114 protein-coding genes, 2 tRNA genes and 1 other RNA gene (2 of these 117 cut by a window edge) are annotated in these 112,604 nt (G+C 69.3%); 61 read left to right on the top strand and 56 right to left on the bottom strand.

The features are described 5' to 3' along the window. From recF to dnaA, 4 genes are all read right to left on the bottom strand, one after another. Positions 1-25, bottom strand: partial view of a DNA replication/repair protein RecF gene (gene recF, locus IEY82_RS03440; RefSeq protein WP_189122418.1) — the 5' portion only. Its footprint begins 1,208 nt before the window's first position; 25 of the gene's 1,233 nt are visible here — the first part of the coding sequence; the start codon lies at positions 23-25; its stop codon lies beyond the left edge, outside the window. A 72-nt stretch (positions 26-97) separates the two neighbouring features. Next, positions 98-1,039: a phosphogluconate dehydrogenase (NAD(+)-dependent, decarboxylating) gene (gene gnd / locus IEY82_RS03435; protein ID WP_189122417.1), complete on the bottom strand. Its 942-nt coding sequence runs from the start codon at positions 1,037-1,039 to the stop codon at positions 98-100. A gap of 45 nt (positions 1,040-1,084) precedes the next feature. Further along, positions 1,085-2,224 (bottom strand): DNA polymerase III subunit beta, encoded by a 1,140-nt coding sequence (gene dnaN / locus IEY82_RS03430; protein WP_189122594.1) that lies wholly within the window; start codon positions 2,222-2,224, stop codon positions 1,085-1,087. A 523-nt stretch (positions 2,225-2,747) separates the two neighbouring features. Next, the gene (gene dnaA, locus IEY82_RS03425; protein ID WP_189122416.1) at positions 2,748-4,328 is read right to left on the bottom strand and encodes a chromosomal replication initiator protein DnaA; all 1,581 of its coding nucleotides are present in this window, start codon (positions 4,326-4,328) and stop codon (positions 2,748-2,750) included. Positions 4,329-4,789: 461 nt separating this feature from the next. Between dnaA and rpmH the strand changes: the two genes are divergently transcribed. The 10 genes from rpmH to IEY82_RS03375 all read left to right on the top strand — a co-directional run bounded on the left by rpmH (position 4,790) and on the right by IEY82_RS03375 (position 11,919). Continuing rightward, positions 4,790-4,927: a 50S ribosomal protein L34 gene (gene rpmH, locus IEY82_RS03420; protein WP_043614899.1), complete on the top strand. Its 138-nt coding sequence runs from the start codon at positions 4,790-4,792 to the stop codon at positions 4,925-4,927. A gap of 62 nt (positions 4,928-4,989) precedes the next feature. Then, positions 4,990-5,352 carry a ribonuclease P protein component gene (rnpA, locus tag IEY82_RS03415; RefSeq protein ID WP_189122415.1) on the top strand — a complete coding sequence of 121 codons (363 nt, stop codon included), beginning with the start codon at positions 4,990-4,992 and terminating at the stop codon, positions 5,350-5,352. Beyond that, complete coding sequence (yidD, locus tag IEY82_RS03410; RefSeq protein ID WP_189122414.1) at positions 5,349-5,630, top strand: membrane protein insertion efficiency factor YidD; 282 nt, start codon at positions 5,349-5,351, stop codon at positions 5,628-5,630. Before rnpA ends, yidD begins: the two co-directional genes overlap by 4 nt. A gap of 4 nt (positions 5,631-5,634) precedes the next feature. Beyond that, the gene (gene yidC, locus IEY82_RS03405; RefSeq protein WP_189122413.1) at positions 5,635-6,585 is read left to right on the top strand and encodes a membrane protein insertase YidC; all 951 of its coding nucleotides are present in this window, start codon (positions 5,635-5,637) and stop codon (positions 6,583-6,585) included. 20 nt (positions 6,586-6,605) lie between these two features. Then, complete coding sequence (locus IEY82_RS03400; RefSeq protein WP_189122593.1) at positions 6,606-7,094, top strand: Jag family protein; 489 nt, start codon at positions 6,606-6,608, stop codon at positions 7,092-7,094. Between the two features lie 224 nt (positions 7,095-7,318). Next, positions 7,319-7,990, top strand: coding sequence for a 16S rRNA (guanine(527)-N(7))-methyltransferase RsmG (gene rsmG / locus IEY82_RS03395; protein ID WP_189122412.1), 672 nt, complete (start codon positions 7,319-7,321; stop codon positions 7,988-7,990). A gap of 278 nt (positions 7,991-8,268) precedes the next feature. Beyond that, a complete protein-coding gene (locus tag IEY82_RS03390; RefSeq protein ID WP_189122411.1) occupies positions 8,269-9,060 on the top strand; it encodes a ParA family protein in 792 nt (263 codons plus the stop codon). A gap of 209 nt (positions 9,061-9,269) precedes the next feature. Further along, positions 9,270-9,800, top strand: coding sequence for a hypothetical protein (locus IEY82_RS03385; protein WP_189122410.1), 531 nt, complete (start codon positions 9,270-9,272; stop codon positions 9,798-9,800). Positions 9,801-10,083: 283 nt separating this feature from the next. Beyond that, positions 10,084-11,040, top strand: a complete 957-nt coding sequence (locus IEY82_RS03380; protein WP_189122409.1) for a ParB/RepB/Spo0J family partition protein — start codon at positions 10,084-10,086, stop codon at positions 11,038-11,040. Positions 11,041-11,424: 384 nt separating this feature from the next. Further along, complete coding sequence (locus IEY82_RS03375; protein WP_189122408.1) at positions 11,425-11,919, top strand: GNAT family N-acetyltransferase; 495 nt, start codon at positions 11,425-11,427, stop codon at positions 11,917-11,919. A gap of 482 nt (positions 11,920-12,401) precedes the next feature. Here IEY82_RS03375 and IEY82_RS03370 read toward each other — a convergent pair whose 3' ends face one another. The 3 genes from IEY82_RS03370 to IEY82_RS03360 all read right to left on the bottom strand — a co-directional run bounded on the left by IEY82_RS03370 (position 12,402) and on the right by IEY82_RS03360 (position 15,873). Next, positions 12,402-13,448: a threonine aldolase family protein gene (locus IEY82_RS03370; RefSeq protein WP_189122407.1), complete on the bottom strand. Its 1,047-nt coding sequence runs from the start codon at positions 13,446-13,448 to the stop codon at positions 12,402-12,404. A 90-nt stretch (positions 13,449-13,538) separates the two neighbouring features. Further along, entirely contained in the window at positions 13,539-14,495 is a 957-nt protein-coding gene (locus IEY82_RS03365; protein ID WP_189122406.1) for a D-alanine--D-alanine ligase family protein, read from the bottom strand. Between the two features lie 145 nt (positions 14,496-14,640). Continuing rightward, on the bottom strand, positions 14,641-15,873 hold the full coding sequence (locus IEY82_RS03360) for an aminotransferase-like domain-containing protein (protein WP_225262164.1): 1,233 nt from the start codon (positions 15,871-15,873) through the stop codon (positions 14,641-14,643). A gap of 268 nt (positions 15,874-16,141) precedes the next feature. Here IEY82_RS03360 and IEY82_RS03355 point away from each other — a divergent pair, with 268 nt between their 5' ends. Further along, on the top strand, positions 16,142-16,759 hold the full coding sequence (locus IEY82_RS03355; protein ID WP_189122404.1) for a GNAT family N-acetyltransferase: 618 nt from the start codon (positions 16,142-16,144) through the stop codon (positions 16,757-16,759). Between the two features lie 205 nt (positions 16,760-16,964). Here the strand turns inward: IEY82_RS03355 and trxA are convergent, their stop codons facing one another. The 8 genes from trxA to IEY82_RS03315 all read right to left on the bottom strand — a co-directional run bounded on the left by trxA (position 16,965) and on the right by IEY82_RS03315 (position 25,923). Then, positions 16,965-17,279, bottom strand: coding sequence for a thioredoxin (gene trxA / locus IEY82_RS03350; RefSeq protein WP_189122403.1), 315 nt, complete (start codon positions 17,277-17,279; stop codon positions 16,965-16,967). A 10-nt stretch (positions 17,280-17,289) separates the two neighbouring features. After that, positions 17,290-18,222: a thioredoxin-disulfide reductase gene (gene trxB / locus IEY82_RS03345; RefSeq protein ID WP_189122402.1), complete on the bottom strand. Its 933-nt coding sequence runs from the start codon at positions 18,220-18,222 to the stop codon at positions 17,290-17,292. A gap of 187 nt (positions 18,223-18,409) precedes the next feature. Further along, the gene (locus tag IEY82_RS03340; protein WP_189122401.1) at positions 18,410-19,291 is read right to left on the bottom strand and encodes an anti-sigma factor family protein; all 882 of its coding nucleotides are present in this window, start codon (positions 19,289-19,291) and stop codon (positions 18,410-18,412) included. After that, positions 19,281-19,916: an RNA polymerase sigma factor SigM gene (sigM, locus tag IEY82_RS03335; RefSeq protein ID WP_189122400.1), complete on the bottom strand. Its 636-nt coding sequence runs from the start codon at positions 19,914-19,916 to the stop codon at positions 19,281-19,283. Before sigM ends, IEY82_RS03340 begins: the two co-directional genes overlap by 11 nt. A gap of 15 nt (positions 19,917-19,931) precedes the next feature. Then, positions 19,932-21,443, bottom strand: coding sequence for a protein kinase family protein (locus IEY82_RS03330; protein ID WP_189122399.1), 1,512 nt, complete (start codon positions 21,441-21,443; stop codon positions 19,932-19,934). 165 nt (positions 21,444-21,608) lie between these two features. Further along, on the bottom strand, positions 21,609-23,222 hold the full coding sequence (murJ, locus tag IEY82_RS03325) for a murein biosynthesis integral membrane protein MurJ (protein WP_189122398.1): 1,614 nt from the start codon (positions 23,220-23,222) through the stop codon (positions 21,609-21,611). Beyond that, on the bottom strand, positions 23,219-25,354 hold the full coding sequence (locus tag IEY82_RS03320; RefSeq protein WP_189122397.1) for a DUF6049 family protein: 2,136 nt from the start codon (positions 25,352-25,354) through the stop codon (positions 23,219-23,221). Before IEY82_RS03320 ends, murJ begins: the two co-directional genes overlap by 4 nt. A 47-nt stretch (positions 25,355-25,401) precedes the next feature. After that, the gene (locus IEY82_RS03315; protein ID WP_189122396.1) at positions 25,402-25,923 is read right to left on the bottom strand and encodes an aminoacyl-tRNA deacylase; all 522 of its coding nucleotides are present in this window, start codon (positions 25,921-25,923) and stop codon (positions 25,402-25,404) included. A 145-nt stretch (positions 25,924-26,068) separates the two neighbouring features. Between IEY82_RS03315 and IEY82_RS03310 the strand changes: the two genes are divergently transcribed. Further along, positions 26,069-27,478, top strand: a complete 1,410-nt coding sequence (locus IEY82_RS03310; protein WP_225262161.1) for a CCA tRNA nucleotidyltransferase — start codon at positions 26,069-26,071, stop codon at positions 27,476-27,478. Positions 27,479-27,490: 12 nt separating this feature from the next. On the opposite strand, the gene IEY82_RS03305 is transcribed toward IEY82_RS03310, so the two are convergent. Beyond that, positions 27,491-28,777: an MFS transporter gene (locus IEY82_RS03305; protein ID WP_189122395.1), complete on the bottom strand. Its 1,287-nt coding sequence runs from the start codon at positions 28,775-28,777 to the stop codon at positions 27,491-27,493. A gap of 106 nt (positions 28,778-28,883) precedes the next feature. Between IEY82_RS03305 and idi the strand changes: the two genes are divergently transcribed. Further along, positions 28,884-29,483 (top strand): isopentenyl-diphosphate Delta-isomerase, encoded by a 600-nt coding sequence (gene idi / locus IEY82_RS03300; protein ID WP_189122394.1) that lies wholly within the window; start codon positions 28,884-28,886, stop codon positions 29,481-29,483. Positions 29,484-29,541: 58 nt separating this feature from the next. On the opposite strand, the gene IEY82_RS03295 is transcribed toward idi, so the two are convergent. Both IEY82_RS03295 and IEY82_RS03290 read right to left on the bottom strand, forming a co-directional pair. Next, positions 29,542-30,621, bottom strand: a complete 1,080-nt coding sequence (locus IEY82_RS03295; protein ID WP_189122393.1) for an inositol-3-phosphate synthase — start codon at positions 30,619-30,621, stop codon at positions 29,542-29,544. Positions 30,622-30,634: 13 nt separating this feature from the next. After that, positions 30,635-31,219, bottom strand: coding sequence for a PadR family transcriptional regulator (locus tag IEY82_RS03290; RefSeq protein ID WP_189122392.1), 585 nt, complete (start codon positions 31,217-31,219; stop codon positions 30,635-30,637). Positions 31,220-31,353: 134 nt separating this feature from the next. Here IEY82_RS03290 and IEY82_RS03285 point away from each other — a divergent pair, with 134 nt between their 5' ends. The 4 genes from IEY82_RS03285 (at position 31,354) to IEY82_RS03270 (ending at position 36,961) form a co-directional block, all read left to right on the top strand. After that, positions 31,354-31,740, top strand: coding sequence for a DUF5318 family protein (locus tag IEY82_RS03285; RefSeq protein WP_189122391.1), 387 nt, complete (start codon positions 31,354-31,356; stop codon positions 31,738-31,740). Between the two features lie 231 nt (positions 31,741-31,971). Continuing rightward, a complete protein-coding gene (locus IEY82_RS03280; protein WP_189122390.1) occupies positions 31,972-34,518 on the top strand; it encodes a transglycosylase domain-containing protein in 2,547 nt (848 codons plus the stop codon). Continuing rightward, positions 34,515-35,900, top strand: coding sequence for a glycosyltransferase family 87 protein (locus tag IEY82_RS03275; RefSeq protein WP_225262088.1), 1,386 nt, complete (start codon positions 34,515-34,517; stop codon positions 35,898-35,900). The genes IEY82_RS03280 and IEY82_RS03275 overlap by 4 nt, the downstream gene beginning before the upstream one ends. Then, on the top strand, positions 35,897-36,961 hold the full coding sequence (locus tag IEY82_RS03270; RefSeq protein WP_189122389.1) for a mannosyltransferase family protein: 1,065 nt from the start codon (positions 35,897-35,899) through the stop codon (positions 36,959-36,961). Before IEY82_RS03275 ends, IEY82_RS03270 begins: the two co-directional genes overlap by 4 nt. A 77-nt stretch (positions 36,962-37,038) precedes the next feature. Here IEY82_RS03270 and IEY82_RS03265 read toward each other — a convergent pair whose 3' ends face one another. Then, the gene (locus tag IEY82_RS03265) at positions 37,039-37,782 is read right to left on the bottom strand and encodes a deoxyribonuclease IV (RefSeq protein ID WP_189122388.1); all 744 of its coding nucleotides are present in this window, start codon (positions 37,780-37,782) and stop codon (positions 37,039-37,041) included. A gap of 120 nt (positions 37,783-37,902) precedes the next feature. On the opposite strand from IEY82_RS03265, the gene IEY82_RS03260 reads away from it, so the two are divergent. Continuing rightward, positions 37,903-38,049 (top strand): hypothetical protein, encoded by a 147-nt coding sequence (locus IEY82_RS03260; RefSeq protein ID WP_225262086.1) that lies wholly within the window; start codon positions 37,903-37,905, stop codon positions 38,047-38,049. Between the two features lie 83 nt (positions 38,050-38,132). On the opposite strand, the gene IEY82_RS03255 is transcribed toward IEY82_RS03260, so the two are convergent. Next, the gene (locus IEY82_RS03255) at positions 38,133-38,447 is read right to left on the bottom strand and encodes a hypothetical protein (protein ID WP_225262084.1); all 315 of its coding nucleotides are present in this window, start codon (positions 38,445-38,447) and stop codon (positions 38,133-38,135) included. A gap of 192 nt (positions 38,448-38,639) precedes the next feature. On the opposite strand from IEY82_RS03255, the gene rpsF reads away from it, so the two are divergent. The 7 genes from rpsF (at position 38,640) to IEY82_RS03220 (ending at position 43,050) form a co-directional block, all read left to right on the top strand. Continuing rightward, positions 38,640-38,930, top strand: coding sequence for a 30S ribosomal protein S6 (gene rpsF / locus IEY82_RS03250; RefSeq protein ID WP_189122386.1), 291 nt, complete (start codon positions 38,640-38,642; stop codon positions 38,928-38,930). A gap of 90 nt (positions 38,931-39,020) precedes the next feature. Then, positions 39,021-39,587, top strand: a complete 567-nt coding sequence (locus tag IEY82_RS03245; RefSeq protein ID WP_189122385.1) for a single-stranded DNA-binding protein — start codon at positions 39,021-39,023, stop codon at positions 39,585-39,587. Positions 39,588-39,649: 62 nt separating this feature from the next. Next, on the top strand, positions 39,650-39,886 hold the full coding sequence (rpsR, locus tag IEY82_RS03240) for a 30S ribosomal protein S18 (protein WP_020543048.1): 237 nt from the start codon (positions 39,650-39,652) through the stop codon (positions 39,884-39,886). Positions 39,887-39,900: 14 nt separating this feature from the next. After that, positions 39,901-40,347: a 50S ribosomal protein L9 gene (gene rplI, locus IEY82_RS03235; protein WP_189122384.1), complete on the top strand. Its 447-nt coding sequence runs from the start codon at positions 39,901-39,903 to the stop codon at positions 40,345-40,347. Positions 40,348-40,542: 195 nt separating this feature from the next. Continuing rightward, positions 40,543-41,433: an ABC transporter substrate-binding protein gene (locus IEY82_RS03230; RefSeq protein WP_189122383.1), complete on the top strand. Its 891-nt coding sequence runs from the start codon at positions 40,543-40,545 to the stop codon at positions 41,431-41,433. Between the two features lie 28 nt (positions 41,434-41,461). Next, entirely contained in the window at positions 41,462-42,310 is an 849-nt protein-coding gene (locus tag IEY82_RS03225; protein WP_189122382.1) for an amino acid ABC transporter permease, read from the top strand. Next, on the top strand, positions 42,307-43,050 hold the full coding sequence (locus IEY82_RS03220) for an amino acid ABC transporter ATP-binding protein (RefSeq protein WP_189122381.1): 744 nt from the start codon (positions 42,307-42,309) through the stop codon (positions 43,048-43,050). Before IEY82_RS03225 ends, IEY82_RS03220 begins: the two co-directional genes overlap by 4 nt. On the opposite strand, the gene IEY82_RS03215 is transcribed toward IEY82_RS03220, so the two are convergent. Together IEY82_RS03215 and IEY82_RS03210 are read right to left on the bottom strand one after the other, a co-directional pair. Then, positions 43,047-44,519 (bottom strand): APC family permease, encoded by a 1,473-nt coding sequence (locus tag IEY82_RS03215; RefSeq protein ID WP_189122380.1) that lies wholly within the window; start codon positions 44,517-44,519, stop codon positions 43,047-43,049. The two genes, IEY82_RS03220 and IEY82_RS03215, sit on opposite strands and share 4 nt — an antisense overlap. Positions 44,520-44,587: 68 nt before the next feature. Further along, positions 44,588-45,889 carry an MATE family efflux transporter gene (locus IEY82_RS03210; protein WP_189122379.1) on the bottom strand — a complete coding sequence of 434 codons (1,302 nt, stop codon included), beginning with the start codon at positions 45,887-45,889 and terminating at the stop codon, positions 44,588-44,590. A 281-nt stretch (positions 45,890-46,170) separates the two neighbouring features. Between IEY82_RS03210 and IEY82_RS03205 the strand changes: the two genes are divergently transcribed. Beyond that, complete coding sequence (locus IEY82_RS03205) at positions 46,171-50,055, top strand: replicative DNA helicase (RefSeq protein WP_189122378.1); 3,885 nt, start codon at positions 46,171-46,173, stop codon at positions 50,053-50,055. A gap of 172 nt (positions 50,056-50,227) precedes the next feature. Here the strand turns inward: IEY82_RS03205 and IEY82_RS40495 are convergent, their stop codons facing one another. Both IEY82_RS40495 and IEY82_RS03200 read right to left on the bottom strand, forming a co-directional pair. After that, positions 50,228-50,479 (bottom strand): zinc finger domain-containing protein, encoded by a 252-nt coding sequence (locus IEY82_RS40495; RefSeq protein WP_443686080.1) that lies wholly within the window; start codon positions 50,477-50,479, stop codon positions 50,228-50,230. Positions 50,480-50,798: 319 nt separating this feature from the next. Beyond that, a complete protein-coding gene (locus IEY82_RS03200; RefSeq protein ID WP_189122377.1) occupies positions 50,799-51,413 on the bottom strand; it encodes a TetR/AcrR family transcriptional regulator in 615 nt (204 codons plus the stop codon). A gap of 111 nt (positions 51,414-51,524) precedes the next feature. Between IEY82_RS03200 and IEY82_RS03195 the strand changes: the two genes are divergently transcribed. Both IEY82_RS03195 and erm read left to right on the top strand, forming a co-directional pair. After that, entirely contained in the window at positions 51,525-52,340 is an 816-nt protein-coding gene (locus tag IEY82_RS03195; protein WP_189122376.1) for an SDR family NAD(P)-dependent oxidoreductase, read from the top strand. 71 nt (positions 52,341-52,411) lie between these two features. Further along, positions 52,412-53,233, top strand: coding sequence for an ErmE/ErmH/ErmO/ErmR family 23S rRNA (adenine(2058)-N(6))-methyltransferase (erm, locus tag IEY82_RS03190; protein WP_225262081.1), 822 nt, complete (start codon positions 52,412-52,414; stop codon positions 53,231-53,233). A gap of 663 nt (positions 53,234-53,896) precedes the next feature. Here erm and bla read toward each other — a convergent pair. Both bla and IEY82_RS03180 read right to left on the bottom strand, forming a co-directional pair. Continuing rightward, positions 53,897-54,814 (bottom strand): class A beta-lactamase, encoded by a 918-nt coding sequence (gene bla, locus IEY82_RS03185; protein WP_225262080.1) that lies wholly within the window; start codon positions 54,812-54,814, stop codon positions 53,897-53,899. A 349-nt stretch (positions 54,815-55,163) separates the two neighbouring features. Beyond that, complete coding sequence (locus IEY82_RS03180) at positions 55,164-55,733, bottom strand: HAMP domain-containing protein (RefSeq protein WP_225262078.1); 570 nt, start codon at positions 55,731-55,733, stop codon at positions 55,164-55,166. A 42-nt stretch (positions 55,734-55,775) separates the two neighbouring features. On the opposite strand from IEY82_RS03180, the gene IEY82_RS03175 reads away from it, so the two are divergent. Together IEY82_RS03175 and IEY82_RS03170 are read left to right on the top strand one after the other, a co-directional pair. Beyond that, positions 55,776-56,024, top strand: a complete 249-nt coding sequence (locus IEY82_RS03175) for a hypothetical protein (protein ID WP_189122373.1) — start codon at positions 55,776-55,778, stop codon at positions 56,022-56,024. Positions 56,025-56,159: 135 nt separating this feature from the next. Beyond that, a complete protein-coding gene (locus tag IEY82_RS03170) occupies positions 56,160-56,606 on the top strand; it encodes a universal stress protein (protein WP_189122372.1) in 447 nt (148 codons plus the stop codon). Here the strand turns inward: IEY82_RS03170 and soxR are convergent. From soxR to IEY82_RS03155, 3 genes are read right to left on the bottom strand one after another with little or no spacing between them, the layout of a single operon-like run. After that, positions 56,603-57,085 (bottom strand): redox-sensitive transcriptional activator SoxR, encoded by a 483-nt coding sequence (gene soxR / locus IEY82_RS03165; protein WP_189122371.1) that lies wholly within the window; start codon positions 57,083-57,085, stop codon positions 56,603-56,605. The genes IEY82_RS03170 and soxR overlap by 4 nt on opposite strands. A 23-nt stretch (positions 57,086-57,108) precedes the next feature. Beyond that, on the bottom strand, positions 57,109-57,843 hold the full coding sequence (locus IEY82_RS03160; RefSeq protein WP_189122370.1) for an ABC transporter permease: 735 nt from the start codon (positions 57,841-57,843) through the stop codon (positions 57,109-57,111). Continuing rightward, positions 57,840-58,745: an ABC transporter ATP-binding protein gene (locus tag IEY82_RS03155; protein WP_189122369.1), complete on the bottom strand. Its 906-nt coding sequence runs from the start codon at positions 58,743-58,745 to the stop codon at positions 57,840-57,842. Before IEY82_RS03155 ends, IEY82_RS03160 begins: the two co-directional genes overlap by 4 nt. A gap of 109 nt (positions 58,746-58,854) precedes the next feature. Here IEY82_RS03155 and IEY82_RS03150 point away from each other — a divergent pair, with 109 nt between their 5' ends. The 3 genes from IEY82_RS03150 to dnaN (IEY82_RS03140) all read left to right on the top strand — a co-directional run bounded on the left by IEY82_RS03150 (position 58,855) and on the right by dnaN (IEY82_RS03140) (position 62,100). Continuing rightward, positions 58,855-60,288: a sensor histidine kinase gene (locus IEY82_RS03150; RefSeq protein WP_189122368.1), complete on the top strand. Its 1,434-nt coding sequence runs from the start codon at positions 58,855-58,857 to the stop codon at positions 60,286-60,288. Next, complete coding sequence (locus IEY82_RS03145) at positions 60,285-60,935, top strand: response regulator transcription factor (protein ID WP_225262077.1); 651 nt, start codon at positions 60,285-60,287, stop codon at positions 60,933-60,935. The genes IEY82_RS03150 and IEY82_RS03145 overlap by 4 nt, the downstream gene beginning before the upstream one ends. 64 nt (positions 60,936-60,999) lie before the next feature. After that, complete coding sequence (gene dnaN / locus IEY82_RS03140) at positions 61,000-62,100, top strand: DNA polymerase III subunit beta (RefSeq protein ID WP_189122366.1); 1,101 nt, start codon at positions 61,000-61,002, stop codon at positions 62,098-62,100. Here the strand turns inward: dnaN (IEY82_RS03140) and IEY82_RS03135 are convergent. The 7 genes from IEY82_RS03135 to upp form a co-directional block, all read right to left on the bottom strand. Continuing rightward, entirely contained in the window at positions 62,080-62,565 is a 486-nt protein-coding gene (locus tag IEY82_RS03135; protein WP_189122365.1) for a MarR family winged helix-turn-helix transcriptional regulator, read from the bottom strand. The genes dnaN (IEY82_RS03140) and IEY82_RS03135 overlap by 21 nt on opposite strands. Before the next feature lie 43 nt (positions 62,566-62,608). Further along, on the bottom strand, positions 62,609-63,280 hold the full coding sequence (locus IEY82_RS03130; RefSeq protein ID WP_189122364.1) for a FadR/GntR family transcriptional regulator: 672 nt from the start codon (positions 63,278-63,280) through the stop codon (positions 62,609-62,611). 112 nt (positions 63,281-63,392) lie between these two features. Continuing rightward, positions 63,393-64,736, bottom strand: coding sequence for a helix-turn-helix domain-containing protein (locus IEY82_RS03125; RefSeq protein WP_189122363.1), 1,344 nt, complete (start codon positions 64,734-64,736; stop codon positions 63,393-63,395). 96 nt (positions 64,737-64,832) lie between these two features. Then, positions 64,833-65,363, bottom strand: a complete 531-nt coding sequence (locus IEY82_RS03120; protein WP_189122362.1) for a PH domain-containing protein — start codon at positions 65,361-65,363, stop codon at positions 64,833-64,835. Next, positions 65,360-65,518 (bottom strand): hypothetical protein, encoded by a 159-nt coding sequence (locus IEY82_RS03115; protein ID WP_189122361.1) that lies wholly within the window; start codon positions 65,516-65,518, stop codon positions 65,360-65,362. The genes IEY82_RS03120 and IEY82_RS03115 overlap by 4 nt, the downstream gene beginning before the upstream one ends. Before the next feature lie 96 nt (positions 65,519-65,614). After that, a complete protein-coding gene (locus tag IEY82_RS03110; RefSeq protein ID WP_189122360.1) occupies positions 65,615-65,839 on the bottom strand; it encodes a hypothetical protein in 225 nt (74 codons plus the stop codon). Between the two features lie 140 nt (positions 65,840-65,979). Next, positions 65,980-66,618 carry a uracil phosphoribosyltransferase gene (upp, locus tag IEY82_RS03105; protein WP_189122359.1) on the bottom strand — a complete coding sequence of 213 codons (639 nt, stop codon included), beginning with the start codon at positions 66,616-66,618 and terminating at the stop codon, positions 65,980-65,982. Positions 66,619-66,760: 142 nt separating this feature from the next. On the opposite strand from upp, the gene IEY82_RS03100 reads away from it, so the two are divergent. The 4 genes from IEY82_RS03100 (at position 66,761) to IEY82_RS03085 (ending at position 68,317) form a co-directional block, all read left to right on the top strand. Continuing rightward, positions 66,761-67,270, top strand: a complete 510-nt coding sequence (locus IEY82_RS03100) for a tRNA adenosine deaminase-associated protein (protein ID WP_189122358.1) — start codon at positions 66,761-66,763, stop codon at positions 67,268-67,270. Positions 67,271-67,288: 18 nt separating this feature from the next. Then, complete coding sequence (locus tag IEY82_RS03095; protein WP_189122357.1) at positions 67,289-67,765, top strand: tRNA adenosine deaminase-associated protein; 477 nt, start codon at positions 67,289-67,291, stop codon at positions 67,763-67,765. 14 nt (positions 67,766-67,779) lie between these two features. Continuing rightward, positions 67,780-68,217 (top strand): nucleoside deaminase, encoded by a 438-nt coding sequence (locus IEY82_RS03090; RefSeq protein WP_189122589.1) that lies wholly within the window; start codon positions 67,780-67,782, stop codon positions 68,215-68,217. A gap of 10 nt (positions 68,218-68,227) precedes the next feature. Beyond that, positions 68,228-68,317 (top strand) — tRNA-Ser (locus IEY82_RS03085). A gap of 46 nt (positions 68,318-68,363) precedes the next feature. Here IEY82_RS03085 and IEY82_RS03080 read toward each other — a convergent pair. The 5 genes from IEY82_RS03080 to IEY82_RS03060 form a co-directional block, all read right to left on the bottom strand. Next, positions 68,364-68,660: a type II toxin-antitoxin system VapB family antitoxin gene (locus IEY82_RS03080; RefSeq protein WP_189122356.1), complete on the bottom strand. Its 297-nt coding sequence runs from the start codon at positions 68,658-68,660 to the stop codon at positions 68,364-68,366. 47 nt (positions 68,661-68,707) lie between these two features. Continuing rightward, on the bottom strand, positions 68,708-69,547 hold the full coding sequence (ypfJ, locus tag IEY82_RS03075; protein ID WP_189122355.1) for a KPN_02809 family neutral zinc metallopeptidase: 840 nt from the start codon (positions 69,545-69,547) through the stop codon (positions 68,708-68,710). A 249-nt stretch (positions 69,548-69,796) separates the two neighbouring features. Beyond that, positions 69,797-71,215: an Ig-like domain-containing protein gene (locus IEY82_RS03070; RefSeq protein ID WP_189122354.1), complete on the bottom strand. Its 1,419-nt coding sequence runs from the start codon at positions 71,213-71,215 to the stop codon at positions 69,797-69,799. Between the two features lie 229 nt (positions 71,216-71,444). After that, positions 71,445-72,107: a response regulator gene (locus IEY82_RS03065; RefSeq protein WP_189122353.1), complete on the bottom strand. Its 663-nt coding sequence runs from the start codon at positions 72,105-72,107 to the stop codon at positions 71,445-71,447. Then, positions 72,104-73,255: a sensor histidine kinase gene (locus tag IEY82_RS03060; RefSeq protein ID WP_225262075.1), complete on the bottom strand. Its 1,152-nt coding sequence runs from the start codon at positions 73,253-73,255 to the stop codon at positions 72,104-72,106. Before IEY82_RS03060 ends, IEY82_RS03065 begins: the two co-directional genes overlap by 4 nt. Positions 73,256-73,492: 237 nt before the next feature. On the opposite strand from IEY82_RS03060, the gene IEY82_RS03055 reads away from it, so the two are divergent. Then, positions 73,493-74,722 carry a serine hydrolase domain-containing protein gene (locus tag IEY82_RS03055; RefSeq protein WP_189122351.1) on the top strand — a complete coding sequence of 410 codons (1,230 nt, stop codon included), beginning with the start codon at positions 73,493-73,495 and terminating at the stop codon, positions 74,720-74,722. Between the two features lie 134 nt (positions 74,723-74,856). Here the strand turns inward: IEY82_RS03055 and IEY82_RS03050 are convergent. Next, positions 74,857-74,944 (bottom strand) — tRNA-Ser (locus IEY82_RS03050). An 82-nt stretch (positions 74,945-75,026) separates the two neighbouring features. Between IEY82_RS03050 and ffs the strand changes: the two genes are divergently transcribed. Both ffs and IEY82_RS03040 read left to right on the top strand, forming a co-directional pair. Continuing rightward, an RNA gene (gene ffs, locus IEY82_RS03045) (signal recognition particle sRNA small type) lies at positions 75,027-75,122 on the top strand. 32 nt (positions 75,123-75,154) lie between these two features. Then, entirely contained in the window at positions 75,155-77,593 is a 2,439-nt protein-coding gene (locus IEY82_RS03040; RefSeq protein WP_189122350.1) for a DNA polymerase III subunit gamma and tau, read from the top strand. 30 nt (positions 77,594-77,623) lie between these two features. Here IEY82_RS03040 and IEY82_RS03035 read toward each other — a convergent pair whose 3' ends face one another. Further along, entirely contained in the window at positions 77,624-79,051 is a 1,428-nt protein-coding gene (locus tag IEY82_RS03035; protein ID WP_189122349.1) for a helix-turn-helix domain-containing protein, read from the bottom strand. A 329-nt stretch (positions 79,052-79,380) separates the two neighbouring features. Here IEY82_RS03035 and IEY82_RS03030 point away from each other — a divergent pair, with 329 nt between their 5' ends. From IEY82_RS03030 to IEY82_RS03010, 5 genes are all read left to right on the top strand, one after another. Further along, on the top strand, positions 79,381-79,731 hold the full coding sequence (locus tag IEY82_RS03030; protein ID WP_189122348.1) for a YbaB/EbfC family nucleoid-associated protein: 351 nt from the start codon (positions 79,381-79,383) through the stop codon (positions 79,729-79,731). Between the two features lie 2 nt (positions 79,732-79,733). Next, entirely contained in the window at positions 79,734-80,333 is a 600-nt protein-coding gene (gene recR, locus IEY82_RS03025) for a recombination mediator RecR (protein WP_189122347.1), read from the top strand. Further along, positions 80,326-80,856: a DUF5063 domain-containing protein gene (locus tag IEY82_RS03020; protein ID WP_189122346.1), complete on the top strand. Its 531-nt coding sequence runs from the start codon at positions 80,326-80,328 to the stop codon at positions 80,854-80,856. The genes recR and IEY82_RS03020 overlap by 8 nt, the downstream gene beginning before the upstream one ends. Positions 80,857-80,940: 84 nt before the next feature. Beyond that, positions 80,941-82,215: an aspartate kinase gene (locus IEY82_RS03015; protein WP_189122345.1), complete on the top strand. Its 1,275-nt coding sequence runs from the start codon at positions 80,941-80,943 to the stop codon at positions 82,213-82,215. Next, a complete protein-coding gene (locus IEY82_RS03010; protein WP_189122344.1) occupies positions 82,212-83,270 on the top strand; it encodes an aspartate-semialdehyde dehydrogenase in 1,059 nt (352 codons plus the stop codon). The genes IEY82_RS03015 and IEY82_RS03010 overlap by 4 nt, the downstream gene beginning before the upstream one ends. 58 nt (positions 83,271-83,328) lie before the next feature. Here IEY82_RS03010 and IEY82_RS38855 read toward each other — a convergent pair whose 3' ends face one another. Continuing rightward, on the bottom strand, positions 83,329-84,096 hold the full coding sequence (locus tag IEY82_RS38855) for a hypothetical protein (RefSeq protein WP_225262073.1): 768 nt from the start codon (positions 84,094-84,096) through the stop codon (positions 83,329-83,331). Positions 84,097-84,269: 173 nt separating this feature from the next. On the opposite strand from IEY82_RS38855, the gene IEY82_RS03000 reads away from it, so the two are divergent. The 4 genes from IEY82_RS03000 (at position 84,270) to IEY82_RS02985 (ending at position 87,879) form a co-directional block, all read left to right on the top strand. Continuing rightward, complete coding sequence (locus IEY82_RS03000; protein WP_189122343.1) at positions 84,270-84,938, top strand: TetR/AcrR family transcriptional regulator; 669 nt, start codon at positions 84,270-84,272, stop codon at positions 84,936-84,938. Positions 84,939-85,019: 81 nt separating this feature from the next. Further along, entirely contained in the window at positions 85,020-85,979 is a 960-nt protein-coding gene (locus IEY82_RS02995) for an LLM class F420-dependent oxidoreductase (protein WP_189122342.1), read from the top strand. Between the two features lie 11 nt (positions 85,980-85,990). After that, positions 85,991-87,409 carry an amidase gene (locus IEY82_RS02990; RefSeq protein ID WP_189122341.1) on the top strand — a complete coding sequence of 473 codons (1,419 nt, stop codon included), beginning with the start codon at positions 85,991-85,993 and terminating at the stop codon, positions 87,407-87,409. A gap of 125 nt (positions 87,410-87,534) precedes the next feature. Next, complete coding sequence (locus IEY82_RS02985; protein WP_225262070.1) at positions 87,535-87,879, top strand: YkvA family protein; 345 nt, start codon at positions 87,535-87,537, stop codon at positions 87,877-87,879. Here IEY82_RS02985 and IEY82_RS02980 read toward each other — a convergent pair. From IEY82_RS02980 to IEY82_RS02970, 3 genes are all read right to left on the bottom strand, one after another. Then, positions 87,876-89,069, bottom strand: a complete 1,194-nt coding sequence (locus tag IEY82_RS02980) for an amidohydrolase family protein (RefSeq protein WP_189122340.1) — start codon at positions 89,067-89,069, stop codon at positions 87,876-87,878. The genes IEY82_RS02985 and IEY82_RS02980 overlap by 4 nt on opposite strands. A gap of 201 nt (positions 89,070-89,270) precedes the next feature. Then, positions 89,271-90,017: a tyrosine-protein phosphatase gene (locus IEY82_RS02975; protein WP_189122339.1), complete on the bottom strand. Its 747-nt coding sequence runs from the start codon at positions 90,015-90,017 to the stop codon at positions 89,271-89,273. A gap of 10 nt (positions 90,018-90,027) precedes the next feature. Continuing rightward, the gene (locus IEY82_RS02970) at positions 90,028-90,816 is read right to left on the bottom strand and encodes an SURF1 family cytochrome oxidase biogenesis protein (RefSeq protein ID WP_189122338.1); all 789 of its coding nucleotides are present in this window, start codon (positions 90,814-90,816) and stop codon (positions 90,028-90,030) included. 200 nt (positions 90,817-91,016) lie between these two features. On the opposite strand from IEY82_RS02970, the gene IEY82_RS02965 reads away from it, so the two are divergent. Then, positions 91,017-91,664 carry a VC0807 family protein gene (locus IEY82_RS02965; RefSeq protein ID WP_189122337.1) on the top strand — a complete coding sequence of 216 codons (648 nt, stop codon included), beginning with the start codon at positions 91,017-91,019 and terminating at the stop codon, positions 91,662-91,664. Here IEY82_RS02965 and IEY82_RS02960 read toward each other — a convergent pair. Next, the gene (locus tag IEY82_RS02960) at positions 91,638-92,105 is read right to left on the bottom strand and encodes a winged helix-turn-helix transcriptional regulator (protein ID WP_189122336.1); all 468 of its coding nucleotides are present in this window, start codon (positions 92,103-92,105) and stop codon (positions 91,638-91,640) included. The two genes, IEY82_RS02965 and IEY82_RS02960, sit on opposite strands and share 27 nt — an antisense overlap. A gap of 60 nt (positions 92,106-92,165) precedes the next feature. Here IEY82_RS02960 and IEY82_RS02955 point away from each other — a divergent pair, with 60 nt between their 5' ends. The 3 genes from IEY82_RS02955 to IEY82_RS02945 are packed head-to-tail and all read left to right on the top strand — an operon-like array spanning position 92,166 to position 94,283. Further along, positions 92,166-92,648 carry a GNAT family N-acetyltransferase gene (locus IEY82_RS02955; protein ID WP_189122335.1) on the top strand — a complete coding sequence of 161 codons (483 nt, stop codon included), beginning with the start codon at positions 92,166-92,168 and terminating at the stop codon, positions 92,646-92,648. Positions 92,649-92,674: 26 nt separating this feature from the next. Continuing rightward, on the top strand, positions 92,675-93,274 hold the full coding sequence (locus tag IEY82_RS02950; protein WP_189122334.1) for a TetR/AcrR family transcriptional regulator: 600 nt from the start codon (positions 92,675-92,677) through the stop codon (positions 93,272-93,274). 34 nt (positions 93,275-93,308) lie between these two features. Next, positions 93,309-94,283, top strand: a complete 975-nt coding sequence (locus IEY82_RS02945) for an NAD(P)-dependent oxidoreductase (RefSeq protein WP_189122333.1) — start codon at positions 93,309-93,311, stop codon at positions 94,281-94,283. Here the strand turns inward: IEY82_RS02945 and IEY82_RS02940 are convergent. Continuing rightward, positions 94,258-94,560: a hypothetical protein gene (locus IEY82_RS02940; protein ID WP_189122332.1), complete on the bottom strand. Its 303-nt coding sequence runs from the start codon at positions 94,558-94,560 to the stop codon at positions 94,258-94,260. The genes IEY82_RS02945 and IEY82_RS02940 overlap by 26 nt on opposite strands. Before the next feature lie 154 nt (positions 94,561-94,714). On the opposite strand from IEY82_RS02940, the gene IEY82_RS02935 reads away from it, so the two are divergent. Beyond that, complete coding sequence (locus tag IEY82_RS02935; RefSeq protein ID WP_189122331.1) at positions 94,715-96,112, top strand: DUF7059 domain-containing protein; 1,398 nt, start codon at positions 94,715-94,717, stop codon at positions 96,110-96,112. Between the two features lie 355 nt (positions 96,113-96,467). Here the strand turns inward: IEY82_RS02935 and IEY82_RS02930 are convergent, their stop codons facing one another. The 3 genes from IEY82_RS02930 to IEY82_RS02920 all read right to left on the bottom strand — a co-directional run bounded on the left by IEY82_RS02930 (position 96,468) and on the right by IEY82_RS02920 (position 102,004). Next, positions 96,468-99,431, bottom strand: a complete 2,964-nt coding sequence (locus tag IEY82_RS02930; RefSeq protein WP_189122330.1) for an AfsR/SARP family transcriptional regulator — start codon at positions 99,429-99,431, stop codon at positions 96,468-96,470. A 500-nt stretch (positions 99,432-99,931) separates the two neighbouring features. Continuing rightward, positions 99,932-100,576: a GNAT family N-acetyltransferase gene (locus IEY82_RS02925; protein WP_189122329.1), complete on the bottom strand. Its 645-nt coding sequence runs from the start codon at positions 100,574-100,576 to the stop codon at positions 99,932-99,934. A 141-nt stretch (positions 100,577-100,717) separates the two neighbouring features. Further along, positions 100,718-102,004: a pyridoxal phosphate-dependent aminotransferase gene (locus tag IEY82_RS02920; RefSeq protein WP_189122586.1), complete on the bottom strand. Its 1,287-nt coding sequence runs from the start codon at positions 102,002-102,004 to the stop codon at positions 100,718-100,720. A 79-nt stretch (positions 102,005-102,083) separates the two neighbouring features. Here IEY82_RS02920 and IEY82_RS02915 point away from each other — a divergent pair, with 79 nt between their 5' ends. From IEY82_RS02915 to IEY82_RS02905, 3 genes are all read left to right on the top strand, one after another. Next, positions 102,084-103,022, top strand: a complete 939-nt coding sequence (locus IEY82_RS02915) for a LysR family transcriptional regulator (RefSeq protein WP_189122328.1) — start codon at positions 102,084-102,086, stop codon at positions 103,020-103,022. Positions 103,023-103,094: 72 nt separating this feature from the next. Further along, the gene (gene rnhB / locus IEY82_RS02910; RefSeq protein WP_189122327.1) at positions 103,095-103,766 is read left to right on the top strand and encodes a ribonuclease HII; all 672 of its coding nucleotides are present in this window, start codon (positions 103,095-103,097) and stop codon (positions 103,764-103,766) included. A 3-nt stretch (positions 103,767-103,769) separates the two neighbouring features. After that, the gene (locus IEY82_RS02905; protein WP_189122326.1) at positions 103,770-104,762 is read left to right on the top strand and encodes an LLM class flavin-dependent oxidoreductase; all 993 of its coding nucleotides are present in this window, start codon (positions 103,770-103,772) and stop codon (positions 104,760-104,762) included. Between the two features lie 79 nt (positions 104,763-104,841). On the opposite strand, the gene IEY82_RS02900 is transcribed toward IEY82_RS02905, so the two are convergent. Further along, on the bottom strand, positions 104,842-105,228 hold the full coding sequence (locus IEY82_RS02900; protein ID WP_189122325.1) for an SCO5389 family protein: 387 nt from the start codon (positions 105,226-105,228) through the stop codon (positions 104,842-104,844). 86 nt (positions 105,229-105,314) lie between these two features. Beyond that, the gene (locus tag IEY82_RS02895; RefSeq protein ID WP_189122585.1) at positions 105,315-106,244 is read right to left on the bottom strand and encodes an ATP-binding protein; all 930 of its coding nucleotides are present in this window, start codon (positions 106,242-106,244) and stop codon (positions 105,315-105,317) included. A 67-nt stretch (positions 106,245-106,311) separates the two neighbouring features. Between IEY82_RS02895 and IEY82_RS02890 the strand changes: the two genes are divergently transcribed. After that, positions 106,312-106,791 (top strand): tetratricopeptide repeat protein, encoded by a 480-nt coding sequence (locus tag IEY82_RS02890; RefSeq protein ID WP_189122324.1) that lies wholly within the window; start codon positions 106,312-106,314, stop codon positions 106,789-106,791. A 6-nt stretch (positions 106,792-106,797) separates the two neighbouring features. On the opposite strand, the gene IEY82_RS02885 is transcribed toward IEY82_RS02890, so the two are convergent. Continuing rightward, a complete protein-coding gene (locus IEY82_RS02885) occupies positions 106,798-108,165 on the bottom strand; it encodes an LCP family glycopolymer transferase (protein WP_225262068.1) in 1,368 nt (455 codons plus the stop codon). A gap of 128 nt (positions 108,166-108,293) precedes the next feature. On the opposite strand from IEY82_RS02885, the gene IEY82_RS02880 reads away from it, so the two are divergent. From IEY82_RS02880 to IEY82_RS02870, 3 genes are all read left to right on the top strand, one after another. Next, positions 108,294-109,007: a class I SAM-dependent methyltransferase gene (locus tag IEY82_RS02880; RefSeq protein WP_225262066.1), complete on the top strand. Its 714-nt coding sequence runs from the start codon at positions 108,294-108,296 to the stop codon at positions 109,005-109,007. A 37-nt stretch (positions 109,008-109,044) separates the two neighbouring features. Continuing rightward, positions 109,045-110,478, top strand: coding sequence for an MFS transporter (locus IEY82_RS02875; RefSeq protein WP_189122323.1), 1,434 nt, complete (start codon positions 109,045-109,047; stop codon positions 110,476-110,478). A gap of 258 nt (positions 110,479-110,736) precedes the next feature. Continuing rightward, positions 110,737-111,993, top strand: a complete 1,257-nt coding sequence (locus tag IEY82_RS02870) for an ATP-binding protein (RefSeq protein ID WP_189122322.1) — start codon at positions 110,737-110,739, stop codon at positions 111,991-111,993. Between the two features lie 9 nt (positions 111,994-112,002). Here IEY82_RS02870 and IEY82_RS02865 read toward each other — a convergent pair whose 3' ends face one another. Then, positions 112,003-112,604, bottom strand: the 3' portion of a protein-coding gene (locus IEY82_RS02865; RefSeq protein ID WP_189122321.1) for a LysR family transcriptional regulator. 259 nt of this gene lie beyond the right edge of the window; 602 of the gene's 861 nt are visible here — the last part of the coding sequence; the start codon falls outside the window, past its right edge; its stop codon occupies positions 112,003-112,005.

Below are 112,604 nucleotides of genomic sequence, written 5' to 3'. Positions count from 1 at the left end.
TCAGCGAGAGGTGGGCGACATGCACCCCACGAAGGTTAGTGGGCCACGCAGGTCACCGGGGCCACCGGCTTGCCGCCTGTGGAAAACCGCTGTGGCGTCACGACGCCTCGCGCGGTGGCCGCACGTCGGCGCCCGGCGCGTCGGCGCCCTTGCCCAGAGAGCCCTCGGTGGCGGCGATCGGGTGCCCGCCGAACTGGTTGCGCAGCGCCGCCACCACCTTCATCGCGGGCGGGTCCTCCTGCCGCGAGGCGAACCTGGCGAAGAGCGCGGCGGTGATCACCGGCAGCGGCACGGCGTGATCCACGGCCGCCTGGACGGTCCACCGTCCCTCGCCGGAGTCTTCGGCGTAGCCGCGCAGCTCGTCGAGGTGCTCGTCGTCGTCGAGCGCCCGGACCAGCAGGTCGAGCAGCCAGGAGCGGATGACGGTGCCGGTGCGCCAGCTGCTGAAGGAGCCCTTGACGTCCTTGACGATGTCGGAGGCCTCAAGCAGCTCCCAGCCCTCGGCGAAGGCCTGCATCATGCCGTACTCGATGCCGTTGTGGACCATCTTGGCGAAGTGGCCGGCGCCCACGTCGCCCGCGTGCACGAACCCGTCCTCGCCCTCGGGCTTGAGAGTCTCGAAGATCGGCATCAACCGGTCGACGTCGGCCTTCTCGCCGCCGCACATGAGCGCGTAGCCGTTCTCCAGGCCCCAGACGCCGCCGCTGACGCCGCAGTCGACGAATCCGACGCCCTTGTCCGCCAGCTCGGCGGCGTGCTTCTGGTCGTCCACGTAGTGGGAGTTGCCGCCGTCGACGACCAGGTCGCCCGCGTCGAGCAGCCGGCCGAGCTCGTCGATCACCTGCTGGGTGGGTCGGCCCGCGGGGATCATGACCCAGACCGTGCGTGGCGCCTCAAGCCGCTCGACCAGCTCCTTCAGGCTGGCGACGTCGCTGACCTCGGTGTTGTGGTCGTAGCCGACCACGTCATGACCGCCGCGGCGCAACCGTTCGGCCATGTTGGCGCCCATTTTGCCAAGTCCGACCATGCCGATCTGCATGTGATCTACCCCCTAGTCAGACTTCCATCATCCCCGACGTCAGCCTCAGCCTGACAGGCGGATCGGCATGATCAGGTAACGGTAGTCGGGGGCGCCGTCGCCGTCCACAGGCTTGCCCCCGGTGAGGATGGCGGGCTTCGTGGACGTGGTCATCTGCAGGCGCGCGACATCGGAGTCGATCGCTCCCAGCCCTTCGAGCAGGAACTGGTGGTTGAAGGCGATGTTCATCTCCTCGCCCTCGTAGTCGACCGGCAGCACCTCGACGGCCTGCGCCTCGTCGCCGCTGCCCGCCTCGAGCACGACCTCCCCGCCCCTGAACGCGAGCCGTACGGGGGTGTTGCGCTCGGCGACCAGGGCGACGCGCTTGACCGCCTCGACGAACGGGCCTGTGGACAGGTCGGCGCGCGCGGAGAACTCCGTGGGCAGCAGTGAGCGGTACTTGGGGAACTCGGGGTCGAGCAGCCGCGTGGTCGTGCGCCGCCCGGCGCTGGAGAAGCCGATCATGCCCTCGCCGGTGCCGCCGGCGGAGCTGAGCGCGATCTCGACCTCGGCGCCGGTCGCGCCCAGGGCCTTGGCCGTGTCGGCGAGCGTCTTGCCCGGGATCATCGCGATCGCGGACAGGTCGGACTGGTCGGGCTGCCACTTCAGCTCGCGTACGGCCAGGCGGTAGCGGTCGGTCGCGGCGAGGGTCACGGTCTCGCCCTCGATCTCCATCCGCACCCCGGTGAGCATCGGCAGCGTGTCGTCACGACCGGCGGCGACCGCGACCTGACCGACGGCGGCGGCGAACACGTCACTGCCCACGCGGCCGGCGGCCGGCGGCATGGCCGGCAGCGTCGGGTAGTCCTCCACAGGCATGGTCAGCAGGGTGAACCGGGCGCTGCCACAGGTGACGACCGCCTTGGCGCCTTCGAGGACGAAGTCCACAGGCTGTGCGGGAAGGGCGCGGGTGATCTCGGCCAGCAGCTTGCCGGAGACGAGCACGACACCGGGCTCGCCGGTGTGGAGTTCGAGCGTGACCTCGGCCGAGACCTCGTAGTCGAACCCGGACAGCTTCAGCCGCTGCTCGTCGGTGACCTCCAGGCGCATGCCGGCGAGGACGGGCACGGACGGGCGGGCGGGGAGGCTGCGTGCCGTCCATGCCACCGCCTCAGCGAGGACGTCTCGCTCGATTCGGAACATCACGGTCATCAGCCTCCTGAGTTCGTCGTTGATTCAAAGTGTCGCCTCTCCCGCACCTGAGATCCGGGAGAACCCTTCTTTGGCTCTTGAGTTTCTTAGTAAGAGAGATGTGTGGTCTTCACAGTAGGGGCTGTGGATACCGTGGATAACTTGTGTTTCCGCTGGTCAGGGCCCCTGTTTTTGTCCACCGGAGGTGTGGGTGACGCCTGGGGGTAACTTTGCCGCCTGGGGATGACGCGTCGCTGTGCACAGGCTGTCCCCAGGTCTTGGGGTCTTCGTCCACTGGTTATCCACTGGGTTTCCACAGGTTATCCACCGGGTAAACGGCCTCTCCTGGGGCTCCAAAAAGACTATGCACAGGCTGTCCCCAGGTCATCCACCGGTTGTCCCCAAGTTCTCCTCAGGTTGTCCCCAGCTTTATCCCCAGGCCATCCGCGGGATTTTTCGGGCCAAGGTGGGGTGTTCTGCGGTCGGCTACGGACGTTTTCCCTGATCCACAGTGTTATCCACAGGCTGTGCATAAGAGTCAGGCTCCGCGCGACGTCTGTTTGATGCGCATTGTCAGCTCGTTGACCTGGTTGTACATCGACCGGCGCTCCGCGATGAGCGAGCGGATCTTGCGCTCGGCGTGCATCACGGTCGTGTGGTCACGGCCGCCGAACTGCTGGCCGATCTTCGGCAGCGACAGCTCGGTCAGCTCCCGCGCGAGGTACATCGCGATCTGCCGGGCGTTGACCAGCGCCCTGCTGCGCGAGCTGCCGCAGAGGTCGTCGATGCTGATGCCGAAGTATTCGGAGGTCTTGGCCATGATCGTGGCGATCGTGATCTCCTCGCCCGACTCCGAGGTGATCAGGTCCTTCAGCACCACCTCGGCCAGCTGGAGATCGACACCCTGCCGGTTGAGGCTGGCGAACGCGGTGACCCTGATCAGGGCGCCCTCAAGCTCGCGGATGTTGGTGGAGATGCGGCTGGCGATGTACTCGAGCACCTCGGGCGGCGCGGCCAGGCCCTCCTGTATGGCCTTCTTGCGGAGGATCGCGATGCGGGTCTCCAGCTCGGGCGGCTGGACGTCGGTGATCAGGCCCCACTCGAACCGGTTGCGCAGCCGGTCCTCCAGGGTGATCAGCTGCTTCGGGGCCCGGTCGCTGGAGATCACGATCTGCTTGTTGGCGTTGTGGAGCGTGTTGAAGGTGTGGAAGAACTCCTCCTGCGTCTGCTCCTTGCCCTCCAGGAACTGGATGTCGTCCACGAGCAGGATGTCGATCGCGCGGTAGCGCCCGCGGAACCCGTCGGCCTTGTGGTCGCGGATGCTGTTGATGAAGTCGTTGGTGAACTCCTCGGAGCTCACGTATCTCACTCGCGCGCCGTCGTACAGGCTCTGCGCGTAGTGGCCGATCGCGTGGAGCAGGTGCGTCTTGCCCAGACCCGAGTCGCCGTAGATGAACAGCGGGTTGTACGCCTTCGCGGGGGATTCGGCCACCGCGACAGCCGCCGCGTGCGCGAACCGGTTGCTGGCGCCGATGACGAATGTCTCGAAGGTGTACTTCTGATTGAGCCGTGCGGGTTCGCTGGGTTTGCTGCTCTTCGCCTCCCACCGGTTCGGCGCCGGCTCCGGCGCCTTCTCCACAGGCGGTGTGTACGACTGGGGCTGTTCAAAAGTGAACGTCGGCTGTGGATATTCGGTGGACGACTGCGGTGGCTCCGGCTGTGGAGAATAGAACTGCGGAGGCTCGGAAGCCTGGTAGTGCTGGGCCGATGGGGGCTGTGCAAAACGTGGCTGCGGCTCCGGGCTCTGTGGATAACTCTGACCCACAGCCTGTTGATGAAGGTCGGGCTGGGGCTGCTCGGGAGCCGTCGTGTCGATCATCACGGCCAGTCGCATGGCCCGGCCGAGCTCCTGGGACAGCGCGTGGGCCACGAGCGGGCGCAGCTTGCCCTCGATGAGGTCTTTCAGGAAGTCGTTGGGGACGCCCAGCACGATCGTGTCGTCGGCCAGGGCGATGGGACGGACCATGGAGAGCCAGGTGCGCTGCTGAACCGGGACGTTCTCGTTGAGGAAGTTGCCCAGGGCCCTCGCCCATACCGTGCCAAGGTCGACACCGTTCATGGTGCGGCTCCCCTCCTTCCTCTCGCGGCCCCCCGCGATCTGTTTATCCACAGCCGGCGGTCGCCACCCGACGATCGACCCCGCCCGTCCACAGCCTGGCGGCCAGGCTCTGTGCCCAGACTCTCCACAGGAGATCCACAGGCTTTCCACAGCCTCTAACAGGGCCCCAGGAGCGCCGACAGTATCTTTGTGCACAGCTGTGTTCAAGACGTTGTCCACAGCCTAGTGGCAGCCGGCCCCGCATACTGTGGACGCCACCGAGGCGGTGGAAAACCCGCATGTGGATTAGTGGATAACCGCGCGGCGCCACTCGCTGGTTTGACCTGGGACGCCTTTGACCCGTAACGTACGACGGTCGGCATGCTCACGCGACGGCTATTTCGCGTGCCCTCGCTATTCCTGGCAGGCCGGCCATGTGTGTTAAGCGCCCCTGGGCGCATCATCAAGCCTGGAGCCCACCCGTGAGCAAGCGTACTTTCCAGCCGAACAACCGTCGCCGCGCGAAGACCCACGGCTTCCGGCTGCGGATGCGCACCCGGGCCGGTCGCGCCATCCTGGCCGCTCGTCGCCGTAAGGGCCGCGAGAAGCTGTCGGCCTGATCGCCCTGCGCCCGCTAGGTCGCCCGCCGGTGAAGTCCGCCGGCGGGCATTAGGCGTATACGGTGCTACCCCGGCAAACCCGCATGCGGCGCGGGAAAGAGTTCGAAGCGGCGATCAAGCGCGGTAAACGCGCTGGTCGTCCCGCTGTGGTGATACACCTCACCGTTTCTGGGGATGAAACACCTCTAATCGGTTTCGTGGTCAGTCGCGCAGTCGGCGGCGCAGTGGTCCGCAACAAGGTCAAGCGTCGGCTTCGGCACCTGATGCGAGACCGCCTTGACCGGTTGCCACGAGGTAGCCTGCTTGTGGTACGCGCCAACCCACCGGCCGCGGCCGCGCGATACGAGCAACTTGCCGCCGAGCTCGATCTCGCGTTGGATCGTCTGCTCAGGCGGCGCGAGTCCTCGATGGATGGACAGAGATGACGGAGCAGCCGCAAGGGAGGCCGCCGAGCTTCGCCGCTCGGGCGCTGATCATCCCTATTCGGTTCTACCGGGCCTTCATCAGCCCGATGCTCGGTCCGCGCTGTCGTTTCTATCCGTCGTGCAGCGCCTACGGGCTCGAGGCGATCGCCGTACATGGAGCATTGCGCGGCACATGGCTGACTGTCCGGCGCATCGGGCGGTGCCACCCATTCCATCCCGGAGGTATAGACCCGGTGCCCCCACGCCCGGTTCGGTCTCACGAATTGCAAGGGAGATAGCTCGGTGGAGCTGTCCTGGCTGAGCTGGCTCTATGAAGCCGTAGCCCACGTCATCATCTGGATCCACACCGGATACAGCACATTCCTCAACCCGGACAGCGGGCTGACATGGGCGCTGACCATCATCACGCTGACCGTGATCATGCGGATCCTCATCTTCCCCCTGTTCCTCAAGCAGATGCGCTCGTCGCGGAAGATGCAGGAGCTCGCCCCCAAGGTCGCTGAGCTTCGCAAGCGTTACAAGAACGACAAGCAGCGCATGAACCAGGAGGTCATGGCGCTGTACCAGGGGGCGGGTGCCAACCCTCTCGGCGGCTGCCTGCCGATCCTGGCCCAGTTCCCGATCTTCATCTCGATGTTCACCGTGCTGCAGGCCATGGCCAACGGCCGCGCGGTCTACGGCATGAGCCAGGAACTCGTCGACAGCGCCCGGTCCGCGCACATCTTCGGCGCGCCTCTCCCGGCCAACTTCTTCATGTCGGCGAGCGAGATCGAGGGCTTCGACGCGACCGTCGTACAGACGAAGATCGTGCTGGCCATCTTCGTGGCGATCAGCTCGCTGACCACGTTCCTCACCGTCCGGCAGAGCGTCACGCGCTCGATGGCTCAGATGCCGGACAACCCCATGGCGCAGCAGCAGAAGATCCTGATGTACATCTCGCCGCTGTTCGCCTTCTTCAGCCTGAACTTCCCCCTCGGCCTGATCCTCTACTGGGTCACCACCAACGTCTGGACGCTGGCGCAGCAGCACTGGTTCTACACCCGCAACCCGATGCCCGAGTTCGACGCCAAGGGCAACGTGATCCCGGTGCAGCCCAAGCAGAGCATGCTGGCCAAGCTTCGCAAGACGCCCCCTGAGGAAGCAGCACCTCCCGCGCCGCCGGAGCCTAAGATCATTAGGCAGCAGCCCAGCCGCCAGTCCCGCAGCAAGCGCACCGGCAGCAAGAAGTCGTGAACACGAAGGAGAGGCCGGCGATGACCGAGGCCGAGCAGGAGAAGGCTCCTGATGTCAACGCGCTTGAGCAGGAGGGCGAGATCGCGGCCGACTACGTCGAGGGCCTTCTCGATATCGCCGACATCGACGGCGACATCGACATGGACGTCGAGGGCGACCGGGCGCTCGTCTCCGTCGTCGGCGTCCAGGGCAACGAGCTCGTCGGGCCGTCCGGCGAGGTTCTCGAGGCCCTGCAGGAGCTCACCCGGCTGGCCGTCCACCGGCAGACGGGGGAGCGGTCGCGGCTGATGCTCGACGTCGCCGGCTACCGCGAGCGGCGGCGCGCCGAGTTGACCAAGCTCGGCACCGAGGTCGCCAACCAGGTCCGGGAGAAGGACGAGCCCAAGTCGCTCCAGCCCATGACGCCGTTCGAGCGGAAGATCGTTCACGACGCCGTGGCGGCCGCCGGGCTCCGCAGCGAGTCCGAGGGGGAGGAGCCCCAGCGGTACGTGGTGGTTCTTCCCGCCTGACCCGTTCTGTGGATTTTGTGCGGCCGTCAGCCCCTGTGCGGGGACTGGCGGCCGTTCGTATGTCGCTTTCCTCCCGTACGGCTGCGCCCCGAGCGCGGAACGCCTGCCACGGCCCGCCATCGGGGCGGCCCGCTAGTCTTCCACCGTGATCCCCCCGCCTAGCCTTGAGCTCGGCACCGCCCGTGTCCGAGCCGTCGACCAGCCAATGAAAGGGCCACCAACCAGTGAGCGATGAGCTGCCTGCTCCGCCGGACATTGCCCGGGACGTCTTCACCGGCAACGCCTGGGAGCGGGCGAACTCCTTCGCCGAGCTCCTCGCCGGCCCCGGAGTCGTGCGTGGGCTGCTGGGGCCGCGGGAGGTGCAGCGGATCTGGGATCGCCACCTGCTCAACTGCGCGGTCGTCGCGGAGGCCGTACCCGAGGGAGTGCGGCTGGTGGACATCGGCTCGGGTGCCGGACTGCCAGGTCTGGTGCTGGCGATCGTACGGCCGGACATCACGGTCACGCTCCTTGAGCCGTTGCTTCGCCGTACCGTCTTCCTGGAGGAGTGCGTCGAGGCGCTCAAGCTGGGGAACGTCGAGGTGCTGCGCGGCCGGGCGGAGGAGCTGGCCGGCCGGCGTGAGTTCGACGTCGCCAGTGCCCGCGCCGTCGCCCCGCTTGATCGGCTGCTGAAGTGGGCCATGCCGCTCCTTCGCGAAGGCGGCGAGCTGATCGCGATGAAGGGGGAGCGTGCCGCCGAGGAGCTCGCCGAAGCGGGCCCCCAGTTGCGTGCCAGTGGAGTGAGGACGGCTGAGCTTGTGACCGTCGGGCGCGGTAAGGTCGAGCCGCCTGCAACATTGGTTCGGGTGGTAGCGGGTCGCGCGCCGGAGGTCGGTAGGCGGCGACGAAGGAGGTGACGGTCATGCCAGTCGCAGCATGCGGCCTGGGCTGGCCGGACAGTCCTCCGTCCGAGAGTCCCACAGGGGTTGGCTGGCCCGAAAAGGGCGTGTCGCGACAGCGAATTCCCGGCACCGGCATACCACTGGTTGAAAGGATGGCCATCGTGACCCAGACCCCACTGACCCCCGGCGATTCACCTTTGGTACGAGAGGCGCTCAGCTCTGTGGTTTCACGTGAAACATCCGCGACCCAGGCGGCGGCTCAGGCAGGGGAGGAGCCCGGTGGTCGTGACGGCATGTGGCCGCGGCCGGCCAAATGCCGGGTGATCGCCGTGGCGAACCAGAAGGGGGGAGTGGGCAAGACGACGACGTCCGTGAACATCGCCGCCGCGCTCTCCATGCACGGCCAACGCGTGCTCGTCGTCGACCTTGACCCTCAGGGCAACGCCTCGACGGCGCTGGCCACCGAGCATCGCGGTGACGTGCCGGATGTGTACCAAGTGCTCGTGGACGACCTGCCCATGGCGGACATCATCAAGCAGGTGCCCGACATGCCGGGCCTCTACTGCGCCCCCGCCACCATCGACCTCGCCGGTGCCGAGATCGAGCTCGTCTCGCTCGTGGCCCGCGAAGCCCGCCTCCGCCGAGCGCTCAGCGCCTACACCGGGCTTGAGTTCGACTACATCGTCATCGACTGCCCGCCGTCGCTCGGCCTGCTGACGGTCAACGCGCTGGTGGCCGCCGAAGAGGTCATGATCCCCATCCAGTGCGAGTACTACGCGCTGGAGGGCCTGGGCCAGCTGCTGCGCAACGTCGATCTGATCAAGGCCCACCTGAACCCCACGCTCAGCCTCTCCACGATCGTCCTCACGATGTACGACGGCCGCACCCGTCTGGCCTCACAGGTGGCCGACGAGGTTCGCGCCCACTTCGGTGAGACGGTCCTCAACACGGTGATCCCGCGCAGCGTCCGCCTCTCCGAGGCGCCCAGCTATGGCCAGTCGGTCATGACGTACGATCCGGGCTCCAGTGGGGCCATGGCGTACATGGACGCCGCCCGCGAGATCGCCCACCGCGCCGCCGTCTGACTCCTGCTCCGCATCCTCCACATGGCGGGTTTCTCTCACCTCAACCCTTTCGCCCAACTCGCACCGGCAAGTGCTCTTCGCGGGTTGTCCACTCGATGCCGGTCAGTGCGGTCGATGCGATTTCCGACTGCGTTCTGTGAGTCTGTGCGCTCCATGAAGTGCGTGCGGCGGTGCAGCTCTCACGGCGAAGGAAAGGTGCGCGTTTCGAGGTGCTCTGGCGTGACGCCATGACGGCTTCTCTCGATTTCATCGCCCATGAGTTCATCAACTTCCGCAACGGAAGTTACGCCTGGATCGATGTGAAGCGGTTTCAGCTCGCCCGCTGGTCCGGGGACGAGGTGGCGGCTCTGGATCTTCTGTTACGCCACGAGCGCTATCGAGGCGACTATGCGTCAGGCGATTCGGTCAGCATCGACAACCGGCGGCTTCACGGGCCGTTCCTGCTCTCTCGCATGACCGCGAGTTCGTTCGACCTTGTCGACGAGGCAGTCGCGGATCAGCTGATCCGGACTTGGGTCAAGGAGATCGGATTCCTCGATCCCGTACCTGAAGAGCTGGCTTCGTGCCTCGAAACGCACGTCTACGACTCCCTCCGTGGGGCGACGCATCGGTACAAGTTACGCGAGCTGGGGCGGGAGGCCATGCACGACTACGGGTGGGTGCTGTGGCACTTCTGGGAGTTGGTCCTCCTGGACCGGTCGGACGCGTCGCTCACGTTGGTCGTCGGGGCGGTGGATTAGGTGTCGTACGGGTCGTCGCTTGACGACCGCATGCTCCTACCCGGAGCCGAGGTCGGGCTGGATCATTCGCTGGTCGGCGTGGCCGGCGCACTGGCGGACGACGACGGTGGAAGTGTGGGTGGATAGGGGGCCGGAGGCGCAGTTGGGAGGCCGACGGGCGTGTATATGTGTTGATGGTGTAAATCCGGCGCAACCGCGTGTGGCGACGAGGCACCGTGTTGCGTTGACGACGGTAACCTCTCCTGGAGTGACCGGAATCAGCCGGGGTGGATGAGGAGACGTAGTGAGTCAGCAGCGGCGGGGATTGGGGAAGGGGCTCGGGGCGCTCATCCCGACCGGTCCCATTGTTGACGGCACCGGAACGGCGGTTGCCACCAACGGTGCGGGAGAGACCAACCCTCAGCCGATTGCCGGCGCGTACTTCAAGGAGCTATCCCTCAGCGCCATCGTGCCCAACCCGCGACAGCCCCGTGAGGTGTTCGACGAGGATCGCATCAAGGAGTTGGCGGCGTCCATCTCCGAGGTCGGTTTGCTCCAACCGATCGTCGTGCGGTCCGTCGGCGGTGGCCGCTATGAGCTCATCATGGGGGAGCGGCGCTGGCGCGCGTGCCAGCTCGCCGAGCTTGATCCCGTTCCGGCGATCGTCCGTAACACGATGGACAACGAGCTCCTCCGTGACGCCCTCATCGAGAACCTGCAGCGGGAGCAACTCAACGCCCTGGAAGAGGCCGCCGCCTACCAGCAACTGCTGGACGACTTCCAGGCCACCCACGACCAGCTCGCCCAGAAGGTCGGCCGCTCCCGCTCCCACATCACCAACACGCTGCGCCTGCTGAATCTCCCCCCGGAAGTCCAACTCCGCGTCGCCGCTGGCACCATCAGCGCCGGCCATGCCCGCGCACTCCTCGGCCTCGACAGCCAGGAGGAGCAGATCCAGCTCGCGAAGCGCATCGTTGCCGAGCTTCTGTCCGTCAGAGCGGTCGAAGAGATCGTCGCACTCGGGAGCTCAAAGGCGGCCCAGAACGCCCCCCGTGAGCGCAAGCCCAACAAGCCCGTCGCCCCTGGTCTGACCCACCTGGCGGATCGGCTCTCCGATCACTTCGAGACCAAGGTCAAGGTCGATCTGGGGCGTCGCAAGGGGCGCATCGTCGTGGAGTTCGCCACGATCGACGACCTTGAGCGCATCATCGGCACCATGGCCCCCGAGGCGGCGCGTGCCATGCGAGAGTCTGAGGGCTGACCTGTTTCACGTGAAACCGTGCCGTGTTTCACGTGAAACCGCCACGCTCACCCGTCGCCCTGGGGCGTCTCGTGTACAGGTGTCCGTCGCCGCACTTGGGCGATGCGCACCCGCACTACGTCATGCTCGTCCACCTGCCTCACGACCACACTCCGGTGAGCATGCGCGACGCGCCAGGACACGATCGCAACGCTGCCGGCCTTTTCTGTGACCGCCACTGAAAGCGCGGTCCTTCTCGGCGACCTGACCGTCTGCAGCCATCGCGTTGATCCAGAAAACCTATTGCCGGCCGGGCATTCGAGCTGCTGTCGTGGTTCCCGCACTCCTGGATCAACGAACGGAGCACATGTCTTGCTGACCGGCGATCTCGTACGACTGCGCCCCATGGAACCCTCTGACGCGGCGGCCCACCACCGCTGGAACCACGATCCCGACGTCATGCAGTGGTTCGCCCACAGCTATCCGGTCAGCCGGGAGCGGTTCGTCGACGAATACGCCGACCGCCCGAAGAACTCCTACGAACGCACCGTGCTCGGCATCGAAACTCTCGCCGACGACCGTCTGATCGGCCTGGTGGTCCTCAGCGGCGCAGAGCCGGAGACCGGCGGCGCCGAGCTCGACATCTACATCGGCGAGAAGGACTGCTGGGGCAACGGCTACGGCACCGAAGCCGTCCGCCTGATCTGCCGCTACGGCTTCGACGCGCTGCGCCTGCACCGCATCGAGTTGTGGGTTGCGGACGAGAACGCGGCAGCCATCCGCGTGTACCAGAAGGTCGGCTTCGTCGAAGAGGGCCGCGCCCGAGACACTCTCCGCAGAAACGGCCGATGGCATGACATGGTCCTCATGAGCCTGCTGGAGGGCGAGCTCAAGGACTGAGCGCGAGCGCTCCTAACACGCCCTGTCCCGCCCTGACGCGCCGCGCGTCGAGTGCCGTGCCGTGGGTCCGGCGGCCCCCGGACACCCGTGGCGCCGCGTCCCGTCCCGCCGCGCCGCGCCTCGTCCCGCCGTGCCGTGCCTTGGGCCAAGCGCCCGTCCGGTGCTGTGCTCGGTCGCGCGGCCACTGTCTCCTGGGAAAGCCTTGGAGCTCCGGTGTGCCGCTGGGTCTGGTGACCGCGGCGTACAGATGGGCCTTAGCTCGGGGTGTACGTGCCGTCTTGTGTGGTGGGCTGGCCAGTGAACACGCCTCAAGCAGGCGTAGGTCTTGCCCACTTGGTGCCTGCCGTACCGACATCGGGTGCCTACTGCGTCGTTCTGCCGTGATTGCGGTGCTGCTCTCAACGTCAACGTCGAGCCGAGTGGAGGGAGGCCGCAGGGAGTTCGGTGAATCGCGAGTGTTTCACGTGAAACCACGAGAGAGGTCAGGAGGAAAGTGCCTTGCGGATGTCGGTGAGGAAGTCGTCGATGTGCTCGGGCGTGGTGTCGAAGGCGGTCATCCAGCGCACAATGCCGGCGGCCTCGTCCCACTGGTGGAAGAGATAGCGCTCCTGAAGCGCGGCTGCCGCCTCTGCGGGAAGTGTGGCGAAGACGGCGTTGGACTGCACCGGGTAAGTGATGGTGACTCCTGGAACGCCGGTCAGGCCGGCCGCCAGCCGGTCGGCCATGTGATTGGCGTGACCAGCGTTGCGGCGCCAGAGGTCGTCGGTGAGGAGAGCCGAGAGCTGAGCCGAGATGAAGCGCATCTTCGAGGACAGCTGGAGGGATTGACGCCGCAGGAATGGCACGGCGTGGGTCAGCGAGCTGTCGAGCACCACCACTGCCTCGGCCGCCAGGGCGCCATTCTTGGTGCCACCGAAGCTGAAGACGTCGACCCCGACGTCGGTGGTGATCGTGCTCAGGTCACATGAGAGGTACGCGGCGGCGTTGGCCAGGCGGGCACCGTCCACGTGCAGGAGCAGGCCCGAGTTGTGGGCGGTCTCGGCCAGGGCGGCGATCTCGTCGGGGGAGTAGCAGGTGCCGAGTTCGGTGACCTGGGAGATGGAGACGACGCGCGGCTGGGACTCGTGGTGGCTGCCCAGAGCGCTCAGGCGGCCGGTGATGTCATGGGGCCGCAGCTTGCCGCCCTCCGTGGGAACGGTGACGAGCTTGACGCCGAGAAGGCGTTCGGTCGCGCCCGTCTCGTGCGTCGCAATGTGGGCGGTGTCGGCACAGATGATGGCGTCGTACCGGCCGAGCATGAGGGCCAGCCCGACCATATTGGCACCTGCGCCGTTGAGCACGGCGAAGCCCTCCGCGCCGGTGCCGAAGGTGTCCTTGATCTGGCGCTCGAAGACGGCGGTCCACGGGTCGTCTCCGTAGGCGGGGGCGTCGCCGTGGTTCGCCGCCGTCATGGCTTCGAGGACAGCAGGGTGTACGCCGGCGTGGTTGTCGCTGGCGAAGCTCTTCGGATATGTCGAATCGATCAGCACACCAAAAGGCTACTTACCCCGGAACAACCGGCGCGGTGCCCGGCCACCGAGCCACCGGGGGGTTGAACCGGCGGCAGCGGAGGCCAGAGGTCAGGTGCGGGTCCGCGCGGCGGCGTTGTGGAGGAGGATGCGGCACAGCCCACCGAGGTCCTGCCCGGCGGCCTCGGCCGCCATCGGGAGGAGGCTGGTCTCGGTCATGCCTGGGGCGACATTGACCTCAAGGAAGTGCGGCTGGCCCGAGGCGTCGACGATGAGGTCGGTGCGGGAGATGTCGCGCAGGCCGAGCGCCGTGTGCGCGGTGACCGCGGTCTGCGCGCAGGCGGCGGCCGCGTCGGGGGAGAGGCGGGCGGGGGCGAAGAACTCGGTGTGCCCGGCGGTGTAGCGGGCGGCGTAGTCGTAGACCCCCTCGTCGGGGACGATCTCGACGGCGGGCAGCGCGATCGGCCCGTTGCCGAGATCGACGACCGACACGGCCACCTCGACACCCACCACGTAGCGTTCGATCAACGCCGTGTCGCCGTAGGCGAAGCAGCCGACCATCGCGGCGGGCAGCTCCTCGGCGGTGCGCACGATGGAGGCGCCGAGCGCGGAGCCGCCCCGGGCGGGCTTGACGAACAGGGGCAGGCCGAGCTGTGCCACGATGCGCCCCAGGACCATGGTGGCGCCGAGGTCGTGGAACGTCTCCTTGGGCAGCGTGACCGACTCGGGGGTGACCAGGCCAACCGAGCGGACGACGGCCTTGGCGGTCGGCTTGTCGAACGCGACCCGGCAGGCGTCGGGGTCGGCGCCGACGTAGGGGACGTTGAGCAGCTCCAGCACGGAGCGGATCGCGCCGTCCTCACCCGCGCCGCCGTGCAGGGTGACGAAGACGGCGTCCGGCGGGTCGGCGAGGATGGACGGGACGAGCGACGCGTCGGTGTCGCGGGCCTCGACGTCGATGCCCGCCGCACGCAGCACCTCGCTCACCCGGCGACCGGAGCGCAGGGACACCTCACGCTCGTACGAGAGGCCTCCGGCCAGCACGAGCACGTGGCCCAGATCGCTCATTGCATCTCCTCCGCTGATGGAACGCTGTCCAACCGTACCGGCGTCGGGGACGGATGGGTGCACACCAGGCGCATTCCTCAGTGTCAGGCCGTCAAAATGTACGGCCGGCGCCCCCTGTGGGTGGACGCCGGCCGTACGGAAAAAGTCACGCCAGGTCGGGTCCGGGGGTGTCCACACCGGCATGGCCACGGGTGGATCCGGTGCCGAACGTGTCGCGCAGCTGGATCTCCTGCTCGATCACCCCGGCCAGCCGCCGCACCCCTTCGCGGATGCGTTCGGGCTCGGGGAAGCAGAAGGACAGCCGCATCTGCCGCGACCCACTGCCGTCGGAGAAGAACCCGGTGCCCGGGACGAACGCCACCCGCTCGGCCACCGCCCGCGGCAGGATCGCCTTGGAGTCGAGGCCTTCGGGCAGGGTCACCCAGACGAAGAACCCGCCGGCGGGGCGGGTCCAGGTGACCTCGGGCGGCATCAGCGCCTCAAGCGAGTCGAGCAGCGCGTCGCGCCGCTCGCGGTAGAGCTCCTTGAACGACTTGATCTGCTCCCGCCACGGCTGCGTGGTGAGGTACTGGCCGACGGCCAGCTGGGTGAACGACGAGTGCGACAGCACGGCCGACTCCATGGCCAGCACGAGCTTGTCGCGGATGGCGTGCGGCGCGAGTGCCCAGCCGACGCGGAACCCGGGGGCGAGCGTCTTGGAGAACGACCCCAGATAGACCACGCCGTCGGCGTTGTCGGCGCGCAGCGCGCGCATGGGCTCGCCGTCGAAGCCGAGCAGGCCGTACGGGTTGTCCTCGACGATCAGTACGCCGGCCCGCTGGCAGATGTCGAGCACCTGCTGGCGCCGGGCCGCGTTGAGCGTGACGCCTGCCGGGTTGTGGAAGGTCGGGATCGTGTAGAGGAACTTGATCGGCGCCCCGGCGGTCTCCAGGGCGTAGATGGTCTGCGCCAGCGATTCGGGCACGATGCCCTGATCGTCCATGGCGATATGCACCACTTTGGCCTGATAGGCGGCGAATGTGCCTAGGGCGCCCACGTACGAGGGCCCTTCGGCCAGTACGACGTCACCCGGGTCGATGAAGATCCGGGTGATCAGGTCGAGGGCCTGCTGTGAACCGACGGTGACGACGACGTCGTTCGCCCCGGCGTGGATCCCCTCCAGGCGCATGACCTCGCAGATCTGCTCGCGCAGGTGCGGATCGCCCTGGCCCGAGCCGTACTGCAGCGCGACCGGGCCGTGCCGGGTCACCAGATCGGAGACCAGCTCGCCGACCAGGTCGAGGGGGAGGGCCGTGACGTACGGCATGCCGCCGGCGAGCGAGACCACCTCGGGTCTGGACGCGACGGCGAAGAGAGCTCGGATCTCGGAGGCGACCATCCCGGTAGCTCGTGCGGCGTACCGATCGACGTAGGCATCGATCCGCGACCCTTGGGTCGCGGGCGTTTGACCGTGATCCTGCTCTTCTGTCACGGTCCACCTCCTGTCACAGGTAGAGCTGAGATACCAGATTACGCCAGTCCGACATGTCGCCCATGGAGGGGGCTGGAGCGCCGTGGTATCCGCTGGTGGCACCATCACTGGGCTACGATGCCAGCTGGAGACGTGGTTTTCGCGCGCTTTTCCGGGTCAACGATTGGGGCCGTAGTTGTCGCGTCGGCTGGTCAACATCACCCTGGACAATCTGGACGATCTGCCGCGCCGCTGCCGGCGGTGCGTCTTCTGGGAGCTCGACCCCGTCGGGGGCGAGCGTGCGGTCGAGTCAGGCGATCCGGGGCTGGAGAAAGAGGCGTGGATCTCCGGCACGCTGCTCGAATGGGGCAGCTGCGGGAAGGTCGTCTACGTCGACGGGGTGCCTGCCGGATTCGTCCTCTACAGCCCGCCTCTCTACACCCCGCGCTCCCTGGCCTTTCCCACCTCGCCGGTCAGCGCCGACGCGGTCCTGCTGATGACGGCGCACATCATCCCCGAGTTCTCCGGCGGCGGGCTGGGCCGGATGCTGATTCAGGGAGTGGCCAAAGACCTCACGCGGCGCGGGGTGAAGGCCATCGAGGCGTTCGGCGACCTCAAGTGGGAGGAGCCGAGCTGCGTCGTGCCTGCCGAATATCTGCTTTCGGTGGGGTTCAAAACGGTCCGGCCGCATTTGCGGTTCCCTCGGCTGCGGCTGGAGCTCAAGACCGCCGTCTCGTGGCGTGAGGACGTCGAGGTGGCCCTGGAGCGCCTTCTCGGGTCCATGAGCCCGGAACGCGCACTTCGCCCCGTCTGACGTCTCTCAAGGACGTCTCTCAAGGACGCCTCTCAAGGACGCCTCTCAAGGTAGGTCTCTCAAGGACATGTCCCAAGGGCGTACCCAACGGCGTACCTCAAAGGCGTGTTTCCCGGAGCGTCCTCCCGTACAGAATGCGAGCCCATGCGAAAGCCCCCTGCCTCCCGGCAGGGGGCTTTCGCGGTGAGTGCGGCGGAGCGGCGGCCTAGATGATGCCGTCGAGCTCCCTCAGCAGCATGGCCTTCGGCTTGGCGCCGATGATCTGCTTGACGACCTCTCCACCCTTGAAGACGTTCATCGTGGGGATCTGGAGCACACCGTAGTCACGCGGAACGTTGGGGTTCTCGTCGATGTTGAGCTTGACGATCTCCAACTTGTCGCCGTGCTCCTTGGCGATCTCCTCCAGGATGGGCGCCACCTGACGGCACGGGCCACACCATTCGGCCCAGAAGTCGACCAGAACGGGCTTGTCGCTCTTGAGGACCTCAGCCTCGAACGTGGCGTCGGTTACTGCCTTCACGGTGCGCTCCTTAACTCTCGTTGTTGGCCAGCCAGCGCTCGGAGTCGAGCGACGCCGCGCAGCCGGTGCCGGCCGCGGTGATGGCCTGGCGGTAGGTGTGGTCGACGACGTCACCCGCGGCGAACACGCCGTCGAGGTTGGTCGCGGTGCTCGGCGACGCCACCTTGATGTACCCCTCGTCGTCGAGATCGATCTGACCCTTGACGAGCTCGGTGCGGGGGTCGTGACCGATCGCCAGGAACAGCGCGTCGGTGGCCAGCTCGCACTCCTCGCCGGTCTTGACGTTGCGCAGCTTCACCGCCTCGACCCTGCTGTCGCCCAGGACGTCGACGACCTCGCTGTCCCAGACGAACCGGATCTTGTCGTTGGCGAACGCCCGCTCCTGCATGATCTTGCTGGCGCGCAGCTCGTCGCGACGGTGCACGACGGTGACCATGCGGCCGAACCGGGTGAGGAACGTGGCCTCCTCCATCGCCGTGTCGCCGCCGCCGACGACCACGATGTCCTTGTCGCGGAAGAAGAAGCCGTCACAGGTGGCACACCACGAGACGCCGCGGCCGGACAGCCGCTTCTCGTTCACCAGGCCGAGCTCCCGGTAGCCGGAGCCCATCGCCAGGATGACCGACTTGGCGTAGTAGGTGTCGGAGTAGGTCTTGACCACCTTGGGGGTGGCCTCGAGGTCGACCTCGACCACGTCGTCCGCGACCAGCTCGGCGCCGAACCGCTCGGCCTGCTTGCGCAGGTTGTCCATCAGGTCGGGGCCCATGATGCCGTCGGGGAAGCCGGGGAAGTTCTCCACGTCGGTGGTGTTCATCAGGGCGCCACCGGCGGTGACCGACCCCTCGAAGACCAGCGGCTTGAGCTCGGCGCGGGCCGAGTAGACCGCCGCGGTGTAGCCCGCAGGGCCCGACCCAATGATGATCACGTTACGAACGTCGCTCAACGCTCCCACGCCTTCCTCGTCTGTGGTTGCCAGTGGCGTCAACAGATCCTAGGCCGCCGTGATTCCCGTGCCTTCACCACCACGCCCCGACAACCGAACCACCACGCTCCGACAAACCGAAAGAGCCCGCCTAGGCGGGCTCTGACGTGAGATTTCGCTACCAGCGATTACCGGCGGTTGCCAGTGGTCACCAGCGGCCGAGCATCGGTTTGCGCAGGTTCTTGCAGTTGAACGGATCGACGATGTCGATGCGCAGCCTGCCGGACGCCTTGTCCTTCCAGGACGCGACGATGATGGCCTCCTGGCCGTTGTACTGGCCCTGGTCCACGGCGTACGTCGTGAGCTTGGAACGCGTGGCCACCTTGCTCACACATGTGTCGACCTTGTCGACGTCGGGAGAGCCGCCGTTGATGATCGGTGCCGGAGCCAGGAAGCCCTCAAGGGGCTGGCGCAGCTCCTGATCGCTGTAGTTGTGGCCGCTGTCGGTCAGCGCGTAGGCCCTGGCTCTCGCCTCTTCCCTGGTCGGCGACGGCGCGTCAGCCTCGAACACGAGGTCGGGGCCGCTGCCACCGGAGGCGAGCAGGCCGCTGGAGACCACCGCGGTGCCCACCACGGCCGCGGCCGCGGCAGCCGCCACCGCGGGCATCGCCCACCGGCGACGTCGTGCGGCGCGGCGACCGGCCGGGACGATCGTGCCGTCCTCGGCGACCACCCCCAGGCGAGCGGGCTCCGGCGCCTCGGCCGGCCGCTCCCATGGGGAGTCGCGCATGAGCTCGTCCCAGTCAGGTGTCTCCGCGAGCCCCACCCCACCCCGCCGCGCCCCGTAGGACTCGGCTTCGCGGAGCTCGGCGGCGAGCGCCTTGTCGATGCGTAGCGCGACACCCATCGGCATGGCCGGTGTGGGAGTCGCCGCGAGCACCTCGCGAACCGCTGCCAGGTCGGCCAGTAGCTCCCCACAGGGGTCGCATACCGCGAGATGCTCGCGGACCTGGCGGGCCGTGCCAGCGTCTAGGAGATCCTCGGCAAGCTCTGCCAGGACGTCCAGATCGTAGTGCGTATCACCCGTCACGAAGTTCTGCTCCCTTCGCGGATGAGACGCGACTGAGGTCTGATCGGTTCCGCAGATGCGAAAGAATTGGGGCAAGTTTCGCGCGCCCCCGCGCGCACCGGCTCTTCACCGTCCCGCTGGGCACGTCAAGCACCTGAGCTGCGTCTTCGACCGAATAGCCCATCATGTCGACCAGGACGAGCGCCGCTCGCTGGTCGGTGGGCAGCAGCTTCAGGGCGGCCGAAACCTCCATCGAGACCTCACGCTCGACGGTCTGGTCGGGCAGCGGGCTGTCGCGTTCGGCGGCCTCGATGAGCTCGTCGTCGGCCACGGGCCTGATGGACTTGCGGCGCATCCGGTCGAGACAGGCGTTGACGACGATGCGGTGCAGCCAGGTGGTGACCGCCGCCTCGCCGCGGAAGGTGCCGGCCTTGCGATAGGCGGACACGAACGCGTCCTGGACCGCGTCGGCAGCCTCGTCGGGGTCGCCGAGGGTGCGCAGGGCGACGGCCCACATGCGGTCGCGGTGCCTCTTGACGATCTCGCTGAAGGCGTGTGGATCCCCGTTGATGTGCGCGGTCAGCAGGTCGGCGTCGCTGACAGCCGGCCGATCCGCGGGAGAAGGTGTCTCGGGTGGGGAGTTCACAAGAGGGATTCCTGGTTATGCCGATCCGGGAGAGTGCACCACTACTTCATAGATGGTGCCATGAAACTTGCCCGCATCTGCCGGAAGACGCGTAAACCAGATCAAAACGTACTGGCCGGTTGCGGCTTGATCAGGAGTAAGAGTGATCTTGCCCGAGGCGTCCTTCGCCTTGGCCACGGTCTTGAGTGAGGAGAGCTCCGGCTTGCTGCCGACCTTCAGCTCCACGGTCGCGCCCGGCGCGTCGGCCAGCGTGGCCACCACGTCGCTGATCTGCATGGACTTGCCCATGTCGAGGAGCAGGCCCACGCCGTCCTTGAGATTGCCCAGCTCGGCGCTGTTGTAGTTGTCGGTCTTCCAGAACGTGCTGGGCTTGCCGTCGATCGTCAGGTGCGCCAGCTCCTGCTTCTCCTCGCGGTCGCCGAGCGGGTCGAAGCCGTTGGCCTCTTCGGCCTTGACGGCCTGCGGCTGGGTGGAGGGCTTGGTGCTCGGCGTGGTCGAGGGGTCGGCGGCCTCCGGCGTGCTCGGGCTGCCCAGGCTGCGGCCGATCGTCCAGGCCCCCACGCCGACCGCGGCGATGACCAGCAGCACCACGACGGTCATCAGCACCCGGTTGAGGACGCCGCCGTTTTGGGGCGCCATGTGGTGGTGCTGCATGGTCGGGCGCGGCGGCGCCGCGGGCCGTCGCTCGGTGTCGAGACCCTCGGAGGGGGACGCCGCCGGCACCGAGGGAGGGGTCTGGGGATAGGCGATGGGGATCGGCATCGGCCGGGCCACGCCGGCCAGCGCCTCGGCGACCTCGGCCGGGCTGGTCAGCGGGCTCTGCCCCCGGCGCGCCTCGGGCAGGCAGGCCCTGACCGTGACCGTCTCCAGGTAGCTGGGCACGCCGGCGGTGACCTGGCGGGGCGTGCAGAAGTGCCCGTCGTTCATGGGAGCGGCCGGCAGGCCGTGCTCCTCCTCGTCGCCGGGCCAGTGGCCGGTCAGCCCGGCGTAGAGCAACCGGCCCAGCCCCTCGGCGTCGTCGAGGGCGGGCTGGTCGGTGGTGAGCCCGGCCAGGGCCGCGTCGACCGCGACGCCCAGCACCTTGACGATGTTGCCGGTGGTCCACACCAGGTGGGCGGGGCGCAGGCACAGGTGGTAGAGGTTGGCCTCGTGGGCGTGGGCGAGCGCCTCGGCGGCCTCGGCGACCAGCCCGGCCGCCCGCTCGGGGTCGAGGGGACCGGCGGCGAGCAGGTCGGCCAGCGTGTCGCCGGTGACCCACTCACTGACCACGTAGGAGTAGTCGTCCTCCTGGGCCGCGTCGAAGACCTGGGTCAGACGCGGGTCGGTGAGCCGGCTGGCCGCCCGGGCGGCGGTCACCACCTCTTGGACGCGCGGAAACTCGGGCGCGAAGGTGTGCACGGCGACCGGGCGGGCGAGGATCTCGTCGATCGCCTTCCACAGCGTGGCACCATCGGATTCGCTGACCCGGTCCTCGAGCCGGAAGCGTTCGGCGAGACGGGTGCCGGGTTCGACGGCAGACGTGCTCACTGACTCACTCCGCTCGGCCGATCGGGTGTGCTAATGACTCGACGCGCCTGCGCGGAGGTGTCCCACGTAGGCATGCTATGCCGGGTGGATCCGCCCACGCGCCTCCTGCTTCCATTCGTGCGTGTCGGGCACCATGCTAGTGCCGCGTTGGTTCGGCCCGCGTTCCTAACGCCCTACCCTCCCGGCGACCATCCCAACGATCGAGTTGACCTCGGGAATGCGCGCCCGGTGGGCGACCGCGAGATACAACAGCATGCCCAGCCCACCGCCTACGGCCAAGATGATCAGAGAATTGAGGAAGTCGAGCCCTCCGAAGACCTGCTGAGCGGTCCACACCGCGGCCAGTGCCAGCACGGCGGAGGGCAGGGCCGCGAGATACATCCTGGTCAGCGCCATGCCGATCTCCCAGCCGCCCAGCCCCCGCACCCGCCGGGCGGCCAGCCACCAGGCCACCATCGCGCCGAGGGCGTAGGCGACGGCGTAGGCGAAGGCCAGCCCCATCACGGCGTAGCGGGCGGGCAGCAACTGGAAGAAGACCACCATGAGCACCGCGTTGACCGCGGTCGTGCCCGCGCCGACGAACACCGGCGTGCGGGTGTCGCCGAAGGCGTAGAAGACGCGCAGCAGCAACTGGAAGATCGCGAACGGCACCAGCGCCAGGCCGTACACCTGCAGCACGTTGCCGATGTATTTGGCCGCCTCGACCGAGGTGGCCCCATGGGCGTAGATCGGTACGGTGATCGCCGGGCCGAGCACCATCAGCAGCAGCGACACCGGCACCATCACCGAGCTGATCAGGCGGACACTCGACCCGAACTCTCCGCGTACGTCGTCCAGCCGCCCCTCGGTCACCCCCCGGCTCATCCGCGGCAGCATGGCGGTGATCACCGAGACGCCGATGACGCCGTAGGGCAGCTGGAAGAGCTGGAAGGCGAAGGTGTAGGGGGTGATGCCGTGGCCGGGGACCGCGTCGCCCGCCGCGCTGGACAGGTTGGTGGTCAGCATGAACCCGAGCTGGGTGATGATCACGTAGCCGATGGTCCAGATGCCCGCCCGGCCCATCTCGCCGAGCCGCGCGTTGCGCAGGTCGAAGCGGGGGACGAAGGCGAACCCGACCCGCTTGAGCGCGATGACCAGGACCAGCGCCTGCGCCACGATGCCGGCCGTGGTGCCGAGGCCGAGCAGGGCCAGCTGCCCGTTGGTGACCTTGGAGATGTCGCCGCCGGTCGTGCCGGCGATCACCGCGTAGGCCGCCAGCACGCCGATGACCACGAGGTTGTTGACCACGGGCGCCCACATCGGAGCCGCGAAGCGGTCCCGGGTGTTGAGGATGGCGCCCGCGACCGCTCCGATGCCGAAGAAGGCGAGCTGCGGCAGGATGAACCTGGCCAGCGCCACCGCCACCTCGAACTTACGGGTGCCGGGCTCCCAGTCGGTGGTGTAGAGGTCGATGAGCAGCGGCGCCGCCAGCACCGCCAGCGCCGCGACCAGGATCAGCGCGACCGTGGTGATCGTCATCAGCCGTTGCTCGTACGCCCGGCCGCCGTCGGGGTCGTGCTGCTGCGCTCGTACGATCATCGGCACCACGACGCTGCTCAGCACGCCGAGCAGCAGCAGGTCGAGGATGCTGTAGGGGATCGCGTACGCCGCGTTGTAGGCGTCGCCCATCGCCATGGTGCCGATCGCGTAGGCGAGCACCATGGTCCGGACGAAGCCGGTGACCCTGGACACCATCGTGCCCGCGGCCATGATGGCGCTGGCCCGCAGCAAGCGGCTCATACGGTCTCACTTTCCCGTGTCCTGGTGGCTCGCTGCAGCCGTCGCTGCGACCTGCGCCTCAGCACCCGGGTCACGACGGCGGCGAACATGACCGTCAGCGCCGCCCCGACGATCACCAGCGCGATCCCGGTGTAGCCGGTGGTGCGGATCGTCAGCTTCACCGGCTTGCCGTACGGCTGGCCGTCGGCGGTCTTGAGCTGGACGTTGACGGTGGCGTCACCGCTGCCGCCGCTCATGGTCGCCTTCATCGGGACCTGGAGGGTGCCGCTCTGCCCGTTGCCCCCGATCACCAGCCGTGTGGACGCGCGCTCGTCGATCTGCAGCCGCGCGGGGCTGTTGGAGGTGACCTCGATGTCGACCGTGACCTCGTCCGGCAGGGAGTTCTTGACGCTGATCGGCACCACGCCGTCGGCGCCGGCCAGGGTGCGTGGCCGGTCGGGGTCGGCGCCGGTGATCGAGATCTTGTTCATCCGGCTCTGCACCGCGCTGTCGACGATCTTGGTCATCGCGCGGCCGGCCCGTGACTGGTTGCGCCAGGCGGAGGAGGTCAGCCTGAGCACCGCCGCGTCGAAGTCGGACGGCGGCTTGCCGGTGATGATGCCGGAGGTGAGCTGTGCCCGGCCCGCGACCTCCTTGACCGGGTCGAGGTACTTGGCTCCGAGCTCTTCCTTGCGGTCCTGCTCGGTGTAGGTCAGGCCGGCCCGCGGCACCTGGGTCGTGGCCGGCTTGATCGAGCTGAGCGGGGTGAGCGTCAGCCACGGCAGCTTGCCGGCGGTCTTGAGCAGCGAGGAGACGAGCGTGGGGTTGGGGTCCCAGCGCCGCGACGGGGCCATGACCAGCGATCTGGCCTGCGTCTGGCCGGGCTCGGCGGAGATCATCGCCGTCTCGGCGACGAACCGCTGCCTGCTGAGCGCCACCGAGCCGGAGACGCTGGAGTCGGGCTCCAGCATGCGGCTCAGGCCCGCGTCGGCGATGAGCGCGGTGACGGGGCCCGCGACGCTGTCGAGCGTCGTCGCGGCGTCGGGCGTGTGGCTCACGGGCGGCAGGGGCGGCACGTTCGTCGAGTTGAGCAGGACCCTCGTCACGCGGGCGACGCCCGGCTTGCCCACGGAGAGCAGGTCGAGCGCGTCGGGGTCGATCAGGCCGGCGGCCGGCCAGGCGGTGCTCGTCTGCACGTCGGGCTTGAGCAGCTCGCGGGCCTTCTGGCCGCCCAACTCGATCGCCCGGCCCGTCTGGCTGTCGAACCCGCGGTGGGCGAGGGCGGCCACGTCGGGGTCGGCGTAGGGGGTGGCCACCACGGGGGAGTTGGCCAGGGCGGATCGCAGATCGGTGAGCCACTGGGTGGCGCCGCCGTCGGCGGGTTTCTTCTGGAGCCCGTCCTTGGTGCTGAGGGAGTAGGGCTTGGTCATCGCGTGCGCGTCGTCGAGGAGCGCGGGGTCGACGATCCAGGTGACGTTCTTGGACGCTGTCTTGGCGATGCGGGCCAGGTCGGCGAGCCGGCCCTTGCCGGTCAGGGCCGCGCTCAGCTTGTCGTCGGTGAAGGTGGCGTCGTCGGCGCGGTGCGGCTGGTCGATGATCGGCAGGACGACGGCGAGCCGGTTGCGCGGTGGCCTCTGCGGCGTCGGGGGCGCGTACGTGAGCAGCGTGCGTTGCACGCCGAGCGATCGCCAGCCCTGTTGCAGCACCTCGACGGCCACCGGGTAGACGCCGAACGAGCTGAGCTGCAACTGCGCCGGTGTGCGGGTGATCTCCCAGGTGGCCGACGCGCCGGCCTCCAGCGCGGGGAAGTCCATGCTCGACGAGGTGGAGACGTTGCCCGGGAGCGTCGGTGGGGTCTGGTCGGCCAGGTAGGAGTCGATGGCGGCCCGATCGGCCAGCCGCTGCCCCGAGTAGCGCAGCTGGACCCGCAGGCCGGGCATGGCGGCGCCGGTGTCGTTGCGGATCGTCCCGCTGATCTTGATCTCGTCGGCGGCGCCGGTGGTGAACTCGGGGGTGATGGACGTGACCGTCAGCTCGAGCCCCTGCCGGGCCGTCATCACCGTCGTCGCGGCAGCGGTGTCCGGCGTCGTCGCGACCAGGGGCGCGAGCAACGTGGTGGACAGGGCGGCGAGCACCGTGACCTTACGGATCACGCGTCCGCCTGGGCTGAAGTACGACGCACGCCCGCAATGGTACGGGTTCAGTGCCGCGACGCGACCGCCACACGTGATCCCCTGGGACGTGCGACTGCCAGGTCGACGCTCTTGCCGGACAGGAGAGTCAGCAGGTCAAGGGCACGCAGGGAGATGGCGGTGTGGCGTTCGCCGGTGGCGGTGAAGATCGGATCCTTGTCCGGCCGGAGACGTTCGTCGATCAGCACCGGCAGCTCGTCGGGCAGCAGCAACGGGCTGACGAGCCCGGCCGCGTAGTCGGTGGCGGAGTTGACCAGGAAGGCGGGCGCCGGCCGTACGTTGCGGGCGCCCAGCAGCCGGCCGAGCACTCCGGGCCGGGGCGGCGCGGCCACCGTGGAGACGACGGCGACGACCTCGTTTCGCACCCTGGTGGCGACCTCGAACACCGTGACGGCCACGCACCTTCCGGGTGGTGCGGAGATCATCTCAGGTAGCTCGTCCGCGTGAGTCATAGGACGCGGAAGGCGTACGATCTCATGATGGACCTGGTGTGCGAGGAGCCAGCGGTGGATCGCGAGGGCGTCCTTCATGAACACGCTCCTTCGTTCCTTGGCCCCCGACGGTCCTCTGACCGACGGTAACCCGGACCTGATGTGGCCCGGGGGATATGTTCCGGAATCGAAGGACCTACCCAGCTTGTCCGAGTCAAATCTGACCGAAATCCAGCAGCGGGCCATGAACGACCTGTTCCGCAAGATCGCCCCCGTCGCCGACGAGCTCGGCCGACTGTTCGCCGCGCACGGCCATGAGCTGGCCCTTGTCGGCGGCCCGGTGCGCGACATCCTGCTCGGCCGCGTCGGCAACGATCTCGACCTGACCACCGACGCCCGCCCCGAGCGGGTCCTTGAGCTGGTTAGGGACTGGGCCGATTCCGTCTGGACCATCGGCATCGACTTCGGCACGGTCGGCGTCCGCAAGGGCGGCTGGCTGATCGAGATCACCACCTACCGGAGCGAGTCGTACGACCCCAAGTCGCGCAAGCCCGAGGTGATGTACGGCGAGACGCTCGAAGCCGACCTGGAGCGGCGCGACTTCGCCGTCAACGCGATGGCCGTGCGGCTGCCCACGCACGAGTTCGTCGACCCCTACGGCGGGCTGACCGACCTGTCGGCGAAGCTGCTGCGCACCCCCGGCGCCCCCGAGCGGTCCTTCGAGGACGACCCGCTGCGCATGCTGCGCGCCGCGCGGTTCGCCTCACAGCTGGGCTTCGCCGTCGACGCCGCCACGGTCGAGGCGATGACGGCGATGGCCGAGCGCATCGAGATCGTCTCCGCCGAGCGGATCCGCGACGAGCTCGACAAGCTGGTCTGCGGCGGCAACCCCCGCGAGGGGCTGCGCCTGCTGGTGGAGACCGGGCTGGCCGCGCACGTCCTGCCCGAGCTGCCCAGGCTCCGCCTGGAGATCGACGAGCACCACCGCCACAAGGACGTCTACGAGCACACCCTGACCGTGCTCGACCAGGCCATCGCCCAGGAGGAGGACGGCAAGGCCGACCGGATCCTGCGCTGGGCCGCGCTCCTGCACGACATCGGCAAGCCCAAGACGCGGCGTCACGAGGCGGGCGGGCGGGTCTCCTTCCACCACCACGAGGTGGTGGGGGCGCAGCTGACCAAGAAGCGGATGACCGAGCTCAGGTTCCCCAAGGACGTCGTGGCCGACGTCTCGCGGCTGGTGGAGCTCCACCTGCGCTTCCACGGCTACGGCACGGGAGAGTGGACCGACAGCGCGGTGCGCCGCTACGTCCGCGACGCCGGCCACCTGCTCGACCGCCTGCACAAGCTGACCAGGGCCGACTGCACCACCCGCAACAAGCGCAAGGCCGCCACTCTGTCGCGCACCTACGACCAGCTGGAGGAGCGCATCGCCCGGCTGGCCGACGAGGAGGAGCTGGCCAAGATCCGACCGGAGCTCGACGGCAACGAGATCCAGCGCGTCCTCGGCGTCGGGCCGGGGCCGGTCGTCGGGCAGGCGTACAGGTTCCTGCTGGAGCTCCGCCTGGACAAAGGGGTCATCGGCACGGAGGCGGCCACCGAGGCGCTGCTGGAATGGGCCCGCGACAAGGGCCTCACGACCGGCCCGGCGTGAAGGGCCGGACGGTCAGCGTGACGCGGGCTCGGTGGCCGAGGTGACCATCCGGTAGACGGCGGCCGCCACCGGGTAGCCGATCGCGATGATCGCCACCGCCAGGTAGGACTTGCCGTTGGCCGGCAGGATCGCCGCCGAGAGCGCGGCGGCCAGCACGTACATGCCGTTGAAGAGCATGTCGTAGATGGAGAAGGCGCGCCCCAGGTAGGCGTCCTCGACGTCGCGCTGCACGGTGGTGTCGGCGCAGATCTTGACGCTCTGCCCGGCGATGCCCAGCACGAACCCGGCCGCCGGCAGCCCCCACATCTGGAACGGCATCACCAGCACCGCCGTGAGCACCCCGGCGGCGGTCAGCGCGATGGGCACCCACCGCTCGATGGTGAACCGCTCGGTCGCCCACGGTGTGATGAGCACCGCGAAGAAGTAGCCGACGCCGGAGGTGGCCACCACCAGGCTGATCCCGCGCAGCGCCGCGTCGGGGTCGCCGTCGGTGAAGTAGTAGCGGTAGAGGATGATGCCGAGCGCGGTCGCCATGCCGTAGAGGAACCGGTGCGCGGCCATCGCGCCCATCGTGGCGGCGGCGACGCGGTGGCGGCCCAGGTGGCGGACACCGTCGGTGAGACCGACCACCACGTTGCGCAACGCCTCGCGGGCCTGTGGCCGTTCGGGGTCGTAGGACGGGCCGAGCAGCGAGCGCTCCATCGTGCGGGCGATCAGCGCGCTGAGCCCGAAGACCACGCCCGAGGTGGTGAGCAGCAGAGCGGTGCCCGCGTTGCCACCGCCGAACACCTCGCGCAGCAGGAACCCCACCCCCGCGCCGACGAACGTCAGCACCGTGCCCGAGGTGGGCGTCACCGCGTTGGCCGCCATCAGCCGGTCTGGCGGCACCACGTGGGGCAGCGAGGCGCCCAGCGCGGCCAGGAAGAACCGGTTGACGGCGAGGACGCCCAGCGCGGCGACGTAGAACACCGGATCGGGCACACCGGACGCGACCAGCACGGCAGCGCCGACCAGCAGCACCCCGCGCACCAGCGGCGCGAGCACCAGGATCTGCCGTCGCGACCAGCGGTCGATGAAGACCCCGACGAACGGCCCGAGGATGCTGTACGGCAGCAGCAGCACGGCCAGCCCCGTCGCCACCTCCAGGGCGGTGGTCTGCTTCTCGGGGCTGAAGAAGGCGAACCCGGCGACGCCGAACTGGAAGATGCCGTCGGAGAACTGGGAGACCAGTCGGGTGCCGAACAGTCGCCGGAAGTCTCGGCCTCTCAGGACCACGCGTAGATCGGCGACAAAGGACACCCCGTCAGCCTAGCCCCGTGCCCGCGATAGGTGGCGCGTGAGAGGTTGGCGCCGCAGGTACGGGATCGGGTCCAGATCACGCTCATGATCACGTACGCTTCATAGCGTGACGACTGACGAACTCGTGGTGCTGGTCGACGGTCAGGGCCACGCGATCGGCACCGCCTCCAAGACCGCGGTGCACGGCGAGCGGACCCCGCTCCATCTCGCGTTCTCCAGCTATGTCTTCGACCACGACGGCCGGGTGCTGCTCACCAGGCGGGCGGCCCACAAGCTCACCTGGCCGGGCGTCTGGACCAACAGCTGCTGCGGCCATCCGCTGCCCGGCGAGAGCCTTGAGCACGCGGTCGGCCGCCGGCTCTCCTACGAGCTCGGCCTGACCGTCGAGCGGGTCGACCTGATGCTTCCCGGCTTCGCCTACCGCGCGGTCATGGGCAACGGCATCGTCGAGCACGAGCTGTGCCCGGTCTACCGGGTGACGGTCAGCACCCCGGCCACGCCCAACCCCGACGAGGTGGGCGAGATCCTCTGGATGCCCTGGGCCGAGTTCGTGGCGGGTGTCCGGAGCGACCTGCTCGCCATCTCGCCGTGGTGCAAGGAGCAGATCCCTTTGCTGGCCGACCTCGGCCCCGACCCCCTGCGCTGGCCAGGGGCCTCGGCCGACGACCTTCCTCCGGCAGCCCGCGCCGCCCGCGAGACCCCGTGACGCGTCCGGCGCCGCGGGAGGCGGCGCCGGGGGAGCGTGGAGACGGCGGAGCCGGCGGTCAGCGCTCGACCTCGCCGCGGATGAACTTCTCCACGTAGTCACGGGCCTCGTCGTCGGAGTGCTGCACCGGCGGAGACTTCATGAAGTAGGAGGAGGCGCTCAGGATCGGGCCGGCGATGCCCCGGTCGAGGGCGATCTTGGCGGCGCGGACCGCGTCGATGATGATGCCGGCCGAGTTGGGAGAGTCCCACACCTCGAGCTTGTACTCCAGGTTGAGCGGGGTGTCGCCGAACGAGCGGCCCTCCAGGCGGACGTAGGCCCACTTGCGGTCGTCGAGCCACGGCACGTGGTCGGACGGGCCGATGTGCACGTCGGCCTTGCCCATCTCGTGCGGGATCTGCGAGGTGACCGACTGCGTCTTGGAGATCTTCTTGGACTGGAGGCGCTTGCGCTCCAGCATGTTCATGAAGTCCATGTTGCCGCCGAAGTTGAGCTGGTAGGTGCGCAGCAGCTCCACCCCGCGGTCCTCGAACAACTTGGCCAGGACGCGGTGCGTGATGGTGGCGCCGACCTGCGACTTGATGTCGTCGCCGATGATCGGCACGCCGGCCTCGGTGAACTTCTCGGCCCACTCGGGGTCGGAGGCGATGAACACCGGCAGCGCGTTGACGAACGCCACCTTGGCGTCGAGGGCGCACTGGGCGTAGAAGCGGTCGGCCTCCTCGGACCCCACCGGCAGGTAGGAGACCAGGACGTCGACCCGGTTGTCGCGGAGCACCCGCACCACGTCGACGGGCGCCTCGTCGGACTCCTCGATGATCTCTGAGTAGTATTCGCCAAGCCCGTCGAAGGTGTGGCCCCGCTGGACGGTCACCCCCGTCGGGGGCACATCAGTGATCTTGATGGTGTTGTTCTCGCTGGCGACGATCGCCTCGGACAGGTCGCGGCCGACCTTCTTGGCGTCCACGTCGAAGGCGGCGACGAACTCGACGTCGCCCACATGGTAGTCACCGAACTTCACGTGCATCAGGCCCGGCACCCGGATGTCCGGGTCGGCGTCCTTGTAATAGTGAACGCCCTGGACCAGCGACGCCGCGCAGTTGCCGACACCGACAATGGCCACGCGAACCGAACCCATCGCACTCGCTCCCTTACTCATCAGTTGACGTGGTATCCCTCACGGGCTCTTGCGAGGCCCGTCTCTCTGTCGCGATCAGCTCGTTCAGCCAGCGCACCTCGCGCTCGACCGATTCGAGACCGTGACGCTGCAGCTCGAGCGTGTAGCTGTCGAGGCGCTCCCTCGTGCGGGCCAGGGCCGTGCGCACGCTGTCGAGTCGTTCCTCCAGCCGGCTGCGGCGGCCTTCGAGGATGCGCAGGCGCACCTCGGCCTCCGTGTGCCGGAAGAAGGCGAAGTGAACACCGAAGCTCTCGTCCTCCCAGGCGGAGGGCCCGGCCTGGGTGAGGAGATCCTGGAGGCGTTCCTTGCCTTCGGCGGTCAGTTTGTAGACGATCTTCGATCGCCCTCCCACGATGGCGGCGGGAGCCGGCTGATCTTCGGCGATGAGGCCCTGCTCCAGTAGCGATCGCAGACACGGGTACAGCGATCCGTAGGAGAAGGCGCGGAACATGCCCAGCAGCGCGTTGAGCCGTTTGCGCAGCTCGTAGCCGTGAAGAGAGGTCTCGTGGAGCGACCCGAGGACTGCCAACTCGAGCACTCTGCCCTGTCCGCCGGCCACGCTGATCCGCCCCCTCTCGCGTCGATGTATCGAGCCGATACATCCTGAGGATACGTCGGATCGCTATATGGCCGCAATCAACGACTTTGCCAAGTGGTTGGGATGAATTGGTAAAAAGCCGTAGTCTGGCGCTCATGTGGTCACAGCGAAGGGTGGTGGATTACGGCCTTGCGAAGAAGGCGGTGGTCCGCTCCGTGCGTGCCGGGCGCTCGTCGCCCGTGGACGTCTGTGACGCACAGCCCTACCTCCTCCGTACGGCGCGCCACTTAGGCGAACCGACCGAACGCCTCTGCCCGGTGTGCGAGAGGGAGAACGTCACCAACGTGACCTATGTCTATGGGGATTCCCTGGGACGACTTGCCGGTCAGGCAAAGGTCATGTCGGAGCTCGTGGAGATGGCCCATGATTACGACGAGTTCCGGGTGTACGTCGTCGAGGTCTGCCAAGGTTGTTCCTGGAACCACCTGACGGTCTCGTTCGTCCTCGGCAACGGGCCGCCGGACCTCGTCGGCAAGCCGTAGAAGACCGAGGGCGGCGAGGTGTCTCACGCCCATCCGCCGTGCTATCCGACGACGATGCGAGGACGTGTGAGTAACAGCATGAACGAGGGGACGGGCCGCCCGGGGAGGCGCCGTCGCTCCAATTCCTCCCGTTCCGTTCCCCAGGGGTCCACGCCGCAAACCGGCGACTCCGGCTGGGGCGCCGCCGAACCTCCACGCCGTCCGGAAGCCGCCTACGAGCAGACCGGCACGATGTCGGCGCAGCCGTACGAGCCGGGACCGCGTCCTGGGCCGCGCACGCCGGAGCCTTACCACCCGGGGCAGCAGCAGCCGGGCCCGCACCAGCCGGGCAGGCGCGAGCCGGCGCCCCAGCAGGCACCCCACCAATCGCCCCAGCATGCGCCCCGCGAGGTCGCCCCGCGCACCCCCGGCCCGCGCGGGCAGGCGTCGCGCGGAGAGACCGAGACGCGCAGCCGGGCCAACCAGGAGACCATGGTCAGCGACGGCCCGCGCCGAGCGCGAGGTCGCGGCGGTGGCGGGGGCGGCGGCCCCCAGGGGCCGGCCGGACCGGGTAAGCCCGAGGGAGACAAGCCCCGCTGGCGCAGGTTCATCCCCAACTGGAAGATCGTCATGGCCGGCTTCGCGGTGCTCGCCGCCGGCCTCTTCGGCATGATCGCCGTGGCCTACGCCAACATGCCGGTGCCCACGCAGGACCAGGTCCAGGAGGGCGTCGACGACCAGGGCAGCGTCATCTACGACGAGAACAAGAAGGTGCTGGCCCGGCTCGGCGTCAAGCGCATCCCGGTGACCTACGACCAGGTGCCGCGCGCGGTCCAGGACGCCGTCATCGCCGCCGAGAACAGCTCGTTCCGTGACGACTCCGGCATCTCGTTCTCCGGCATGATGCGCTCCCTCTGGAGCACGGCCTCCGGCCAGCAGGTGCAGGGCGCCTCGACCATCACCCAGCAGATGGCCCGCAACTACTACGACGGCCTCTCCCAGGAGCGGTCCGTGCAGCGCAAGCTCAAGGAGATCTTCGTCGCGGTCAAGCTGAACAAGCAGCTCAGCAAGGAGAAGATCCTCGAGCAGTACCTCAACACCATCTACTTCGGCCGGGGCGCCTACGGCATCGGCGCGGCGGCCGACGCCTTCTTCGGCAAGAAGGTCGAGAAGCTGACGCCCGAGCAGGGCGCCTACCTGGCCGGCCGCATCCAGAACCCCGACGCCTTCGACCGCGCCGAGCTGGCCGGCAAGATGGGCGACACCGAGTTCCGCTACAACTACGTGATCAAGCAGATGGCCCTGCTCGACCCCACCGCCTATGGCGCGCTGCCGGCCAAGTCGCCGAAGTCGCCCAAGCGGATCAAGTACAAGACGAAGGACTACTTCAAGGGCCTGGCCGGCTACGAGGTCGAGGCGGTGCTCAACGAGCTGAAGGCCCGCGGGATCAGCAGGGAGGACGTCGAGAAGGGTGGATACAAGATCTACTCGACGTTCAACAAGGAGCTCATGCAGGCCGCCAAGAACGCGGTGAACAAGCACACCGCGGGTCTGCCCGGCGAGATCAACGCGACGCTCGCGGCCGTCGACCCGACCAACGGCCGGGTCCGCGCCTTCTACGGCGGCGACGACTACGAGAAGGACCAGTGGAACGACGCCTTCCTCTCGCAGAAGCAGGCGGCCTCCGCGTTCAAGCCGTACGTGCTCGCCGCCTGGCTCGACGCCGGCTACAGCCTGAACAGCTATGTGCCGACCAAGGGCCCGGTCAAGCTGCCCGGCACCACCGACATCAACAACGACCACGCGATGAAGGCGTCGGCCGTCGACGTCGTCTCCGCCACGGCCCAGTCGGTCAACACCGCCTACGCGAAGATGGGGGAGAAGGTCGGGCTGGACAAGGTCATCGACATCGCCTCCAAGGCCGGGCTCAACGAGGGCCGGCTGAAGGACGCCGAGTCCCGTCACCACTACCTGATCACCATCGGCAGTAGCCAGGTGACGGCCGTCGAGCAGGCGGGCGGCTACTCGATCTTCGCCAACGGCGGCAAGCACTACCCCAGTCACGTCGTCATCCAGGTGCGCGACAAGAAGAACCAGGTCGTGTTCAACGAGAAGAAGACGCCGGTCAGGGTCATCTCGGAGGACGCCGCGGCCGACGCCGTCACCGCGCTGGAGGCCGTGGTCAAGCAGGGCACCGGCCGTAACGCCGCGCTGTACGACCGTCCGGTGGCCGGCAAGACCGGGACGAACAACGAGAACAAGGAAGCCTGGTTCGTCGGCTTCACCCCGCAGCTGTCGACCGCCGTCGGCATGTTCCGCCAGGAGTGCCGCACCAAGGCCGGCCGGGTCGTCCAGCCGGTTCACGACAACTGCCCGGTGACGAGGGGCAAGAGCAAGAAGTACAACGCCCAGAACCCGTACAGCAAGCCGTACGAGGTGCCGCTGGGCAGCGGTTTCCAGGGCGCCACCTACCCGGCGGCGATCTGGAAGTCCTTCATGACCGAGGCCATGAAGGGGCAGAAGGTCGAGCAGTTCCCGCCGCGGGCCGACACCGGCATCGCCGAGAACCTCGCGCCCAAGCCCGTCCCCACGCCCACGGCCACCAAGGACCCGTTCCCCGAGCAGGATTCCGACGAGGTCTGCGGCGAGATGGGCCTCTGCGACGATGACCAGATCGTCTCGATCGACCCCAACCAGAACGACGGCGTGCCGCAGGACGAGCCCACCGTGATCGGACAGGGGCAGGGCTCGATGCCCGCGCGGCCGGGACCGATGCCCGTCAGACGCGAGAACCAGTGAAGACGGAGGAGCGTCCGCCGCTGAGCGAGCGGCTCGCCTCGCGCCTGCCTCCAGGGCTGATCACCGCCCTGGAGCGGGCGCGCGTCTTCGTCACGCCGGCACTCCCGTACCTCCCCCTGGCGCTGTTCGGGATCCTGGGGGCGACGCTCGCCTACATCGTCCGGCTACCGTGCCGGACCGGCGGCTGGAACGACCAGGTCTCGACCTACACGAACTTCTGCTACACCGACATCTATCCGCTCTACTTCGACCGGCAGCTGGCGACGGAGAACCCCTACTTCGCCGACGTGCCGTTCGACAAGCACGTCGAGTATCCGGTGGTGCTCGGCGAGGTCATGCAGGCGTTCAGCTGGCTGGTACGCCGGCTGGAGCCCGACCATGTCGCCCAGGCGGTCCGGTTCTACGACATCACGGTCATCTTCCTGGGGATCTCCCTGGTGGCCGGCGTCGTGCTGATGGCCGTGGTGGCCGGACGCGCCCGGCGCTGGGACGCCCTCTGGTACGCGCTCGCGCCCTCGGTGATCCTGGCCGCGTACATCAACTGGGACCTGGTCGCGGGCGCGCTGTCGATGGGCATGCTGCTGGCCTGGGCGCGCAAGCGGCAGGTGCTGGCCGGCGTGCTGCTCGGCCTGGCGATCGCGACGAAGTTCTACCCGCTGATGTTCGTCGGTGCGCTCTTCCTGCTGACGCTGCGGACCGCGCGCTGGCGACCGTTCCTCGTCACGATGGCCGCGACCGTGGGCACCTGGCTCGTGGTCAACGTGCCGTTCATGGTGCTGGCCTGGGACGGCTGGCGCAGGTTCTACGTGTTCTCGCAGGAGCGCGGCGTCGACTGGGGCTCGCCCTGGCTGTACTTCCAGCACAAGGGCTGGCCCGTTCTCGGCGAGGCCGACGTCAGCGTGCTGGGCACGGTCTCGCTGGCCATCCTCTGCCTGGGCATCGCGATCCTCACGCTGGCCGCGCCGCGCAGGCCCCGGCTGGCGCAGATCTGCTTCCTGGCGCTGGCCGCGTTCATGATGACGAACAAGGTCTGGTCGCCGCAGTTCGTGCTCTGGCTGGTGCCGTTCGCGGTGCTCGCCCGGCCCAACTGGAAGCCGATCGCGCTCTGGCAGCTCGCCGAGGTGTGGTACTTCTTCGCGATCTGGCTCTACCTGCTCTCCCAGCCGCCGGTCAGCCGCGACGACCTGGGCATCGGCGACGACACCTACTTCACCGCCGTCTGGGGGCGCGTCATCACGATCGCGATCATGATGGCGTTCGTCGTGCGTGACATCCTCCGTCCGGACAGGGACGTGGTACGGCAGGCCGACGTGGACGACCAGGTGGGTGGCGTGTTCGACGATGCCCCCGACCGGTTCACGCTGGCCGCCTCGCCTCGATGATCACGCGTTCCGCCGATCGCGACGCGCTGCTGCTCTGGCTGAGCTCGCGGGCCGGGCTGCTCACGGCGACGCTGCTCGGCGTCACGTTCGCCGATTACCTGGGCAAGTGGCGGCAGTGGGACGCCGGGCTCTTCGTCACGATCGCCCAGCACGGCTACGACGGCGACCCCGACCAGCCGCCCGATCCGGGACTGCCCGCGTTCTTCCCCGGGTTACCCATGGTGCTGCGCCTGGTCCACCTCGTCGTGCCCGACTGGACGGCCGCCGGCATGATCGTCTCGCTGGTGGCCGGAGCGGTGGCCGTGATGGCGCTGGCCCGGCTGGCCGAGCACGAGGGCGCCTCGGGCTGGATCGCGGTGCTGGCGCTGCTGGTGTTCCCGACCGCGGTGTTCCTGGCCGTGGGCTACAGCGAGTCGCTGTTCCTGGCGTTCGCGATCCCCGCCTGGCTGGCCGCTCGCCAGGGCCGCTGGCCGCTCGCCGCCGCCCTCGCCGCGGGCGCCTCCTGTGTCCGCATCACCGGCCTGTTCCTGGCGGTCGCCCTGGTCGTGGAGTTCGTCACCGGCAAGGGCGCAGTGCGCCGGGCGCCCTGGCTGCTGGTGCCGTTCCTGCCGCTGGTAGCCTACTCCGCCTTCCACTACTCCCGTTCGGGAGACTGGCTGGCCTGGAAGCACGCCCAGGAGGACGGCTGGGGCCGACAGATGGTCTGGCCGTGGGAGTCGTGGACCACCACCTGGAACGCGGCCATGGGCACGGACGACTTCGCGGTGGCCTTCCGGATGGAGATCGCCGGGGCCGTGCTGTCCGTCGCGGTGCTCGTCTGGCTGGCGGTCGCGCGCCGGTGGAGCGAACTGGTCTACACCGGGCTCCAGGCGGGCGCGCTGATGACCTCGGCGTTCTACCTGTCGATCCCGCGCTCGCTGTTGCTGTGGTTTCCGCTCTGGCTGGCGATGGCGCGGCTGGCCGCCAGGAGGCCGTGGGTGATCGTGGTGTACGCCATGGTGTCGGGACCGCTCATGGTGCTGAACACGGTCCGGTTCATGACCGGCGCCTGGGCAGGGTGATCTTCGTACCCACTTTGTGGGCACGGTAATCCAGGGAAGTTATCCACAGGCTGTGTGTATTCCCTGGAGAATCTTTCCTAGAGGTTCTTCCGCAGGAAGGCGATGTCCCCGGCCTGGCCCTCGGCCGGCGTCTCGACGACGATCGGCGCCCCGGCCGCCCGGCACACCGCGAGGATCAGCTCCGGGTCGATGGAGCCGGCGCCCAGGTTGGCGTGGCGGTCGGCGCCCGAGTCGAAGGCGTCGCGAGAGTCGTTGCAGTGCACCAGATCGATCCGCCCGGTGATGGCCTTGACCCGGTCGACCAGGCCGACCAGCTCCTCGCCGCCCGCGTGGGCGTGGCAGGTGTCGAGGCAGAAGCCCACGTCGAACCCGTCGAGCGCGTCCCAGAGCCGGGCGATGCGCTCCAGCTTGCGGGCCATCGCGTTGCCGCCGCCCGCGGTGTTCTCGATCAGCACGGGGATCGGGCACTCCAGCCGCTCGAACACCTTGCGCCAGTTGTCGAAGCCGACCTGCGGGTCGTCGCTCTTGTTGACGTGGCCCCCGTGCACGATCAGGCCCTTGGCGCCGAGGCCGGCGGCCGCCTCCAGGTGCTGGGCGAGCAGCTTGCGGCTGGGGATGCGGATCCGGTTGTTGGTCGTGGCCACGTTGATCAGATAGGGGGCGTGGATGTAGACGTCGACGCCCTCCACCGGCTTGGCCGGGAGCACGGGCTTGTCGTAGCCCTGCGGGTCGCCGAGGAAGAACTGCACCACCTCCGCCCCCACTTCGGCGGCGTGGGCCGCGGGATCGTCCTGAGAGACGTGAGCTCCGATGCGCACCATGCCACCGAGCCTATCCGGAACGGCTCTCCCGTTTGATCGACCTGCGGCGGGGCAGTTGCGGTGCACCCCCTACGCGAGGAGAACGATATGGCCCGCTGGCGCTGGCGTTCGTTAATCATCTTGATCTGGGTCGTGATCGGCATCTACGTGGCCTGGGTGTACGACTACATCACGCCCGGCATCCTCAGGGACGTCGCGGAGGCTCTGCTGGCGATCTTCCTCTGGTTCCTGGTCCTGCTCGGCGTGGACCTGCACATCGGCGGATGACCTATATGTGCGGATGACCTATATATGGACAGTTCGTCATGGACGCCGTACGACGACGGCCCCGGAAAGCCGGGGCCGTCTCCTCATGGCAGATAACCGCCGCGGGCGATGCCGAGCGCGAGGCCGACGAACGACGCGACCAGGCCGATGATGTTGAGGGACCGCTGCGCCGTGGTCGCCGAGACGTACTGCGAGTAGAAGCCCGTCCCGAACCCGAACGTGCCGACCCACGAAGCGATCACGTGGCTGGACATGACCAGCGCCGCGACCAAGGCCACGACCCCGCACACGAGCGTGGTCACCGCGAGAGTGTTCTCGACCGGATGGGCCCGGCCGTCGCTGTTGAGTGTGAGCTTGAACCGGTCGCTCTCCGATGATGGTTGCAGGATGTGCGGCACGGCTATCACCCCCCATGGGTTTGCCCTATGCCTTCCCACCCAGCAGTGGCTGGTAACCTGGGCAGGCTGCGTTGTGATGGGTGACCCGTCACGGCCGGGCGTCGAAAGGGGCGCCCGGGTCAACACGTCAGCGTCCTCCTGTCACGGCAGAGTGTCGTGACCGCAAGAGTCCAGAGGAGGTTGGAGTCCCGCATGCGTCGTTACGAAGTAATGGTCATCCTGGACCCTTCGCTCGATGAGCGCACTGTCGCGCCGTCCCTCGACCAGTTCCTCACCGTGGTCCGCAACGACGGTGGCACTGTGGAGAAGGTCGACGTCTGGGGCCGTCGGCGTCTCGCCTACGACATCGACAAGAAGTCTGAGGGCATCTACGCCGTCATCGACATGTCCGCGGAGCCCGCGACGGTCAAGGAGCTCGACCGCCAGATGAACCTCAACGAGGGCATTCTGCGCACCAAGGTGCTCCGCCCCGACGTGCACTAAGCAGCTCGTTGCCCGGCTTTTTGTCGGGCGGCAGCCGTACTCTGAGCCGTAACCCGAAAGCGAAGGCGTGCAGGAAGGCGAGCGCTAGCCATGGCAGCAGGCGACACCGTAATCACTATCGTCGGCAACCTTGTCGACGACCCGGAGCTGCGCTTCACCCCGACGGGTCAAGCGGTGGCTCGATTCCGCATCGCGTCCACTCCGCGGTTCATGGATCGCCAGACCAACGAGTGGAAGGACGGCGAGAGCCTCTTCCTGACCTGCAACGTGTGGCGGCAGGCGGCCGAGAACGCCGCCGAGAGCCTCCAGCGTGGCATGAGGGTCATCGTGCAGGGGCGGCTCAAGCAGAGGTCTTACGAGACCAAGGAAGGCGAGAAGCGCACGGTCTACGAGGTCGAGGTCGACGAGGTCGGCCCGTCCCTGCGCAACGCGACCGCCAAGGTCAACCGCACCACCCGCCAGGGTGGCGGCGGTGGCGGCTTCGGCGGCGGCCCCGCCGACGACCCGTGGGCCTCCGCCAGTCCCGCTCCGCCGCAGGGTGGCGGCGGTTTCGGTGGCGGTGGCGGCGGCGGCTACCAGGGCGGTGGCCAGGGTGGCGGCCAGCAGTCGGGCGGCTTCGGCGGCGGCAACGACTTCAGCGACGAACCGCCTTTCTAGATCCATTCACCAGTCCGAGACCATTCCCGCCCTGACGGCGGGGCTCTGAAAGGAGCACCACGATGGCCAAGCCGGCACTGCGCAAGCCCAAGAAGAAGGTTTGCCTGTTCTGCCACGACAAGATCTCCTACGTCGACTACAAGGACACGGCGCTGCTGCGGAAGTTCATCTCCGACCGCGGCAAGATCCGTGCGCGCCGGGTGACGGGCAACTGCACCCAGCACCAGCGCGACGTGGCGACCGCGATCAAGAACGCCCGTGAGGTGGCTCTGCTGCCCTACACGAGCACCGCGCGCTAAGGAGGCCTGTCGATATGAAGCTCATCCTCACCAACGAGGTCTCCGGCCTCGGCACCCCTGGTGACGTCGTCGAGGTCAAGGACGGCTACGGCCGCAACTACCTCATCCCGCGGGGCTACGCCATGCGCTGGACCCGTGGCGCGGAGAAGCAGATCGAGTCCATCAAGAAGGCTCGTGACGCTCGCGAGATCCGTGACCTCGGCACCGCCAAGGAGGTCGCGGGCCAGCTCGGCGCCCTGCGCGTACGGCTGACGACCCGCGCGGGCGACTCCGGTCGCCTGTTCGGCTCGATCACCACGGGCGACATCGCCGACGCCGTCAAGGCCGCCGGTGGCCCGATCCTCGACCGCCGTCGCATCGAGATCGTCAACCCGATCAAGAGCGTCGGCTCCCACAAGGTCAGCGTCAAGCTGCACCCCGAGGTCTCGGCGTCCGTCGACGTCGAGGTCGTCGCCGGCTGACACTCCGGCGCCAGCCCGGTCCTCTCCCTCATCTCAGGGAGGGGGCCGTTGCTTTTGTGGGGGCTTGGGGTGACAGGGGGCTTGGGGTGACATGGGCGTGGTGTCCGGCATGACCGCAGGTGGGGCGGTATGTCGATATCGCCGCAGCGTACAATCATCCTCGTTCTCCCCGCGTTCTTCCCCTGGAGGCCAGCCATGGTCCGTCCCTCGATGCTGCTCGCGATCGGCGCGCTGGCGGCAGCGGTCGTCGCGTGCGCGCCCGCCGACGAGCCGGCGAGCACGGCGAGCACGGGGAGCACGGCCGCTCCGGCCGACTCCACCGGCGCCGCCACCGCCTGCACCAAGGACCAGCTCAAGCTCGTCAACGCGGGCAAGCTCACCATCGCCACCGACAAGCCCGCCTACGAGCCGTGGTTCAAGGACGACGACCCGAGCAACGGCCAGGGCTTCGAGAGCGCGGTGGCGTTCGCCTTGGCCGGAGAGCTCGGCTTCGACCGCGACGAGGTGCAGTGGAGCACGGTCAAGTTCGACTCGGCCTTCGCTCCGGGCGCCAAGCAGTTCGACTTCGACATCAACCAGGTCTCGATCACCCCTGACCGAGCCAAGGTGGTCGACTTCAGCAACGGCTACTACACGGTCAAGCAGGCGATCGTGGCGATCGACGGCAGCAGGTTCGCCGGCGCGAAGAGCCTGGCCGAGCTCAAGGACGCCAAGATCGGGGTCCAGGTCGGCACCACCTCGCTCGACGCCGTCCGCAACGTGATCAAGCCCGCTGACGACCCCAACGTCTACAACGATCAGATCGACGCCATCACCGCGCTGAAGAACGACCAGGTCGAGGCGCTGGTCGTCGACCTGCCGACCGCGTTCTACGTCACGGCAGCCCAGGTGGAGAAGTCCAAGATCGTGGGCCAGTTCAGCTCCACGGGCGACGCTCCCGAGGAGTTCGGCGTGGTCATGGAGAAGGGCAGCCCGCTCAAGTCCTGCGTGGACAAGGCGGTCGACGCCCTCAAGTCCAAGGGTGAGCTGGCCAAGATCGAGCAGGAGTGGCTCGGCTCGGCGGCGGGCGCGCCGGAGCTGACGTGACCCGTCCCTCCGCCGCCTGGTGAGTGACATGACCACCGACCCGGTCTGGGTCAAGAGCGAACGCCAGCGGGAGCGCGAGCGGGTCCGCAGGTCGCGGGCCCGCCGATCGGCGTCCATCGCCACGGCCTCCACGATCGTGTTCCTCGCGCTGGTCGTGTGGATCGTCACCAACTCACCCGGCTGGCCCCGCGTTCAGGCGTCGTTCTTCAGCGCCGACGCGTTCGTCGAGGCACTGCCCGACGTGGTCGACGGCTTCCTGCTGAACATCAAGATCTTCCTGATCGCCGAGCCGCTCATCCTCGTCGTCGGTCTGCTCGTGGCGCTGGCCAGAGGGATCACTACTCCGGCGTTCTTCCCGATCCGGGCACTGGCGACGCTCTACACCGACGTCTTCCGTGGGGTGCCGACGCTGCTGGTGATCTTTCTCGTCGGGTTCGGGCTGCCCGCCCTGAAGCTGCAGGGCATCCCGAACGACCTGGTCACGCTCGGCGTCATCGCGCTGACGCTCTCCTACGGCGCGTACGTGGCCGAGGTCCTCCGGGCGGGCATCGACTCCGTCCATCCCAGCCAGCTCGCGGCGGCCCGCTCCCTCGGGCTGAGCCACGGCAAGGCCATGCGGTTCGTGGTGCTGCCCCAGGCCGTCCGCCGGGTCGGGCCACCCCTGCTCAACGACTTCGTCTCGCTGCAGAAGGACACCGCGCTCGTCGCCACCCTCGGGCTGCCGGAGGCGCTGCGGCAGGCGCAGATCTACGCCTCCGGCAAGTTCAACTACACCTCCTACCTGGTGGCGGCGCTGCTGTTCGTGCTGCTGACGATCCCCATGGCCAGGTTCACCGACCACCTCGCCGAGCGCACCCGAAGGAGGCGCGGCGCATGAGCCTGCTGACCGTCGAGGGCGTGTGGAAGAGCTTCCACGGCCGCCCCGTGCTGCGCGGCGTCGACCTGGAGGTGAGTCCGCACGAGGTGGTCAGCCTGATCGGCTCCTCCGGCTCGGGCAAGTCCACGCTGCTGCGCTGTGTCAACCTGCTGGAGACCGTAGACGACGGCGCCATCCTGCTCGACGGCGACGAGATCACCGACCCACGGGCCGACGTCGACGACGTGCGCAAGCGGATCGGCATCGTGTTCCAGGCGTTCAACCTCTTCCCGCACATGACCGTGCTCGACAACGTCACGCTGGCCCCCCGACAGGTGCACCGGGTCGCCAGGGACCGGGCCGAGGAGGAGGCACATGACCTGCTGGCCAAGTTCGGGCTGGCCGAGAAGGCGCGCGCCTACCCCGACCAGCTCTCCGGCGGCCAGCAGCAGCGGGTGGCCATCATCCGGGCACTGGCCACCCGGCCCAGGTTGATGCTGCTCGACGAGGTCACCTCCGCGCTCGACCCCGAGCTCGTCGTCGAGGTGCTGGGCGTCATCAGGGAGCTCAAGCAGTCGGGCATGACGATGATCCTGACGACCCACGAGATGGGCCTGTGCCGCGACGTCTCCGACACCGTCTGCTTCCTCGACGGCGGCGTCCTGCTGGAGAAGGGCCCCCCGGAGAAGATCTTCGGCGATCCCGACCATGCCCGCACCAGGGAGTTCCTGCGCAGCGTGCTCGAAGCCGGCCGGCCCTAACGCCGGTGCCGGCCCCGCCCGGAGGCCACCGGCTCGCGCTGCGGTGCCAGCAGGCTGTGCGTACGCCCGTACACGAGGTAGGCGATCAGGCCGAAGGCCATCCACAGGCCGAACCACAGCCAGGTGAGCACCTCCAGGTTGACCATCAACCAGAGGGTCGCGAACAGCGACAGAGCGGGCAGCAGCGGTGACAGCGGCACCCGGAAGCCGCGCTCCAGGTGCGGCATCCGGCGCCGCATCACGATCACGCCCGCCGCCACGAACAGGAACGCGAACAGCGTCCCCATGACCACGAGCTGCTGCAGCGTGAACACGGGCACGAACTCTGCCAGCAGGATCGCCACCAGCCCGATCAGCAGGGTCACCCGCGAGGGCGTGTGGTACTTGCGGCTGATCGTGGCCAGCCCGCGCGGGATCAGGCCGTCGCGGGCCATCGAGAACAGCACCCGGGTCTGCCCCACGATCATGACCAGGATCACCGTGGTCAGGCCCAGCACCGCGCCGATGTCGATGATGTGCACCATCCAGTCGACCCCGGCCACCCGGAACGCCCCCGACAGCGGCGCGTCCAGCGAGATGCTCGTGTACGGCACCATGCCCACCATGACCACGGCCACGGCGATGTAGATGATCGTGGCGATGACCAGGCTGCGGATCATGCCCTTCGGCACCGCCTGCGGCGCGTTGACGGTTTCCTCGGCGGCGGTGGCGACGATGTCGAAGCCCACGTACGCGAACGCGATGGCGGGGGCGGCCGCGAAGATGCCGAACCAGCCGAACGCCTGGCCCTGGCCCACGAACAGGCTGAGCACGGTCGTGGACGGCGTCGTCAGCGGCTGGGGATCGACGTACAGGTCACCGAAGTTGGCCGCCTCGACGTGTAACGCGCCCACGACGATGACGGCGCCGATGGCGAGCAGCTTGGCCGTCACCATCACCCACAGCGCTCGCAGCCCGATCCGCGCGCTCAGCGCCACGACGGCGGTGAGCAGCCCCAGGATCAGCAGCACCAGCAGGCTGGCCACCAGGTCGTGCTGGGGCAGGCGGATGCCGAAGTTGGTGATGGCGCCGATCGCGAGCTCGGCCCAGGCTTTGGCCACCACGGCCGCGGCCAGCTGCAGCTCCAGGATCAGCGCGCAGCCGATGACCCACGCCCACACCTCGCCGAAGATGACGTAGGTGAACGTGTAGGCGCTGCCGGACGTCGGCATCGTGGACGACAGCTCGGCGTAGCACAGGCAGGCGAGCAGGCACGCGATGCCGGCGATCATGAAGGACAGGACCACTCCGGGGCCGGCGGTGGTCGCGGCCTGCCGGCCCGCGATGCTGAAGATGCCGGCGCCGATCATCACGCCGAGCCCGAGCACGACGAGGTCGGCCGGGCGGTAAAGTTCGGCCAGGCTGTGGCGGGCGCCGGTGCGCAGCCCGGTCGCCTCGCTGGGCGGAAGACGTCGGAAGATAGTGGACAAAAGCACACCCCGCTCGTGTAGCTCGCCCACAGTGCCTCACCCCATGTGCAACAGCAAGCACAGGACGGTTACGCCCCGGTTACCAGCCAGGCAGTGCCCGTGGCCCGGCGGCCCAGCGTGATCAGACGTGCGATCATCCACACCCCGAGCGCGCACCAAAGAGCAACGATGCCGAAATCCGCCGCGAAGAGGGCGGCCGGCAGGTACGCCGCCGTCGTCCACACGCCGGCCCACGCGAGGTAGCGCTGGTCTCCGGCGCCGATCAGCACCCCGTCGAGCACGAACACCACGCCGCAGATCGGCTGGAACAGCGCCACCGGCCAGAGGACGGCCAGCAGCTGCTCGGCGACCTGCGGGTCGGCGTCGAACAGGCCGGGCAGCACCGGCCTGGCCACCAGGACCAGCACGCCGAGCACCACTCCCGACCAGACGCCCCACCACACCATGCGCCGGGTCGCCTCCCGGGTCGCCGCCGGGTCGCCCGCTCCGAGCGTGCGGCCGGTGATGGCCTGGCCGGCGATGGCGATCGCGTCCAGTGCGAAGGCGAGCAGGGTCCACACCTGGGTGGCGATGGCGTACGCGGCCAGCTCGGCCTGGCCCATCCTGGTGGCCAGCACGGTCGCCACGACCAGCACCACGCGCAGGCACACGGTGCGGATGAGCAGGGCGAACCCGGCCGTGCCCGCCTGCGTGACGCCGATCAGGCTGGGCCGGAGCGAGGTGCCCAGCCTCCGGGCGCCCCTGACCACCACGACCAGGTAGACGGCCGCTCCCAGTGTCTGGGCGAGCACGGTCCCCCAGGCCGACCCGGCGATGCCCCAGTGCAGCCCGAGCACGAACCACGCGTTCAGCGCCGCGTTGAGCGCGAACGAGCCTCCCGCGACGGCCAGTGGCGTCACCGTGTCCTGCAGTCCGCGCAGCACGCCGGTGCCCGCCAGCACGACCAGCAGGGACGGCGCGCCGATCAGGCTGATGCGCAGGTACGTCACGGCCTGCTCGGCCTGTTCGGCGCCGGCCCCGAACAGGTCGACGATGGCCGGGGCGAGCGGCCAGCCGACGGCGACGAGCGCGACGCCGATGGCCAGCGCCAGCCAGATGCCGTCCAGGCCGCTGCGCATGGCCCGCTCGTGGTTGCCCGCCCCGGTCTGCCGCGCCACGGACGCCGTCGTACCGTAGGCGAGGAAGACGCAGAGGTTGACCATCGTCGCCAGGATCGTGCCGGCCACGCCCAGCGCCCCCACCGCCGAGGTGCCGAGGCCGTGACCCACGATGGCGTAGTCGGCGAGCAGGAACAACGGCTCGGCGACCAGCGCGCCGAAGGCGGGCACGGCCAGTCGCAGGATCTCCCGATCCCGGCGTGTAATGGGCATTTTGCTATTATGCCCATTACCGGACATGACGGGCCAACTTTCTTTCCTCCACAGCCGGTGGATAACGTTTCCGCAGGTCAGAGATGGTCTAGTGGATAAGCTTCAGAGTTATCCCCAGGTTCGTCCACAGTGCTTTCACAAGCTAGGCGCAGTAGTGCACAGCTTGACCACAGGGTTGTCCACAGGCTGCGTTGCCCTCGGCCCCCGAACCGGCGAAACTGTCACCCCGGTCGACTACAAGTGGGGGTGGTGCGACCGCCGCACGGTGTTGAGGGGGCGCGGTGAGCATTGACGAAGAGGTGGGCGCAGGCCCTGGTTTCGAGCGCACACCGCCCAGCAACATCGAGGCGGAGCAGTCGGTCCTCGGCGGCATGCTGCTGTCCAAGGACGCGATCGCCGACGTCGTCGAGATCGTGCGTGCCGACGACTTCTACCGCCCCGCCCATCAGATGGTCTACGACGTCATCACCGACCTCTACGGCCGGGGCGAGCCGGCCGACGCGGTCACCGTCTTCGACGAGCTGCAGAAACGCGGCGAGATGGCCAGGGTCGGCGGCGCCGCCTACCTCCACACCCTGACGGCCGTCGTCCCCACCGCCGCCAACGCCGGCTACTACGCCAAGATCGTCCGTGAGCAGGCCATCCTCCGCCGCCTCATCGAAGCCGGCACCCGCATCGTCTCCTTCGGCTACGGCGGCCAGAACGAAGAGGTCGACGACCTCGTCGACCGGGCCCAGGCCGAGATCTACAAGGTCACCGAGCGTCGCACCTCCGAGGACTACGCCCCGCTGGCCGACATCATGCCGGGCGCCCTCGACGAGCTCGAGGCCATCGGCAGCCGCGGCGGCCAGATGGTCGGCGTCCCCACCGGCTTCCAGGACCTCGACCAGCTCACCAACGGCCTCCACCCGGGCCAGATGATCGTCGTCGCCGCCCGCCCCGCCATCGGCAAGGCTCTCGCCCTCGACACCCCCCTGCCCACGCCGACGGGCTGGACCACCATGGGCGAGGTGCAGCCTGGCGACTACCTGATCGGCGCCGACGGCAAGCCCACCCGCGTCGTCGCGGCCACCGACGTCATGCACGACCGGCCCTGCTACGAGGTGGAGTTCAGCGACGGCACGGTGATCGTCGCCGATGCTCGGCATCAGTGGCTCACCGACACGCGCGCGTCCCGCGAGTCGGCTCAGTCGGCGGCGACCGGCTACAACCGGCACCAGCATCAGCGGACGTTCGCGCAGGTGCGCACGACGGAGGAGATCGCCGCCACGCTGCGGTGCGGCACCGCCGGAAAGCGGCTCAATCACACGGTCGTCAACGCCCGGCCGCTGCAACTACCCGACCAGGACCTGCTGATCCCGCCGTACGCGCTGGGCGTCTGGCTGGGTGACGGCAACTCCGCCAGTGCGCGGTTCACCACCGCAGATCCGGAGATCGCCGACCATGTGGCCGCCGAAGGGCTCCGGGTGGAGCACCGTGGCGGACTGCTGTACGCGATGCTGCTGCCCGAGCCCGAGCCCGAGCCCGAGCCCGAGCCCGAGCCGATCGCGGAGCGACAGTGCGTCGTGTGCGACAAGCCGTTCACGCCCCAGACCTCGCAGGTGCGCACCGGCGGCAGGGTGTGCGGCTGCGAGTCGAGAGGGTCCGTCCACGGGCCGTCTCAGCCGCCCCGGTGTCCTGACTGCGGCGGCCCGTCCAGCGGGACGCGTCTTTGCCAGGGCTGCCACAACGACCACGGCACCATGGGGGCGCGGCTCAGGAAGCTGGGCGTGCTGAACAACAAGCACATCCCGGGCGAGTACCTGCGCGCGTCCGAAGAACAGCGCAGGGCGCTCCTGGCCGGTCTCCTGGACACCGACGGCCACGTCAACACCTCCGGGACGGTGCAGTTCGCCGTCACCGACCGGCGCCTGGCAGAGGACGCCTGGGAGCTGATCCTGAGCCTCGGCTACGAAGCGAACCGCACGTCCAAGCGGGTGGCGGGGCGCAGCGAAACCAGCCATACGATCACGTTCACCCCGTCCGACAAGGTCTTCCGGCTGGCGCGGAAGAACGCCCGCGTCAAGACCAACGCCCACCCGAAGGCGACCTACCGGAACATCGTGGACGTCCGGCCGGCGCCTTCGGTGCCGGTGCGGTGCGTCGAGGTGGACAACGCCGATCACATGTACCTGGCGGGCCGGACGTGGATCCCCACCCACAACTCCACCCTCGGTCTGGACTTCGCCCGGTCCGCGGCGATCAAGCATGGGATGACCACCGTCATCTTCTCGCTGGAAATGTCGCGCAACGAGATCACCATGCGTCTGCTGTCGGCCGAGGCTCGGGTCGCGCTGCACGCCATGCGCTCCGGGATGATGGGCGACGACGACTGGACGAGGCTGGCGCGCCGGATGAGCGAGGTCGCCGAGGCGCCGCTGTTCATCGACGACTCGCCCAACATGTCGATGATGGAGATCCGGGCCAAGTGCCGGCGCCTCAAGCAGCGCAACGACCTGCGGTTCGTGATCATCGACTACCTCCAGCTGATGAGCTCGCCGAAGAAGACCGAGAGCCGCCAGAACGAAGTGTCCGAGATCTCCCGAGCCATCAAGCTGCTGGCCAAGGAGCTCGAGGTGCCGGTCATCGCGATCTCCCAGCTCAACCGAGGCCCCGAACAACGCACGGACAAACGCCCACAGGTGTCCGACCTGAGAGAGTCGGGCTGTTTGACCGCGGACACTCGGGTCCTTCGGGCCGACACCGGCGCGGAGGTGTCGCTGGGTGACCTGGTGGAATCCGGGGAGCGTGACATCCCGGTGTGGTCCCTTGATGAGAAGCTCCGGCTTGTCCCACGGACCATGACCCACGTGTTCTCCAGTGGTGCGAAAGAAGTTTTCCGGCTGCGGCTGAAGTCGGGCTTGGAGATCAAGGCGACGGCCAACCATCCCTTCATGACCTATGACGGATGGCGAGCCCTGGGAGAGCTCCGGCCTGGAGCGCGCCTTGCTGTTCCACGTCACGTCTCAGCCCCTCAAAAGCTTCAGGAGTGGCCGGAGGACGAGATTGTCCTGCTCGCACACATGATCGGCGACGGTTCGTTCGTCAAGCGGCAGCCGATCCGCTACGCGAGTCAGGACGAAGCGTGCTTGGCGACCGTGACAGAAGCCGTCAGGAGCTTCGGTGTCAGCGCCGTCCGGGACGACCATCCCGCCGCCCGGGTTACGACCTTGCGGCTCCCCGCCCCATACCGACTGACTCACGGCAAACGCAATCCCATCGCCGCCTGGCTGGACAGCATGGGGCTGTTCGGCCTTCGCGGCCACGAGAAATTCATCCCCGATGGTGTGTTCTCGCTGCCGAAGCGGCAGGTCGCGCTGTTCCTTCGGCACTTGTGGGCAACCGATGGCCGCATCTGGTGGGATGAGAAGGCCGGGCAGGCGAGGATCCACTATGCCTCGACAAGCCGACGACTGGTCGATGATGTCGCGCGGTTGCTTCTTCGATTCAACGTGACGACTCGGGTGGAAGAAGTGCGAAAGGGCGACTACCGGCCGGGCTATCAGTTGTTCGTCTACGGCGCGGAGAACCAACTCCGGTTTTTGACGGAAGTGGGAGCGCACGGCGAGCGGTCGAAGCAGGCCACTCGATGCATCGCCCTCCTCCAGGAGGTCAAGGGCAACACCGATCTCGATACGGTTCCGCGCGAAGTCTGGGACCGTGTTCGAGGCGTCCTGGCAGAACGAGGCATGAGTCATCGCCAGTTCGCCACTAAACTCGGCACCCAGTTTTGCGGTAGCACCCTGTGGAAGCATGCGCCGAGCCGGGGGCGGCTGGGCAGGGTGGCTGCGATTCTCGACGATTCCGACCTTGAGATGTGGGCGACGAACGATGTGTTCTGGGACGAGATCGCGTCGATCGAACGCCTGGGAGAGCAGCCGGTCTACGATGCCACGGTGCTGGGCACCCACAACTTCGTAGCGAATGGCATATCTGTCCACAACAGCATCGAGCAGGATGCCGACATGGTCATCCTGCTGCACCGCGAAGACGCCTACGAGCGCGAGTCGCCCAGGGCCGGTGAGGCCGACCTCATCGTGGCCAAGCACCGCAACGGCCCCACGGCGACCGTCACGGTGGCGTTCCAGGGCCACTACAGCCGCTTCGTGGACATGGCCCAGCACTGACGCCGTCCGTGTAGGATCCGCGATTCAATGCGCAGTGAATGCGCAGATCCGCATCTCGGTGCGCAACCGATCCGGAGCGTAACGACTCAGCGCTCCGGATTGGTGTTATGGCACTGTTTTCCTACGCCGACGTCCCGCCGATTCCCCTTTCGCGACCCAGCCCCGAGACGACTCACACAGCTCCTCCGGCCACGATGGCAGCTTCGTTGCCGGCTCGGCGTCGGCCGCGGCCGGGTGGGGCAGCTCGATCCAGGCCGCGCCCGGCTTGCGAAGGGCCGGGGTGGGGACGTTGAGCGCCTTGGCACGCGGGCACGAGCCGGAAGCGGGCGGTGTGGTACTGGACGGCCACCTTGCCCCGGCCGGTCCAGCAGGGCGAGCCGGCCGGGGCGGCGCAGGAGGTCATCGGGCAGTCGTGGGCCTCCACCGGAGGAAGTCATCGTCGGGCACCCCGGAAGTGTTTCAGACACCCACGCGTTCACACCGACACATGAAACAGCGTTTGCCCTGGACGTGTCCGGCCGCGAGCGCTGTTTCGCAGGTGGTCGCTCATGAAACAGCGGCGACGTATGCGGACTCGGGCCAGCGGGCTCGATCGAAGGAGGGGCGGGGGCGCGCCTGACCTTCTGTAATGTCGAAGGGCCCGGCGCGGACCTATGGGCATGGAACGTCCGGTCACCTCGGCGGCGTGGTCGCGCTGCCCTACGCGGTATGCAGCCCCCCATAAGCGCGAAGCCCCCCATTGATCAGTGGGCAGAACCGCCGATGTCCGGTCGCATGGCTTTGAGGAAGGCGTCGACGAGGGCGTCGGCGTACTGCGGGGTGAGCGGGCCTGAGCGGAGCAGCCAGCGCTGGTAGAAAGGGCCGTACAGCAGCTCCAGAGCCAGGTCGAGGTCGGCGTCGGGGGGGAGTTGGCCGGCTCGCTGGGCGCTGCGTAGCCGGGCCTTTTTGGCCTCGTCGACCGGCCCGGCCAGTTTCTCGCGGTATTGGGCGGCGAGCGCCGGATCATTGATGATCTCGGTGTTGAGCGCGCGGATCGGCCCCTCGAACGCCGGATCGGCGAACTCGGCCACCGTCGCCCGCATTACCACCCTGAGGTCGGCCTTCAGGTCGCCGGTGTCGGGCAGGGCCATGTCCTGGTCAGGCCCGCTCTCGCTGAGCGCCAGAAAGGCGTCCAGGACCACCGCGCCCTTGGAGGGCCACCAGCGGTAGATCGTTTGCTTGCCCACGCCGGCCCGGGTCGCGATGGCCTCGATGGTCAGCTTGGCGTATCCCACCTCGGAGACCAGCTCGCGGGCGGCGGTCAGGATGGCCTGCCGGGAGCGCTGGCTGCGGCGGGCGGGGTTGGGCTGCTTGGCCATGCCGGGATCGTACCACTGGTGAGACGAGACGATCCGTCTTGACAGTGATGCAAGGCGAGACGTACCGTCTTGTCTCGTTGTACTGAACCCGAGTAAGAGGAGGTGGAGCCCATGAGCCGCGTATGGTTCATCACGGGCGCGTCACGAGGACTGGGCCGGGCGTTCACGGAGGCGGCGCTGCAAGCGGGCGACCGGGTGGTCGGGGCCGCGCGCAACGTCGAGCCGCTCGCCGACCTGGTCCGGCGCTATCCCGGCGACCTGGTACCGGTGCCGCTCGACGTCACCGACCGCGCGGCCGTGTTCGCGGGTGTGGATCGGGCGGTAGCGGCCTTCGGCAAGCTCGACATCGTGGTCAACAACGCCGGCGTCATGCTCCTGGGCATGCTGGAGGAGGCGACGGAAGAGCAGATCAGATCCCACTTCGACGTCAACCTGTTCGGCGCGATCTGGGTCACCCAGGCCGTGCTCCCTCACCTGCGCTCCCAGGGCTCCGGCCGCATTCTGCAGGTCACCACGATGGGCACCGGCGGCGGCTTCCCCATGGTCGGCCTGTACGCGGCCGGCAAGTCGGCGCTCGACTCGGTCTCCGAGGCCGTGGCGGGAGAGGTCGAGCAGTTCGGCATCAAGCTGACCATCGTGCAGATGGGCGGCTACGACACTGGCCTGTTCACCACGGGCACCACGATGGCCGCATCCGCCCCGCACTATCAGGAGCTGCGCGACAAGCTGATCGAGATGTGGGGCGATGAAGCCGGTCCCGCCCCGGAGACCGCCGCTCCGGTGATCATGGAGCTGGTGGACCTGCCGGAGCCGCCGCGGCGTCTCATCGTCGGCGCCGCGTCCTACGACATGGTCCAGCAGGACCTCCAGGATCGGGTCGCGAAGTACCGCGCCTGGGAGCACCTCAGCCGCAGAGCGCCGGGATGACCCGCCCGCAGGACGAACAGAGCGCGCCTGCCGGGGCGCTCCCGACGGAACACCCCGGCAGGGCGGCACGGGTGACGCGCGATCACGCCTTCGGTGACCGGCCATCCTCCCGGACCACGAGCAGGGTCGGCGGCGCCCGCACCACCGCGGACCGGGCGCGGCGCACGCTCTCACAGAACTTCCTGGCCGACCGCCAGGCCATCGATCTCGTGATCAGGGCAGCAGACCCGGCAGGGCTGGTGCTGGAGCCGGGGGCGGGCGCTGGAGCGCTGACCCTGGCACTGGCCGGTGCGGGCGCGCAAGTGATCGGCTACGAGATCGATCCGCGCCTGGCCCGGCGGCTGGCCGCACGCACACGCGGTGATCCCCGCGTCGAGGTGGTGCACGGCGACTTCACCACCGCGCCGGTGCCGGGACGGCCGTTCGCGGTCGTGGGGAACATACCGTACTCGGCGACGTCGAAGATCGTGAACTGGTGCTTGGGGGCGCCGTCCCTGACCTCGGCCACGCTGCTCACCCAGCGCGAGTACGCCCGCAAACGCGCGGGCGGCTACGGCCGCTGGAGCCGCGTGACCGTGCAGTCGTGGCCATGGTTCCACTGGCGGCTTGGCCCCACGGTGAACCGGAGGTCCTTCCGGCCGGTACCGTCGGTCGACTCAGCGATCCTGCGGATCGAGCGTAGGCCCGAACCTTTGGTGCGCGGCCGCCGCACCTACCAGGAACTGGTCGAGTTGGGCTTCAGCGGGCTCGGCGGCTCGGTGCGCGCCTCGCTGAGGATGCGTCACCGAGGAGTGGACGCCGCTCTGGCGGCGGCCGGCGTGCCTCGTGACGCCGTCGTCGGATACGTTCACCCAGACCAGTGGATCACGCTGTGGCAGCGCCTGTACTGGTGACCCGCCCTGAATCCTCGGCGCGGTATTCGCCGCCGTCGGCGCGAAATACCGGATCAATGCATCTGCACTGAGCGGGCGGGCGTGTCCACCATGGCCGTCTACCAGGTGTTCGGCGACAAGGGTGGTCTCGTGCGCGAGATGTTCCTGGCCGGTTCGAGCGGCTTGCCACGGCCTTCGCCGCCGTCCCGCACACCAGCGATCCGATCGCCGACCTCCTGGTGCTCGGGCACGCCTGTCGGGCCCTGGCCAACCCGCACCTCTACGAGCTGATGTTCGGCCGTCCCATCCCCGAGTTCCAGCCTGACGCCGAAGCCGCCGCCGTCACTGGGACCGCGCCTTCGACACGATGGTGCGAGGGCTGCGCGCGGGGTGAGGGCAGAGCTCGCCGAGGTGTCACCGGCCGGCCCTGAGCGCAAGCGCGCCGCGATCGTCTCCTTCGCCAAGTAGGCCGTCCGGCATGAGTTGCTGCAGGCCAACCCGATGGACCGGATCGGCATCGCGAAGATGCCCAAGAGCCTGCCCTGCCCCGGCCGCGGCCGCCGACGTCGTCAAGGTGCCGGAGCGGGCATGCGTCTGTTCGTTTGCGTACAGCCCCTGCCGGCTTTCGGTGGCTGGAGAGCGCACGGGCTGGTTCGTGATCGCGGTTGCGAACGGACAGGCCCGTCAGAGCCGGCCGAGGGCCTTGGCCAGCGCGGTCGCGGCGGAGGCGATCACCTTGTCGTCATGCGCGGTGTTGTCGGTGTTACGGTTGGTGAACACCGAAAGGATCATCGGCGCGTTGGACCCGGGCGACCAGACGATCGCCAGGTCGTTGGCGGTGCCGTAGTTGCTCGCGCCGCCGGTGCCGGTCTTGTCGCCGACCGTCCAGTCCTTGGGGAGTCCGGCCCGGATGCGGTTGGCACCGGTGAGGCTGGCCTTCAGCCAGGCGACCAGCCGCGCCCGGTCGCCGATGTGGAGGGTCTTACCGGTGGTGAGCTTGGCGAAGGTCTGTGCGGCCGCGGCGGGGGTGCTGGTGTCGCGCTCTTCACCCGGCTGCCACTCGGTCAGGGTGGGCTCCGGTCGGTCCAGCCGACTTGTCCGATCGCCGGTGGCGCGGAAGAACCCGGTCAGCCCGCGCGGCCCGCCGATCTGCTTCAGCAGCGTGTTGCCTGCGAAGCCGTCGGATTTGGTGATCCCGGCGCGGCACAGCTGTGCAGGTGTCATGCCGGTGTCGGTGTATTCGGTGGTCTCTGGGGAGTTCGTGGTCAGTCCGGCCATCTCGGCAGGCTTCCAGCGAACCACCTTGTCCATCAGCCCGGGGTCGCTGGTGCGCGCTTTGTGCAGTACGGCCGCGCAGGCGAACACCTTGAACATGGAGTTGAAGGGAAAGCGCTCATCGGCTCGGTAGCCGACCGTTTTACCGGTTCCCAGGTCGATGCCCACTACGCCGATACGCCCCTGGTAGGACTTCTCAAGTTCCTGCAGCGTCTTGTCCAGCTCGGAGTCGGACGGGGCGGTGGTCCCCGTCCGGGAGTCGACGCCGGAGGTGCCCTTCTCGCCGGTGGCGGCATGCGCCGCACTGGCGGGGCCGCTCAGCAGCATAGAAGTGGTCAATGTCGCGATCCCAAGACGCATAAGTGGTTGTGTCATGGCGGAGAGCAGATCAGAAACCGGCTAGGGGTGTCCAATATTGATATTGATCATTCAGTCATATCGATATGGATATCGGCAGGCGACTCAGGGGCAGATGGCGCCGGTGAGTGTGCGGAGTGGCCTCGGCATCGCCCGCTCCACCTTGTATCGAGCGCTGGAGTACGACTCCCCCGCTCGCTGCGGCGACCGTCCCGGTCGAGGCGAGCGTCGACCGGGCCACGCACCCCTCTCTCCCGCCCCGGTGGCGGCCGCCGATCTCCGTACGGCGGGGGTGGCGGTTCTCGTGCCGCGCCTCCAGTCAGATCTGGTTCTGGTGAGGGGGCCGGCGGAGGGCGTTGTCGACCAGGTTGCCGATCATCCGTTCCAGCAGGACCGGTTCGCCGCTGACCGGTGCCGACCGGAGCTCGGTTCGCACGGCGATGTCGGCGGTCGCCGCCCGTGCTTCGGCCGCGTCGAGGGCGGCGGCCACGATGGCGGCCAGGTCGGGGTTCCCGCGCGCCGAGCCCGGCCTGGCTGCGCGCCAACAGCAGCAGCCCATCCAGGACGCGCTGCAGGTGCTCGACGGCGCCGCGACGCCGCGCTGGACGCGGTCCAGCATCCCGTTGATCGTGCCCGCCAAGGCGGACAGCTCGTTGGCGGGGGTGGTGACCGGGACCCGGTCGGTGAGGTTCTCGGCCGACAGCCGCCGGGCGGTGGTGGAGGTCGCGCGGATCGGCCGCAGCACCCGACCTGCCACCAGCCAGCTCAGTACGGCGGCCAGCCCGGTCACCACGATGAGCGCCAGACCGGCCTGGGGCAGCAGCGCGGACAGGGTGTCGGCCTCCACCTGTTCGGCGAGAGCGCGTAGTTCCTCGGTCCGCGGTGGCATCGGCTGGGGCGCGCCCGGTGGGTGGGAGCCGATCGAGTCCAGGTGGGTGAAGAGCGCGGGGCAGCGCCGCGTCAGTGCGGCGGAACGGTCGCGCCGGTCGCCGGCAATGCCCCCGGCTTTTTGGCCGTGACCTTCACCTCCGCCGACGGCCGCCGTCAGTTCGCCGTGTCCACCACCTTGAAAATCAAGAACGAGCAGGCCATGGCCGTCGGTGAGGTCATCAACAAGGCCGCCGAAGCCGTGCTCTGCCCCGGCCCGGTGACCGGAGCCATCCGCGACCGCGGCTGCTGATGGCTCGGCACCAGCAAGCTGGGAGACGTCCAGCAGGCCGTGGCCGGGATGTGACCCACGAGACACCCCGGGAAGGGAATCACGGATGATCAATCTAACGCTCTAGAGAGGAGAAGACCGAAGGGAAACGACCTCATGACCATCCTCATCGCCTACGACGGCTCGGCGAACTCACGCACCGCGATCGAGGTCGCGGCCAAGCACCTGACGCCCCAGCCGGTGGTCGTCCTGACCGTGTGGGAGCCGCTTCTGGTGCAGCTCAGGAAATATCCGATCGGAGCGCCGGCATTGGTGGCCGATGACTCGGGCGAATGGGGTGCGCTGGCCGAGCAGCAGGCCAAGGAGGGGGCCGAACTGGCCGTCGCGGCCGGGTTCACCGAGGTCTCACACCGGGCCGTGGCCGACGACGAGTCGATCTGGAAGACGATCGTGGAGGTCGCCGACGAGCTCGACGCCTCGATGATCGTCTTTGGTTCCCGTGGTCTTTCGACGGTCCGCTCCGTCCTGCTGGGCAGCGTCTCCAACCACGTGCTGCACCACACGCGCCGCCCGACGCTCGTGGTGCCGCCCCCCGCGTCCTAGCCGCAGCAGGCGTTGGCGGGGGTGAGCCGGGTGTCGATGCGCCGGGCACCCGGCCCCTCCTCGCCGAGCCGGTCGTGCGGGTTGGCCAGCGCGCACCGGTCGAGTGACAGGCAGCCGCAGCCGATGCAGTCGGTCAGGTCGTCGCGGAGCCGTTGGAGCTGCTCGATGCGGTCGTCGAGGTCGGAGCGCCAGGCGGCCGACAGCTGCGCCCAGTCGTCGCGCGTGGGGGTGCGGTTCTCGGGCAGCGTGGCCAGCGCCTCTTTGATCGTCTTCAGGGGGATGCCGAGGCGCTGGGCGAGCCGTACGAACGCGACTCTGCGAAGGGTGTCACGGGTGTAGCGGCGCTGGTTGCCCGCGGTGCGGCGGCTGCTGATGAGGCCCTTGGCCTCGTAGAAGTGCAGTGCCGACACGGCCACGCCGCTGCGCTCGGCGAGCTGCCCGACCGTGAGCTCACGGGTGTTCCACACGACCTTGGTCATGACCTTAAGCTTACTTGAGGAAGCTACTCCCACTTGAACAGCCGTACGGCCAGGCCGCCGAACAGCGCCAGCCCGACGAGCATCACGGCCAGGTGCGGAAGCTGCGGCCAGTCGCCCGCCCAGGTGTCGCGCATGGCGTTGATGAACGGCCCCACCACCGAGTAGTCGCTGACCATGCGCAGCGCGTCCGGCATGATCTCGCGCGGGATCCACATGCCGGCGACGAACATCAGCGGGAACATCACGACCGACCCGATGCCGGGCGCGGACTTGGCGTTGGGCGCGACCGAGGCGATCACCAGCCCGATGGCCAGCATCGCGGCGGTGCCGAGCAGGCACACCAGAGCGAACCCGAAGATCTGCTCGGGCGGCGTCGAGCCGTGCACCAGCCATCCCGCCAGGATCACGAGCACGACGGCCACCACCGCGACGCCGAGATTGATCAGCAGGTGCGCGCCCAGCAGCCGGGAGGGGTGCACGGGCGTCGTGGACATCCTTCTGAGCACGCCCTGCTCCCGGTAGGCGGCCAGCACGCCGGGGAGCACGGTGAAGGAGGTCGTGAGCAACGCCAGCAGGATCATCTGGGCCGGAAGCTGGCTGTCCACGAACCGCTGCCCGCCGAACTCGGGATCAGGCTTCGACAGATCGGGGATCTGCCCCAGGACCACCAGCAGGCCGACGGGCAGGGCGAGGCTGAACACGATGGCGGGCCAGTCGCGCAGGAGCAACTTGGTCTCGACGGCCAGGATCTTCTTCATGCGAGCTTCCTTCCGGTGAGCGCGAGGAACGCGTCGTCCAGCGTGGCCTGCTCGATGCGCAGGTCGCCGGGGATGATCTGCTGCTGGGCCAGGGCCAGCGTGACGGCGGGGGCCAGGTTTCCGGTGCCGGTCACCACGACCTGCTCGCCGCTGCGGCTGACGCTCGTCACCTCGGGCAACGCCGTCAGGAGGGAGTCCTCGACGGGGGCGGAGGGCCGGAACCGTACCCGCTGCTCGTCGCCCACCCGGGCGATCAGCCCGGCCGGCGAGTCGGTGGCGACGACCCGGCCGGAGTCGATGAGCGCGATGCGGTCGCAGAGCCGGTCGGCCTCCTCCATGAAGTGGGTGACGAGCACGATCGTCACGCCGGAGTCGCGCACCTGCTCGACCAGTTCCCAGGTGTCCCTGCGGGCCTGCGGGTCGAGCCCGGTGGTGAGCTCGTCGAGCACGGCGACGCGCGGCTTGCCGACGAGGGCGAGCGCGACCGACAGCCGCTGGCGCTGGCCGCCGGAGAGCTTGCCGAACTGGGCGTCCCGCTTGTCGGCCAGCCCGACCTGCTCCAGCAGTGCCCGCCAGTCGGCGGGGTCGGGGTAGAAGGAGGCGTACAGGTCCAGCGCCTCCCACACCTTGATCTTCTCGGGCAGCGCGGAGCTCTGCAGTTGGACGCCCAGCACCCGGCGCAGCGCGTCGCGCTCCGCGACCGGGTCGATGCCGGCGACCCGGACGGTGCCACCGTCGGGGGTGCGCAGGCCGGAGACGCACTCCACGGTGGTGGTCTTGCCGGCGCCGTTCGGACCGAGGATGCCGAAGATCTCACCTTCGGCCACCTCGAACGACACGTCGTGCACCGCCACGTGGTTGGGGTAGCGCTTGTGGAGGTTTCTGACCTCGATGACCTTCATGGTGACGACGGTAGGGAGCGCGGTAAGCGCGGGGAATCGGGCTGGATGCCAGGTAAGGGTGTACCTAGGTGCATCGACGGCGCCTGTCCGGTTCGAGCACACTAGAGGCATGCTCAGAAGGTTCGGTCAGGCGACGGCGCTGCTCGCGTTGACCTTCGTGCAACTGCTGGTGATCGTTTTCTCCTTCCTCGCTCTCTTCGGCACGTTCGCGCTCGGCATGGTCTTTCTCTATCCGCCGCACGTCCGGCTGGTGCGTCGGCTGGCGGAGGACACCCGGCGCCGGGTCCGCGCGTGGACGGACATCGAGATCGCCTCGCCGTACCTGCCCAAGCCACCGCCCCCGCAGCCCCAGGCCGACGGGATGTACCGCCACGACCGGACGCTCTACAAGACGCCACGGATACCCGCCTGGAGCGACCGGTGGAAATGGATGCTGTCCGATCCGGCGACCTGGCGCGACGGGCTCTGGCTGCTGCTCGACCCCCTGATCAAGGTGCTGTTGCTGCCGGTGTTCATCACGATGCCGGAGCGCGGTCTGCGGTTTTACGGGCTCTGGTGCGAGTTACTGCTGTCCGCGACCCGCGCCAGCAGGCTGGCCGGGCAGGTCTCCCACCTCAACCGGGTACGCAACCTGGCCGCCGACTCCCAGGCGGCCGAGATGCGCAGGATCGAGCGTGACCTGCACGACGGCACGCAGGCCAGGCTCGTCGCCATCGGCATGACGCTCGGCGCCGTCGAGGAGCTCGTCGAGAAGGATCCCGTGGCGGCCAGAGCACTGCTGACCAAGGCCAGGGAGGCGTCCGCCGACACCCTGACGGAGCTGCGCAGGGTCATCCGGGGCATCCACCCTCCGGTGCTGGCCGAGCGCGGGCTCGCCGACGCCGTGCGAGCCCTCGCGCTGGACAGCGCGTTGCGGGTGACCGTGGAGGTCGACCTGCCGCACCGGCCGGAGGCGCCGGTGGAGGCGGCGATCTACTTCGCGGTCAGCGAGCTGCTCTCCAACGCCGCCAGGCACGGCGACGCCCGCTCGGCCACGGTCGACATCAGGGGTGACGGGCCGTACCTGCGGGTCACCGTGACCGACGACGGCATGGGCGGCGCCGAGCCCGGCAAGGGCAGCGGCCTGCTCGGCATCGAGCGGCGGCTGGCCGCCTTCGACGGCGTGCTCGCCATCAACAGCCCGCCGGGCGGTCCGACGACCGTGCACATGGAGTTGCCCCACGCGCTGCCCGAGCACTGGGCGGGCAGCCTGCCCAAGATGCCGCGCTGGAAGGCCGTCACGGTGGCGGTGTGCTGGGGCCTGGCCTGGTGTCCGTTGTTCCCGCAGGGCCTCGTGGCCGGCGTCTTCAAAATCGTCGGAGCCGACGAGAAGAGCTGGTTTCTGGCGCTTTACCTACCCGGCCCCTGGCAGTGGCCCTTCATCGTGGGCATGATCACGCTCGGTATCGCCATGTATGTGCTGGCCACCCTCATCCCCGGCCAGTACGCCCGGCAGAACCGGCCGGCCTGGGCCACCCCGCTGTCCACGGGATGCGACCGGTGAAGCGCGTACTCATCGCCGAAGATCTCTACCTGCTCAGAGACGGCCTGGTCCACCTCCTGCAGGCCCATGGCTTCACCGTCGTGGCCGCCGTGGAGAGCGGGCCCGAGCTGCTCAAGGGTCTGATCGAGCTCCGCCCCGACGTCTCGATCGTGGACGTACGCCTGCCGCCCACGTTCACCGACGAGGGCCTGCAGGCAGCGCTGGCGGCCCGCGCGCAGCTGCCGGGGTTGCCGATCCTGGTGCTGTCCCAGCACGTCGAGCAGCTCTACGCCCGCGAGTTGCTGGCCGACGGCTCGGGCGCGATCGGCTACCTGCTGAAGGACAGGGTGTTCAACGCGGAGCAGTTCATCGACGCCGTCCACCGGGTGGCCGAGGGCGGGACCGCGATGGACCCCGAGGTCATCGCCAAGCTGCTGGCCAGCAACGCCCGGCACGAGCCCCTGGCTGCGCTCACCCCACGCGAGCGGGAGGTGCTGGAGGCGATGGCCGAGGGGCGTTCCAACGCGGCGATCTCCCAGCGGCTCTATCTCAGCGAGAGCGCGGTGGCCAAGCACACCGCCGGGATCTTCGCCAAGCTCGGTCTCGCGCCCTCCGACGACGACAACCGGCGTGTGCTGGCCGTCCTCGCCTATCTGAACAGCCGTTAGGGCGGCTTTGTCGGTCGGACCCGCTACCTTCGTAGGAGTCAGGCGCGACGAAAGGGGCGATCAGGTGAAGATCCGGGTTAACCGTGATGTCCTGGCGGATGCGGTGGCGTGGGCCGCCAGGGTTCTGCCCAGCCGCCCTGTGATGCCGGTGCTGTCCGGGCTGCTGTTGGAGGCCGGCGAGGAGCTGAGCCTGTCCGCGTTCGACTACGACGTCTCGGCACAGGCCCGGATCGAGGCCGAGGTGTCCGAGCCCGGCGGCGTGCTGATCCCCGGCCGGCTGCTGGCCGAGATCAGCCGCAGCCTTCCCGGCGACGATGTCGAGATCTTCACCGAAGGCGCCGAGGCGGTGCTGACCTGCGGAAGTGCCGAGTTCGGGCTGGTGACGATGCCGGTCGAGGACTTCCCGACCATGCCCACGATGCCGCCGAGCATCGGGGCCATCGGCGGCGGGGTGTTCGCCTCGGCTGTGGGCCAGGTCGCGCCCGCGTCCAGCCGCGACGACACGCTGCCCATGCTCACCGGCATCAGGGTCGACATCGACGGCGAGACGGTGACGATGGCCGCCACCGACCGCTACCGCATCGCGGCCCGCGAGTTCGCCTGGCGCCCGGCCAGGCCCGACCTCGCCATCTCCGCCATGGTGCCCGCCCGCGTGCTGGTCGAGGTGGCCAAGTCACTGCGCGGTGGCGAGGTGGAGATCGCGATGGGCGACGGGGTGGCCGGGTTCGAGAGCGTCGGGCGCAGCACCACCGTCCGCCTGCTCGACGAGCAGTTCATCGACTACCGCACCCGGCTGACCTCCGACTGGTCGATCAGGGCCGACGTGCGGGTGGGGCCGTTCGTCGAGGCCATCAAGCGGGTCGCGCTGGTGGCCGAGCGCAACACCGCGATCCGGCTCTCGTTCACCCAGGGGCAGGTGACGATCCAGGCCGGTGGCGGCGACATCGGCCGCGGCACCGAGGTGCTCGACTGCGAGCTGCGCGGCGACGACATCCAGATCGCCTTCCAGTCGCAGTTCCTGATCGACGGCCTCACCGGCATCGAGAGTGAGCTGGCCCGCATCAACATGGAGTCGCCGTCCAGGCCCGCCCTCATCCAGGACGTGCCGGGCGACGGCGAGCCCGCCTTCCGCTATCTCGTGATGTCACTGCGGCTCGGTGGCTGACCCGCGCCGGGCGACCAGCGTGGCTGACTGGCGTTCGGCGACCAGCCGGAAGACCCGCTTGAACTCCGCGTAGGCCCTCGCGCCCACGGCCTCGGCGTGCCGGGCCTCGATGGCGGCCATGGCGGCGTCCGACACGGCCATCTCGTCCAGCCCCTTCGCGGTGGGCACGATCAGCTTGGCCCGCCGGTCGGCGGGGTCGGGCCGGCGCTCCACGTATCCCAGCTCGACCAGCTCGTCGACGAGGGTGCCGATGACCTGCTTGTGCTGCCCTGACCGCGCGGCCAGGTCGGTGGCCCGGCTGCCCTCCTCGTCGAGGTAGGCCAGCACCGCGCCGTGACGCGGTCTGAGCTCCGGATGGCCCTGCTCGGCGATGGCGGCGAAGAGCTCGCGCTGCAGGCTGAACAGCGTACGGCTGGTCAGGACGCCCAGATCGGGATCGTCCTGTTGCTGCCGGCTCCTGCGCACCGTCGCCCCCGATCAGTCACTGGAACGTACGTCAGCGTCGCGGTCACTCGGTGAGGGCGATGAGAATGTGCTCCATGCAGGCGTGACCGGCGCGTTCGGCGGCACTGGCGTCACCCGCCGCGATGGCACGGGCGATGGCGTCGTGCGGGATGTAGGTCTTGTTCAGCGACGTGCCCGCGGCCGTGATGCTGGCCCGCAGCGCGGCCGAGAAGTCCTCGTAGAGGTCGATGAGCACCAGGTTGTGCGTGGCGTGCGCGACGGACATGTGGAAGGCCAGGTCGGCCTCCACGAAGTAGTCGGCGTCGTCGAGCTCCCAGGCCCGGTCGCGCTCGGCCAGGGCCGCCTCGATGCGCAGGATGTCCTCGTCGGTGCGCCGGGTGGCGGCGAGCCGCGCCGACTCGATCTCGAGCGCGCGTCGCACCTCCAAAATCTCCAACTGCTCGGCCTGCCGCAGCCGCCGGAGCATGGCGCCGGAAAGCTCGCTGGTCGCACGGACGTAGGTGCCGTCGCCTTGGCGGCACTCGAGCAGCCCGGCATGGGTGAGCGCGCGCACGGCCTCGCGAACGGTGTTGCGTCCCACTCCTAGCTGCTCGGCGAGCACGGTCTCGGTTGGGATCTTGCCGTTCATCTGCCATGACCCTGAGACGATCTGCTCCTTGAGCTGATCGATCACCTGGTCGACGAGCGAAGCCCGCTGCGCCGTACGCAGACTCACAGTCCGCCTCCTCCGGGGGAAAACCAATCATCCGATGAGTCAATGACTGGTAAGCCCCAGTGTATTCCAGACTGGGGCACCACAAATCTGGAGCCCCCGGAGGACTGCGCGGTCAGCGAGATACAGAGGCGTCGACCGTAAGGCCTGCCAGTGCGGAACGCACTCCGGCGGCTTCGAGGGCTTTACGATACGCGCCGGTCTGCTGTGCCGGGTCACCGACCCTGCCGTACAGGTCGCCCAGCTCGCGCCAGCAGCGAGCGACCTGCCGGTCGGAGCCGAACACCGGCCGGTTGAGCCCGTCGAGCAGCACGCGAGCGCTGCTCAGGTGCTTGGTGGCCTCACTGTCGAGATCGAGGGCGACGGTGGCGAGCACCAGGTGCGCCTCGGCCGGAGCGGTCCCGCGAGCGTCACCGAGCAGATCGAGCGCCGCCGTCGCGACCTCGCCGGCCCGACCGGCGTCACCGGCCCGCAACCTGACCCTCGCGTGCGCGATGAGGGTCTCACCGTGCTCGTGCGCGGTGGCCGGGGTGGACGCGAAGGCACGGGCCGCCGCGCCAACCAGGCGCTCGGCCTCCTCGACGGGCGTCGTGGCCAGCCTGGCCCAGTGCATGGCGATCCTGGCCAGCTGGAGCGCCAGCCGGTCCTGGCGGCCTGCGGTGATGGCGTCGTCGGCCAGGCGTACGGCCAGCGCGGAGTCGTCACCGGCGGCCGCGGCGGCACTCGCCTGCCACAGTGCCTGGATCTCTCCGGAACGGTCCACAACGTCAGGCACGCCGGCGATGTCGAGCACGCGCTTGACGAAGGTGAGCTCGGGGGAGGCGGTGTCGAGCTCGCCTCGCGCCTCGACGATCGTGGCGGCCAGGTCGACGGCGATCTCGCCCTGTGCGATCTCAAGGCGCATGGCCTGCTCAAGGGCGTGGGCCGCGAGGTCTCGGGCGCGTAGCCGGTCGCCGGCCCGCTGGTAGCAGCGGCTCAGCGCGACGGCGAGTGGCAGGTCGGCGAGTCGCTCGGGGTGGGCCGCCGCCTCTCGGCGCAGTCGCTCGAAGGCCTCCACCGCCTGGCCGAGCCGGCCCTGTGCCTCCAGCGCCCGCGCCCTGCCGAAGCGGGCGTGCGCGGTCAGCATCGCGTTTTCCTCGTCGGCGACCTTCACGATCTCGGTGAAGCGTTCGGCGGCCACGGCCGGATCGCCATGCTGGAGCTCCAGCTCGGCGTGGCGAAGACCGAGCTCGGTGTCGATGCGCTGCCGAGGCTCGATCCCGTGCAGGAGGAACTCGGTGGTGCACCCCAGGCGCTCGGCCAGGAGTCGGGCTACAACCGGAGTCGGAGTGCGCTTACCCGACTCGATGAGCGAGACATAACTGTCAGACAGGTCGGGTCCGGCCAGCTGGGCTTGGGACATCCGCCTGTTCAGCCGCAGTCCGCGGACGCGGTCACCGATGGTTCCCTGACTCGGCATCTCATCTCTCAAGGCGGGGAAGGGTCAACACTCCGCAATGATTGCATGAAGTAGCCGAATCGGGTATCCCCAGGTGAAGAATTCCCCAGCTAAGGGTTAATCGTCACCACTGTCCTTGCTGGGGAAGAGCATCTGACAGACCTCAAGGTAAAGCGTCTCAGGATACGGGATGTACTCGACGTTGGACAGGGCCTGATCCTGACCGGCGGATTCGAGGATGAACTCGCCGTAGCCGAGCATGCGCCCCATCAAGGAGCGCTTGAAGCTCATGTCGGTGACCTTCTGCAGGGGCATCATCGCGACCTTGCGCGTGATCAGGCCCGTGGTCAGGAGCATGCGCTTGGAGGTCACTACGAAGTAGTCGACCGACCACTCCGCGACCTTCCACACGAAGCGGATCAGCAGGAGCAGCCAGAGCCACCAGACGACGACGAGGGCCGTGCCGCCCCCCGAGTCGCCGAAGACCTTGCTGAGGAGGCCGGCGATGATCAGGCCGCCGAAGACCTCGGCGACCGGACGGAGTAGCACGGCCGGGTGGCGCCGCACCATGATGACCTGTTGTTCGTCGGGGAGTAGGTAGCGGTTGACCGATGACGGGGCGGAGTCCCCGTGGGTCACAAGTCTCATGCGAGATTGTTCACAAATTGGGCCAGCGAGTCGGCCGCGTTGACCACGGTGTCGAACGCCCCCCGGACCGCGTCAGCGGCGTCGTTGGGGCGTGCGAAGAGGTAGTACGCCAGAAACCCGACACCACCGTATGTCAGGACCTTTTTGACCTGCACTGTCGCCTCCGTACCACTTACCCACTACACCCGCTCTATACATTACCCACCGAGGTGCCGGGGTAAAGGTAACTTTGCGGGTTAGTTGTGATCTTGCTAGCCGCGCTCGCTAGCGACGAGCGCGAGGACATGAAGGTGCTTGCGCGCGATCCGCTCGACCAGGCTGGGATGGGCATAGCCCGTCACTTCCAGCGCGCCGTAGTGCGCCGCCTCGACGCAACGCGTTACGGTGGTCGCGGAGTGGACGCCGGCGAACTCACCACGAAGAGCCGTCTCGACGTCCGTATACGGTGTCGGGTCCGGATGGGTGTGATCGCTCACGACGACACCCTCGCAACCGGAAAATCACTCATTGCGCCCCCTCGCGCCCCGTGCGGAAGCTGCCTTCCTGGCTCTTCGTACCCCCGCAACAGCATTATGTAACGAAGCGACCACTGCGCGTGACCAAAGGGAGTGCTTTCTCAGACGACCCCGTAGAGCCGGTCGCCGGCGTCGCCGAGGCCCGGCACGATGTAGCCGCTGTCGTTCAGCTGATCGTCGACCGCCGCGGTGACCAGGCGGATCGGCCGTCCGGAGTTGGCGAAGACCTTGTCCATGTAGGCGAGCCCCTCAGGGGCGGCGAGCAGGCAGATGGCGGTGACGTCGACGGCGCCCCGGTCGAAGAGGAACTGCACGGCCGCCGCCAGGGTGCCGCCCGTGGCCAGCATCGGGTCGAGCACGTAGCACTGCCGCCCCGACAGGTCGTCGGGCAGCCGGGTCGCGTACGTCTCGGCCAGCAGCGTCTCCTCGTCGCGGATCATGCCGAGGAAGCCCACCTCCGCGGTGGGCAGCAGCCGGGTCATGCCGTCGAGCATGCCGAGCCCGGCGCGCAGGATGGGCACCACCAGGGGGTACGGCTTGGCCATCCGCACACCGTGAGCGGGGGCGACCGGCGTCTGGACCGTGACATCCGCCACCCGGACATCACGGGTGGCTTCGTACGCCAGCAGCGTCACCAGCTCGTCGGCGAGCCGGCGGAACGTCGGCGAGTCGGTGCGGACATCACGCAGCGTGGTGAGCTTGTGGGCCACGAGCGGATGGTCGACGACGAGGGTTTCCATATCGGGCAACGCTATCTTGTGTGGAACGAACCGGCACGTCGCGTCTTCGGATTTGATCACAATTTGGTCGGAGAGGCACACGGCGGCTGTTCGGGTCTGGAACGATTGGAGGCCGTAGAGGCCACGTCGGGTGGGGTGGACGATGACAGAAGAAGATGCGCTCGACTTCGCCATCGTGGTCTATCGCGAAGACGAGCGCTGGGAAGCCGAGCTGCTGCCCATCGCGCTCACGTCCGACCTCAGAGGGCTGATCAAGGCCCTGCGCCAGCAGCCGAGTGAGAGTGGCACGATTGGCCTGGTCGCGGTGGGGGATGAGTTCTTCGTGGCGCTGCGTGTTCTGCCGGATCGCGTCGATGTCTTCCTGTCGGACATCTCCGCGTCCTGGGACTATCCGCTGGCCGAACAGGTCCTCGAATACCTCGACATCCCCATCCCGGACGAGGACGAGCTCGACGAGATCCTGCAGGACGAGGAGACGGCTCTGCCCGCGGGCGACCTGTCCATCTTCGCCGACCTCGGGCTCGACGAGATGGAGCTGGGCATCCTGTCCGGCGACATCGACCTGCTCCCCGAGGACATGTTGTCCAGCATCGCCGCACGGCTCGGCTTCTCCGAGCCTTTCGAACGTGCGATCGAATCGGTCTTCGGCTGACCCTCTGGAGCTAGGACAATGGCGGCGAACACCTTCTCTGCGGCTTTCGTCAGGACCTCGGACGGCTGGAGCGGCGCCGAGATCGACCTGAGCGAGTCCGAGATCGTCGACGACTTCGGCGACGCCGTGACCGAGGCGCTGGGCCTGGCCGGTGACGAGCTGGCGCTGCTCTGCGTCGAGGTCGAGGACGAGTGGTTCGCCATCGTCCGCTACCTCGGTGAGGAGGAGCCGCGGGTGTTCCTCTCCGACGTGCACGCGATCCAGCCCGAGAGCCTGGGCGAGCTGTTCGCCGAGTTCGCCGGCGTCGTGCCCGACAAGGAGGGCAACGGGCTCGGCGTACGACCGGCGGGCGACTTCGAGCTGCTCAGCGACCTCGGCGTGAGCTCCGAGGAGCTGCTGGAGCTGAGCATGGAGGAAGGCGTGCTCCCGGCCGACATCCTCTCGGTGATCGCCGAGCGGCTGTCGTTCGCCGACGAGCTCGACCGGCTGCGGTGACCCACGCCGAGGCGATGCGCCTGGCCCTGGCCGAGGCCGTCGCCGCCGGCGCCCGTGGCGAGGTGCCCGTCGGGGCCGTGGTGCTCGGGCCGCTCGGCGAGGTGCTGGCGGCCGCGGGCAACGACCGCGAGTCCGCTGCCGATCCCACCGCGCACGCCGAGATGCTCGCGCTCAGGCAGGCCGCCCGGCTGCGCGGGCAGTGGCGCCTCGACGGCTGCACGCTCGTGGTGACGCTGGAGCCCTGCACGATGTGCGCCGGCGCCGCCGTACTGGCCAGGGTCGATCGGATCGTCTACGGAGCGATCGACGAGAAGGGCGGCGCCGTGGGCTCGCTCTGGGACGTCGTCCGCGACCGCCGGCTCAACCATCGGCCCGAGGTCGTGATGGGCGTTCTGGGCGAGGAGTGCTCCGCAGTGCTTAAGGAGTTCTTCGGCACTCGGCGGATCCGGTAAGCTCGTCGGCGGTGGTGTCGCCTAGTGGCCGAGGGCGCACGCCTCGAAAGCGTGTGATGGGGCAACTCATCCGTGGGTTCAAATCCCACCACCACCGCCACCGAAAAGGAGCCGCGCTCGCGGCTCCTTTTCTCGTTCGGCGGCTGCTAGGCGGGCAGCTCCAGCACCCTGGCGTGCAGGATCGATCGTTGGTGCAGAGCGGCCCGCAGTGCCCGGTGCAGACCGTCCTCGAGATAGAGCTCGCCCCGCCACTGCACCACGTGCGGGAAGAGATCGCCGTAGAACGTGGAGTCGGCGGCGAGCAGCGAGTGCAGGTCCAGCATCGCCTTCGTGGTGATCAGGGAGTCGAGCCGGACCTGCCGCGGTGGTATCTGAGCCCACTCGCGGTGGGTCAGACCATGTTCGGGATAAGGGCGTCCGTCGCCGACCAGCTTGAAGATCACCCATTGATTTTAGGAGAGTTTCCACATCCGCGTGTTGCTCTGTGCCGTCATCGCAGGTCAGCGGTGCCGCAACGGGCTGGCTGGCCCGTCTTGTAGCCCTGCTGGAACGCCTTCACGCGCTGTTCCGAAGAGCCGTGGGTGAACGAGTCGGGATCGACCCGGCCCTGGGTCCGCTCCTGGATGCGGTCGTCGCCGACCGCCGCCGCCGCGTCCAGCGCCTCCGCGATCTCCGCCCCGGTGAACGGCTTGTCGTAGAAGCCCGTGTCGATGGCCTTGTTCGCCCACACGCCCGCGTAACAGTCGGCCTGCAGCTCCGTGGCCACCGAGCCGCCGCCTTCGAGCGCGCCGAGCAGGTTCTGGACGTGATGGCCGTACTCGTGCGCGATCACGTACGCCTGCGCGAACGGGCCGCCCTTGGCGCCGAAGCGGCTCTGGAGATCGTCGAAGAAGCTCAGGTCGAGGTAGACGCGCTGGTCACCGGGGCAGTAGAACGGCCCGACCGAGGAGTCGGCCGCGCCGCAGGCGGTGCGCACCCCGCCGGAATACAGGATCGTCTTGGCCGCGCGATAGCCGGAGACCTCGGTCTTCCAGTAGTCCTGGATGCTGTTGACCACGCCCACGACCCGGCACTTCTCCGACTGGTCGGCGTCCTTGCCCGTCTTGCACTCCTGGGAGAGGTTGGAGGAGGGCTGCTGCTGCGCCGGTTGGCCTTCGCCGCCACCGCCGAGGCTGTTGATGACGAACACCGCGACCATCACGATCAGGGTGAGGACGCCACCGCCGCCGACCACCATCCCGCCCGGGAAGCCGCCCCCACCACCACCCCCGCGTCCACCGACGTCCTCCACCTGTGAGGAGTCGAGGTTGACGTCGTCTCTGAAGTCCATGACCAACGTCCCTTCTCGGGTCTGCCCGGGGGGACAGCTTCCCGAAAGGGACCCATAGATTCCAGCCCCTGTTCCAGATCATTCACCACGTGTCAGTTGATGTGGCGAAATGATGGAAAGTCTGATCGGCATCGCACCGGAACGGCGAGAAGGGGCGCACCGGCCGGTGCGCCCCTTCCTGGCAGAGCTCCTGAAGGCTCGCCCCCTATCCGCCTTCCAGCCGCGAGGGCGTTGGGGGCTGCGCGGGTGTCATCCCGTGCTGGTGGTGTCCGGGCAGGGGGGTGTGCTGAACGTCACGCCGTCCAGGAAGTTGCCGGCCGTCGGGCTGCCGCCCGCGGCCGACACCGATTCGAAGGCGAATCGGGTGGTGGTCTGTCCCGGAGGCACGACGTACACGCCGGTGTAGTAGCCCCAGGCGGTGTTGTCGTCGGAGAGGTCCGGCGAGGACGCCCCGGTGGGGACCTGCGCCACGGTCGAGCCCGGCGCCCCGATGAGCACCCGCATCACGTCGGCGCCCAGGCGGCCCCGGTGATACAGCGACCAGGTCATCGGGGTTCCGGGAACGGTGGGCACGTCCTGGTAGAGCGTGGAGACCTCGTTGGCGTTGAGCTCGGCGTACTGCTGGCCGTCGGCCGCCGGTGCCCCGCTGCGCCAGATCTCCAGCTTGTTGTCGGTGGCGGTGGTGTGCCAGCCGACGCTCGGGTCGGTGGAGGCGTCGGGGATGTTCCAGTCGACCGTGGCCACGGGCGGCGTCTCGAAGCTGCCGTTGATCAGGTTGACCGGTTTCCAGGGGCAGATGACGGTGACGGTGACCGTGGCGGTGCTGGTGCCGCAGGCGGTGGTGATCGTGTAGGCGAAGGTGTCGGTGCCGGCGAAGCCCGGAGCGGGCGTGTAGGTCACGTTGCCGCCGGAGAGCGTCGCGGTGCCGTTGCCGGGCGTCGTTACGTTGCTGATCGCCGGCGAGCTCGCGGTGTCGTTGCCCAGGACGGGCACGTTGACGGCCGCGCCCATGGGAGTGGTGGCGGTGTCGGCGATGGCGACGGTGGGCGAGATGGACTGTCCGTTGACGATCTGGATCGGCGGGGCGGGTGTGTTGTTGCCGAGCTGGCCGGGCGCCGCGATGACGCTGCTGATCCCGGTCGGCCGGATGGTCATGCCGTTGCCGATGGTGCCCTGCCTGACCCGGAAGGTGATGACCTTGGGAGACGGGTCGGTCTTGGTGCCCGACGAGGTGATCGACAGGGTGTTGCCGCTGATGGCTCCGGTCCCCGACTCGCTGATGACAGTGGCGTTGGCCAGCAGAGACGACAGATCCCACGTGGTGGTGTAGCGGCTGACCAGCAACGGCCACTGGGTCGTGCGGTGCGTCAGGGTGAGGGTGAAGACGGTGCCAGGTGCGATCTGTCCGCCCCACAGGGAGGGGGAGGTGTCGACCGAGACCGACCCGCTGCCCAGCCGTGCGCCGATGACGTTCTTCCAGTAGTAGCTGACCGGGTAGGTCGCCTGCCCATGCCGGACACAGGGCGTGGCGGCGGCTCGCGCGACGGCCCGCCGCGCGCTGTCGTGCGCACCGCCTTCGGCGGCGGCCGCCGGCGTCCCGGGCACGGCCAGCAGCGTCAACAGCGCACCGGCCAGGGCGGTGAGCGCGGATCGGGATCGTTGTGACATCAACACTGAACTCCCACTGTCCTGAGGGATGTCGTCGTAGATCGACTTCACGACGGACGTTACTCTACGTAGTCGTTCAAGTGCGTTCAGGCGTGTACGCGATCTCCGTGTCGTGGCGCGGAGTGGGTGCATGGGGCTGCGGAACCCTCGGCCTGAGGCGACCGGATTCCAGCAGGCCCGGCACCTCTGTCCAACTGGTGCTGGACGTGCACGCGGTCCGCCCGCGCCTCTACTCGCCTGGGACGATCACACCGGTCTCGTACGCGGTGATCACCGCCTGGACCCGGTCGCGCAGCCCCAGCTTGCTCAGCACGTTGCTGACGTGCGTCTTCACCGTGTGCTCGCTGACGACCATGGCCTGCGCGATCTCCGCGTTGGACAGGCCGCGCGCGATCATCCGCAGCGTCTCCTGCTCGCGCGTGGTGAGCACCCTCAGCCGTTCCAACGGCGGTGCCGCGGAACGGGGTGGCGCCCCGGAGGTGAACTTGGCGATCAGTTTCGTGGTCACCGCGGGCGCGAGCAGGGACTGGCCGGCCGCGACCACTCGTACGGCGTGGACGAGGTCGTCGCGGCGGACGTCCTTGAGCAGGAACCCGCTCGCGCCCGCGCGCAGCGCGTCGTAGACGTAGTCGTCCAGGTTGAACGTAGTCAGCACGAGAACACGGCAGTCGCTGTTCGCGCACACGATGCGGGCCGCCTCGATGCCGTCCATGACCGGCATGCGAATGTCGAGCAGGAGCAGGTCGGGACGGTGCTCTCGGACGGCCTCGACCGCTTCGAGACCGTTGCCCGCCTCGGCGACCACCTCGATGTCCGGCTGGGCATCGAGGATCATGCCGAACCCGGCGCGTACCAGTTCCTGGTCGTCGGCCACCACCACCCGCACGGTCATAGCGGCAGCCGTACCGACACGATGAACCCTGGACTGTCAGGCCGCAGTCCGGCGGTGGCCTCGCCGCCGCAGGCGGCGGCCCGTTCGCGGATACTGATCAGACCGTTCCCGCCCGAGGGCAGTGAACGGGCACCGCCCGTGCCGTTGTCGGTGATGTCGATCATCAGGTTGTCGTCCTCCCAGGTGAGCCGGATGTCGGCGTGGTCCGCGCCGGAATGCTTGACGATGTTGGTGAGTGCCTCCTGTGTGATCCGGTAGGCGGCCACCGCGCTGTCGGGTGTGAGCGGGCGCGGTTCACCCGATTCGACGTAGGCCACGTCGAGGCCCGTGCCGCCCACCTGACTGGCCAGCACGGGCAGGTCGGCGAGCGTGGGCTGGGGCGCGCGCAGCGCCTCGTCCTCCTTCAGCACCCCGAGCATGCGCCGCAACTGCACCATGGCGTCGCGCCCCGTGGCGGCGATCGTGTCGAACGTGGCCTCGGCCCGCGCCGGGTCGCTGCTCACCACCACGGGTCCGGCCTCTGCCTGCACCACCATCAGGCTGACCGAGTGGGCCAGGATGTCGTGCATGTCGCGGGCAATCCTGGCCCGCTCGCGCTCGGCCGCTCGCTCGGCTTCCAACTGACGCTCCTTCTCAAGTCTCGCGGCCCGTTCCTCAAGGGTGGCCGCGTGGGCGCGGGCGGTGGCCGCGGCCCTGCCGATCGCGTACGCCGCGACGATCTGCACCATTCCGCGCAACGCGGTATCCCACGACCCGACCGTCAGTACACTGCAGAGGCAGGTCAGCGGGAGCACGGCGATCCTGGGCACGGGAGGGGAGTAGGCGGCCACCGTGTAGAAGGCGACGAGCATCCCGTACCAGATGGGCTGGGACGCGACGTTGCCTGCGAGGTCGTAGAGCAGGCTCACGCCCACGCTGAGCGCCAGCACGGTAAGCGGCGCCCGGCGCCGCCATGCCAGGGGGACAGAGGCGCCGATCGCGACCGCGTACCCCCACCAGTCCCACGGTTGTCCGGTGTAGCTCCTCGACGAGATCAGTGGCCACAGCTGGAACAGCGTGATCAGCCCGGCCAGTACCGCGTCCACCCGCATGTGGGGAAGTGCCTGGAGCCTGCGGCGAGCGACGTCAACGAGGGTCAGATCGGACACAGTGCGCCATTGTTCCTCAGACATGGACAAGCGTGTGATAAGCGGCGACGAAGGCGAAGCGATGCATGGGGGGAATCCTGCGGCCGGTGGGGAGGGCAGGCATCGCCGGTACGGGTGATATTTCCGCTCCCTCACAGGAGGGAGCGGAAATGGGAAGCACCGGCGATCCGCGCCGGCACCGGTGATCGACAGGATGGTCACATCGCTACGGCAACCCCTCCCACCTGGAGACATCCGATGAAGTTGACAGCCGCCTGCCTCGCCCTGGCCACCCTTCTCGTGGCGACGCCCGCCCAGGCGGTCACGCCCGCCCAGGCCCTCACGCCGAGCGCCTGCCCGCCCTCGGCCGCCGTCCAGTCCGATTCGGACGCGCCCATCCCGCCCGTCAACGCCGCCGCGCTGCGGCAGTCCATCGCGGGCCTGCCCGCGGCCGACGCCACCGCCGCGATCGTCCGGGTGGGCGGCACCAAGGGCTCGTGGCGGGGCGTGACCGGCGTGGCCGATCTCACCACCCGGCGCGAGGCGTCGGAGCACGCACGCTTCCGGGCGGGCAGCGTGACCAAGATGTTCACCACCGCGGTCGTCCTGCAGCTCGTCGCCGACGGCGACGTCTCACTCGACGGTACGGTCCAGCACTACCTGCCCGGCCTGCTGCCCGACTCCTACCCCGAAGTCCGCGTCGGCCAGTTGCTCAACCACACCAGCGGGCTGCCGTCGCCCGACCTGCCGGACTCGTTCGAGTGGGCCTACCGGACCCGGTTCAAGACGTGGACGCCGCAGGAGTACGTCGCGCTGGCCGTGCGGAACCCGATCGAGTTCACGCCCGGCACCAGGCAGCACTACCTCAACATCAACACGTTCGTGGCCGGCCTGCTGATCGAGAAGGTCACGGGCCGCTCCTACAAGCATGAGGTCACCACCAGGATCCTGCGCCCGGTCGGCATGCGGGACAGCTACCTGCCTGGCACCTCGCCGCGCATCCGCGGCCCGCACCACAAGGGCTACCAGTCCGTGCCCGCGGGCTTTACGGACGCCATCGCCTACAGTGCGGGGCACGTGGTCGACATGACCAAGAGCAGCGTCACCTCGACCTGGGCCTCGGGCGACCTCATCTCCACCGCTGCGGACCTGGAGAAGTTCGTCAAGGCACTGTTCTCGGGTAAGGTCGTGCCGCCCGCGCAGCTGGAGCCGATGTTCACGGTGCCAGACGTGACGATGTACGACGACTGCGGCAACCAGCCGGCCGTCTACACCTCGGGCATGTCAAAAGTGGTGCTTCCGGGTGGGATCGTCGCCTATGGCAAGACCGGCGCGCGCTACGGGTACGCCGCCGGCGTCGGTGCGACCCGCGACCTGAGCCGGACCCTGGTCTACTCGGTTAACTCCACCGACGCCAAGGCCTCCGGCCAGAACGAGCGAACCCTGGGCATCGCGCTGGCCGCCTACGCGGGTCGAGCCCACGGATGAGCCCCGCTGGTGGGCCCTTGAATGCACCGCCGGCCCCGACGCCCTGGTTCGTCGGCCCTTTGCGTGAAGCGCTCTGAACTGAGACCTACACGCCAGAAGGGGTGTGCCGCTGAATCGGCACACCCCTTCTGAACTGGCGGAGGATAGGAGATTTGAACTCCTGAAGGGTTGCCCCTTACACGCTTTCCAAGCGTGCGCCCTCGGCCACTAGGCGAATCCTCCGTCGCCGAGTTTACCGGACTCCTCAGGTTGTGGTGACCACGATTCACTGGAGCGAGCACTGCGACATCCCGCTAGACTGTCCACGGACCCCTCGCGCGGCGTCATCCTGTGAACCTCCCCAGGGCCGGAAGGCAGCAAGGATAAGCGGGCTCTGGCGGGTGTGCGAGGGGTTCTCTTCGTTAGAAGCCCCCTCGCAGGCGGGATGGTCGCATGAGTCTTGCGCTTTACCGCAAGTACCGACCCGGGACGTTCGCCGAGGTCAAGGGTCAGGAGCACGTCACAGATCCGCTGCGGCAGGCATTGCGGACCGGCCGGGTCAACCACGCCTACCTGTTCAGCGGCCCGCGCGGCTGCGGCAAGACGTCCAGCGCCCGCATCCTGGCTCGCTCGCTCAACTGCGAGAAGGGCCCCACTCCCGACCCCTGCGGCGCCTGTGAGTCGTGCGTCGCGCTAGCCCCCACGGGGCCCGGCCACCTCGACGTCATCGAGATCGACGCGGCCTCCCACGGTGGTGTCGACGACGCGCGTGACCTGCGCGAGCGGGCCTTCTTCGCGCCCGTCTCCGCGCGCTACAAGATCTACATCATCGACGAGGCGCACATGGTGACCCGAGAGGGTTTCAACGCGCTGCTCAAGCTCGTCGAGGAGCCTCCGCCCCACCTGAAGTTCATCTTCGCGACGACCGAGCCCGAAAAGGTCATCGGCACCATCAAGTCGCGCACCCACCACTACCCGTTCCGGCTGATGCCGCCCGCGACGCTCCGGGCGCTGCTGGAGGAGATCCTCTCCTCCGAGAGCGTCCCCTACGAGCCCACGGCCCTGCCTCTGGTCGTCCGCGCGGGCGCCGGGTCCGCGCGTGACTCGCTGTCCATCCTCGACCAGTTGCTCGCAGGGGCCGACGACGCCGGCATCACCTACGCCAAGGCCGTCTCGCTGCTCGGCTACACCGACGGCGACCTGCTCGACGAGGTCGTCGACGCGTTCGCCGCGCATGACGGCGCGCGGGTCTTCCACACCGTCAACCGGGTGATCGAGGGGGGCCACGATCCCCGCCGGTTCGCCTCCGACCTGCTCGAACGGTTCCGCGACCTGGTCATCCTGGCCAACGTCCCCGAGGCGGCCTCCAGCGGGCTGCTCGACCGGCCCGCCGACGAGCTGGAGCGTCTCGTGGCGCAGGCCGCCTCGATGGGGCCGGCCGAGCTGACCCGGGCCGCCGAGATCTTCAACACGGGTCTCACGGAGATGCGTGGCGCCACCTCGCCCCGGCTGCTGCTTGAGCTCATGTGCGCGCGCGTCCTGCTTCCGGCCGCCGCGCAGGGCGAGGCGGCGCTGCTCGCCCGGCTCGAACGTCTCGAACGCGGCGGCGCCGTCGCCGCCATGGCCGCCCGCACCGGCCCCGCCACGGCCGTCGTCTCCCAGCCGGGAGTCGCCGGCGCCCAGATGGCCGAGCTCCGGCAGGCGGCCGCCACAGCCGGGTCGGTGGTGCCGGGCGGGCCCGGCAAAGGCCCCGCGGCCGCTTCCGCGAGTGGTCACGCGGGGAGCGGCCAGGCCGCGGGTGGTCAGGAGGTCGGCGGCCAGCCGGGTGACGTCTCGGTCGATCAGGCCCGCGACGCCGCGGGCGGCGCGCCGACTTCGCCGGGTGATCAGGCCGCCGACGACGGCTGGCCGGAGCCGGCTCGTCCGGGAGCCGGGGCCGGCGCCGCGAACACCTCGGGATCCGCTACGGGGCCCGTCACACAGGCGGGCGGCCCCAGGCCGGCTGAGGCTGCGGCGCCCGCCGCCACGCAGAGCGGCACCGGAGCCGGGGCGCTCCAGCAGCAGTGGCCGGCGGTGCTGGCCGCGCTCAAGCAGCGCAGCATCGTGGTCTGGGCCAACGTGAGCACCAACGCCCAGGTGGTCGGCGTCGAGGGCAACCTGGTCACGCTCGGTTTCTCCCAGGTCGGCGCGATGAAGAACTTCACCGGTGGCGGCAAGGACGCGGTGGTGGCCGCCGCGCTCGGCGACGTGCTGGGCGGCACCTGGCGGGTCGAGGCGGTCGTGGGCGGCTCGCCCGCGCCTCAGGCCAACCGAGGGCCGCAGTCGGGCCCGCCCTCCGGCCCGACACGTCAGCAGGCCGCGCCGCAGCCGCAGACGCACACTCCTCCGGCCGCGCAACACCAGTCCGGTGCCCGTACGAGCTCGCATGGGTCGTCATCCGGGCAGTCCGGCGCCCAGGAGGCGAGCCAGCCGCCTGGCCCGGCCGGGCACGCCGCGCCGGCAGGCGGCGGACCGGCGGCCGGCACGGCCGTCATCTCCGCGTCCCCGGGTCGGCAGACGACGGACGAGTCCTGGCCGGACGCCCCGGACGAGCCCGGGCCCGGCTCGCCGCCCGGGCCCGACCCCACGCACGCGAGCGTGGTCGCGACCGGTGCGGGCCTGGCCGCGGCCAGGTCGGCGGCCAAGGCAGCCGCTCAGGCGGGGCCCCGCGCCCCTCGGCAGACGGGCACGACGGCGTGGCCGGACGCCATCCCCAACCGCGTCAAGGGGCCCGAGTCGGACGACGTCGACCCGCTCAACGACGCCGACGCCGACGTGGACGAGCTCTCGGGCATGGCGCTCCTGCAACGCGAGCTGGGCGCCCAGCTGATCGGCGAAATCGACCACACCTGACCGGTAAGGCGCCCCTGTGCGCGTGCCGGGTCAGTCGGCGGTGAGGCGGGCGTGGGCGGCGGCGGCGCGGTGGTCGGTGGAGGGTAAGGAGTCGGCGAGGCGTTCGAGGATCTCGATGTCCTCGCGCCCGTGGGCCGTCTGGGCGTAGGCCCACAGGTCGCCCGGCGAGCCGCTGAGCAGCAGGCGGCTGCGCACCTGTACTTCGAGCTCGTCGCGTTCGCGGCGGATCTCGGGCGACTCCGAGCGGGGCAGCAGGGGGCCGGTGTAGGTGCGGGCCAGCGCGGTCGGGGCGTCGGCCGCGAGGAGCTGCCTGACCTGCAGGAAGTCGGCCTCGACCGGCGACGTGAGCTGGTAGGGCTTGGCGGTGACGCGGCCACCCAACTGGCCGCGGAGCCGGTGGATCTCGGCCCTGATGGTGACCGGGTTGCCCTCGTCGCCGTACAGGTGGAAGGAGAGCTGCTCGGCGGTGAGGCCGCAGGGGTGGAGAGCCAGGAGGGCGAGGATCTCGGCGTGCCGGAGGGAGAGCGGCAGGCGGCGCTCGCCGATGGCGGCGGTGGGCTGGCCGTCGCCGAGGAAGCTCAGGGTGAGCGTGGGGGCGGCCGGCGGCGCGCCCTGGACGAGGTAGCCGTCGGCGAACGGCTCCAGCGTGGCCACGCGGCCGTCACGGAGCAGGAGGCGCTCGCCGGAGGCGGGGAGCTGGACGCGTTCGCCGAGGACGCCGGTCGGGTCGCCGGCGATGACGCGGCCGGTGGCCGACAGCAGGATGCCGGGACGCCCGCGCAGGGCGTCGAAGCGGTGGCGCAGGCGGGCGTCGCGTTCGTGCATGCGCAGGGCGAGCTGGGACTCGGCGAGCTTGGCCGCGGCGCCGACCAGGGCCACGGTGGCGGGGTGCAGGCTGGGCGCGGTGCCGCTCACGTCGACGCAGCCGAGCAGCGCGCCCGTGTCAGGGTCGACGATCGGGGCGGCGCCGCACGACCAGACGTGCAGTATGCGCAGGAGGTGTTCCTCGGAGTAGACGTGCACCGACCGGCGGGTGGCCAGGGCGGTGCCGATGCCGTTGGTGCCCATGCGGCCCTCGGCCCACTGGTGGCCGTCGGCCAGCCCCACCCGGTCGGCGAGGCGCATGACGTCGCGGTCGCCGTCGCGCCACAGGACCCGGCCCTCGCTGTCGGTGACCACCACGACGTGCTCGGACGCCTCGGCCGTGACGGTGAGCGTCTGGGCGAGCAGCGGGAGCAGGGGACGCAGTGGGTGGGCGGCGCGTACGTCGGCGAGGTCGGCGGAGTCGTAGACGAGGGGAGCCGGGCCGCCGTCGGGGTCGATCCCCGCGTCGATGGAGCGCCGCCAGGACGCGCTGATCAACTGGCGGAGGCCGGCCGGTGGGAGCCTGCCCGACACCGCCCTTTCGTACGCATGGCGCAGGCGGTCGGAATACGCGTCGAGATCGGCGTAACTCATCGGCCACTCCAAGTAGTCAACCCCCCGCATGGCGAGCATCGACGCTGGAGGTGTGTCGGCGCAACCGTTTCGAGGGATCGCGAAGGGTGATCAGGTCATCGCAACGTGTGTGCAACGTCACGGTGGCTAAGGTCTTCGCTCAAGCGTCGGCATGAGCGCGGCCGCTCCGGTCGGCGTGATGGCCGGGTCCTGGACACTGGAGGGGGGCCGGGACCCGGCCGAACAATGATCAGAGGTCGAAACACCTGCATGCCGCCAGTACATGACGACGCCCAAACACCGTAGGCTCGTGACAGTCAAGAACGCGGAGCCACGAGGAGCGCACGACGGTGAACCCAGGGGATGTCAACCTGCAGCAGCTGCTGGAGCAGGCCCAGCTCATGCAGCAGCAGCTTGTGAGCGCCCAGCAGGAGCTCAACGACGCGCAGATCGAGGGCTCGGCCGGCGGCGGCCTGGTCACGGCCGTCGTCAACGGTTCGGGCGAGCTGCTCGAGCTCAAGATCGACCCGAGTGTGGTCGACGCCGCCGACCCGCAGGACACGGCCGACACGATCGCCGACCTGGTGATCGCGGCCGTGCGCGACGCGGTGCGCGCGGCGGCCGATCTGCAGCAGGAGAAGCTCGGTCCGCTGGCCCAAGGGCTGGGCGGCGGCGGTCTCGGTCAGTTGCCAGGGTTCTAGGCATGTACGAGGGCGTCGTCCAGAACCTGATCGACGAGCTGGGGCTGCTACCCGGCGTCGGTCCCAAAAGCGCGCAGCGGATCGCGTTCCATCTGCTGGCGGCCGATCCGGTCGACGTCAAGCGGCTGGCGCACGCTCTGCTGGAGGTCAAGGAGAAGGTCCGGTTCTGCCGGGTGTGCGGCAACGTGGCCTCCGAGGAGGAGTGCCGCATCTGCCGAGATCAGCGCCGCGACACGCATGTGATCTGCGTGGTGGAGGAGCCGAAGGACGTCGTCGCGATCGAGAAGACGCGCGAGTTCCGCGGCACCTACCACGTGCTCGGCGGCGCGATCAGCCCCATCGACGGCATCGGGCCCGACGACCTGCGCGTCCGTGAGCTCATGACGCGGCTGGCCGACGGCCGCATCACCGAGCTCATCCTCGCCACCGATCCCAATCTGGAGGGCGAGGCGACGGCGACCTACCTTGCCCGTCTGGTCAAGCCGATGGGTGTGAAAGTGACACGACTGGCCAGCGGTCTGCCTGTGGGCGGTGACCTCGAGTACGCCGACGAGGTGACCTTGGGCCGCGCGTTCGAAGGACGGAGGCTGCTGGATGTCTGACCAGTGGAGTGCGCTCGCCGAAGAGATCGCCGGGCACGCGCAGAATTACGTGGACGGCCTGACCAGGGTCGCCGGCGGTGAGGGCGGCGACGCCATCTGGTCGTTGCTGCTGGTCGAAGTGGCTCAGGTGAGCCTCGCGGGCGCCAAGCTCGGCGCCAACGAGGACGTCATCCTCTCCGGCAACTACGAGCCGCCGCTGAGCGAGGACCCTGACATCGACGGCGTCCGCACGGCGCTGGCCGAGCTGCTGGAGGCGGTCGACGACTACGCCGAGGTGTTCGACCCGTACAAGGACACGGGCGTCACCCCCTACCGGCTGTCCGATGACCTGACCGCGGTCGCGGCCGACCTCATCCACGGGCTGCGCCACTACCAGGCCGGCCGGCCGCACGAGGCGCTGTGGTGGTGGCAATACTCCTACTTCAACACCTGGGGCAACCACGCGGGCGCGGCCATGCGCGCGCTGCAGGCTCTCGCCGCGCACTCGCGCCTCGACGTGGCGGAGGAGACCACCTCGGTTTGATCATCCACATAGTGATATAGCCCAGCGGCGCCATGAAACGCCCCCGGTAGACTGGCACCTCACAGTCCTAACCGGGAGACTCTCGTGGCGCTCGTTGTGCAAAAGTACGGTGGTTCGTCCGTCGCCGACGCGTCCTGCATCAAACGGGTCGCGCAGCGGATCGTCGCGACGAAAAAAGCCGGCAACGATGTCACGGTGATCGTGTCGGCCATGGGCGACACCACCGACGAGCTGCTCGACCTGGCCGAGCAGGTGTCGCCGCTGCCTCCGGGCCGCGAGCTCGACATGTTGCTCACCTCCGGCGAGCGGATCTCGATGGCCCTGCTGGCCATGGCGATCGCCAACCTGGGCTACGAGGCGCGGTCGTTCACCGGCTCGCAGGCCGGCGTGATCACCAATTCCACACACGGCAAGGCGCGCATCATCGACGTGACGCCGAGCCGCATCCGTGAGGCGCTCGACCGTGGTCACATCGCGATCGTGGCCGGGTTCCAGGGCGTCTCGCAGGACACCAAGGACATAACGACGCTCGGCCGGGGCGGCTCCGACACCACGGCGGTGGCGTTGGCGGCGGCCCTCGACGCCGACGTCTGCGAGATCTACACCGACGTCGACGGCATCTTCACCGCGGATCCCCGCATCGTGCCCACAGCCCGCAAGATCCCCAAGGTCTCCTACGACGAGATGATGGAGATGGCGGCCTGCGGGGCGAAGATCCTGCACCTGCGCTGCGTCGAGTACGCTCGCCGGTTCGCCCTGCCGATCCACGTACGCAGCTCGTTCAGCACCAGGGAAGGCACGTGGGTCGTCTCCGACCCTTACACCGAAGGAACCGAGATGGAGCAGCCGATCATCTCCGGCGTCGCGCACGACCGGAGCGAGGCCAAGATCACCGTGGTCGGGGTCCCCGACAAGGTCGGAGAGGCTGCCGCGATCTTCAAAACCCTGGCCGGCGCCGAGATCAACATCGACATGATCGTGCAGAACGTCTCGGCCGCGGCGACGGGCCGCACCGACATCTCGTTCACGCTGCCCACGGCCGACAGTTCGACCGCGCTGACGGCGCTGAAGCGGATGCAGGGCGAGATCGCGTTCGAGTCGCTGCTCTTCGACGACCAGATCGGCAAGGTGTCGCTGATCGGCGCGGGCATGCGCTCGCACCCGGGCGTCACGGCGACGTTCTTCGCGGCCCTGGCCGACGCCGGGGTCAACATCGAGATGATCTCCACCTCGGAGATCCGCATCTCGGTGATCGTCGATCAGGACGACGTCGACGTGGCCGTGGCGGCCGCCCACCGAGCGTTCGAGCTCGACGCAGACCAGGTCGAAGCAGTGGTGTATGGAGGCAGTGGACGATGAGCAGGCCCAATCTCGCCCTGATCGGGGCCACCGGTGCCGTGGGCACCGTCATGCGCGACCTGGTGTCCACCCGTGACGACATCTGGGGAGAGGTCCGTCTCGTCGCCTCGGCGCGTTCCGCGGGCAAGGTGCTGCGGGTGCGCGGTGAGGACGTCGTCGTCCAGGCGCTCACGCCCGAGGTCTTCGACGGCATCGACATCGCCATCTTCGACGTGCCCGAGGAGGTGTCGGCCGTGTGGGTGCCGATCGCGGCCGAGCGCGGCGCCATCGCGATCGACAAGTCCGGCACGTTCCGTATGGAGCCTGACGTGCCGCTGGTGGTGCCCGAGGTCAACCCGCTCGACGCGCGTGACCGGCCGCGCAACATCATCTCCACGCCCAACTGCACGACGCTGTCGATGATGGCGGCCATGGGGGCGCTGCACGCCGAGTACGTGCTCAAGGAGCTCGTCGTCGCCTCCTACCAGGCGGTGTCGGGCGCCGGTGTGGCGGGTTCGGCCAGACTCTACGACGAGGTCGAGGCGCTGGCCGGTGATCGGGCGATCGGTCAGACGGCCGGTGACGTGCGCAAGGCGCTGGCCAACAGGCTGCCCGAGGAGTCGCCGTTCCCCGCGCCCATCGCGTTCAACGTGGTGCCGTGGGCGGGCTCCTACAAGGACGGCGGCTGGGCGTCGGAGGAGCTGAAGCTCCGCAACGAGTCGCGCAAGATCCTCGGCATCCCCGACCTCAAGGTCTCCGCGACCTGCGTCCGGGTGCCGGTGATCACCACGCACTCGCTGGCCGTGCACGCCCGGTTCGAGCGTGAGATCACGGTCGCCGACGCGCACCGGATCCTGGAGGCGGCGCCGACCGTGGTGCTCATGGACGACCCGGCCAACGGTGTCTGGCCGACGCCGATCGACGTGGTGGGCACCGACCCGACCTATGTGGGCCGGATCCGGCAGGCGGTCGACTTCCCCAACACGCTCGACCTGTTCGTGTGCGGTGACAACCTCCGCAAGGGGGCCGCGCTCAACGCGGCGGAGATCGCCGAGCTGGTCGCCGGCGAGCTGTAGGGACACTTTTCGCGCGACGGCGCCGTGCCCGGTCATCGGGCACGGCGCCGTCACGCTCTCACCGGAACATGATGTCCCAGTGGTCCGCCTCGTTGGCGAAGATCGTGCCCGAGGCGGAGCGGTACAGAGCCGACCCGTCGCCGCGGTGACCCACCCTCTGGTGGGTGCCGCTGATGTGACGGTTGATGCAGGCGTTCTTTGAGATGTCCAGCTTGTAGCCCTGGCCGTGGCTGTAGCGGCCGGGCGCGTGGCCGACCTCGGTGCCGCCGGTGACCATGATGGGGCAGCCGCTCTCGCGCTTGAGCTGGATGACCCGGGCGATCGTGTTCGTACGGACGGAGTCCAGGGAGGTGCACGTGCGCACCTGCCGGTTGGTGCAGCGGCCCGTCGACTGGTAGCGCAACCCGGCGTTCTTCAGGTAGTCCGCGGCGAGGCTGTGCGAGAGGTGCGTCATCGCGTGCCGGGGCCTCGCGCGGCTCAGGTTCAGCTTCGGCAGTCCTTTCTGGTCGCCGTCGGTCATGGACCGCAGCGTGGCCAGGCCGATCTTCTCGCTCGCCTCGCCGAGCACGCCGGCCGTCTCGCCGGTCTCACCGGGCACGATCTCCCCGGACTGGCCGGACAGACCGGCCAGCATGACGGTCTGGCCGGAGGTCGGCGCGTACCAGCGGGCGACCTCGATCGGTCCCTCCAGCCGGTACGTCCGAGTGATGATCGATGGCGCTTGCCGCGGCTCCCCGTCTGGAGGCCTGGGGGCGGCGGAGGCTGCTGAGGCCAGCGCGATTATGGAGATCTCAATGCCGAGGAGTACGCCTACCAGGAGGCGCACACTTCCACGTATCCACATGTCGATGCCTTTTCGCGGAAATAGCCCTTCCGCCTGAAACATCAATCCCATGCTTCACACCAGCTGACCCCTGTCGCACACGGATCTTTGCCGTGTGTCGGCGATCACCGTGCGGCTCCATGACCTAACTGGCATCACGCCGTAAAGTGACGGACGTGTCCGAAGCCCGAAGCAGAGGAGCGGAGAGCACCCGAGAGGTCATCGTCGAGACGGCCTTGCGACTGTTCCGGGAGCGCGGCTTCGACGCCACGACGATGCGTGCGATCGCGGCCGAGGCCGGTGTGTCCGTGGGTAACGCCTACTACTACTTCGAGAGCAAGGAGGCGTTGATCCAGGCGTACTACGACCGGGCCCAGGCCGAGCACGAGGCGGCCTGCCGTGAGCTGCTCGCCACGACGCCGTCCTTCGCGGCCAGGCTGAGCGGCGTGCTGCGCGAGTGGGTGCGCGTGTCCGAGCCCTACCACGAGTTCGCGGTCAAGTTCTTCAAGCACGCGGCCGAGCCCACCAACCCGCTGAGCCCGTTCAGTGCCCAGTCGTCGCCGGCGCGCGAGGCGTCGATCGCCATCTACCGGCAGGTCGTCGAGGGCTCACGCGACTCCATGAACACCGAGCTGCGCGAGGAACTGCCCGAGCTGCTCTGGCTGCTCTCGATGGGCATGGTGCTGTTCTGGGTGCACGACACCTCGCCCGGCTGCGAGCGCACCCATCGGCTGATCGACGCCACGGTGCCGCTCGTGGACCGGCTCGTCGGCCTCTCGCACCTGCCGGGTCTGCGGGGGATCACGAAGGACTTCATCGCGGTGGTGCACGAGCTGCGCGCCTAACCTGACCGGATCTTCGCCGGCGGAGACGACATACCATCCGGTTGGTATGGTCGCGGTACTGTCGCTTGGCTGGAGGTCTCGATGACACAGAACTGGGGCATGACGATCCCCTTCTTCGACCGTTCGCTGGCGAACTCACGGGAGCTGATCGCGGAGCTGCCCGCGCTCGGCTACACCGACGCCTGGTCGGCCGAGGTCAACGGGGTCGACGGCTTCGTGCCGCTGGCCATGGCCGCCGAGTGGGCCCAGGGGATCAGGCTGGGCAGCGCGATCGTCCCCGTCTCCACCCGCGGGCCCGGCCTGCTGGCCATGTCCGCCGCCACACTCGCCGACCTGGCCCCCGGACGCTTCGTGCTGGGCATCGGCTCGTCCTCTCCCGCGATCGTCGAGCGCTGGAACGCCGGCACCTTCGCCAAGCCCTACGCCCGCACCCGCGACACCCTGCGCTTCCTCAGGAAGGCGCTGGCCGGCGAGAAGGTGTCGGAGGCGTACGAGATGTTCGAGATCAAGGGTTTCAAGCTGGAGCGGGCGCCGAAGGTGGCGCCCAAGATCGTGCTGGCCGCGCTCCGGCCGCGCATGCTGCGCCTGGCCGCCGAGGAGGCCGACGGCGCGATCACCAACTGGCTCTCGCCCCAGGACGTGCGCCAGGTGCGGGCCGAGATCGGGCCGGACACCGAGCTGATCGCCCGGCTGTTCGTGTGCGTCAGCGAGGACACCGCCAAGGTACGCGAACAGGCCCGCTGGATGCTCGCCAGCTACCTCACCGTGCCCGTCTACGCGGCCTTCCACGACTGGCTGGGCAGGGGCGAGGTGCTGCGGCCGATGCACGAGGCCTGGGCGGCGGGCGATCGCCAGGCCGCGCTGCGGGCCATCCCCGACGAGGTGGTCGACGCGCTGGTGGTGCACGGCGACGCCGCGACGTGCCGGGCCCGGATCCAGGAGTACGTGGACAACGGCCTCGACACCCCCGTCCTCGCCCCCATCCCCGGCGGCGAGGTCTCCATCACCCAGGCCGTACGCGACCTGGCCCCCAAGGCCTGAACGGAGGACACGTGGACGACGTGCTGAGGCTGGACGCGATCGGACAGGCGCGGGCCGTCCGCGACGGCCAGGTGTCGCCCCGGGAGCTGGTCGAGGCGGCGATCGCCAGGATCGAGGCCCGCGACGGCGAGCTCAACGCCGTCGTCCACCCACGGTTCGAGCGGGCGCTGGCCGAGGTCGACGGCCTCCCCGCCGACGCGCCGTTCCGCGGGGTGCCGATCCTGCTCAAGGATCTCGGCTGGGCGCAGGCCGGGGAGCCGTACAGCGCGGGCTCGCGGGTGCTCGACGGCGTCCCGGTCGAGGCGGACGGCCACGGCACGGTCAGGCTGCGGGCCGCCGGGTTCGTGGTGCTGGGCCGTACGAACACGCCCGAGTTCGGCAGCACGATCACCACCGAGCCGGTCGCCTTCGGGCCCACGCGCAATCCGTACGATCCCGCGTATTCAGCGGGCGGGTCGAGCGGTGGGTCGGCGGCGGCGGTCGCGGCCGGGATGACGGCGATCGCCACGGCCAGCGACGGCGGCGGCTCGATCCGCATCCCCGCCTCGCTCTGCGGCCTGGTGGGGCTCAAACCCACCCGTGGCCGCGTCAGCTTCGGCCCGCTGGGCGGAGAGGGGTGGAGCGGCTTCTCCTGCCCGGGGTTCGTGACCAGGACCGTCCGCGACACGGCGGCGGCGCTCGACCTGGTCTCCGGCTACGTGAACGGCGACCCGTACGACGCCCCTCGGCTGCCGGGGCCGCTCGCCGAGGAGGTCGGCGCGGACCTGGGACGGCTGCGCGTCGGGTTCGTGAGCAGCCACCCGAGGGGCGACGTGCCGGACGTGCCCGAGGTCACCGAGGCGGTCACCCGTGCCGCCGGGCTGCTGGAGACGCTGGGCCACGACGTGTCGCCCGGCTGTCCCGAGGCGCTCGGCGAGGCCGACTTCCCCCGTCACTTCGGCGCGATCGTGGCGAACAACCTGGCGGCGGAGATGGCGAACATCGGCGTCCGGCGCGGCAGGCCCGTACGGATGGAGGAGCTGGAGCCGCGCAACGCCGCGATGGTCGGCGCGGCGGGCAACCACAGCGCGGCCGAACACATCCTGGCCACACAGTGGATCGACGGGTTCCGCAGGCGGATGGCGGCGTGGTGGGATTCGGGCTACGACCTGTTGCTGGCGCCGTCGCTGGGCGTGGCGCCGTTCGAGCTCGGCTGGATCCCGCCCGACGACCTGAGCGTCGCCCTGGGCCGCACCGCGCACGCCGTGGGCTACACCTCGCCGATCAACGCGACCGGCCAGCCGTCGATCTCGCTGCCGCTGCACGGCACCCGGGCGGGGCTGCCGGTGGGCGTCCAACTGGTGGCGGCGGCGGGCAGGGAGGACCTGCTGGTGCGCGTGGCGGCGCAGATCGAGCAGGCCGCGCCGTTCACCCACGGCGCTCTGCGCTGAGCTGGGAACCGGCGCGGGGCGGGGCCTCGCGCCAGGAAGCGGCGTGCGACCCTCGCCGCTGACCGCGGGAACCATGCGGACCTCGCGACGCGTTATGTCGTGAGAAGTCAGGGTAGGGAGGCGTCATGATGGCGAAGGCGGCACGGGCGGCGGCGGCTTGGCGGGCCTACCGAGACGTGACCAAGCCGGGCACACCGGGCCTGATGGCCCGGGTGCGGGCGATCCCCCGGATGGTCGGCGCGGTGATGCGCGGGAAGTACACCGGGCTGGGCAAGAGCAAACTGGCCCTGATGGGCCTCGGCGTGGTCTACATCCTCTCGCCGATCGACGTCATCCCCGACTTCCTGGTGCTGGTCGGGGTCGCTGACGACTTCGGGGTCTTCCTCTGGCTCTTCGGCTCGCTGCTCGGTGAGAGCGGTCGCTACATCGACCACGAGCGCGACGTCATCCAGGGCAGGATCGAAGACTAGATCTCCTCCATCCGCAGCCAGGCGCGCGACGGCAGCGGGTGGCCGAACAGGCGCGCCGCGTTGCCGTAGGCGACCCTGGCGACGTCGGCGGGCGGCAGGGCGCCGAGGTTGTGGGTCACCGCGTGCTGCGTGTCGGGCCAGGTGGAGTCGGAGTGCGGATAGCCGCTCTCCTGCAGCACGTGGTCGAGCCCGACCGCCAGCCGCACCCCGGACAGGGCGTGGTCGTCGAGAGTGCCGAAGTAGAAGTTGCGGCGCAGCACCTCGCTGGGCTTGAGCCCGCCGTCCCACGTCACCTCGCCCACGGGATGGTCGAGCGCGTAGTCGGCCCGCTCGGCCAGCATCGGCAGCCACGCCACGCCGCCCTCGACGATGAGGATGCGCAGCGCCGGGAAGCGCAGCGGCAGCCCTGACCAGAGCCAGTCGGCGCAGGCGAACATGGCGGCGGTCGGCATCAGCGTGGTGATCGCCTCGATGGGCGTGTCGGGGGAGGGCACCGGCGACCAGCTCGACTCGCCGGTGTGCAGGGCCACCACCGTGCCCGTCTCCTCGCAGGCGGCGAAGAACGGGTCCCAGTGGCCGCTGTGGATCGACGGCAGCCGCAGCCGGGTCGGGAACTCGGGGAACACCACGGCCTTGAACCCGCGGGCCGCGTTGGCGCGGATCTCCTTGGCGGCGAGGTCGGGGTCGGGCAGCCAGGGCAGCTGCAGGCCGATGACGCGCTCGGGATAGGTGCCGGCCCAGACGTCGATGTGCCAGTCGTTCCACGCCTTGACCAGGGCCAGGCCCAGCTCCTGGTCACGGGTGCGGGCGAACGGCATGCCGGCCTGACCGGCCAGCATGCCCGGGAAGCAGAGCGCGGCCCAGATGCCCGCGAGGTCCATGTCGGCGATGCGCGCCTCGATGTCGTGGCAACCGGGGCGCATGCTGTCGAAGCGGACCGGGTCGAGGGTCCACTGCTCGCGCGGCAGACCGGCGCCCACGTCGAGACCGGCGCACGGATAGGTGGCGCCTCCGTATCGCCAGACCTGGTGACCGGCCTCCGTCTCCACGACCTTGGGCGCGACATCGGCGTATTTCTCCGCGAGCCGGCCCTCGAAGAGGTCAGGGGGCTCGATCAGGTGATCGTCGGCGGAGATGATCACGTAGTCGCGCCGCCTCGGATCCGGATCGGGGAGCAGCGGCGTAGTCACGCAGGTAACCGTACGACGGCGGGATAACGTCGAACAAGCTGCGACGTCTCCGTTGGGTCTCCCTGGTCGCGCGGAGCCCGGAATCGCCTGGAGGGGGATGGTAGGCGACCCCGGGCCCGAGGGGTCCGCCTTGCGAGGATGCTGCTCATGCGAACCCGTCCGCCCCCTACCCCACGAAGTTCTGGTCAGTCGATGTGCTGGTCAGTCGGTGTGCTGATCGGTCGGCGCGAGGAGATGGTCCCGCAGCGCCTCGACGGTCCTGGAGTCGATCCGGAGCACGTCGGCGCAGTAGTCGTCGACCGAGCCGTGACGGTCGGCGAGGTCGGCGAGGAAGAACCGCATGGCCTCGGCCGGAGCCACGCCGAACCCCGGCCACCTGGCGGCGGTCGGATGGCGTTTCTGCCAGCTGATGATGAACCGCTCGGTCGCCAGGCCGGTCAGCGCGTAGTCGGCGACGATGTCCTCCTCCGCCACGCCCACCAGGGTCAGGACCAGCGCCGTGAGCAGGCCGGTGCGGTCCTTGCCGGCGGCGCAGTGGATCACGACCGGCGCGCTGTCGGCCCGGGCGATCGTCTCGATGGCCTCGCGCAGGTTGTCGACGCCGTCCTCGGTCACCTCGAGATAGCGGTCGGCGAGGTATCTGCCCACGCCCAGGGTGTCGTTGTAGGCGGTGACGTCCCAGCGGCGCCCTTCGATGGGCAGGTTGAGGTAGTCGAGCTCGTCGGTCTCGGGGACCCGGCCGGAGTTGGCCACCTCCTCCGGATGCCGCAGGTCGATGACGGTCCGCACGCTCAGCGCCCGGAACGTCTCGATGTCGGCCCCGGTCAGCCAGCCGAGGGAGTCGGCCCGGTAGAGCCGTTTCCATCGGACGGCTCGCCCATCTTTAGCGGCGTATCCGCCCACGTCACGAAAGTTGTAGATGTTGAGGAACTCAATGTGACGAAGCACCCTTCGTACTTTAACCGGTGGGCGCGGTCTCCTCCGCGGCCACATCCCCGGCCGCCGCGGCCCTCCTGTCGGCCGCCTCGCGCCGGATGAGCAGCAGCCACCCGCCGATGGCCACCCCGATGAACAGCCACCACTGCACGCCGTAGGCCAGGTTGAGGCCGCCGCCGGAGCCCACGTCGGGCGCGGGGACCGGCGCGGGCGCCGGGTCGGTCTCCGGTCGCTGCCCGGTCAGCTCCACGTAGCCGTCGAGCAGCCGGTAGGGCAACCTCTGGCCGATGGCGTCGCTGTTGATGAGCAGCACCTGGCCGGCGGGCAGGCCGGGCCGGTCGCGCAGGCCGCTCGACTCCTCGGTCTCGCTCAGGCGTAGCCGTCCGGTGATATTTACCTGACCGGTCGGTGGCGGCGGCACCTCCGGGGGCGTGTCGGCGGTCGCCCCGGCCTTCACCCAGCCGCGGTTGACGAGCACGGCCCGCCCGTCGGCGAGGGTCAGCGGGGTGAGCACGAAGTATCCCGGCCGGCCCTCCTGTGGCCTCCGTCGCACCAGCAGCCCGTGGGCGGGGTCGTAGGCGCCCGTGGCCGTCACGGTCCGGTAGCGGTCGTCCTGGTCGATCTCCTGCCCTGCCAGGCTCTCCACGGGCACCGCGGGGGCGGCCAGGTTGGCGGTGACCCGGTCGGAGTTGGCCGAGCGTTCCTCGAACCGCCCGAACTGCCATTGCCCCAGGAAGACGAAGGCAGGGATCACCAGCAGCACGACGACGTGCAGGGCGATCCAGCGAGGTGTGAGGAGGAACCGGTACACCCTTCAAGGGTAGGCACCGGCACCCGTGCTCTCCCACACGCCTCCGCTCCTCCCGGTGCCATCCCGATCGTTATCCGGTCGAAATGGTTACCGGACCATGGTTCATCGCGTACGGTCGGAATTCGTCCCGTACGACCCCCGCGCAGGGCCTCATCCGGGATTTCCCCGCCACCCCCCGCGAGAGGCCCTCGAAGACCCTCATGACCATGCTCGCCGCGCCCGCCGCCGGGCCCGTGTTCGCGCTGCCCAAGCTTCCGTCGCTGCTCCGGCACGCCGTGCCGAGGATCGTCGAGGGCATGATCCTGCCCGTCGCCGTCTTCTACGCCGGCCTGGTCGTCGCCGGTGTCGCAGGGGGTGTGGTGACGGCGGTGGCCTGGGTGTACGGGGGAGTGGCGTACCGGCTGGTCAGGGGCCGGGTGGTGCCGGGGTCGGTGCTGCTGGCCGCGGGCATGGTCAGCGTGCGGGCGGTGCTGGCGCTGCTGTCGGGCAGCGCGGTGCTGTTCTTCCTGCAGCCGACGCTGGGCGTCTTCTGCGCCGGCGCGGCGTTCCTGGCGACGGCGAGGGTACGCAGGCCGCTGGTGCGGCGGGTGGCGGAGGATCTGGTGCCGCTCCCCGCCCATGTCCTGGAAAGTCCGTTGATGCAGCGGTTCTTCGCCCGGCAGTCCTTCGTCTGGGGATGCGCCCAGCTCGGCAACGCCCTCCTGAGCCTCTGGCTGCTGCTCAGCCAGCCCATCCAGACCTACCTCGTCGTACGCACCTCCGCGGTGGCCGTGCTGCTGACCGCGGCCGCGCTGCTGACGCTGGCCGACTTCCGGCGCTGCCTACGCGCTCTTGAGCTCGGCGCCTGAGCCCGGCAACGGCGTCACCTCGTGCGGCCCGGCCACCTCGTGACCGTCGGCGCACCGGAAGTGCTGCTCGATCGCGGCCCCGCAGTCGCGGTGGGTCAGGAGCACGGGCGGCCCCTGCTGGCCGGAGAGGTACTTGTCGCCCCAGTGCATCAGTGAGACCAGCAGTGGATAGAGGTCGCGGCCCTTCTCGGTCAGGCGGTACTCGTCGCGCTGGCGCTGACCGGGCTCGCGGTAGGGGACCTTGCGCAGCAGCCCCTCGTCGACCAGGCGCGCCAGCCGGGCGCTGAGCACCTGCCGCGGCGCGCCGGTGCTGGCCTGCATGTCGGCGAACCGGCGTACGCCGCTGAACGCCTCACGCAGCACCAGGAACGTCCATTTCTCCCCGACGATGTCCAGAGTTCGCTCGATCGAGCAGTTGTCCACCCGGAAAGACACGTTCATGCTCTCTATCATACCTGAGTTCATTTGACAGACTCAGGGGTCAGGAGGAAGGCTGGGTTCGTGATTAGAACTCAGATCCGACCGGCCCGGACCGACGACGAGGACCGGATCAGGCGCTTCCTGGCCGGGCTGTCCCTGAACACGCAGACCCTGCGCTTCTTCACCGGAGTCACCAGCCCGGCCGCCAGCCTGGTGCGCGCCCTCCTCGCCGTGGACGAGCGCCGCGACGTCCTGGTCGCCACGCACGAGAGCGAGATCATCGGCCATGCCATGAGCTACCAGGGAGGTTCGGCCGACGTGGAGATCGCGGTCGTGGTGACCGACCAGTGGCAGGGTGTCGGGCTGGGGCCGCGGTTGATCGACCTGCTGCTGTTACGGGCCGCCGTGCGAGGCGCCACCACCGTCGGCATGGACGTGCTCGGCGAGAACAGGCGGGTGCTCAGGATGATCCGCCGCCAGTGGCCGGACGCCACGATGAAGGTCGTTTCCGGTTCGGTCGAGGTGACCGCTATGATCCAACGGCCTGGAGTATTTGCGGAATAAGGTTCTGGTGCCTCACCATTGACCTCGTGAAGAGTGTCAAGAACGGACGCGACGGGCGTACCCGCATCATTGAGGGCGCGCTCCGCCGATTCAGCCAGGACGGGGTGTCGGCCACCACGCTGGCCAGCCTTCGCGAGGAGAGCGGCGTCAGCGTCGGCAGCTTCTACCACCACTTCGCGAGCAAAGAACACGTCTTCGGCGTGCTCTACACCGAGATCCTCAACGCCTACCAGGCCGCCTTCCTCGCCGAGCTGGTCCAGCACGAGAGCGCGCGCGACGGCATCGAGGCGGTCGTCGCCTTCCACATGCGGTGGGCACGCGAGCATCCCGAGCGGGCCAGGCTGCTGATCAGCGAACGTCCGCCGCGCAAGAACGAGCCCGGGGGCGCCGAGGTGGCCGAGGGCCGCCGCGCGTTCTTCCGCCACGTGTCCGACTGGTGGATGCCGCGGATGAAGGCGGGCCTGCTCCGGCCCGTGCAGCCCACGATGTGCTACGTCCTGTGGCTCGGCCCCGCCCAGGAGATGTGCCGGCTCTGGTTCGCCGGGGCCTACACCCCCACCGACGAGGAGATCAAGGGGCTGGGAGAGGCGGCATGGCAGAGCCTCCGCCAGCGCGGGGAGCAATGATCCCGCCACACTCTGTGGTGTTATCGTCGCGGATGTGAAACGACCTCGGGCGCTGGTGCTGCCCGCTCTGCCGGAAAGTGCCCTCGCCCGCCTGGGCGAGGTCGCCGACCTTGCCGAGGTTCCAGCACGACCGAGCCTCGGCTTCACCGACGAGCAACTCGCCGACCTGGTCATCGCGACCGGCGCGACCGTGATCATCACCGACGGCGACGAGGTGCGCACCTCGGTGCTCTCACTACCGCTCGACGTGGTGGCCACCATCGGCGGGCCGGCCGGCGTCGATCTGGCGCTCGCCACCGAACACGGGGTGACCGTCCTGTCGGCCACCGACCGCGACTCCGAGGCGGTCGCCGAGCTGACGGTCGCGCTCATGTTCGCGGTCGTCCGCAACATCGTCACAGCCGACCGGGAGGTACGCCGGGGCCGCGTCTACCGCGGGCGGGTGCCACCGGCGCAGCGGCATCGCGGCCGGCGGCTCAGCGGCAGGACGTTCGGCGTCGTGGGCCTCGGCCGGGTCGGCAGGGCCATGCGGTGGCGCTGCGAGGGTCTCGGCATGCGGGTCATCGCCTGCGACCCCTACGTCGCGGAGGCCACCCACACCCTGCCCGCCCTGCTGGCCGAGGCCGACGTCGTCTCGCTGCACGTGCCGATGACCAGCGAGACCAGGGGCTTCTTCGGCGGCGTCGAGTTCGCCGCGATGCGGCCCGGCGCCATCTACCTCAACACCTCGCGCGGCGGGCTGCACGACCTGACCGCGCTGGTCGAGGCGCTGCGCTGGGGACAACTGGGCGGAGCCGGGCTCGACCACTTCGAGGGCGAGTGGCTCGACCCCACGCATCCGCTCACCCGGCTGTCCAACGTCGTGCTCACCCCCCGCCTCGGAGAGGCGACCGGGGAGAGTCAGGAGGAGCGGGCGGAGGCGATCGTGGAGGACATCGCGCGGCTGCTGCGCGGCGAGCGGCCCGCGTACGCCTGCGGCCCGGTCACACGCATTGCCGGATCCGCGTAGGCACCCGCCAGCGGCCCGCGTCGAGCGAGATGTCGAGCCGCAGGTCACCCCGCTTCCGGCTGAGCCCCGGCACGCGCAGCCTGACATACACGGCGAACCGCCCGCGGTAGGGATAGCCGAAGCCGAGCTCGCCGGGCAGCACGCGGAGGTCGTCACGGTTGCCGCAGCGGGGGCAGGTCCACGACACCAGGTCCAGGCCGCGGTTGTAGTCGGAACAGGCGCGGAAATACTCGTCCGGCACGAATCGGGACTCGCAGGCCAGGCACGGGATGAGCATGGGTTCCGCTCCTCTTGCGAACGGGGGTGGGCTTCCCTAGAGATATCGCGCCCCGCTTGTCCGGCGCTTGCAGAACACTTGGGTATTTCGGTAACAGTATGAACACTGTAAGTATTGGATCAAGTGTGGCGCTCTGCGGTGAAAGGATGGACCCGTGGAACGACTGCGCGACCACCTACTGGAGACCGGCTACACGATCGACGGCGTCCGCGACCGGCTGGGCCGGATGGCGGCCTCCGCCCTGGCCCGCGAGGAGCTCGTCCCGGCCCTGCGCGCCACGGCCGACGGCGATCCGCTGGCCACGATGATCCGGCTCTGGTGGCTCGGCGTTCCCGTTCCCGCCCGGCACCTGCCGCCGGCGGTGCTGGAGTCGGGCCTGGTCGTCGGCGAGGGTGAACGGGTCAGGGCCGAGGTGCACCTGCAGCCCTGGGAGACGGGTGGCTACCTGGTCTCCGACCGCAAGGTGCGGCCCGGTGACCCGGCCCTGCGCGCCGACCATGTCGTGGGCGCGGGCGGCGCCTCGGCCAACCTGGCCCAGCTGGTCAGCCGCCGGCCGGTCGGCCGGGCGCTCGACCTCGGCACCGGCTGCGGCGTGCAGGTGCTCGGCCTGGCGGGGCGGGCGGGCGAGATCGTGGCCACTGACGTCAATCCCCGGGCCGTTGAGCTGGCCCGGCTGAGCTGGGCCCTGTCCGGCGTCTCGGGCGTCGACGCGCGGGTGGGGTCGATGTTCGATCCGGTCGAGGACGAGCTGTTCGACCTGGTCGTCTCCAACCCTCCGTTCGTCGTCTCCCCCGGCGGGGAGCTGACCTATCGCGAAACCGGCCGCGAGGGCGACGCCTTCTGCCGCGATCTCGTACGATGGACGCCCCGCCACCTCAACCCCGGCGGTCAGGCCCACTTCCTGGCCAACTGGCTGCACGTCGAGGCCGAGGACTGGCGCGAGCGCGTCGGCGGCTGGCTGTCCGACACCGGCTGTGACGCCTGGGTGGTGCAGCGCGACGTGCAGGACCCGGCCGAATACGTCGAGCTGTGGCTCCGAGACGCCGCCGAGCAGGGCACCCCCGGCTACATCGAGCACTACGACCGCTGGCTGTCGTGGTTCGAGGAGCGCAAGGTCGAGGGCGTCGGCTTCGGCTGGATCACGCTGCGCAACTCCGGCACGCTCGATCCGGTGGTCCGCGTCGAGCAGCTCACCCACCAGGTCACCCTCCCGGTGGGCGACTACGTCGACGACGTGCTCGACGCCATCGCGTCCGCGCACCGCGCCACGGACCTGCCGTCCGCGTTGCTGCGCACGGCAGACGGGCTGCTCGACGAGCGGATCGGCCTGCCGGGCGCCGAGGACCCGATGCGGATCGTGCTACGCCAGACCACGGGCCTGCGCCGGATGAGGGAGGTCGGCACGGTGGAGGCCGCGCTGGCCGGCGTGTGCGACGGCGAGCTGGCGCTGGGCCCGCTGCTCAACGTGATAGCCGAGCTGGTCGGAAACGGCGAGATGCCGCACGCCGACGCCATCCGTCCGCTGATCGCCGAGGGCTACTTCCTGCTCTGACGCGCCGTGACGCGCCGTTCCGCTTCCTGATGCGCCCTGATGCGCCCTGATGCGCTCTGACACGCGCGGCAATCGGCTGTTGATCGGACGTTGACCCGCCAGGGAGATGCTCTGACCACGACACGGACCCGGGGGGTTCGAGGTCCGTGTCTGGTCCGGTCGGCCGTCTCTTGTGAGGCGGCTAGCCGGCACGCGGAGCATCCGGACAACCGGGCCCCCTAGCGACGCGTGCCGGTCAGGACGGCCGGCCGGGCCGAACATCCTCGGGAACCACCGGTCACGGGGGCTTCGTGACTTCCAAAGGACAGCCTTGATCAACCATGTGTGGATGACACGTCTGGACGACGAGCTGTACTCAGGACTCGACGACCTGAGCGCCGTCGAGGAGGACCTTGAGGTCCCCGGCCTCGGGGGCGCCGAGCCTGGTGAAGATCTTGAAGGCCTGCCGTAGACAGTCGGTGCTCCGCCCGGTGTCGCCGAGCCCCTTGAGCGCCTCGCCCAGCACCGTCAGCGAGAGCGCCTCGCCGTACGGATGACCGATCTCCCGGGACACGACCAACGCCTCCTCGGCGTGCCGTACGGCGTCGGTGTGGCGCTCGGCGGCGATGAACGTCTCCGCGAGGCGCGAACAGACCCGTTGCTCCCACACCCGCTGCTTGCTGGCCCGGAAGAAGGCCAGGCACTCGGCGTGGTGGTGGACCGCCTCGGTGAGGCGGCCGACCCGCGACAGCACGATGCCGAGGTGATAGCGGGCACGGGCGGTGCCGGCTCCGCTGCCGATCTCGGTGAAGATGGCCAGCCCCTTCTCGGCGGCGGCGATCGCGTCCTCGGACCGCCCCAGGCCGAGGTGGTCGCGGGCGGAGTAGCTGAGCACGAGGGCCTCCCCGGCGGGCACGCCGTTCGCCCGGTAGAACCCCGTGGCCGACTCGAACCACGACAACGCCTCGGTGTGCCGGCGCTGCCGGCCGACGACGACGGCCAGCGCGTTCATCACCTCGCCGGTGACGACCTTCTCCTCGCGGGCCACCGACAGCTCGTGCACGATCCTGAACTGCGCCTCGGCCTCGGCCAGCCGGTTGCCCGCGAACAGCACCCTGCCGAGGACGTAGCGGGCGCGCAGCTCGCTGCCCTGGTCGTCGATGCGCTGCGCGGAGGCCAGCACGGCGCGGGTGCCGTGGCCGAACTCACGGGTGTGCGTGCCCGCCTCCAGCAGCGGCTCCATCGCCACCAGCAGGTCGCCGGCGGGCAACAACTGCTCGGACGTACGGGATGAGCCGGCGGCCTGGTTGATCGCGGCGAACAGCGAATCGCCCTCGGCGATCAGCCACGCGACGGCTTCCTGGACCGTGCCGAACTCACGCCCGCTGCCGACCACCACCAGATTGTCGGCGATCATGCTTCCCTCGTACGCCAGCCGGTGCGCCGACTGGGCCGAGGCCAGGTAGAAGCCGAGCAACCGGCGCAGCGCCATCGTCCGGGCCTGCGGCCGCTCGGTCTTGTCCAGAATCCGCCGGGCGAACAGCCTGATCAGGTCGTGGAAGCGGTAGCGACCCGGCGCGGGCGCCTCCAGCAGGCTGGCGTCGACCAGCGACTCCAGCAGGTCCTCGGTCTCCAGCGGGGTCATCGACAGCACCGCCGCCGCCGCGCCCAGCGAGATGTCGGGCCCGCTGGGCAGCGACAGCAGCCGGAACGCGCGGGCCTGGGCGGCTTCGAGCTGGCCGTAGCCGAGGGCGAAGGTGGCCTCGACGGCCAGATTGCCCACCCGCAGCTCGTCGAGGCGGCGCTGCTCGTCGGTCAGCCTGGACACCAGGGAGGCGACCGTCCACGAGGGCCGCGCGGCCAGCCTGGCCGCCACGATCCGTACGGCCAGCGGCAGGAACCCGCAGGCGGCCACCACGTCCATGGCCGCGCCGTGCTCGGCCGCCACCCGCTCGGGCCCGGCCACCGCGGCGAACAGCGACAGCGCCTCGTCCGGCTCCATCACGTCGAGGTCGATCAGCCGCGCCGACGGCAGGTCGGCCAGCTTGACCCGGCTGGTGACGATCGCCGCGCAGCCGGGCGAGCCGGGCAGCAGCGGGCTTACCTGCTCGGCGTCGCGGGCGTTGTCGAGCAGCACGAGGATGCGCCGGTCGGCCAGGATCGACCGGTACAGCGCCGACCGCTCGGCCGGCCTCTCGGGGATGACGTCGGCGGGGATGCCGAGGGCGCGCAGGAACGCCCCCAGGGCCGACTCGGGCGCGGTGGCCTCGCCGGTGTTGCCGCGCAGGTCGACGTAGAGCTGGCCATCGGGGAACAGGTCAGCGGTGGCGTGGGCCACGTGCACGGCCAGCGTGGTCTTGCCCACGCCGCCTATGCCGCAGATCGCGGCCACCGGCACGCCCTCGCTGGACGCCTGCGCCGACAGCAGCGTGCGCAGCCGCCCGACGATCTCCCTGCGCCCGGTGAAGTCGTTCACGGCGGCGGGGAGCTGCGCCGGCCTGGGCAGCTCCGGCGCCGGCTCCTCCTCTTCGGGCTGCTCGTGGTGCTCGGCCAGGGCCAAGGTCGGGTCGGCGGCCAGGATGCGGTGGTGGAGCTGGGTCAGCTCGGTGCCGGGCTCGATGCCCAGCTCGTCGATCAGCGCCACGCGCGTCTCGGTGAAGACGTTGAGCGCGTCGCCCTGCCGGCCGCACCGGTAGTAGGCGAGCATGAGCTGGGCGCGCAGCCGTTCGCGCAAGGGGTGCTCGGCGGTCAGCGCGATCAGCTCCGACACGACCGACGCGTGATCGCCCAGCTCCAGGTCGACGTCCATGAGCGTCTCGATCACGTTGATCCGGCGCTCGGCCAGCCGGTCGCGCTGGTGCTCGGCGTAGGGGCCGACGGCCCCGGCCAGCGGCTCGCCCTCGAACAGGCTGACCGCGGCGCGCAGCGCCCTGGCGGCGTCGGTGAGCCGGCCGGACTTGCGGGACGCCTCGGCCTCGGCGACACGGCGTTCGAAGCGGGTCAGGTCGAGCGACCCGTCGGGCAGCCGCAGCGCGTAGCCCCGGCCGACGGAGGTCAGCAGCTCGGGCCGGGAGCGGGCGGGGCGGTCGGGTTCGAGCACGGTGCGCAGCCTGGAGACGTAGGTGCGGAGCGCGCCCAGGGCCCTCGGCGGGGCCTCCTCGCCCCAGACGGCGTCGATCATCTCCGAGGGGGTGACCGCGCGGCCCTCGCGCATCAGCAGCATGCCGAGAATGGAACGCTGCAACGGGGTGCCCAGGTCGAGCTCCTGGTCATCACGCCACGCGCGCACAGGACCGAGCACGGCGAAGCGCAGTCCGCCTTCGATGTCCTGACCAGCCATGCCGTACTCCAAGGCAATGGAACGATTTGTTACCAAAGCATAGATCCATCCTCACGGAACAGACAGGCACCGCGTAGGTGATCGGGCCGCTGCAGACCGGAGGACTTCTCGCGAACCCTACGCCCGTCGCACGCACTCCCACGCGCGACGACTGCCTGTCCCTAGACGTGTGCGCGCTCCTCAACCCCGAGGACCATCTCAGTGAGGGCACCTCCGGCGTGGTGCGGCTGAACGAGCCCTGACCCGCCGATCCGGGCGTTTATCTGCCGTTGATTGTCTGTTGACCGTTCGGTCGCAAGCTGGGGTCAACAAAAGGCATGGCCCCAGGACACGGGGGCGGTCATGCCCCTCTCATATCGGGCCCGGAAGAGCAGGCCCCGCCCTGGGTATGCGGGCGGGGCCTTCGGTGGACGTTTTTTCCTATGCGGCCCGGTTCCTAAGCGGCCCGGTTCCTAAGCGGCCCGGTTCCTAAGCGGCCCGGTTCCTACGCGGCCCGGTTCCTACGCGGCCGGGACCAGGCCGAGCCGGAGTGACAGCCGTTCTCGGACCGTGGGCCATTCGGAGTGAAGAATCGAGTAGTACGCCGTATCTCGGACCGTGTCGTCGGCGCCCCGGCTATCCGCTCGTCGCACCCCGTCGAAGTGTGCGCCGAGGGCGTCGATGGCGGCCCGGGATCGGCTGTTGCGGACGTCAGCCTTCAGGGTGATGCGGTGGACGTTCCACGTCTCGAAGGCGTGCGAGAGCAGCAGGAACTTGCTCTCCCGGTTGACACCCGTGCCCTGGGCGGACGCGCCCAGCCAGGTGTAACCGATGTCGGCCACGGACGGGACCTCGCCCACCGCGCCCCGCGTACCAGGAGGCCAGGGCAGGGGACCCTGCCAGTACTCCAGGTGCATGAGACGGGTGGCACCGACCACGCGGTCGGTGTTCAGCCACCGGATGGCGAAGGGCATCGTGCGGCCCTCCGCCTGCTCAGCCAGGGCGGCCTCCACGTAGGAGACCATCTCGTCCCGGCCATCCGGGACCCGAGTGAAGGCATACGCGGAGCGGTCTTCACTCGCCGCGGCGACGAGCTCGTCGACCGCCGCGTGGCTGAGAGGTTCCAGGCGCACGAGGCGCCCGGACAAGGTGACAAGAGCGGGCATGAGCACATGATGAGGGCTGCTCGGGCATGGTGTGACCAGGCGCCGCCGGGCAACTTTCGCGTCGTCCGGAGAGGTGGGTGTTCGCCCAGGTCAGGCTCATGATTTCGAGGTCCGGGAGCGGCCCGCCGGGAAAGATTTCGGCTAGCCGTGACACGCGGTCGGCACGAGCGCCGGACGCCGTTCACGGGGGGCTGTGCGGCGGACCGCGGACAGCCCTTTCAGACCGGTCGAAAGGTGGTCGAGACTGGCCGCGATCCACGGCAACCGGAGCGGGTCGGGGCTGTGCAGGGCGGCCAGGCGCTGGGCCGTCGTCTCGCCGTAGAGGAGGCTGACCGCGACCCGCACCCGCGCGGCGGCCGGGTCGTCGCCGAACGCCTGCCCGGGCAGCACGCCGATGCCGTGCTCGTCGAGCAGTGTCCGGGCGACGTCGGCCGAGCCGCCCAGGCGCAGGTGGCCCAGGTCGGGGTAGAGGTAGAAGCCGCCCTGCGGAGCCGGTGCCGAGGCGCCGATCTCGGCGAACCTCTCGTGCACCGCCCGCGCCACCGCGCCGTGCAGTCGGCGGCTCTGCGCGATGCGGCCGAGCAGCTCGGGCGGGTCGGTGAAGGCGTAGGTGGCGGCCTCCTGCACCGGAGCGGCCGGGGCCGACCAGATCTCGCTGGCGACCGCGAGCAGGCTCCTGCGCAGCTCGTACGCGCCGTCGGGCAGCCGGGCCACCCCGATGCGCCAGCCGCCCAGGGCCAGGCTCTTGCTCAGGCCGGTGGTGATGACCGTGCGCTCGGGCGCCAGCTCGGCCGGCGAGGCGTAGGGCAGGTCGGGGTCGTGCAGCAGGTCGCGGTAGATCTCGTCCGAGATGATGATCAGGTCGAGCTCGCGGGCGACCCGCACCAGGCGGCCGACGGTCTCGGGGGTCGCGAGCCGTCCGGTCGGGTTGTCGGGCAGCGTCACGAGCAGCGAGCTGACGGTCCGGCCCTGGGCCCGCGCGTGGAGCACCGACGAGGTCACCAGGTCGGGGTCGGGCACGCCGCCCTCACCCGCGGGCGCGGGGACCAGGATCGGGTGGGCGCCGATGAGGTCGGCCTGCGCGGCGTAGCTGACCCAGCTGGGCATCGGCAGCACGATGTCGCCGCCGATCGCCAGGAGCAGACCGTACAGGAGGGACTTGCTGCCGGGCCCGCAGACCACGAGCTCGGGGTCGGTGGGCAGCCCTCGGCGGGTCCAGTAGCCCGCGGCCGCGGAGCGGAGGTCGGTGGCGCCCGCGACGGGGCCGTAGCCGTTGCGGCCGGAGGCGGCGACCAGCCTTTCGCGCAGCGCCGGGTGGACGGGAAGTCCTGCCTCACCGAAGGCCAGATGCAGGACCTGCTCCCCGGCGCGCCGGCGTCGGTCGATCTCCTCGTTCGCCGCCAGCGTGGCGGACAGCGTCACCGTCATGTTTGTCACGTTCCCAGGGTGGTTTGATGAAGGCATCAGCACAAGCGACCCTTGTTGTGGGTAGGCATAAGGAAGTCCGATGCTCGAATTGCGACGGTTGGCGTTGATCTGCGAGTTCGCACGTCGCGGCAGCATCGCCGCCACGGCCGAGTCGCTCGGCTACAGCCCCTCCGCCGTGTCCCAGCAACTCGTGGCCCTCGAACGCGAGACCGGCACCGCGCTCATCGACCGGACCGCGCGCAGCGCCGAGCTCACCGACGCGGGCCGCCGCCTCGTGGTGCACGCCGAGCGCATCCTGTCCATGGTCGAGGAGGCCGAGTCGGACCTCTCGGCGCACGCGGGCACCCCCAGCGGCCGGGTGGTGCTGACCGCCTTCGCCACGGCCGCCGTCGCCTTCGCGCCCGCGCTCGCCCGCTCACTGCGCCGCCACACCCAGCTGACGTTGCGGATGCGCCAGAGCAGGTCCGGGCGCGGATTGCGCGAGGTGCAGTCGGGCGAGGTCGACATCGCGCTCGTGGACGACTGGTACGGCCGGGCCGGCCGCGGCAACGAGAGCGTGCGGGTGTTCCCGTTGCTGCGCGACCCGCTCGTGCTGGTGGTGCCGCGCAAGCACCGGCTGGCCGACCCCGAGGTGCCGCTCGACCTGCGGGAGCTGCGCGACGAGCCGTGGATGGCCACGCCCGACGGAGAGCCGTCCCGGCTGGCGGTCGACCGGCTGTTCGTGGACGTGGGCGGCACCAAGCCGACGCCCTGGGAGTTCGAGGGCCTGGGCACGATCCTGTCGCTGGTGGCCAAGGGCATCGGCATCGCCGCCGTGCCCGCGCTGGCGCTCGGGGCCGGGGTGCGCGGCCTGGCCGTGCGGCAGTTCCCGGGCGACCCGGTGGGCCGCGAGGTGCACGCCGTCGCCCGCGCCTCCAGCGTGCACCGCCCCTCGGTGTCGGTGACCCTGCGGGCCATCCACGTGGCCGCCCGCCTCATCGCCGCCGATCTGGATCCGGTACGTCTCGCGGAGCGTTGACGCACAAGGGTCCGCTTCACCCTCAGGCTGAAGCCCGGAGCACTGCGGACGAATCCGGTAGCGTCTGCGGCTATGGCGCCGTCCTACGACATCGAGCACCTCCTGCTGTCCCGGTCCAGTGCCCGTCTGGTGGCGGGCGTCGACGAGGTGGGCCGCGGCGCCTGGGCGGGCCCGGTGACGGTCTGCGCGGTCGTCACCGACCTGTCGCCCCCGCCGGCCGGCCTGACCGACTCCAAGCAGTTGACGGCAGCCCGCCGCGAGACGCTCGCCGTCGAGATCGAGGCGTGGGCCGCCGGCATCGGCTACGGCGAGTCCACGCACGCGGAGATCGACGCGCTGGGCATGACCGCGGCCCTGCGCCGGGCCGCCCGCCGGGCGCTCGACGCGCTGCCCGTCCGGCCCGGCGCAGTGATCCTCGACGGTGGCCACGACTACATCGGCGCGCCCTGGCCGGTCCGCCTGGAGGTCAGGGGAGACGCCGCGAGCATCTCGGTGGCGGCCGCGTCGGTGCTGGCCAAGGTGCGCCGCGACGCCTACATGGCGACGATCGGCTGCCCCGACTACGGCTTCGCGGACAACGCCGGCTACCCGTCGCCGGCGCACCAGGAGGCGCTGGCCCGGCTCGGGCCCACCGAGCACCACCGGATGTCCTGGTCCTACCTCGACGACCTGCCGCGCTGGCGGCATCTCAAGCGCCACCGCGATCCGGCGGTGAGCGAGGGCCAGGTCAGCCTGTTCGGCTGAGTCATGCGCATCGGGATCTTCCTCGTCGTGGCGCAGTTTCCCGGGCAGCGGCCCGAGCGGGTGCTGGCCGACGCCGTCGAGCTCGTCGTGGCGGCCGAGGAGGCCGGGTTCCACGACGCGTGGATCGCCGAGCACCACTTCATGAGCTACGGCGTCTGCCCGTCGGCGACCACGCTGGCCGCCGTGGCGATCGGCCGGACGACGCGCATCGGCCTGGGCACGGCGGTGAGCGTGCTGTCCACGCGGCACCCGGTGGCGCTGGCCGAGGAGGCGGCCATGCTGCGCCACCTGTCGGGCGGCAGGTTCGCGCTGGGCGTGGGCAGGGGCGGGCCGTGGGTGGACCTGGAGGTGTTCGGCACCGGTCTGGAGCGGTTCGAGCGGGGTTTCGGGGAGTCGCTGGACGTGCTGGTGCGGGCCCTGGCGGGGGACCGGGTGTCGGCGGACGGGGAGTTCTTCCGGTTCCGCGAGGTGCCGATGGTGCCCTCGGCCCGGATGCGGCCGGTCGTGGCGTGCACGTCGGCGTCGACCCTGGAGTTGGCCGCCGACCGCGGACTGCCGATGCTGCTGGGTATGCACATCGATGACCAGGAGAAGGCCGCCGCCGTGGCCGCGTACGAGGCCCGCCGGGGAGAGCGCGAGACCGGGCACGTGGCGGCGGTGGTCGGGCACGTGGCCGACTCCACCCGGGAGGCCGTGCGGGAGCTGAAGGAGGCGATGCCGCGCTGGCTGGAGCCCGGACTGGCGGGTTACGTGACGGTGGACGGCCGGGCCAGGGCACCCCGCGATGTCGGTGAATATGTGGACTTCCTGACCCGGGTCCATCCGGTCGGGTCGGCGGATCGGTGCGTGCGGACGATCCTGCGCACCGCCGAGGCGACCGGGATCGAACACCTCGTCCTCATGGTCGAAGGGCTCGGCGACCACCGGCGCACCCTGGCGAACATCCGCCGGCTGGGCGCCGAGGTGCTGCCCGAGGTGCTGCGCGAACGGCGGTGAACCGGGCAGGACCGGGCTCGCCATCCGCACCACCGATCAGCGGTGCGGGTGCTGAACCGGGTCCCGCCCGCACCCCTGGTCAGCAGTCGACCAGCTCCGGCTTCTGGTTGAGGATCTGGGCCCTCGGGGTGACGAACTCGCGCAGGGCCTTGGTCGCCGCCGGGTCGAAGACCGCGACCCGATGGCAGTTCTGGAAGGCCAGCCGTACCCCGAAGTGGTTTTCCAGGGCGCCGCGCATCGCGTCACTGGCCAGGCAGCGCAGGAGCTGGCCGCGAGCCTCCTCCGACGGTGGCGGGACGTGGTTGTCGGCGAACTCGGCGCCGGACTGATCGCGTTGCTGGACCAGCTCGCTGATCACCGACCACGCGTAGGGCAGGGAGTCGCGGACGCAGGCGACGAACGCCGCGTCGTCGATCTCACCGGCTCTCGCCTGGTCGAGCAGATCGTTCGGAACGGTCAGCGACATGCTGTCTCCTCTCAAAAGGGGATCAACCTGACGCTATGTGGGGTCGGCGTAACGCTCCAGATGGCCGGAGGGGGACAGTCGTGTGGTCAGGGGCCGTAGACGAACTCGGAGTCGATCTGGTCGGCGAGGTCGAACCCGGCCCTGGCGTTGGCCCACGCGCGGGCGTTGCGCAGGTGGAACTCCTCGGTCTGGTGGCCGAACCTGAGCCAGTCCTTCTCCTGGGCGTCCACCTGCTTGAGCAGCATGGCCAGCGCGTCGGTGTTGGCGGGCTCCAGGTCGTCGAGCGCGAACGGCCGGCCCTGCTCCATGGCCCGCACCCCGGCGGAGTGCTCCATCCAGGTCAGCAGGTCGTCGCCCACCTGGGAGCGCAGGAACTCGACGTCGGACGGGCCGTGCACCTTGTTGCCGACCACCGCGAGCCGCACCTCGAAGTCGGCGGCGTAGTCGTGATACTGCCGGTAGACGCTCACTCCCTGCCGGGTGGGCTCGGCGACCAGGAAGGTCAGGTCGAAGCGGGTGAACAGGCCGGAGGCGAAGGAGTCGGCCCCCGCGGTCATGTCGACCACGACGTACTCGCCGGGGCCGTCGACGAGATGGTTGAGCAGCAACTCCACCGCGCCCACCTTGGAGTGGTAGCAGGCCACCCCCAGGTCCTCCTCGGCGAACGGGCCGGTGGCCATGAGCCGGGCGCCCTCGGGCGTGGTGACCGCGAACTCGCCGCCCGCCAGGTCGTCGAAGGAGAGCAGCCGCGAGCCGCGGCCGGGCGGGGTGGTCTTGACCATGGCGTCAGCCGACGGGATGCGTGGGTTGTCGCCGCGCAGGTGGTCCTTGATCTCGGTCAGGTGCGCGCCCAGCGGCTCGGGCGGCGGGTCGACGCCGAGCACCAGGGCGAGATGCTGGTTGATGTCGGCGTCGATGGCGACCACCGGCGCGCCCTGGCTCGTCACGTATCTGGTGAACAGCGCCGACATCGTGGTCTTGCCGCTGCCGCCCTTGCCGACGAACGCCACCCTCACGTCCACGCTCCATGATTATGAAAACGGTTGTCATTCTGTCGGTGGCCCATCATGCCACACTGGCCACATGGCGGACGGAGAATTGGCGCAGGCCGTACGACTGCGCGAGGAGGGCGACCACGAGGCGGCCCGCGAGCTGCTGCTGGAGCTGTCCCGGCGGCGTCCGGACGACCCCGAGGTGGCCTACCAGACGGCGTGGGTGCACGACGCGCTCGGTCTGGAGGCCGAGGCCGTGCCGTTCTACCAGCGCGCCCTGGCCGGAGAGGGGCTGGCCGCCGAACACCGGCTCGGCGCCTTCACCGGGTTCGGCAGCACGCTGCGGGTGCTCGGGCGCTATGGCGAGGCGCTGGAGGTCTTCGACCGGGGCCTGGCGGAGTTTCCGGACGACCCGGCGCTGCGGGTGTTCCGCGCCATGGCCCTCTACAACTCGGGCCAGGCCCGCGAGGCTGTCGGCACGCTGCTCAAGCTGCTGGCCGGCACCGAGCAGGTCGGCGGCTACCGGCGGGCCGTCGAATACTACGCCGACCACCTGGACGAGACGGTCTGAGCGGCCTCAGGCGCAGGTCGCGTCGAGGGCGATGGGGGAGGAGGGGCCCCTGTTCTGGCGGGTCTGCGCGCCCGGCTGGTGGCCGGCCCGCCTGGCGAGCGCCTCGGTGACCGTGTTCCTGATCAGGCGCCAGTCGGGGTCGGCCGTGCTGATCAGCGGCGGCACGAAGCTCACGCTCCTGATCCGCGTGTCCTTCACCTCGGCCGCCAGCTCGATCAGCGGCGGCAGCAGGGCCTGCGGAAGGTCGGTGGCGATGGCCCGCTTGGTGGCCGAGGCCAACTCCTCGAAGCTGTTGAGCACGGTGATCGGGTCGGCCTGCTTGGCCACGGCGTTGAGCAGGCACTTCTGCCGCCCCATGCGCACGTAGTCGTCACTGTCGGTGCGCGAACGGCCGTACCAGAGCGCCTCCTCGCCGGACAGCCTGCGGGTGCCGGCGGCCAGCAGTCCCTCGCGGTACTTGCCGTACACGATGGGCTCCTTGATGGTGACCTTGACGCCGCCCATCGCGTCGATGATCTCCGCGAAGCCGTGCATGTCGACCATCGCGTAGTAGTCCACCGGGATGCCGAGGATGTCGCTGATCGTGCGCTTGAGAAGGTTCGGGCCGCGATGCCCCTTCCGTACGCCCGGCACCATCTCCGGGTGGTCCTCGGCGTACTGGAAGACCTCGTTGAGCAGGCCGGGCGTGTTGGGGCCCTCGCCGGTGAAACCGTAGGGGAAGCGGTGCCTGGCGGGGCCCTCCGGCATCCGCACCTCCTCCAGGTTGCGCGGCAGGCCGAACAGGGTGGTGGCGCCGGTCGCGGTGTCCACGCTCGCCACGGTCATGCTGTCCGTACGGACTCCGGGCCGGTTCGGGGCGGCGTCGGCGCCGATGAGCAGGAAGTTGATCCGCTGGGCGCCGTTCCACGGGTCCTGCGCCAGGATCGGGGAGGCGCTGTTGCCCGCGAACAGGGTGGTGACCACCTCGCGCGACAGGTAGGCGAGCCGGGCGGCGTAGGCGGCCGGCGCCAGGATGAGCGCGCAGAGGGCGCCGGCCACCACCGTGCTCAGCACGCGGCCCACGGTGTCACCGCGCGGAGGGCGTACGAGGACGAACGACCAGATGATCACCACGGACCAGGCGAGCGCGATGAGGGCCAGCGTGATCGTGAGGACGGTGAGCCAGACCGGTTGCACGGCCAGCGACAGCAGCTTTGGCCCGAACCCGGTGACGGCGGTGATCGTGACCGCCAGCACCAGCACGTACGCCGCCATGAGCGCGAGACCGGTCCGGCGGCGCTCCGTGGCCAGATGGGCCACGCCCCACAGGAGGGCCGAGCCCACGGTCAGCGCGATGCCGGCGAGGGGGCCGAAATTGTGTTCCCTGCCTGTCATGCCTGGTCAACTCCCCGAATTCACGCGGATCACAGTCAGGCTAGGCACGGGTTCCGGTGGATATGGGTGACGAAAGGGAAGTGTCCCGCCAATTCCCGGCCAAGCGATGATTGAGATATAACGTGAACGTGAGACGAGGAAGCTACGGATTCGACGCGCCCTGGGCACTGGCAGGTCTGGTCTTCGGCGCCGTCATGCTGCTCGCGCTGAGCGTCGCCTCGTTCGTCTTCGACGTTCCGGCCGCCGGGGTGGCGTTCCTGCTGGGCGCGCTCTACACGGCGGCCAGCGCGGCGAGCTACCTCTACACGACGCGGCGCGGCAAGTTCCTCGTGTGGGCGGCCGAGCTCGACCGGCTCCGGGGCGACGAGCGGCTGCTCGACCTCGGCTGCGGGCGCGGCGCGGTGCTGACGCTCGCCGCCGAACGGCTGCCCGAGGGCCGGGCCACCGGCGTCGACCTGTGGCGATCGGCCGACCAGTCGGGCAACGACGAGAGCGTCACCAAGGCCAACGCCGAGGCCGAGGGCGTCTCGGTCGAGCTGTTCACCGGCGACATGCGCGAGCTGGTCTTCGCGGACGAGTCGTTCGACGTGGTGGTGTCGGCCCTGGCCCTGCACAACATCCCCGACGCCGAGGGGCGCGAACGGGCCGTGCGGGAGGCGCACCGCGTGCTGCGGCCGGGCGGCCTGATGCTGATCGCCGACTTCCAGCACACGCCCGCGTACGAGGACACGCTGCGCGCGCTCGGCGTGGTCGACGTGCGCAGACGGGATCTCGGCCGGCGCTACTGGTACGGCGGCCCCTGGTTCAGGACCTGGATGCTGGAGGCTCGTAAGCCCGCCTGACGTTTGCCCGCCGCGCTCCGGGTATCGGGTTGCTCCCATGAGCGACGTGGAGACCGGCACCGTCACCACGAAGGTGCCGGCGCGGCTGGACCGGCTACCGTGGTCACGCTGGCACTGGATGATCGTCGTCGGGCTCGGCACCGTCTGGATCCTCGACGGGCTCGAAGTCACCATCGTCGGCAACCTGTCGGCCCAGCTCGCGAAGCCGGGCAGCGGCCTGGACATCACGCAGGCGCAGGTCGCGGGCATGGCCGCGGCGCTCTACGTCGCCGGAGCGTGCTCGGGGGCGCTGTTCTTCGGCTGGCTGACCGACAGGTTCGGCCGCAAGAAGCTGTTCATCATCACGCTCGTCGTCTACCTCGTCGCGACGCTGATGACCGCGCTGTCGTTCAGCGTGTGGTGGTTCCTCCTGTTCAGGTTCCTCACCGGGTTCGGCATCGGCGGCGAGTACGCGGCCATCAACTCGGCCATCGACGAGTTGATCCCCAGCCGGCACCGCGGCCGGATCGACATCCTGATCAACGGCAGCTACTGGCTCGGCGCGGCGGGCGGCGCGCTGCTGACCGTCCCGCTGCTGAACGACCTGCCGATCAACATCGGCTGGCGCGTCGCCTTCGGCCTGGGCGTGGTGCTGGGCCTGGCCATCCTGCTCGTCCGGCGGCACGTGCCGGAGAGTCCGCGCTGGCTGTTCATCCACGGGCGGGACGACGAGGCCGAGGAGATCGTCAGCGGCATCGAGAAGCAGATCGACGGCGACCTGCCGGAGCCGCGCGCCTCGATGACCATCCACCAGCGCAAGTCGATCGGCTTCATCCGCATCGCGCACACGATGGTCGCGCTCTACCCCAAGCGCACGATCCTCGGCCTGTCGCTCTTCATCGGGCAGGCGTTCCTCTACAACGCGATCACCTTCGGCTACGCGCAGATCCTGTCGACGTTCTTCAACATCGACACCTACACCGGCTACTACTTCGCGGTCATCGCCGTCGGCAACTTCCTCGGCCCGCTGCTGCTCGGGCCGCTGTTCGACACGGTCGGCAGGGTGCCGATGATCTCGGCCACCTACATCGGCTCAGGGGTGCTGCTGCTCGGCACGGCCTGGCTGTTCAGCCAGGGCATGCTCACCGCCGTCACGCTGACCGCCTGCTGGTGCGCGGTGCTCTTCGTCGCCTCGGCCGGGGCCAGCTCCGCCTATCTGACCGTCAGCGAGATCTTCCCGATGGAGACGCGGGCGATGGCCATCGCGTTCTTCTTCGCGATCGGCACCGCGGCGGGCGGCATCGCCGGGCCGCTGATCTTCTCCGAACTGGTCTCGACCGGCGTGCCCGCCGACACGGCGCTGGCGTTCTCGATCGGCGCCCTGCTCATGATCGCGGCCGGGCTGGTCGAGCTCTTCCTCGGCGTCAGGGCCGAACGCAAGGGCCTGGAGGAGATCGCCGCCCCCCTCTCCACGGCCGAACGGCCCGCCTAGCGTGCTCAACGGTTGCTGCACCGGCCTGCTGACCGACTCGAACGTAAGACCGCATCTAAGTAAGACTCCTTCTTACTTAGATTGATCCGACTTAGTGCTCACGATGGCGGCGGAAGATGGCTTGCCTTGGCCCGTGCTCTCCGGCAGGTTGCCCGCCGCCTGTACGGCAGAATGACCACGCGACCTCCGGCAGAATGACCACAGGAGGTCCGGCAGACTGACCACACACCGCCTGTGAGCTGGTGTAATGTCTAAAGCATGATCGACCGGAATATGTATCCTCGAAAGGCCGAGGCCATGGCCCTCGAAGCTCTGGCGGATACCCGTGTGGTGGTGGTCAACGGCGCTCGGCAGGTCGGCAAGAGCACCCTTGCCAAGAGGATTCTGGACGGCATGCCCGGTGCCAAGGAGCTCTATCTGGACGATCCAGCGGTGCGTGCGGCGGCACAGGAGGACCCGGTCGGGTTCGTCCGGCACGACGACCTGCTGTTGATCGACGAGGTGCAGCGGGCCCCCGAACTGTTGTTGCCGATCAAGCGCGAAGTCGATCGTGATCCCCGCCCGGGGCGTTTTCTGCTCACCGGATCGGCGCGGCTTCTCGACCTGCGCGATCTGCCCGATGCCCTGCCGGGACGGGCGGAGACGATCGAGCTGTGGCCGCTGTCTCAGGGGGAGATCGACGCGCAGCCCGACGGTTTCGTGGACGCCGTCTTTCGCCGGGGGCACGCGGTCGAGATCGAGCCCAGCTCGTTGCGTAAGCGCGACTACGTCTGCAGGGCCTTGCGCGGAGGCTATCCGGAGGCCGTCCGCCGTGATGCGGGTCGCCGTCGCGCCCGATTCTTCGACTCGTACATCTCGGATCTGATCACCCGTGACGTCCGGCAGGTGACTGACATCGAACGTCCTGCCGAGATGCGCAGGCTGCTCAGCGTGATCGCGGCGCGGATGGGAAACCTGGCCGTGGTCCAGTCGCTGGCCCGAGACGTCGCTATGCCGCGTACGACACTGTTGCGCTACCTGGACCTGCTGGAGCTGGTGTTCCTCGTCAAGCGGATCCCGGCCTGGTCGTCCAACCTCACCACGAGGGCGATCGCCACCCCCAGACTGCTCGTCGTCGACTCCGGGATCGGCGGCAGACTGATCGGCATGACGCCGGAACGCCTGGCGGATCCGACCGCGCCTGTGGGCCCGTTGCTGGAGAACTTCGCCGTCGGCGAGATCGCCCGTCAGCTCACGTGGGCCGAGGAGCCGGTCCAGCTTTTTCACTATCGCGACCGCGACCAGATCGAGGTGGACGCCGTGCTGGAGCATGCTTCGGGCGATGTGGTCGGCGTTGAGGTCAAGGCGGCGGAGACGGTGCGAGGGGATGACTTCCGAGGGCTCCGGCATCTGGAGAGTCGGCTGGGGAGTCGTTTTATGGCTGGGTTTGTCCTTTATGCCGGGGAGCAGTCGCTTTCGTTTGGCGAACGACTGAAGGCGCTCCCTCTGGCGGCGTTGTGGCGGCTGGAGGCGTGACGGGGTGGTTCAGCGGGTGAGCGCGGTTTCGAAGGCGGCGATGGCCGCTCTGACCGCCGGGTGGTCGCCGTACCCTCGGCGGAAGGCCGCCAGGGTGCGGCGGCTCAGCGGCAGCTCGGTGAGGGTGACGCCGGGTGGCGGAGAGAGGGCGGCCAGGCGGGGCACGAGGGCGACGCCCTGGCCGGCGGCGGCGAAGGCGAGCACGGTGTCGAAGTCGTCGACGTGGTGGCGGACACGCGGCTCGAAGCCGGCCGCCTGACAGGCCCGGATGGCCATGGTGTGGCAGAGCGTGCCGGGCTTGTTGGTGATCCACGGGTCGTCGCGGGCGGCGGCGAGCGAGGGGCGGTCGGTCAGGTACATGGGCTCGCTGAACAGGGGCTCGGTCTCCATGGACAGGTCGGTCACCGGAGGGACGAAGTCGTACTCGTGCACGAGGGCGACGTCCAGCTCGCCCGCTCGGAGCGCGGCGGAGACGTCGGCCGGATCGATCTCCGAGACCATCGGCTCCAGGGCCGGATGCGCGCTGGACAGGGCGGCGAGGGCAGGGGGCAGCAGGACGCGGGCCGCCGTGGGGAACGCGCCGATCCGCAGCGGCCCCGACGGGCCGCCGC

Origin of the sequence: Nonomuraea cavernae (assembly GCF_014646355.1) — a bacterium.
In the GTDB taxonomy this organism is placed as follows: Bacteria; Actinomycetota; Actinomycetes; order Streptosporangiales; family Streptosporangiaceae; genus Nonomuraea; species Nonomuraea cavernae.
The sequence above is the reverse complement of the archived record's forward strand: the minus strand, read 5'-3'. Positions and strand labels throughout refer to the sequence as shown.

Excerpts from the sequence above, each read along its gene's own strand:
- IEY82_RS03270 (WP_189122389.1), top strand. The coding sequence starts at position 35,897 with ATGATCACGCGTTCCGCCGATCGCGACGCGCTGCTGCTCTGGCTGAGC.
- IEY82_RS03225 (WP_189122382.1), top strand. The coding sequence starts at position 41,462 with ATGACCACCGACCCGGTCTGGGTCAAGAGCGAACGCCAGCGGGAGCGC.
- rpsF (WP_189122386.1), top strand. The coding sequence starts at position 38,640 with ATGCGTCGTTACGAAGTAATGGTCATCCTGGACCCTTCGCTCGATGAG.
- ypfJ (WP_189122355.1), bottom strand. The coding sequence starts at position 69,547 with ATGGACTTCAGAGACGACGTCAACCTCGACTCCTCACAGGTGGAGGAC.
- IEY82_RS03195 (WP_189122376.1), top strand. The coding sequence starts at position 51,525 with ATGAGCCGCGTATGGTTCATCACGGGCGCGTCACGAGGACTGGGCCGG.
- recR (WP_189122347.1), top strand. The coding sequence starts at position 79,734 with ATGTACGAGGGCGTCGTCCAGAACCTGATCGACGAGCTGGGGCTGCTA.
- IEY82_RS02920 (WP_189122586.1), bottom strand. The coding sequence starts at position 102,004 with ATGACGGTGACGCTGTCCGCCACGCTGGCGGCGAACGAGGAGATCGAC.
- IEY82_RS02995 (WP_189122342.1), top strand. The coding sequence starts at position 85,020 with ATGACACAGAACTGGGGCATGACGATCCCCTTCTTCGACCGTTCGCTG.
- IEY82_RS03055 (WP_189122351.1), top strand. The coding sequence starts at position 73,493 with ATGAAGTTGACAGCCGCCTGCCTCGCCCTGGCCACCCTTCTCGTGGCG.
- IEY82_RS03160 (WP_189122370.1), bottom strand. The coding sequence starts at position 57,843 with ATGAAGAAGATCCTGGCCGTCGAGACCAAGTTGCTCCTGCGCGACTGG.
- IEY82_RS03400 (WP_189122593.1), top strand. The coding sequence starts at position 6,606 with ATGACCGAGGCCGAGCAGGAGAAGGCTCCTGATGTCAACGCGCTTGAG.
- IEY82_RS02870 (WP_189122322.1), top strand. The coding sequence starts at position 110,737 with ATGATCGACCGGAATATGTATCCTCGAAAGGCCGAGGCCATGGCCCTC.
- IEY82_RS03390 (WP_189122411.1), top strand. The coding sequence starts at position 8,269 with ATGTGGCCGCGGCCGGCCAAATGCCGGGTGATCGCCGTGGCGAACCAG.
- IEY82_RS02940 (WP_189122332.1), bottom strand. The coding sequence starts at position 94,560 with ATGCTCATCCCGTGCCTGGCCTGCGAGTCCCGATTCGTGCCGGACGAG.
- IEY82_RS03100 (WP_189122358.1), top strand. The coding sequence starts at position 66,761 with ATGACAGAAGAAGATGCGCTCGACTTCGCCATCGTGGTCTATCGCGAA.
- IEY82_RS03310 (WP_225262161.1), top strand. The coding sequence starts at position 26,069 with ATGAACGACCTGTTCCGCAAGATCGCCCCCGTCGCCGACGAGCTCGGC.
- murJ (WP_189122398.1), bottom strand. The coding sequence starts at position 23,222 with ATGAGCCGCTTGCTGCGGGCCAGCGCCATCATGGCCGCGGGCACGATG.
- IEY82_RS03280 (WP_189122390.1), top strand. The coding sequence starts at position 31,972 with ATGTCGGCGCAGCCGTACGAGCCGGGACCGCGTCCTGGGCCGCGCACG.
- IEY82_RS02900 (WP_189122325.1), bottom strand. The coding sequence starts at position 105,228 with ATGTCGCTGACCGTTCCGAACGATCTGCTCGACCAGGCGAGAGCCGGT.
- yidD (WP_189122414.1), top strand. The coding sequence starts at position 5,349 with ATGACGGAGCAGCCGCAAGGGAGGCCGCCGAGCTTCGCCGCTCGGGCG.
- IEY82_RS03065 (WP_189122353.1), bottom strand. The coding sequence starts at position 72,107 with ATGACCGTGCGGGTGGTGGTGGCCGACGACCAGGAACTGGTACGCGCC.
- rnhB (WP_189122327.1), top strand. The coding sequence starts at position 103,095 with ATGGCGCCGTCCTACGACATCGAGCACCTCCTGCTGTCCCGGTCCAGT.
- IEY82_RS02965 (WP_189122337.1), top strand. The coding sequence starts at position 91,017 with ATGACCATGCTCGCCGCGCCCGCCGCCGGGCCCGTGTTCGCGCTGCCC.
- bla (WP_225262080.1), bottom strand. The coding sequence starts at position 54,814 with ATGCTGCTGAGCGGCCCCGCCAGTGCGGCGCATGCCGCCACCGGCGAG.
- IEY82_RS03120 (WP_189122362.1), bottom strand. The coding sequence starts at position 65,363 with ATGAGACTTGTGACCCACGGGGACTCCGCCCCGTCATCGGTCAACCGC.
- IEY82_RS03375 (WP_189122408.1), top strand. The coding sequence starts at position 11,425 with ATGGAACCCTCTGACGCGGCGGCCCACCACCGCTGGAACCACGATCCC.
- IEY82_RS03285 (WP_189122391.1), top strand. The coding sequence starts at position 31,354 with ATGTGGTCACAGCGAAGGGTGGTGGATTACGGCCTTGCGAAGAAGGCG.
- IEY82_RS03090 (WP_189122589.1), top strand. The coding sequence starts at position 67,780 with ATGCGCCTGGCCCTGGCCGAGGCCGTCGCCGCCGGCGCCCGTGGCGAG.
- IEY82_RS03155 (WP_189122369.1), bottom strand. The coding sequence starts at position 58,745 with ATGAAGGTCATCGAGGTCAGAAACCTCCACAAGCGCTACCCCAACCAC.
- IEY82_RS03020 (WP_189122346.1), top strand. The coding sequence starts at position 80,326 with ATGTCTGACCAGTGGAGTGCGCTCGCCGAAGAGATCGCCGGGCACGCG.
- IEY82_RS02960 (WP_189122336.1), bottom strand. The coding sequence starts at position 92,105 with ATGAACGTGTCTTTCCGGGTGGACAACTGCTCGATCGAGCGAACTCTG.
- IEY82_RS03095 (WP_189122357.1), top strand. The coding sequence starts at position 67,289 with ATGGCGGCGAACACCTTCTCTGCGGCTTTCGTCAGGACCTCGGACGGC.
- IEY82_RS02905 (WP_189122326.1), top strand. The coding sequence starts at position 103,770 with ATGCGCATCGGGATCTTCCTCGTCGTGGCGCAGTTTCCCGGGCAGCGG.
- IEY82_RS03360 (WP_225262164.1), bottom strand. The coding sequence starts at position 15,873 with ATGGTCGCCTCCGAGATCCGAGCTCTCTTCGCCGTCGCGTCCAGACCC.
- IEY82_RS02925 (WP_189122329.1), bottom strand. The coding sequence starts at position 100,576 with ATGCCCGCTCTTGTCACCTTGTCCGGGCGCCTCGTGCGCCTGGAACCT.
- IEY82_RS02875 (WP_189122323.1), top strand. The coding sequence starts at position 109,045 with ATGAGCGACGTGGAGACCGGCACCGTCACCACGAAGGTGCCGGCGCGG.
- IEY82_RS03220 (WP_189122381.1), top strand. The coding sequence starts at position 42,307 with ATGAGCCTGCTGACCGTCGAGGGCGTGTGGAAGAGCTTCCACGGCCGC.
- IEY82_RS03315 (WP_189122396.1), bottom strand. The coding sequence starts at position 25,923 with ATGAAGGACGCCCTCGCGATCCACCGCTGGCTCCTCGCACACCAGGTC.
- IEY82_RS03210 (WP_189122379.1), bottom strand. The coding sequence starts at position 45,889 with ATGCCCATTACACGCCGGGATCGGGAGATCCTGCGACTGGCCGTGCCC.
- IEY82_RS03070 (WP_189122354.1), bottom strand. The coding sequence starts at position 71,215 with ATGTCACAACGATCCCGATCCGCGCTCACCGCCCTGGCCGGTGCGCTG.
- IEY82_RS03295 (WP_189122393.1), bottom strand. The coding sequence starts at position 30,621 with ATGGGTTCGGTTCGCGTGGCCATTGTCGGTGTCGGCAACTGCGCGGCG.
- IEY82_RS03170 (WP_189122372.1), top strand. The coding sequence starts at position 56,160 with ATGACCATCCTCATCGCCTACGACGGCTCGGCGAACTCACGCACCGCG.
- rplI (WP_189122384.1), top strand. The coding sequence starts at position 39,901 with ATGAAGCTCATCCTCACCAACGAGGTCTCCGGCCTCGGCACCCCTGGT.
- rpsR (WP_020543048.1), top strand. The coding sequence starts at position 39,650 with ATGGCCAAGCCGGCACTGCGCAAGCCCAAGAAGAAGGTTTGCCTGTTC.
- IEY82_RS03245 (WP_189122385.1), top strand. The coding sequence starts at position 39,021 with ATGGCAGCAGGCGACACCGTAATCACTATCGTCGGCAACCTTGTCGAC.
- IEY82_RS02930 (WP_189122330.1), bottom strand. The coding sequence starts at position 99,431 with ATGGCTGGTCAGGACATCGAAGGCGGACTGCGCTTCGCCGTGCTCGGT.
- IEY82_RS02890 (WP_189122324.1), top strand. The coding sequence starts at position 106,312 with ATGGCGGACGGAGAATTGGCGCAGGCCGTACGACTGCGCGAGGAGGGC.
- IEY82_RS03200 (WP_189122377.1), bottom strand. The coding sequence starts at position 51,413 with ATGGCCAAGCAGCCCAACCCCGCCCGCCGCAGCCAGCGCTCCCGGCAG.
- IEY82_RS03150 (WP_189122368.1), top strand. The coding sequence starts at position 58,855 with ATGCTCAGAAGGTTCGGTCAGGCGACGGCGCTGCTCGCGTTGACCTTC.
- IEY82_RS03010 (WP_189122344.1), top strand. The coding sequence starts at position 82,212 with ATGAGCAGGCCCAATCTCGCCCTGATCGGGGCCACCGGTGCCGTGGGC.
- IEY82_RS03035 (WP_189122349.1), bottom strand. The coding sequence starts at position 79,051 with ATGAGTTACGCCGATCTCGACGCGTATTCCGACCGCCTGCGCCATGCG.
- gnd (WP_189122417.1), bottom strand. The coding sequence starts at position 1,039 with ATGCAGATCGGCATGGTCGGACTTGGCAAAATGGGCGCCAACATGGCC.
- dnaA (WP_189122416.1), bottom strand. The coding sequence starts at position 4,328 with ATGAACGGTGTCGACCTTGGCACGGTATGGGCGAGGGCCCTGGGCAAC.
- IEY82_RS03040 (WP_189122350.1), top strand. The coding sequence starts at position 75,155 with ATGAGTCTTGCGCTTTACCGCAAGTACCGACCCGGGACGTTCGCCGAG.
- IEY82_RS02885 (WP_225262068.1), bottom strand. The coding sequence starts at position 108,165 with ATGACAGGCAGGGAACACAATTTCGGCCCCCTCGCCGGCATCGCGCTG.
- IEY82_RS03365 (WP_189122406.1), bottom strand. The coding sequence starts at position 14,495 with ATGAGCGATCTGGGCCACGTGCTCGTGCTGGCCGGAGGCCTCTCGTAC.
- upp (WP_189122359.1), bottom strand. The coding sequence starts at position 66,618 with ATGGAAACCCTCGTCGTCGACCATCCGCTCGTGGCCCACAAGCTCACC.
- IEY82_RS03125 (WP_189122363.1), bottom strand. The coding sequence starts at position 64,736 with ATGCCGAGTCAGGGAACCATCGGTGACCGCGTCCGCGGACTGCGGCTG.
- IEY82_RS02985 (WP_225262070.1), top strand. The coding sequence starts at position 87,535 with ATGATGGCGAAGGCGGCACGGGCGGCGGCGGCTTGGCGGGCCTACCGA.
- IEY82_RS03230 (WP_189122383.1), top strand. The coding sequence starts at position 40,543 with ATGGTCCGTCCCTCGATGCTGCTCGCGATCGGCGCGCTGGCGGCAGCG.
- IEY82_RS02915 (WP_189122328.1), top strand. The coding sequence starts at position 102,084 with ATGCTCGAATTGCGACGGTTGGCGTTGATCTGCGAGTTCGCACGTCGC.
- IEY82_RS03180 (WP_225262078.1), bottom strand. The coding sequence starts at position 55,733 with ATGCCACCGCGGACCGAGGAACTACGCGCTCTCGCCGAACAGGTGGAG.
- soxR (WP_189122371.1), bottom strand. The coding sequence starts at position 57,085 with ATGACCAAGGTCGTGTGGAACACCCGTGAGCTCACGGTCGGGCAGCTC.
- IEY82_RS03265 (WP_189122388.1), bottom strand. The coding sequence starts at position 37,782 with ATGGTGCGCATCGGAGCTCACGTCTCTCAGGACGATCCCGCGGCCCAC.